The sequence below is a fragment of the Pseudomonas cannabina genome, assembly GCF_900100365.1.
GTDB lineage: Bacteria > Pseudomonadota > Gammaproteobacteria > Pseudomonadales > Pseudomonadaceae > Aquipseudomonas > Aquipseudomonas cannabina.
Window position 1 is genome coordinate 5181201 of sequence record NZ_FNKU01000001.1, and the last position, 115343, is coordinate 5296543.

95 protein-coding genes, 2 tRNA genes and 5 pseudogenes (2 of these 102 cut by a window edge) are annotated in these 115343 nt (G+C 60.0%); 57 read left to right on the forward strand and 45 right to left on the reverse strand.

Annotation, left to right across the window (positions count from 1 at the left end; genetic code table 11):
- From cpdA to BLT55_RS24360, 7 genes are all read left to right on the forward strand, one after another.
- Positions 1-354 carry the final stretch of a 3',5'-cyclic-AMP phosphodiesterase gene (gene cpdA, locus BLT55_RS24330; protein WP_074801032.1) on the forward strand. The gene continues 453 nt to the left of window position 1, outside the view, so 354 of the gene's 807 nt are visible here — the last part of the coding sequence; its start codon lies beyond the left edge, outside the window; its stop codon occupies positions 352-354.
- Positions 355-442: 88 nt separating this feature from the next.
- Positions 443-1060 carry a YqiA/YcfP family alpha/beta fold hydrolase gene (locus BLT55_RS24335; protein WP_055001562.1) on the forward strand — a complete coding sequence of 206 codons (618 nt, stop codon included), beginning with the start codon at positions 443-445 and terminating at the stop codon, positions 1058-1060.
- Positions 1061-1136: 76 nt separating this feature from the next.
- Entirely contained in the window at positions 1137-3041 is a 1905-nt protein-coding gene (gene parE / locus BLT55_RS24340; protein ID WP_055001563.1) for a DNA topoisomerase IV subunit B, read from the forward strand.
- Positions 3041-4033 (forward strand): esterase-like activity of phytase family protein, encoded by a 993-nt coding sequence (locus BLT55_RS24345; RefSeq protein ID WP_055001564.1) that lies wholly within the window; start codon positions 3041-3043, stop codon positions 4031-4033. The genes parE and BLT55_RS24345 overlap by 1 nt, the downstream gene beginning before the upstream one ends.
- Before the next feature lie 38 nt (positions 4034-4071).
- The gene (locus BLT55_RS24350) at positions 4072-4551 is read left to right on the forward strand and encodes a retropepsin-like aspartic protease family protein (protein ID WP_162234992.1); all 480 of its coding nucleotides are present in this window, start codon (positions 4072-4074) and stop codon (positions 4549-4551) included.
- 10 nt (positions 4552-4561) lie between these two features.
- Entirely contained in the window at positions 4562-6817 is a 2256-nt protein-coding gene (gene parC, locus BLT55_RS24355) for a DNA topoisomerase IV subunit A (protein ID WP_055001566.1), read from the forward strand.
- 183 nt (positions 6818-7000) lie between these two features.
- A complete protein-coding gene (locus BLT55_RS24360; RefSeq protein ID WP_042913531.1) occupies positions 7001-7696 on the forward strand; it encodes a PqiC family protein in 696 nt (231 codons plus the stop codon).
- A gap of 282 nt (positions 7697-7978) precedes the next feature.
- Here the strand turns inward: BLT55_RS24360 and BLT55_RS24370 are convergent, their stop codons facing one another.
- Positions 7979-9529 (reverse strand): HAMP domain-containing protein, encoded by a 1551-nt coding sequence (locus BLT55_RS24370; protein ID WP_055001567.1) that lies wholly within the window; start codon positions 9527-9529, stop codon positions 7979-7981.
- Between the two features lie 130 nt (positions 9530-9659).
- Here BLT55_RS24370 and serB point away from each other — a divergent pair, with 130 nt between their 5' ends.
- Complete coding sequence (gene serB / locus BLT55_RS24375) at positions 9660-10883, forward strand: phosphoserine phosphatase SerB (protein WP_055001568.1); 1224 nt, start codon at positions 9660-9662, stop codon at positions 10881-10883.
- Positions 10884-10921: 38 nt separating this feature from the next.
- On the opposite strand, the gene BLT55_RS24380 is transcribed toward serB, so the two are convergent.
- From BLT55_RS24380 to BLT55_RS24390, 4 genes and pseudogenes are all read right to left on the reverse strand, one after another.
- Positions 10922-12706 carry a hypothetical protein gene (locus BLT55_RS24380; RefSeq protein WP_055001572.1) on the reverse strand — a complete coding sequence of 595 codons (1785 nt, stop codon included), beginning with the start codon at positions 12704-12706 and terminating at the stop codon, positions 10922-10924.
- A gap of 245 nt (positions 12707-12951) precedes the next feature.
- Positions 12952-13815 carry an archaetidylserine decarboxylase gene (gene asd / locus BLT55_RS34065; RefSeq protein WP_055001573.1) on the reverse strand — a complete coding sequence of 288 codons (864 nt, stop codon included), beginning with the start codon at positions 13813-13815 and terminating at the stop codon, positions 12952-12954.
- Positions 13816-13989: 174 nt separating this feature from the next.
- A pseudogene (locus BLT55_RS34070) lies at positions 13990-14799 on the reverse strand (rhodanese-like domain-containing protein); the annotation flags it as partial.
- A gap of 45 nt (positions 14800-14844) precedes the next feature.
- The gene (locus BLT55_RS24390) at positions 14845-16380 is read right to left on the reverse strand and encodes an HDOD domain-containing protein (protein ID WP_055001569.1); all 1536 of its coding nucleotides are present in this window, start codon (positions 16378-16380) and stop codon (positions 14845-14847) included.
- 207 nt (positions 16381-16587) lie between these two features.
- Between BLT55_RS24390 and motA the strand changes: the two genes are divergently transcribed.
- Both motA and motB read left to right on the forward strand, forming a co-directional pair.
- Entirely contained in the window at positions 16588-17439 is an 852-nt protein-coding gene (motA, locus tag BLT55_RS24395) for a flagellar motor stator protein MotA (protein WP_007251017.1), read from the forward strand.
- 3 nt (positions 17440-17442) lie between these two features.
- Complete coding sequence (gene motB / locus BLT55_RS24400) at positions 17443-18468, forward strand: flagellar motor protein MotB (RefSeq protein WP_007251016.1); 1026 nt, start codon at positions 17443-17445, stop codon at positions 18466-18468.
- A 68-nt stretch (positions 18469-18536) separates the two neighbouring features.
- On the opposite strand, the gene rsgA is transcribed toward motB, so the two are convergent.
- Positions 18537-19568, reverse strand: coding sequence for a small ribosomal subunit biogenesis GTPase RsgA (rsgA, locus tag BLT55_RS24405; RefSeq protein ID WP_055001570.1), 1032 nt, complete (start codon positions 19566-19568; stop codon positions 18537-18539).
- 108 nt (positions 19569-19676) lie between these two features.
- On the opposite strand from rsgA, the gene orn reads away from it, so the two are divergent.
- Together orn and BLT55_RS24415 are read left to right on the forward strand one after the other, a co-directional pair.
- A complete protein-coding gene (gene orn / locus BLT55_RS24410; RefSeq protein WP_055001571.1) occupies positions 19677-20213 on the forward strand; it encodes an oligoribonuclease in 537 nt (178 codons plus the stop codon).
- A gap of 106 nt (positions 20214-20319) precedes the next feature.
- Positions 20320-20931: a trimeric intracellular cation channel family protein gene (locus BLT55_RS24415; protein ID WP_007251013.1), complete on the forward strand. Its 612-nt coding sequence runs from the start codon at positions 20320-20322 to the stop codon at positions 20929-20931.
- Between the two features lie 52 nt (positions 20932-20983).
- On the opposite strand, the gene queG is transcribed toward BLT55_RS24415, so the two are convergent.
- Positions 20984-22072 (reverse strand): tRNA epoxyqueuosine(34) reductase QueG, encoded by a 1089-nt coding sequence (queG, locus tag BLT55_RS24420; RefSeq protein WP_055001574.1) that lies wholly within the window; start codon positions 22070-22072, stop codon positions 20984-20986.
- A 63-nt stretch (positions 22073-22135) separates the two neighbouring features.
- Here queG and BLT55_RS24425 point away from each other — a divergent pair, with 63 nt between their 5' ends.
- From BLT55_RS24425 to BLT55_RS24480, 12 genes are all read left to right on the forward strand, one after another.
- Positions 22136-23626, forward strand: a complete 1491-nt coding sequence (locus BLT55_RS24425; RefSeq protein WP_074801050.1) for a bifunctional ADP-dependent NAD(P)H-hydrate dehydratase/NAD(P)H-hydrate epimerase — start codon at positions 22136-22138, stop codon at positions 23624-23626.
- A complete protein-coding gene (gene tsaE / locus BLT55_RS24430) occupies positions 23614-24084 on the forward strand; it encodes a tRNA (adenosine(37)-N6)-threonylcarbamoyltransferase complex ATPase subunit type 1 TsaE (protein ID WP_054999711.1) in 471 nt (156 codons plus the stop codon). Before BLT55_RS24425 ends, tsaE begins: the two co-directional genes overlap by 13 nt.
- Positions 24085-24086: 2 nt before the next feature.
- Positions 24087-25517 (forward strand): N-acetylmuramoyl-L-alanine amidase, encoded by a 1431-nt coding sequence (locus BLT55_RS24435; protein ID WP_208601284.1) that lies wholly within the window; start codon positions 24087-24089, stop codon positions 25515-25517.
- Complete coding sequence (gene mutL / locus BLT55_RS24440; protein ID WP_054999688.1) at positions 25517-27460, forward strand: DNA mismatch repair endonuclease MutL; 1944 nt, start codon at positions 25517-25519, stop codon at positions 27458-27460. Before BLT55_RS24435 ends, mutL begins: the two co-directional genes overlap by 1 nt.
- On the forward strand, positions 27461-28432 hold the full coding sequence (gene miaA, locus BLT55_RS24445) for a tRNA (adenosine(37)-N6)-dimethylallyltransferase MiaA (protein ID WP_054999689.1): 972 nt from the start codon (positions 27461-27463) through the stop codon (positions 28430-28432).
- Between the two features lie 93 nt (positions 28433-28525).
- Entirely contained in the window at positions 28526-28786 is a 261-nt protein-coding gene (hfq, locus tag BLT55_RS24450) for an RNA chaperone Hfq (RefSeq protein WP_002551819.1), read from the forward strand.
- A 12-nt stretch (positions 28787-28798) separates the two neighbouring features.
- Positions 28799-30100 (forward strand): ribosome rescue GTPase HflX, encoded by a 1302-nt coding sequence (hflX, locus tag BLT55_RS24455; protein WP_007251006.1) that lies wholly within the window; start codon positions 28799-28801, stop codon positions 30098-30100.
- A gap of 96 nt (positions 30101-30196) precedes the next feature.
- Complete coding sequence (gene hflK / locus BLT55_RS24460) at positions 30197-31387, forward strand: FtsH protease activity modulator HflK (protein ID WP_054999690.1); 1191 nt, start codon at positions 30197-30199, stop codon at positions 31385-31387.
- Positions 31387-32256, forward strand: coding sequence for a protease modulator HflC (gene hflC / locus BLT55_RS24465; RefSeq protein WP_054999691.1), 870 nt, complete (start codon positions 31387-31389; stop codon positions 32254-32256). The genes hflK and hflC overlap by 1 nt, the downstream gene beginning before the upstream one ends.
- A gap of 273 nt (positions 32257-32529) precedes the next feature.
- Positions 32530-33717: an ATP phosphoribosyltransferase regulatory subunit gene (locus BLT55_RS24470; protein ID WP_054999692.1), complete on the forward strand. Its 1188-nt coding sequence runs from the start codon at positions 32530-32532 to the stop codon at positions 33715-33717.
- Positions 33718-33771: 54 nt separating this feature from the next.
- Entirely contained in the window at positions 33772-35064 is a 1293-nt protein-coding gene (locus BLT55_RS24475; RefSeq protein ID WP_007251002.1) for an adenylosuccinate synthase, read from the forward strand.
- A gap of 171 nt (positions 35065-35235) precedes the next feature.
- Positions 35236-37170: a methyl-accepting chemotaxis protein gene (locus BLT55_RS24480; protein WP_054999693.1), complete on the forward strand. Its 1935-nt coding sequence runs from the start codon at positions 35236-35238 to the stop codon at positions 37168-37170.
- Positions 37171-37280: 110 nt separating this feature from the next.
- Here BLT55_RS24480 and BLT55_RS24485 read toward each other — a convergent pair.
- A tRNA-Leu gene (locus tag BLT55_RS24485) sits at positions 37281-37367 on the reverse strand.
- 160 nt (positions 37368-37527) lie between these two features.
- Positions 37528-37614: transfer RNA gene (locus BLT55_RS24490), tRNA-Leu, on the reverse strand.
- Positions 37615-37839: 225 nt separating this feature from the next.
- Here BLT55_RS24490 and rnr point away from each other — a divergent pair.
- The 12 genes from rnr to azu all read left to right on the forward strand — a co-directional run bounded on the left by rnr (position 37840) and on the right by azu (position 55280).
- Entirely contained in the window at positions 37840-40473 is a 2634-nt protein-coding gene (gene rnr / locus BLT55_RS24495) for a ribonuclease R (RefSeq protein ID WP_054999694.1), read from the forward strand.
- Entirely contained in the window at positions 40470-41222 is a 753-nt protein-coding gene (rlmB, locus tag BLT55_RS24500) for a 23S rRNA (guanosine(2251)-2'-O)-methyltransferase RlmB (RefSeq protein WP_007250998.1), read from the forward strand. The genes rnr and rlmB overlap by 4 nt, the downstream gene beginning before the upstream one ends.
- 259 nt (positions 41223-41481) lie before the next feature.
- Positions 41482-41907, forward strand: coding sequence for a 30S ribosomal protein S6 (gene rpsF / locus BLT55_RS24505; RefSeq protein ID WP_002551828.1), 426 nt, complete (start codon positions 41482-41484; stop codon positions 41905-41907).
- Positions 41908-41935: 28 nt separating this feature from the next.
- Positions 41936-42166, forward strand: coding sequence for a 30S ribosomal protein S18 (gene rpsR, locus BLT55_RS24510; protein ID WP_002551829.1), 231 nt, complete (start codon positions 41936-41938; stop codon positions 42164-42166).
- A 38-nt stretch (positions 42167-42204) separates the two neighbouring features.
- A complete protein-coding gene (locus BLT55_RS24515) occupies positions 42205-43101 on the forward strand; it encodes a YybS family protein (RefSeq protein WP_007250997.1) in 897 nt (298 codons plus the stop codon).
- Between the two features lie 19 nt (positions 43102-43120).
- Complete coding sequence (rplI, locus tag BLT55_RS24520) at positions 43121-43567, forward strand: 50S ribosomal protein L9 (protein WP_054999695.1); 447 nt, start codon at positions 43121-43123, stop codon at positions 43565-43567.
- A 123-nt stretch (positions 43568-43690) separates the two neighbouring features.
- Positions 43691-45085, forward strand: coding sequence for a replicative DNA helicase (gene dnaB / locus BLT55_RS24525; RefSeq protein WP_054999696.1), 1395 nt, complete (start codon positions 43691-43693; stop codon positions 45083-45085).
- 107 nt (positions 45086-45192) lie between these two features.
- Positions 45193-47493, forward strand: coding sequence for a YgiQ family radical SAM protein (locus BLT55_RS24530; protein WP_054999697.1), 2301 nt, complete (start codon positions 45193-45195; stop codon positions 47491-47493).
- A 431-nt stretch (positions 47494-47924) separates the two neighbouring features.
- A complete protein-coding gene (locus BLT55_RS24540) occupies positions 47925-51203 on the forward strand; it encodes a transglutaminase family protein (RefSeq protein WP_054999698.1) in 3279 nt (1092 codons plus the stop codon).
- A gap of 89 nt (positions 51204-51292) precedes the next feature.
- Positions 51293-53788, forward strand: coding sequence for a circularly permuted type 2 ATP-grasp protein (locus BLT55_RS24545; RefSeq protein ID WP_054999699.1), 2496 nt, complete (start codon positions 51293-51295; stop codon positions 53786-53788).
- On the forward strand, positions 53788-54681 hold the full coding sequence (locus BLT55_RS24550; RefSeq protein ID WP_054999700.1) for a transglutaminase family protein: 894 nt from the start codon (positions 53788-53790) through the stop codon (positions 54679-54681). The genes BLT55_RS24545 and BLT55_RS24550 overlap by 1 nt, the downstream gene beginning before the upstream one ends.
- Before the next feature lie 152 nt (positions 54682-54833).
- Positions 54834-55280: an azurin gene (gene azu / locus BLT55_RS24555; protein ID WP_054999701.1), complete on the forward strand. Its 447-nt coding sequence runs from the start codon at positions 54834-54836 to the stop codon at positions 55278-55280.
- A gap of 155 nt (positions 55281-55435) precedes the next feature.
- Here azu and nadE read toward each other — a convergent pair whose 3' ends face one another.
- From nadE to BLT55_RS24570, 3 genes are all read right to left on the reverse strand, one after another.
- Positions 55436-56263: an ammonia-dependent NAD(+) synthetase gene (gene nadE / locus BLT55_RS24560; RefSeq protein WP_054999702.1), complete on the reverse strand. Its 828-nt coding sequence runs from the start codon at positions 56261-56263 to the stop codon at positions 55436-55438.
- Between the two features lie 26 nt (positions 56264-56289).
- Positions 56290-57513 (reverse strand): nicotinate phosphoribosyltransferase, encoded by a 1224-nt coding sequence (gene pncB, locus BLT55_RS24565; protein ID WP_054999703.1) that lies wholly within the window; start codon positions 57511-57513, stop codon positions 56290-56292.
- A gap of 99 nt (positions 57514-57612) precedes the next feature.
- On the reverse strand, positions 57613-58518 hold the full coding sequence (locus BLT55_RS24570; RefSeq protein WP_054999704.1) for a LysR substrate-binding domain-containing protein: 906 nt from the start codon (positions 58516-58518) through the stop codon (positions 57613-57615).
- 475 nt (positions 58519-58993) lie between these two features.
- On the opposite strand from BLT55_RS24570, the gene BLT55_RS24575 reads away from it, so the two are divergent.
- The 6 genes from BLT55_RS24575 (at position 58994) to BLT55_RS24605 (ending at position 65632) form a co-directional block, all read left to right on the forward strand.
- Positions 58994-60172 carry a branched-chain amino acid ABC transporter substrate-binding protein gene (locus BLT55_RS24575; RefSeq protein ID WP_375233517.1) on the forward strand — a complete coding sequence of 393 codons (1179 nt, stop codon included), beginning with the start codon at positions 58994-58996 and terminating at the stop codon, positions 60170-60172.
- 159 nt (positions 60173-60331) lie between these two features.
- Positions 60332-61246, forward strand: coding sequence for an ABC transporter permease subunit (locus BLT55_RS24580; RefSeq protein WP_054080191.1), 915 nt, complete (start codon positions 60332-60334; stop codon positions 61244-61246).
- A gap of 2 nt (positions 61247-61248) precedes the next feature.
- Positions 61249-62562: a high-affinity branched-chain amino acid ABC transporter permease LivM gene (livM, locus tag BLT55_RS24585; protein WP_054999705.1), complete on the forward strand. Its 1314-nt coding sequence runs from the start codon at positions 61249-61251 to the stop codon at positions 62560-62562.
- On the forward strand, positions 62559-63434 hold the full coding sequence (locus tag BLT55_RS24590; protein WP_054999706.1) for an ABC transporter ATP-binding protein: 876 nt from the start codon (positions 62559-62561) through the stop codon (positions 63432-63434). The genes livM and BLT55_RS24590 overlap by 4 nt, the downstream gene beginning before the upstream one ends.
- Positions 63431-64147, forward strand: coding sequence for an ABC transporter ATP-binding protein (locus tag BLT55_RS24595; protein ID WP_054999707.1), 717 nt, complete (start codon positions 63431-63433; stop codon positions 64145-64147). The genes BLT55_RS24590 and BLT55_RS24595 overlap by 4 nt, the downstream gene beginning before the upstream one ends.
- Before the next feature lie 720 nt (positions 64148-64867).
- A complete protein-coding gene (locus BLT55_RS24605) occupies positions 64868-65632 on the forward strand; it encodes an SDR family oxidoreductase (protein WP_007250980.1) in 765 nt (254 codons plus the stop codon).
- Here the strand turns inward: BLT55_RS24605 and BLT55_RS24610 are convergent, their stop codons facing one another.
- The 6 genes from BLT55_RS24610 to BLT55_RS24635 form a co-directional block, all read right to left on the reverse strand.
- Positions 65633-66847 carry an AGE family epimerase/isomerase gene (locus tag BLT55_RS24610; RefSeq protein WP_054999708.1) on the reverse strand — a complete coding sequence of 405 codons (1215 nt, stop codon included), beginning with the start codon at positions 66845-66847 and terminating at the stop codon, positions 65633-65635.
- A gap of 137 nt (positions 66848-66984) precedes the next feature.
- Positions 66985-67557: a HupE/UreJ family protein gene (locus BLT55_RS24615; protein ID WP_054084451.1), complete on the reverse strand. Its 573-nt coding sequence runs from the start codon at positions 67555-67557 to the stop codon at positions 66985-66987.
- Positions 67558-67581: 24 nt separating this feature from the next.
- Entirely contained in the window at positions 67582-68199 is a 618-nt protein-coding gene (ureG, locus tag BLT55_RS24620) for an urease accessory protein UreG (protein ID WP_007250976.1), read from the reverse strand.
- A 21-nt stretch (positions 68200-68220) separates the two neighbouring features.
- Positions 68221-68895 carry an urease accessory protein UreF gene (locus tag BLT55_RS24625; protein WP_007250975.1) on the reverse strand — a complete coding sequence of 225 codons (675 nt, stop codon included), beginning with the start codon at positions 68893-68895 and terminating at the stop codon, positions 68221-68223.
- Positions 68892-69392, reverse strand: coding sequence for an urease accessory protein UreE (ureE, locus tag BLT55_RS24630; protein ID WP_054084449.1), 501 nt, complete (start codon positions 69390-69392; stop codon positions 68892-68894). Before ureE ends, BLT55_RS24625 begins: the two co-directional genes overlap by 4 nt.
- 249 nt (positions 69393-69641) lie before the next feature.
- Positions 69642-70274, reverse strand: coding sequence for a TetR family transcriptional regulator (locus BLT55_RS24635; RefSeq protein WP_007250973.1), 633 nt, complete (start codon positions 70272-70274; stop codon positions 69642-69644).
- Between the two features lie 222 nt (positions 70275-70496).
- Between BLT55_RS24635 and BLT55_RS24640 the strand changes: the two genes are divergently transcribed.
- Positions 70497-72563 (forward strand): AsmA family protein, encoded by a 2067-nt coding sequence (locus BLT55_RS24640; protein ID WP_054999709.1) that lies wholly within the window; start codon positions 70497-70499, stop codon positions 72561-72563.
- A gap of 1710 nt (positions 72564-74273) precedes the next feature.
- Here the strand turns inward: BLT55_RS24640 and BLT55_RS24660 are convergent.
- Positions 74274-75514, reverse strand: a protein-coding gene (locus tag BLT55_RS24660) for an IS3 family transposase (RefSeq protein ID WP_167359962.1) whose coding sequence is annotated in 2 segments (ribosomal slippage) — positions 74274-75163 and positions 75163-75514 — 1242 coding nt in all. Because the reading frame shifts where the segments join, the coding sequence is not laid out codon by codon here.
- A 108-nt stretch (positions 75515-75622) separates the two neighbouring features.
- Positions 75623-76162 (reverse strand): ferritin-like domain-containing protein, encoded by a 540-nt coding sequence (locus tag BLT55_RS24670; RefSeq protein WP_007250971.1) that lies wholly within the window; start codon positions 76160-76162, stop codon positions 75623-75625.
- Positions 76163-76372: 210 nt separating this feature from the next.
- Here BLT55_RS24670 and BLT55_RS35130 point away from each other — a divergent pair, with 210 nt between their 5' ends.
- Complete coding sequence (locus tag BLT55_RS35130; protein ID WP_441344152.1) at positions 76373-76459, forward strand: small membrane protein YohP; 87 nt, start codon at positions 76373-76375, stop codon at positions 76457-76459.
- Between the two features lie 63 nt (positions 76460-76522).
- Here the strand turns inward: BLT55_RS35130 and osmE are convergent, their stop codons facing one another.
- On the reverse strand, positions 76523-76861 hold the full coding sequence (gene osmE / locus BLT55_RS24680) for an osmotically-inducible lipoprotein OsmE (RefSeq protein ID WP_054998699.1): 339 nt from the start codon (positions 76859-76861) through the stop codon (positions 76523-76525).
- 306 nt (positions 76862-77167) lie between these two features.
- On the opposite strand from osmE, the gene BLT55_RS24690 reads away from it, so the two are divergent.
- The gene (locus BLT55_RS24690) at positions 77168-77401 is read left to right on the forward strand and encodes a hypothetical protein (RefSeq protein WP_007250969.1); all 234 of its coding nucleotides are present in this window, start codon (positions 77168-77170) and stop codon (positions 77399-77401) included.
- On the opposite strand, the gene BLT55_RS24695 is transcribed toward BLT55_RS24690, so the two are convergent.
- Positions 77398-78279: a DMT family transporter gene (locus BLT55_RS24695; RefSeq protein ID WP_054998698.1), complete on the reverse strand. Its 882-nt coding sequence runs from the start codon at positions 78277-78279 to the stop codon at positions 77398-77400. The genes BLT55_RS24690 and BLT55_RS24695 overlap by 4 nt on opposite strands.
- Before the next feature lie 141 nt (positions 78280-78420).
- Here BLT55_RS24695 and BLT55_RS24700 point away from each other — a divergent pair, with 141 nt between their 5' ends.
- Entirely contained in the window at positions 78421-78711 is a 291-nt protein-coding gene (locus tag BLT55_RS24700) for a PsiF family protein (RefSeq protein WP_054998697.1), read from the forward strand.
- A gap of 188 nt (positions 78712-78899) precedes the next feature.
- Positions 78900-79910, forward strand: a complete 1011-nt coding sequence (locus BLT55_RS24705) for an AI-2E family transporter (RefSeq protein WP_054998696.1) — start codon at positions 78900-78902, stop codon at positions 79908-79910.
- 243 nt (positions 79911-80153) lie between these two features.
- On the opposite strand, the gene BLT55_RS24710 is transcribed toward BLT55_RS24705, so the two are convergent.
- The gene (locus BLT55_RS24710; protein ID WP_054999433.1) at positions 80154-81419 is read right to left on the reverse strand and encodes an Hsp70 family protein; all 1266 of its coding nucleotides are present in this window, start codon (positions 81417-81419) and stop codon (positions 80154-80156) included.
- A gap of 312 nt (positions 81420-81731) precedes the next feature.
- Here BLT55_RS24710 and cbpA point away from each other — a divergent pair, with 312 nt between their 5' ends.
- Positions 81732-82676: a curved DNA-binding protein gene (gene cbpA / locus BLT55_RS24715; protein WP_007250963.1), complete on the forward strand. Its 945-nt coding sequence runs from the start codon at positions 81732-81734 to the stop codon at positions 82674-82676.
- A gap of 68 nt (positions 82677-82744) precedes the next feature.
- Here cbpA and BLT55_RS24720 read toward each other — a convergent pair whose 3' ends face one another.
- The 16 genes and pseudogenes from BLT55_RS24720 to BLT55_RS24795 all read right to left on the reverse strand — a co-directional run bounded on the left by BLT55_RS24720 (position 82745) and on the right by BLT55_RS24795 (position 100628).
- Positions 82745-83875, reverse strand: coding sequence for a sensor histidine kinase (locus tag BLT55_RS24720; protein ID WP_054999432.1), 1131 nt, complete (start codon positions 83873-83875; stop codon positions 82745-82747).
- Between the two features lie 180 nt (positions 83876-84055).
- Positions 84056-85756 (reverse strand): urease subunit alpha, encoded by a 1701-nt coding sequence (gene ureC, locus BLT55_RS24725; RefSeq protein ID WP_007250961.1) that lies wholly within the window; start codon positions 85754-85756, stop codon positions 84056-84058.
- A gap of 126 nt (positions 85757-85882) precedes the next feature.
- Positions 85883-86188, reverse strand: coding sequence for an urease subunit beta (locus BLT55_RS24730; protein ID WP_054999431.1), 306 nt, complete (start codon positions 86186-86188; stop codon positions 85883-85885).
- Positions 86185-86718 (reverse strand): GNAT family N-acetyltransferase, encoded by a 534-nt coding sequence (locus BLT55_RS24735; protein ID WP_054999430.1) that lies wholly within the window; start codon positions 86716-86718, stop codon positions 86185-86187. Before BLT55_RS24735 ends, BLT55_RS24730 begins: the two co-directional genes overlap by 4 nt.
- Positions 86719-86728: 10 nt before the next feature.
- Complete coding sequence (locus tag BLT55_RS24740; RefSeq protein WP_054999429.1) at positions 86729-87271, reverse strand: GNAT family N-acetyltransferase; 543 nt, start codon at positions 87269-87271, stop codon at positions 86729-86731.
- A gap of 10 nt (positions 87272-87281) precedes the next feature.
- Entirely contained in the window at positions 87282-87584 is a 303-nt protein-coding gene (gene ureA, locus BLT55_RS24745) for an urease subunit gamma (RefSeq protein WP_005888604.1), read from the reverse strand.
- Positions 87585-87651: 67 nt separating this feature from the next.
- A complete protein-coding gene (locus BLT55_RS24750) occupies positions 87652-88497 on the reverse strand; it encodes an urease accessory protein UreD (RefSeq protein WP_054999428.1) in 846 nt (281 codons plus the stop codon).
- A 48-nt stretch (positions 88498-88545) separates the two neighbouring features.
- Positions 88546-89244 (reverse strand): urea ABC transporter ATP-binding subunit UrtE, encoded by a 699-nt coding sequence (urtE, locus tag BLT55_RS24755; protein ID WP_054999427.1) that lies wholly within the window; start codon positions 89242-89244, stop codon positions 88546-88548.
- A gap of 100 nt (positions 89245-89344) precedes the next feature.
- A complete protein-coding gene (gene urtD, locus BLT55_RS24760; protein WP_054999426.1) occupies positions 89345-90205 on the reverse strand; it encodes an urea ABC transporter ATP-binding protein UrtD in 861 nt (286 codons plus the stop codon).
- Positions 90202-91281 (reverse strand): urea ABC transporter permease subunit UrtC, encoded by a 1080-nt coding sequence (gene urtC / locus BLT55_RS24765; RefSeq protein WP_007250955.1) that lies wholly within the window; start codon positions 91279-91281, stop codon positions 90202-90204. Before urtC ends, urtD begins: the two co-directional genes overlap by 4 nt.
- Positions 91281-92870: an urea ABC transporter permease subunit UrtB gene (gene urtB / locus BLT55_RS24770; RefSeq protein ID WP_054999425.1), complete on the reverse strand. Its 1590-nt coding sequence runs from the start codon at positions 92868-92870 to the stop codon at positions 91281-91283. Before urtB ends, urtC begins: the two co-directional genes overlap by 1 nt.
- 226 nt (positions 92871-93096) lie before the next feature.
- A pseudogene (urtA, locus tag BLT55_RS24775) lies at positions 93097-94362 on the reverse strand (urea ABC transporter substrate-binding protein).
- 218 nt (positions 94363-94580) lie between these two features.
- The gene (locus tag BLT55_RS24780) at positions 94581-98009 is read right to left on the reverse strand and encodes a dermonecrotic toxin domain-containing protein (RefSeq protein WP_054999424.1); all 3429 of its coding nucleotides are present in this window, start codon (positions 98007-98009) and stop codon (positions 94581-94583) included.
- A 255-nt stretch (positions 98010-98264) separates the two neighbouring features.
- Positions 98265-99638, reverse strand: coding sequence for a PepSY-associated TM helix domain-containing protein (locus BLT55_RS24785; RefSeq protein WP_054999423.1), 1374 nt, complete (start codon positions 99636-99638; stop codon positions 98265-98267).
- 86 nt (positions 99639-99724) lie between these two features.
- Entirely contained in the window at positions 99725-100120 is a 396-nt protein-coding gene (locus tag BLT55_RS24790) for a DUF2946 domain-containing protein (protein WP_375233528.1), read from the reverse strand.
- Between the two features lie 46 nt (positions 100121-100166).
- Complete coding sequence (locus BLT55_RS24795) at positions 100167-100628, reverse strand: copper chaperone PCu(A)C (protein WP_054999421.1); 462 nt, start codon at positions 100626-100628, stop codon at positions 100167-100169.
- Between the two features lie 155 nt (positions 100629-100783).
- On the opposite strand from BLT55_RS24795, the gene BLT55_RS24800 reads away from it, so the two are divergent.
- A complete protein-coding gene (locus BLT55_RS24800; RefSeq protein WP_007247761.1) occupies positions 100784-101761 on the forward strand; it encodes an IS5 family transposase in 978 nt (325 codons plus the stop codon).
- Positions 101762-102015: 254 nt separating this feature from the next.
- Here the strand turns inward: BLT55_RS24800 and BLT55_RS24805 are convergent.
- Positions 102016-103119: pseudogene (locus BLT55_RS24805) on the reverse strand (IS5-like element ISPsy19 family transposase).
- 136 nt (positions 103120-103255) lie between these two features.
- Here BLT55_RS24805 and BLT55_RS24810 point away from each other — a divergent pair.
- The gene (locus BLT55_RS24810) at positions 103256-103714 is read left to right on the forward strand and encodes an REP-associated tyrosine transposase (RefSeq protein ID WP_055002062.1); all 459 of its coding nucleotides are present in this window, start codon (positions 103256-103258) and stop codon (positions 103712-103714) included.
- 237 nt (positions 103715-103951) lie between these two features.
- On the opposite strand, the gene BLT55_RS24815 is transcribed toward BLT55_RS24810, so the two are convergent.
- From BLT55_RS24815 to BLT55_RS24825, 3 genes are read right to left on the reverse strand one after another with little or no spacing between them, the layout of a single operon-like run.
- Entirely contained in the window at positions 103952-104668 is a 717-nt protein-coding gene (locus tag BLT55_RS24815; protein ID WP_055002061.1) for a cobalt-precorrin-6A reductase, read from the reverse strand.
- Positions 104665-105777, reverse strand: coding sequence for a cobalt-precorrin-5B (C(1))-methyltransferase (locus BLT55_RS24820; protein WP_055002060.1), 1113 nt, complete (start codon positions 105775-105777; stop codon positions 104665-104667). Before BLT55_RS24820 ends, BLT55_RS24815 begins: the two co-directional genes overlap by 4 nt.
- On the reverse strand, positions 105777-106979 hold the full coding sequence (locus BLT55_RS24825; RefSeq protein WP_055002059.1) for a bifunctional cobalt-precorrin-7 (C(5))-methyltransferase/cobalt-precorrin-6B (C(15))-methyltransferase: 1203 nt from the start codon (positions 106977-106979) through the stop codon (positions 105777-105779). Before BLT55_RS24825 ends, BLT55_RS24820 begins: the two co-directional genes overlap by 1 nt.
- Before the next feature lie 135 nt (positions 106980-107114).
- Here BLT55_RS24825 and cobG point away from each other — a divergent pair, with 135 nt between their 5' ends.
- From cobG to BLT55_RS24860, 7 genes and pseudogenes are all read left to right on the forward strand, one after another.
- On the forward strand, positions 107115-108455 hold the full coding sequence (gene cobG, locus BLT55_RS24830; protein WP_074801062.1) for a precorrin-3B synthase: 1341 nt from the start codon (positions 107115-107117) through the stop codon (positions 108453-108455).
- Positions 108452-109078, forward strand: a complete 627-nt coding sequence (locus tag BLT55_RS24835; protein WP_055002057.1) for a precorrin-8X methylmutase — start codon at positions 108452-108454, stop codon at positions 109076-109078. The genes cobG and BLT55_RS24835 overlap by 4 nt, the downstream gene beginning before the upstream one ends.
- Entirely contained in the window at positions 109078-109809 is a 732-nt protein-coding gene (locus BLT55_RS24840) for a precorrin-2 C(20)-methyltransferase (RefSeq protein WP_055002064.1), read from the forward strand. Before BLT55_RS24835 ends, BLT55_RS24840 begins: the two co-directional genes overlap by 1 nt.
- Positions 109809-111512, forward strand: coding sequence for a precorrin-3B C(17)-methyltransferase (cobJ, locus tag BLT55_RS24845; protein ID WP_055002056.1), 1704 nt, complete (start codon positions 109809-109811; stop codon positions 111510-111512). The genes BLT55_RS24840 and cobJ overlap by 1 nt, the downstream gene beginning before the upstream one ends.
- Before the next feature lie 346 nt (positions 111513-111858).
- Complete coding sequence (locus tag BLT55_RS24850) at positions 111859-112683, forward strand: hypothetical protein (protein WP_055002055.1); 825 nt, start codon at positions 111859-111861, stop codon at positions 112681-112683.
- Between the two features lie 58 nt (positions 112684-112741).
- Positions 112742-113440, forward strand: a pseudogene (locus BLT55_RS24855) (hypothetical protein).
- A gap of 66 nt (positions 113441-113506) precedes the next feature.
- Positions 113507-114142: pseudogene (locus BLT55_RS24860) on the forward strand (hypothetical protein).
- A gap of 6 nt (positions 114143-114148) precedes the next feature.
- Here the strand turns inward: BLT55_RS24860 and BLT55_RS24865 are convergent.
- Positions 114149-114745, reverse strand: a complete 597-nt coding sequence (locus tag BLT55_RS24865) for a MarC family protein (RefSeq protein ID WP_055002063.1) — start codon at positions 114743-114745, stop codon at positions 114149-114151.
- Between the two features lie 72 nt (positions 114746-114817).
- Positions 114818-115343, reverse strand: partial view of a hybrid sensor histidine kinase/response regulator RetS gene (gene retS, locus BLT55_RS24870; protein ID WP_055002054.1) — the 3' portion only. It continues 2264 nt past the right edge of the window; 526 of the gene's 2790 nt are visible here — the last part of the coding sequence; the start codon falls outside the window, past its right edge; the stop codon is at positions 114818-114820.

Below are 115343 nucleotides of genomic sequence, written 5' to 3' on the forward strand. Positions count from 1 at the left end.
CATCTGGTTTGTCTGCATCATCATCCGGTGGCTATTGGCTGCGAATGGATGGCGCCCATCGGCCTGCGCAATGCCGATGCGTTGTTTGCGGTGCTGGATCGATTCCCGCAGGTCAAAGCCGTGCTCTGGGGGCATGTGCATCAGGAATTCGACCAGGTGCGCAATGGCGTGCGCCTGCTGGCGTCGCCGTCGACCTGCATTCAGTTTGCGCCGGGCAGCGTGGATTTCAAGGTAGACAACTCGGCACCGGGCTATCGCTGGTTGCGGTTGCACGATGATGGGCGGCTGAAAACCGGTGTGTCCAGGGTGGAGGGCATGCTGTTTGAAGTCGATGAGAGCGGTACTGGCTATTGAATGAGCAGTTCGACACGTTTCCGGTGAGGTGTTGTAGCGTGAGTCCCTGTAAACTACACGGCTTTGCACTGCACCCGGGAGCGACAGCGTGATCAGCGACACACCTGCATTGCTGTATATCCATGGCCTGAACAGTTCGGCCCAGTCAGTAAAGGCCCGCCAACTGATCGCGCTGATGACCTCCTTGGGGCTGGCCGATCGGTTACAAGTCCCTGAACTGCATCACCATCCGCGTCAGGCCATGTTGCAACTCGAGTCGGCCATTGCCGAACTGGGCCGGCCATTACTGGTCGGCAGCTCCCTCGGCGGCTACTATGCGACTCATCTGGCACAGCGCCACGGACTCAAAGCGGTACTGATCAATCCGGCGGTCAACCCGCATCAGCTGTTCGACGGGTTTCTCGGCATGCAGCAGAATCTGTACACCGGCGAGCGGTGGCAACTGACGAAAGATCACATTCAGGCGCTGGCCGAGCTGGAAGTCCCGGCTCCGCAAGACCCGCAGCAGTTTCAGGTGTGGTTGCAGACCGGTGACGAGACGCTCGATTATCGGCGCGCCGAGCAGTTTTACCGCGCTTGCGCCTTGCGTATTCAGGCGGGCGGCGACCACAGCTTTCAGGGGTTTGCCGAGCGCTTGCCTGCGCTGCTTGGTTTTGCCGGGTTTGCGCCCGATCTGCTGCAAAAGATCGACTTGTCAGCGTTGTAGGTGATCGATGCCCGGTCACATGAATGCAAGAACATTGAATCCCTGAAATTTCATGAAAGATTGATAACGAGAACCCATGGCCAATCCCAGCGCTAGCTCTTATAACGCAGACGCCATCGAAGTCCTCTCGGGCCTCGATCCGGTTCGCAAACGTCCGGGCATGTACACCGATACTTCGCGGCCCAATCACCTGGCGCAGGAAGTCATCGACAACAGCGTCGACGAAGCCCTGGCCGGTCATGCACGCTCGGTTCAAGTCATTCTGCACGCCGACAACTCGCTGGAAGTGTCCGACGACGGTCGTGGCATGCCGGTGGACATTCACCCGGAAGAGGGCGTGTCCGGCGTCGAGCTGATCCTCACCAAGCTGCACGCGGGCGGCAAGTTTTCCAACAAGAACTACCAGTTCTCCGGCGGCCTGCACGGCGTGGGCATCTCCGTGGTCAACGCGCTGTCCACCCAGGTCCGGGTGAGGGTCAAGCGTGATGGCAACGAATACGAGATGACCTTCGCCGATGGCTACAAGGCCACCGAGCTGGCTGTCATTGGCACAGTCGGCAAGCGCAATACCGGCACCAGCGTCTATTTCGCGCCCGATCCGAAGTATTTCGATACCCCCAGGTTTTCCGTTAGCCGCCTCAAACACGTGCTCAAGGCCAAGGCTGTGCTGTGCCCCGGCCTGCTGGTCAGCTTTGAAGACAAGGCCACTGGCGAGAAAGTCGAGTGGCATTACGAGGACGGCCTGCGCTCGTATCTGCAGGACTCGGTGACCGAGTTTCTGCGCCTGCCGGACGAGCCGTTCTGCGGCAGTTTTGCCGGTAATAAAGAAGCGGTCGATTGGGCGCTGCTCTGGCTGCCCGAAGGTGGCGACAGTGTTCAGGAAAGCTACGTCAACCTGATCCCGACCGCGCAGGGCGGCACCCACGTCAATGGCTTGCGCCAGGGCTTGCTGGACGCGATGCGCGAGTTCTGCGAGTTCCGCAATCTGCTGCCGCGTGGCGTCAAGCTCGCGCCGGAAGACGTCTGGGAGCGCATCGCTTTCGTGTTGTCGATGAAGATGCAGGAACCGCAGTTTTCCGGTCAGACCAAAGAGCGCCTGTCGTCCCGCGAAGCTGCCGCGTTCGTTTCGGGTGTGGTCAAGGATGCGTTCAGCCTGTGGCTCAACACGCACTCCGAACTGGGCCTGCAACTGGCTGACCTGGCGATCAACAACGCCGGCCGTCGCCTCAAGGCCAGTAAAAAGGTCGAACGCAAACGTATTACCCAAGGGCCGGCCTTGCCGGGCAAGCTGGCCGATTGTGCCGGGCAGGATCCGGCGCGCTCCGAGCTGTTTCTGGTCGAGGGTGATTCCGCCGGAGGCTCGGCCAAACAGGCGCGGGACAAGGAGTTTCAGGCCATCCTGCCGTTGCGCGGCAAGATTCTGAACACTTGGGAAGTGGACGGCGGCGAAGTGCTCGCCAGCCAGGAGGTGCACAACATCGCCGTGGCCATCGGTGTCGATCCGGGCGCAGCCGATATCAGTCAGTTGCGCTACGGCAAGATCTGCATCCTCGCCGACGCCGACTCGGACGGTCTGCACATCGCCACGCTGCTCTGCGCGCTGTTCGTCCAGCACTTCCGCCCGCTGGTGGATGCCGGGCACGTGTACGTTGCCATGCCGCCGCTGTACCGGATCGACCTGGGCAAGGAAATCTATTACGCGCTGGACGAAAGCGAGCGCGACGGGATTCTGGACCGTCTGGTGGCCGAGAAGAAACGCGGCAAACCACAGGTCACCCGATTCAAGGGTCTGGGTGAAATGAACCCGCCACAGCTGCGCGAAACCACCATGGACCCGAATACGCGGCGTCTGGTGCAGCTCACGCTGGATGATTACGCCGCGACTTCGGAAATGATGGACATGCTGCTGGCCAAGAAACGCGCCGGTGACCGCAAGTCCTGGCTTGAATCGAAAGGCAACCTCGCTGAGGTTCTGACTTGATGCGAGCCTGGCGCGCGGCGCTGGTCTGCGCTGCGCTGGCTTCTTCTGTCGTCGCGCCGGTTTTCGCCGCGCCGCTTGAGGCCCTGAAGTTGCAATCCGAGCATCCGGTGGATGGCATGGTGGGCGGTAACCTGTCCGGTCTGGCCATGTGCAATGGTCAGTTGTGGACGGTTTCCGACCGTGACGACAACCTGCTGTACAGCCTTGATGTGTCGGAAAACACCTGGAAGGCCGAGCCGCGTCGTATCGACGTACCGGCACCGCAGAGCTATCTGCCGCTGAACCTTCGCTCGATGGCCGGCCTGTCGGCGCTGGTGCGCGGTGGCAATCTGGATTTCGAAGGGGTCAGTTGTGACGCTGCCGGGAATCGCTACCTGATCAGCGAAGCTTATGGCACGGTGCTCAAGGTTCCGGTCACTGGCGCACCGTCGTGGCTGCCGCTCCCCCAAGCACTGATCGAGCAGGCCCGTGCGCAAGGCATGCTGCAGCACTTCAACGCGATCTTCGAAGGCATCGCGGTGAATGCCGCCGGCGATCGCATCTGGCTGGCCGCCGAACGCGAGAAGCGTGGTTTGCTGGTGGTCAAGCGCGATCAGGAGCAATGGACCTGCGGGAAAAGCTGTGTGCTGCTGTCCGAGTCCGGCCTGGACAATCTGCCGCCGGAGCAGGGCAGCAAGAAGGTTTCCACGGATTTTTCCGATCTGTCGCTGTACAACGGCAAGCTGTTCACGCTGGAGCGCGCGGTGTACCGCATTTGTCGGCGAGACGTTGCGACCGGGCAGATCGAGCGTTGCTGGTCGTTCGCCAAAGAGGCGATGGTGCCGTCGCGCCGTTACGATCAGCCTTATGGCCTGACCGAGGCGCTGGTGGTGGACGAGAGCGGTGCCTGGATCGGTATCGACAATAACTTTGGTGCCCGCGCCGACGGCGAAAAACGCCCGATTGTCTGGCGTTTCGCCGCGCCCAAGGGCGGCTGGAGTGCTGATCAGTGAGTAGCGTGCAGCCCGGCAAACGCGCTGGCAAGGTGCTGATGATTGTTGCCTGGGCGGCGGGTCTGTTTCTGGCAACCCGCTTTTTCGGCAATTGGGAAGACAAGCAGCAAAACCCCAATATGGTGGTGAGTTCGCAACACGGCGACGGTTATATAGAAGTGCAACTGGCTGGTAATCGTCAGGGGCACTTTGTCAGTACCGGCCAGATCAACGGCCGGACGGTGGAGTTCATGATCGACACCGGGGCGACCGACGTCGCCATTCCCGGTGACATGGCTGATAGCCTGGGTCTGAAGCGCGGCTTGCCGGTCACGGTCAGCACTGCCAATGGCAACAGCCAGGGTTTTCGTACCACGCTGGACCGCCTGCAACTGGGCGATATCGTTCTGAGCAACGTGCGTGCTCTGGTAGCGCCTGGCCTGGAAGGCGAGCAAGTGCTGCTGGGCATGAGCGCAATGAAACAACTCGAATTCACACAGCGCGGCGGCAACTTGCTGCTGCGCCAGTCAACGAAATGATGAGGCCCGCATGAGCGACTCCCTTGACCTCAGCCTGGATGGCGTAGAACGCCGATCACTGGCGGACTTCACCGAACAGGCCTACCTCAACTACTCCATGTACGTCATCATGGACCGTGCCCTGCCACACATCGGCGACGGCCTCAAGCCGGTACAGCGACGCATCATCTACGCGATGAGCGAGCTGGGCCTGGGCGCCGATGCCAAGCACAAGAAGTCGGCGCGTACCGTCGGCGACGTGCTCGGCAAGTTTCATCCGCACGGCGACTCGGCCTGTTATGAAGCCATGGTGCTGATGGCTCAGCCGTTCAGCTATCGCTACACGCTGGTGGACGGGCAGGGCAACTGGGGGGCGCCGGATGATCCCAAGTCGTTCGCGGCCATGCGTTACACCGAGGCGCGGCTGTCGCGCTATTCCGAAGTGCTGCTCAGCGAATTGGGCCAGGGCACTGCGGACTGGGTGCCGAACTTCGACGGCACCCTCGATGAGCCGGCGGTTTTGCCGGCGCGTTTGCCGAACATCCTGCTCAATGGCACCACCGGCATTGCGGTCGGCATGGCCACTGACGTCCCGCCTCACAACCTGCGCGAAGTCGCCAGTGCCTGCGTTCATCTGCTGGATGACCCCAAGGCCACGATTCCCGAGCTGTGCGAGCACATCCTCGGGCCGGATTATCCGACCGAAGCGGAGATCATCACCCCGCGCGCCGACCTGCTGAAAATCTACGAGACCGGTCGTGGCTCGGTACGCATGCGGGCGGTTTACCGCATCGAAGATGGCGACATTATTGTTACCTCGTTGCCGCATCAGGTCTCCGGGGCCAAGGTGCTGGAGCAGATCGCCGCGCAGATGCAGGCCAAGAAGCTGCCGATGGTCGCTGACCTGCGTGACGAGTCGGACCACGAAAACCCTTGCCGCATCGTGATCATTCCGCGTTCCAATCGGGTGGAGCTGGACGAACTGATGCAACACTTGTTCGCCACCACGGAGCTGGAATCCAGCTACCGGGTCAACATCAATATCATCGGTCTGGACGGCAAGCCGCAACTCAAGAACCTCAAGACCCTGCTCGGCGAATGGCTGACGTTCCGTATCGGTACTGTGCGGCGGCGTCTGAAATTCCGTCTCGACAAGGTCGAACACCGCCTGCATCTGTTGGACGGTTTGCTCACCGCATACCTGAACCTGGATGAAGTGATCCACATCATCCGGACCGCCGAGCACCCCAAGGCAGAGCTGATTGCCCGCTTTGGCCTGACTGAAATCCAGGCCGACTACATTCTCGACACCCGTCTGCGTCAGTTGGCGCGTCTGGAAGAAATGAAGCTGCGCAGCGAGCAGGATGCGTTGCGCAAGGAACAGGCAAAACTGCTGGCCCTGCTGGGCAGCGAGGCCAAGCTGCGCAAGCTGGTTCGCGCCGAGCTGATCGCTGATGCCGAAACCTATGGCGATGACCGCCGCTCGCCAATCGTTGCTCGCGCCGAAGCCAAGGCGCTGTCCGAGAACGAACTGATGCCGACCGAGCCGGTCACCGTGGTGCTCTCGGAAAAAGGCTGGGTGCGCTGCGCCAAGGGCCATGACATCGACGCCACCGGGCTTTCCTACAAAGCGGGGGATGGCTTCAAGACTTCGTCGATTGGCCGCTCCAACCAGTTTGCGGTGTTTATCGACTCCACCGGGCGCAGTTACTCGGTACCTGCGCATACGCTGCCGTCTGCACGCGGGCAGGGCGAGCCGTTGACCGGCAAACTGCAACCGCCACCGGGCGCGACGTTCGAGTGCGTTCTGATGCCGGAAGACGACGCGCTGTACGTGATTGCGTCCGACGCCGGTTATGGTTTCGTGGTCAAGGGCGAAGACTTGCAGGCCAAGAACAAGGCGGGCAAGGCGCTGTTGAGTCTGCCGGCCGGGGCCAAGGTCATTCTGCCGCGACCTGTGCCGGATCGTGAACAGAACTGGCTGGCCGCGGTGACCACCGAAGGTCGCCTGCTGGTGTTCAAGATCAGCGATCTGCCGCAACTGGGCAAAGGCAAAGGCAACAAGATCATCGGTATTCCGGCCGAGCGGGTGGCCAGTCGCGAGGAATATGTAACCGACCTGGCGGTGATCACGCAGGGCGCTACGCTGGTGCTTCAGGCCGGTAAACGAACCCTTTCGCTCAAACCTGAAGATCTCGAACATTACAAGGGGGAGCGTGGTCGACGGGGTAACAAGCTGCCAAGGGGCTTCCAGCGCGTCGACGCGTTATTGGTGGAAAATAGCTGAAAACATTGATCTGGCACCAGTGTTCTTCGTTTTGCCATGAAGTACGATGCATAATCGCTGGAGTCAGAAAGCATATTCACGGATGATATGAGGTCTTGGGGTGCATGCGTGGCTCAGTGCCTGCATGGGTCTTGAAAGTACTTATACCGTGGCCAGTCTCTGGGCAGCCACTTGGATGGGATGATGAATTTCTTACGCCTTCCCCTGATCTTGCTGATGACCGGCGTTCTGGGTCTGGCTGGTTGCAGTTCGCGCCAGCCGACCGCGCTGTATCAGCTCGATAGCGGTGAGCCTGGTCAGCCGAAACAGAGTAGTGGTCTGGCAGTATTGCTGGGTCCTGTTTCGGTGGCCGACTATCTGCAACGCGAAACCCTTTTGCAACGCCAGCCTGACGGCACCTTGACCGTATCGCCCGACGGGCGCTGGGCGGGCAATCTGTCTTCGGACATCGACCAGTTGCTGCTGCGGCAACTGGCCTGGAAACTGGACAGCCAGCGCGTCGTGATGGCGCCTGCGGTTGCCAATTTCACGCCGGACGTACAGGTCGTATTGTCGATCACCCGTCTGGACTCCGGCGCCAAACAGCCTGCCGTTCTGGATGCGCAATGGCGCCTTCTGGACCGCAAGGGCCATGTTCGGGACAGCCGACTGGTGCACCTCGAACAGGTTCACTCTGGCAGCTCGGCCGATCAGGTCAAGGCGCAAGGCATGCTCCTGCAGCGTCTGGTCGATCAGGTCAGCACGGCCATCAAACCGATTGCCTGGCAGCCACTGGACGAACCAAAGAAAGCCCCTGTCGCCAAGGCCAAAGAGCCCGACAAGCCAAGAATGCCACTGGCATCCCCTATCCGCACCGATCTTGAAGTGTTCCGCTTCTAGGATCGGACCCAACAAGAAGCCCGCAGTGATGCGGGCTTTTTGTTGGGTGTTCAAACGCCTGTCATTCCGCACGCGCTAGCGCTCAACGTTATACCTGAGTGCCCGGCAGTTCGCGGGCAAGCGAAGCGTCGCCCGGTCCGCTCCCACAGCGTGGGAATGCCTTGGGTGACGCTCTGCGTCACAAATCTGTGCCGCGCTGCATGCTTGAGAGCGGACGCCGAGCGTCCAGAGCGCCATGCCCACGCGGAGCATGGGCACAATGGTTTCAGCGAGAGGTGGTGATCAGACTTTGTTGGTCTCGTGCATGCGCGACAGCTGGCGTTCGAGCATTGATGGGTAGGGCTCCATCAGGCGTTCTACGCAGCAGGCGCCTTCCGGGCTGGCGATGGGGCGGATGCGGGCGCGTTGGCGGATCAGCGGGTCGTCGTTGATGCGTCGTTCGACCAGCAGCAGATTGCGACTGTGCTGCGACAGCGCCAATGCATCCTGCGCGGTCTCGGTCAGCAGCAGGTCGATCTGGCTCAGATCGCTCAGGTTTTCACCCATCGTCAGGCCCAGTTGCAGTTGCAAGGTGATGCCGCTGTCGGCGACTTCAATCTGCAAGGCATGGCTCAGTGCCCGCAACAGTTCGCCGCAGCAGATCGCGTTGGTCAGGTAGTCTTCGCCGCTTTCGTGGCTATGGAACAGCATCAGGGTGCTGCCGTCATTCAGGGTGTGCAGCTCTCCATCATATAGAGAAGCCGCTTGATCGAGGCAGTCGCGATAGCGTTGCAGCAGTTCGGTCAGGCGGGCACGCGGCAGGCGGCGCAATTGATCCTGCGCGCCAAGCTGGACAGCCAGCACCGCGCTGTCGTGCGGTTCGCTCTGAACCGCAGCGGCGGCAGCGGGACGGACGGCGGGCGTACTGCTTGACGTGTCACGCAGGTCCGCGAACGGATCTTCCTCGTCTTCTTCATCTTCTTCGGCAACGATGCGGCGCTGTACGGGCGGCGCTGGCAAGCGCGGTTTCGGCTCGCTGGCTGCGGGTGTGCGGGCTGAAACCGTTGGTGCAGGCTTTTCTTCCGGCTCCAGATACGGCTCGTCATCCTCGTCGCTGTCGTATTCGGCGTCAGGCTCGGGCAATGGTTCGGGTTCGGGCTCAGGTGGCGCGAACGACGTGCGCAACTGCCGGGCAAGGTCGCCGATCTCGTCCTGGCGGTCAGTGGCCGGGGTGTACGGGTCGATGTTGCGCAGCCAGATGCGCATCTGCATCAGGGGCGTGGAGATATGACGGCCCAGACGCAAGCTCAGGGCCAGTGCGAGGGCCAGCAGGATACCGGCCAGAATGCCCATGCTTTGCAGGCTGATGGTCATCGGCTGCTGGAACTGCGACATGTCGAGGCTGATGCGCAGATGGCCTGCCATCGTGTCCTGGAAGGTTATCTTGATTTCATACAGCCCCTGCGCCTCACCCAGAATCCCGTTTTTCGGGCGCTGGCCGGCTTCCGCAAGAATGCGGTTGTCGACGCTGTAGATCGCGGCATGCGCGACCAGCGGGTTCTTGACCAGATTGCCCAGCAGCACGTTGAGACTGAGGATGTCGTTGGACACCAACAGCTCGGTGGCCGAGGTGGCGGTCTGGGTCGTCAGGGCCTGCCCCAGCGCATCGGCCTGTTCATGCATGGCCTGCTTGAACTGCAGACCCATGACACCGGCGTAAATCACCAGCGCCAAAGCGACCAGGATCACGTTATGGCTGGCAATGCGCAAAGCAATCGGTATCCGGCGATGACGCAGGGCACGAAAGATGAGCAGGAAGAAATTATCGGTTTTAACGGGCGTTGGCCGGTTCACAGAGCACGGCTCTTTCGGTGAAGTTGTCGCGGAGTATAACGAGCGACCCAGTAGCGGCAAAGCGCTGCCTGTGCCCGATGGTCACTGAATGTGGTTAGAATGCGGTTTTTTTCCACTGCGGGGGTGCGCCTTGCGCGAAATCGTCCTGATTAACATCACTGGTGTCGACCGTCCCGGTCTCACCGCAGCCATCACCGGCGTCCTCGCCCAGGGTGGCGTGAACATTCTCGATATTGGTCAGGCGGTGATCCACGACACCCTGTCGTTCGGCATCCTGGTTGAAATTCCGGATACCGTCGAAGGCTCGTCCGTGCTCAAGGACATCCTCTTCACCGCCTACAAGCTGGACCAGCAGGTGCGCTTCACGGCGGTGTCCGAAGAGGATTATCAGCAGTGGGTCGATGGCCAGGGCAAGGCGCGGCACATTGTGACGCTGCTGACCCGCAAGGTCACCGCCGAGCAATTGCAGTGCGTCAGTGCCATTACCGCCAAATACGGGCTGAACATCGATCAGATCGATCGTCTGTCCGGGCGCATGCCGCTCGACACGCCCGCCGACAAGGGCAAGGGCTGCATCGAGTTCACGGTGCGCGGCGAGCCTGCCGATCCGAAAGCCATGCAGGCCGAGTTTCTTGCCGTGGCGCAGGAGCTGAACGTCGATATCGCCTTCCAGCAGGACTCATTGTTCCGCCGCAATCGACGCCTGGCGGCGTTCGACATGGACTCGACCCTGATCGAAGCTGAGGTGATCGACGAACTGGCCAAGGCCGCGGGCGTCGGCGAGCAGGTTGCCGAGATTACCGAGCGGGCGATGCGTGGCGAGCTGGATTTCAGCGAAAGCTTCAAGGAGCGTCTGGCGCTGCTCAAGGGGCTGGATGTAAGCGTGCTGGACGAAATCGGCGCTTCGCTGCGGCTGACCGAGGGTGCTGAAACGCTGTTTGCCGAACTCAAGCGCCTGGGCTACAAGACCGCGATTCTGTCGGGTGGCTTCACGTATTTTGCCAAACAGCTGCAAGCGAAGCTGGGCATCGATTATGTCTTCGCCAACGAGCTGGAAGTGGTCGATGGCAAGGTCACCGGCGTGGCCGTCGAGCCAATCGTCAATGCCCAGCGCAAGGCAGATCTGCTGCGTGAACTGGCGCACAAGGAAGGCCTGAGCCTTGAACAGACCATCGCGGTCGGTGACGGGGCCAATGATCTGCCGATGCTGGCGATTGCCGGGCTGGGCGTGGCGTTCAGAGCCAAGCCGCTGGTCAGGCAGTCTGCCAAACAGGCGATTTCGACGTTGGGGCTGGACGGCGTGCTGTACCTGCTGGGATTTCGTGATCGTGAGGCGCAGCGTTCGGAGCGCTGATCATGAGTCTCGTTGTAATTCGTTATGGGGTGCGACGCCTACAGCGTGCCCCATAGCGAGTCGAATTCCTGTCCCGGCTTGGGCTTCTCGCTTTCCGCGACCCTTGGCGCGTCGTACATCTGATATTCGAACTGGTTGTAACTGGCGCTGCTGATGCGCCGGTTACTCAATGAGGCGCGTCGTTCCTCGCCATGCACGTTGATCATCACCTTGCTGCCTTCCTGGAACGGCAGGCGCGGGGCGAGCACGGTCGGCGGTTTGTCCATGGCGCGTACTTCCGGCAGCATCAAGGTGCGCAGGTACTGGCTGTTCTGCTGCTCACGAATCAGTTGCATGCCACACGGCTGGGCAAAAGGCGCGATCAGCTCGATGCCCATTTGCGTGCCGCCGCTGCGCACCTGGCGCACCCAGCGCACGATGGCGACGCTCCAGCCTTGCCCGGCATCGTCCTGAATACCGACCAGTTCGCCGGCCTGCAACTGTTGTGGCACTTCTTTCTGCCACGCCAGGCAATAACCGCCGGGGCTGTGATTGACGATGTTCAGGTCAAAAGTCGGGAAGGTGTGCTGACCGTTGGAGAGCGAGTCGCTATCGCCGTCGATCTTCGGGTATTCGATCTCTTCATACGGCAACAGCACGGATGAGGTGTTGCCGCGCTGCGTGTCGAAGGCCGAAGACCACGGGTCATCGTCGGCGTCGTTGGCCATCTTGAGCGAGAAATTCGCAACGCTGGTCGCGCTGTTCAATTGCAGCAGTTCGCTGAACGATTTCTGCCCCGCGACGTAGTAGTGCAGGGCACTCATGCCAATGCACAGCTTCAGCGTGCCCTGCCCGGCGGTGCGCTGAAAAGCACGTTCGGCGACATCGCCCCAGGCCGCTGCCAGATGCTGCAACAGATCGGTATTGATGCCGGTCGGTATCAGCAGCCGTGAAGGCGAGCGTTGATCGTCCGGCAGGGCCAGGTATTGATGGATCGCGTCCGCCAGCCCGGAGGTATTGATGCCGAGCAATCTGGGAATCTGCTCGTCAGTGAACAGCGTGCCATACAGCGGCGGTTTGTCTGCGGTGGTGTCCAGCGCAAACAGGCTGCTTTCCTCGGCGGGGAATTGCAACTTGACCAGCGGGCTCCAGGCTTCCAGCGCATCGGCCAGTTTGCCGATATTCAGCTGGCGCATCTGATTGCAGCGCGAGCAGCCCATTAGCAGGGCAATCACGTAGGTCTGTTCGACGCTCAGCGCTTTGGTGTGGTGAGCCATGGGCTCGTCGATCATGGCGTGGTGCAGGCCGTAATGACGGGCAATCTGATAGATCTGATGAATCTCGAGCCAGAGACCTTCCTGCGCCGGGCAGTAGAGCTGGTTAGCGCGGATCAGCGGTCCGTTGAGGCCGTGCAGGGCGCGTTGCAACGCGGTGCTGAACAAACCGCTCTGATCTTTGCTGTAACGCGCTGCGACCTGCTGGATGATCTGTTTGTAGCCCGTCGCCAGGTGGTTTTGCAGGGCCTGGCACAGGTTGGCGACCTTGCGCGGCCGCTCGTCGAGCACAATGGCCTGGTTAAGAAAGTGGCGTTCGAGGTGCTTGCAGACGAAGTAGACCTCGGGGCGCAACAGTTCAAGCAGTTGCAGGCGGTTATCACTGGGGGTCACCAACTGGTTCAGCTCGGTCAGGCCTTGATACAGCTGGCGCGCCATTTCCCCGAGGTTTGCTTTGGGCAGCCTGGAGATCCAGCGTCTCAGGTCGCGCGGAGTAGCTTCACAGAACGTCAGGCTCGACTGCGTTGGCGTGGGAGCACGCAACAGCAGAGGGAGGCTAAAATTGCTCATGTGAAAGATGGACTCCAACGACTCACTGGAAACGGGCGGCGGCATTGAGCGGGTGACTGCAACGTCGCGCGACTGTCCAGTGTACGCCACGAATGTGCGAAGTATCCTACAGCGCCGAGTGAGTGACTCTACCAGTATCGGTGAAGTCGCGCAGCAAGTGTGGCTTTATGCCAGTTCTGCTCCGATTTGATGCTGTGGGGGCGAGTGTTCAGGCCGCGCCCCGTGTTTTCAGCACTTTTCAGCCATCAGGCTTGTTTCGGAACCGCCAGCGCCTGCCCCATCTGTACGCTGGAGCCGGCTTTCAGCTGCTCGACCCATTTAACCTGGTCTGGCCCGAACAGCACGATGGCCGTGGAACCCAGCTTGAAGCGGCCCATTTCTGCGCCTTTTTCCAGATGGATCGGCGCACGTGCCGCTTCGTCGTAACGGAAAGTCTTGAGTTCACGCTTGGGTGGCGTGACCAGTCCGGCCCAGACCGTCTCGACCGACGCCACGATCATTGCGCCGACCAGCACCACAGCCATTGGCCCGCGCTCGGTGTCGAACAGGCAAACCACTCGTTCGTTACGCGCGAACAGCTCCGGCACGTTTTCAGCGGTGGTCTGGTTGACCGAAAAGATGCGACCCGGCACGTAGACCATTTCACGCAGTGTACCGGCCAGCGGCATGTGTACGCGGTGGTAGTCTTTCGGCGACAGGTAAACGGTGGCGAACTCGCCGCCCATGAATGGCGCAGAAAGCTTCGGATCGCCGCCCAGCAGCTCGAGCACGCTGAAACTGTGACCTTTGGCCTGGAAGATGCGGCCATGATCGATCGGCCCCAGCTGGCTGATGGCACCGTCGGCAGGCGACAGGATCGCGCCGGGCGTGGTGTCCAGCGGGCGTGCATCGGGTTTCAGTGCACGGGTGAAAAACGCGTTGAAGTGCTCGTAAGACGTCAGGTCTTCGACCAGCGCCTGCGACATGTCCACCTGATAGCGGCGGGCGAACCATTCAGTAAAGGCATTCTTGAACCAGCGCACGCGGCATTCGGCGACGCAGCCAGCCAGTCGGGACAGCAAATGGTGCGGCAACAGGTACTGGCTAAGAATAAACAGACGGTCTTTCATCGAGGGCCTTGAATAGGAGTGTCCTGAAAATGAGTGTCCTGAAGGTTTCTGAGACGTGCGGCCTGGTTCGGTGGTGCGAACCGGTTCGACGGCTTCGACTTCGACGACTTCGACTGGCGGGACTGGCTGGGCGGGCTCTACAGGCTCGACGGCCAGTGCAGGCTCTGCCGGGTTTTCCACCGGCGTGTCCGGAAGGTTACCCCATTCGCCCCACGAACCGGCGTACGCCTTGACCCGTGGATAGCCCAACGCTTTCGCCACCAGATAGGTAAAGCCCGAGCGGTGGTGGGTCTGGCAATGGGTGATCACTTCCTTGTCGGGAGTGATGCCCAGGTCACGCAGAATCTGCGGCATGTCCTGACGAATACGCAGGTTGCGCGCCTTGTCCATGCCCTCGGTCCACTCGAAGTTGACGGCGCCGGGAATATGCCCGCCTTTGGCCGCCACCACTTTTTCGCCCGAGTACTCGGTCGGGCCGCGCGCGTCCCAGATTGCCAGGTCGGCTGCGCCCAGACGGCTTTGCAGGTATTCGCGGGTGGCGGTCGGTTCTTCGTGCAGCGTGAAAGCGACCGGGCCGCCTGCAACCGGCGGGACTTCGGTGCTCAGCGGCAGCGATTCTGCTTCCCAGGCCAGCAGGCCTCCGTCCAGATAGTGATAGCGGGTGTGGCCAATGACATCCAGCAGCCAGATGAAACGCCCGGCCCAGCCGCCGCCTTCATCGTCGTAAACAACGTAGACCGCATCGGGATTGTGGCCCAGTTCGCCGAACAGTTGCTCAAGGCCGGCATGCTCCGGCAGCAGGCCGGGCGCCGGTGGCTTGCCCAGTTGTGTGCGTTTCGGGTCGACAAAGCGGGCGCCGCGAATGTGCCCGGCTTCGTAGCGAGCGCTGCTGGTCAGATCCACGAGGATCAGTTCAGGAGCATCAAGGCGCTGAAGCAGATCGTTGGGTTCGATGACCAGCGACAAGCCAGTGAATTCGGACATTTGCAGCCTCCGGTGGAAAGAAAGAGGCGAATTGTACGCCAGGCCTCACGCTTTGCGATGACTAAAGATGCCAAGTGCCCGTTCAATGCATTGCGCGGTTTTTCCGAATGCCTGAACGGAAATTTCCGACAAGACACCGCCGCCCTGGTCAGCGACCACCAGCAGCATGACCTTGCCGTTGTTGCTCAGCGAGCGAATCAGCCAGTGCTGGCCGCTGAACAGTGTCTTGAGCGGCGCGGGCAGCAAGGCCGCAAACTGTGCGTTGTTGGCGGGCGTCATGCGCAGTTGGGTGGGCTGGGTCAGCAGACGTTGCAGCACAGTGCTTTCCTTGACGAACAGCTGCAACGCGGCGGTTTCCTGGGGCAGGCCTGCCAGTTGATTGACCCGCAACACCGATGAGGTCTTGTCCAGCATCAACAGCAGGACCCGTTCCATGCCGCACGCCATGAACGCATCGCGAGCAGAGGTGGTGAGGTGCATGGCGTTGATGAACGGGCTGGGCTCTTGCAACAGTTCGGCACATTGCTTGCGCCACAATTGCAGGGCGTCGGCCGATGGCGGTGGTGCGGCCTCATTATCGCGTCGCACGCGGCGCGCATCCCACGGCCAGATCAGCGATTCGGCCGGGTGCCACAAATCGCTTTCTGCGTGAGCGCGCGCGCTGCTGGCGGCGTTCTGGTGCGCCTGTTGCTGAATGTCATCGAGCGGCTGTTGCAGATAAAGGCTGATAAGACGTTCCCAGCGCAGGCAGTGCGGACTGTTCCAGGCCTGTTGGGCCGCCAGCGCAAGGCCGTTGCCCAGCAGCACGGTATTGGCAGGCTGATTCAGCCAGCGGCGCAGATTGGGGTCGGCGTCCATCAACTGTTGCTGTTCGAGCGGGCTGCGGTCTTCGCGTGCGATGCGCAGCGCCTTGGCCAGCTCGCGTCGCTCATTGATCAGCAGCCTGTAGCCACGGGTGACCCAGACCGGCAGGCGCCAGAACTCGGCAAGCGCCAGGCACAAATCCAGCAGGTTGACGCCAAACAGCTCTTTTTCCACCGCGTCGCTGGAGTGCCCCTTGTGGATAACGCGCAACTCCAGTTCTTCCAGCAATTTTGGATAAGCCAGTGCCATCGGCCAGAGTGGCGCGAGAAACAGCAGGCTGCCCAGGTGAATGTCTTGCCAGAGCCGCGCCAGACGGCTGGCAAACAGCCCGTTGGCCTGTTGCGTGGCATGCTGGCTGACCAGAATCAGCTGGCGATAGGCCGCAGGAATCTCTTCGGGGGGCTTGGCTGGCAGACGGCCCAGCAAGGTTTCGGTGCGCGCCAGCCCCAGGCGATTGATCGCGATCTCGAGGCTTTCGGCCTGTTCTGTCATCCCGTGGGTGTGATGATTGGCTTCGCGCATCACACTCAGCACCAGTGCAGGGCTTTCCTGCATCATTTCGGCGATTTCACGCAACGAACGGCGGCTGTCGTTGAGGGCTGAACGAACGTGAGCATGATTGGCGGCAGGAACCGGCAACGCGATACCGTCAAGTTGTTTGACCCAGGCATCAAGCGTGGCTGGAACAAGGTGATGTGCTGCGCGTGGTGTCGGCATGGGGTGGCCTGTGCGACTGATTTATCTGGGCTGGAGGACTGCCAGTGTGCAGGGCGGCCCGGCCATTTTCACCCTTCGATTGACGGAGCAAAACGGTTTTTCACAAGAACCGGCTATAGTCTCGCCCAGATGGGCCGATAAGGAGAAGAAGAGTTTCAAGAACTTGCGCACTGTCCCTGAACCCGACTCAGTAAAGTATTTTTTCCTATGGCTAAAATTATCGGCATCATTGTCGTCTTCGCGAGCGTACTCGGCGGATACGTGTTGTCTCACGGCAAGATCATGGCGCTGTTCCAGCCCTATGAGGTCTTGATCATCGGCGGTGCCGCACTGGGTGCGTTTCTCCAGGCCAACCCCGGCTACATGACCATGCACGTGTTCAAGAAGTCGCTGAAGATGTTCGGCAGCCGCTTCACGCATGCCTACTATCTGGAAGTGCTGGGGCTGGTGTACGAAATCCTCAACAAGAGCCGCCGTGAAGGCATGATGGCGATCGAGGGGGATATCGAAGATGCCGCCTCCAGCCCGATCTTCGCCAAATACCCAGGCGTGCTGAAAGATGAACGCATGACTGCGTACATCTGTGATTACCTGCGCATCATGTCGTCCGGCAACATGGCTCCCCACGAGCTGGAAGGCCTGTTCGACATGGAGCTGCTGAGCATGAAAGAAGAGCTCGAGCACCCGTCTCACGCGGTCACCGGTATTGCTGACGGCATGCCCGGCTTCGGTATCGTCGCGGCGGTACTGGGTATCGTGATTACCATGGCGTCCCTGGGTTCGGGCGACAAGGCAGCCATCGGCATGCACGTGGGTGCGGCATTGGTGGGGACCTTCTTCGGTATTCTCGCGGCCTACGGTTTCTTCGGCCCGCTGGCCACCTGTCTTGCACACGACGCCAAGGAAGAAATGAACGTTTACGAGAGCATCAAGGCGTCGCTGGTGGCGTCGGCCTCCGGCATGCCGCCTTCGCTGGCCGTCGAGTTCGGCCGCAAAGTGCTGTATCCGTTGCATCGGCCCAGCTTCAGCGAGCTGGAACAAGCGGTTCGCGGTCGCTAAGTCATGGAAAATAATCAGCCGATTATCATCAAGCGCGTAAAGCGCTTCGGTGGAGGCCACCACGGTGGTGCCTGGAAAATCGCGTTCGCTGACTTCGCGACGGCGATGATGGCGTTCTTCCTGGTGCTGTGGCTGATGTCATCGGCCACGCCCGAGCAGTTGCTGGCGATTGCCGGTTATTTCAAGGACCCGGTCGGTTTTTCGGACAGCGGCTCGCCGTATGTGATTGACCTGGGTGGTTCGCCGGAAATGTCGCCGAACCAGACCCTCAATCCTGAGGTCAAGACCACCCCGTCGCCGGACACCGTGCCGATCGAGGCTGAAACCTCGGAGACCAAGGCCGAAGCGGTCGAGCAGGAGCGTCTGGAGATGCTGTTGCAGGAGCTGCAGAACAAGGTCGAGGAAAACCCGCAACTGCAGAAATTCAAGGACCAGATTCTGTTCGAGATCACTCAGGACGGCTTGCGTATCCAGATTATGGATGCCGAAAACCGGCCTATGTTCGACTCGGGCAGCGCACGTCTCAAACCGTACTTCGAAGACATTCTGCTGGCGCTGGCTGACACCATCAAAAGCGTGCCGAACAAGATCAGCATCAGCGGCCACACCGATGCAACGCCATTTGTGGGCAGTGGCGGATTCGGCAACTGGGAGCTGTCGGCCAACCGCGCCAATGCCGCACGTCGCGCGCTGGTTGCCGGGACGTATCCGGATTCGCAGGTGGCCAGGGTGGTGGGTTATGCCTCGTCGGCGCTGTATGATCATGAGAACCCGACCAATCCGGTCAACCGTCGTATCGATATCGTTGTGCTGACCAAAAAGGCCCAGCAACGCATCGAGGGTGATCAGAACTCCGGCGGCGCACCTGCAACCAAGCCTGCTCCGGCAGCACCTGCGACGCCCGCGGCTCCGGGGGCTTCGTCTGCGACGCCGCCCGATCCGCAGGCCTATGCCCAGCCGCATGAGATCCGGCAGAAGCTGAACATCTTCGACGACGGCAAGTTACGCGTCGAGCCTGCTCAGAACTGAGCCGCAACAGAGACAAAAACGCCGCGATGATCGCGGCGTTTTTGTGTCTGGCTTTCAGTCTGCGGTGCTCAGTAGGTTTCCTGCGGCAGGCTGGCAATGATCGAGCGATAGCTGTTCATGCGCTGCTGTTGCACGCGACCGTCTTCCAGGCCCTTGAGCAAAGCACAGCCCGGCTCGCGGTCATGCTTGCAGTCGCGGAAACGGCAGGTGCCGATCAAGTCGTTGAACTCGATGAAGCCGGCCTCTACATCGGCACGGCTGACATGGCCCAGACCGAACTCGCGAATACCCGGTGAGTCGATCAGATCGCCGCCACGGGGGAAGTGGAACAGGCGGGCGGTGGTCGTGGTGTGCGTACCCTGGCCCGAGACTTCGGACAGCGGGCCGACACGAGTGTCGGTATCCGGCAACAGGCTGTTGACCAGCGAGGATTTACCGACACCGGACTGACCGACGAACACGCTGATGTGGCCGTCGAGCTGGCTTTGCAGCTTCTGCATGCCGTCGCCGTGATGCGCAGACACTTCCAGTACCGGATAACCCAAGGTGCGATAGACCGCCAGCAGCGCATTCAGCGCGGGGGCGTTCTGCTCGTCGATCAGGTCCGCCTTGTTGAGCAGCAACAGCGGATGAATCCCGGCGTGCTCGGCAGCGACCAGATAACGGTCGATGAGGTTGGCATGCGGCTCGGGCATCGGTGCAAAGACAATCACGATCAGGTCGACGTTGGCTGCGACAGGCTTGAGCTGGCCACGGGAGTCCGGGCGGCGCAGTTCGGTGGTGCGCGGCAATTGCGCGACGATCACACCGATGCCCTGATTGCCAGCACGCCACACAACACGGTCGCCAGTCACCAGGGCGGGCAGGTTGGCGCGCAGGTGGCAGCGAAATACCTTGCCGATGTCTTCGCCTTCCTGGGCCTCGACTTCGACCTGTACGCCGAAGTGCGCGATTACCAGGCCGGTTTGCTCGGGGCCGAGGTCGCCGCCTTCGAGTGTTTCGAGTGTTACGGACTCGCGTTTTGCCGCACGGGCAGCGCGCTCGCCCTGAATTTTTTCGATGCGCCAGTTCTGACGACGATTGAGTTGGCGTTTGGCCATGGGTGTTCCGATGTGATGTAACCGATGAATTAAGCAGTACGTTTGATCGGCAGGAGTCTAGCACGGCAGGGTGAGCTAAACTGCGCGCCTACGCTGAGGAGTCGACACATGCAGAACAAGCAGAACCTGATCTGGATCGATCTGGAAATGACCGGTCTGGACCCTGATACCGATGTCATCATCGAAATGGCTACGATCATCACCGATAGTGAGCTGAACACGCTGGCCGAAGGGCCGGTGATCGCAGTGCACCAGAGCGACGAGACGCTGGCGAAAATGGACGAGTGGAACACCCGCCAGCACGGCGGCTCGGGCCTGACCCAGCGCGTGCGTGAAAGCACCATCAGCATGGCTGAAGCCGAAGCGCAGACCCTTGAGTTCATCAAGCTGTGGGTGCCCGAGCGCAGTTCGCCGATCTGCGGCAACAGCATCTGCCAGGATCGTCGCTTTCTGTATCGCCACATGCCGACGCTGGAAAACTACTTTCACTACCGCAACCTGGACGTCTCGACCCTCAAGGAACTGGCGGCTCGCTGGTCTCCCGAGCTCAAGTTCAAGAAAGGCAGCACGCACCTGGCGCTGGATGACATCCGTGAGTCAATTGCCGAGCTGCGTTTTTATCGCGAGCATTTCATCAAGGTGTGATCGTTTGAAAGCAGGGGCCTGATGCGCGCTGAATAATCTTTGTTGCACCCTTTCAGTGCGCAGGTCTGCTGGTTAGACTGCGCGCCTTTGTCGCAGAGTCGCCGCCATGTTGCTGATGCTTTATCTGATCGCCATCACCGCTGAAGCCATGACCGGCGCGCTGTCGGCCGGGCGGCGCGGGATGGATTGGTTCGGCGTGGTACTGATCGCCTGCGTGACTGCGCTGGGTGGCGGCTCGGTGCGCGATGTGTTGATCGGCCACTACCCGCTGACGTGGGTCAAGCACCCGGAATACCTGATGCTGACCAGTGTGGCGGCGTTGGTGACGATCTTCATTGCCCCGTTGATGCGTCACCTGCGTTCGCTGTTTCTGGTGCTCGATGCGCTGGGGCTGGTTGCGTTTACCTTGATCGGCTGCATGACCGCGCTCGAAGCCGGACATGGGCTGGTGATCGCGTCGGTGTGCGGCGTCATCACGGGGGTATTCGGCGGCATCCTGCGCGATATTTTCTGCAACGACATCCCGCTGATCTTCCGCCGCGAACTCTACGCCAGCGTGTCGTTTTTGGCCGCGTGGTGTTTTCTGCTGTGTCAGTACCTGCAACTGCCGAACGAACAGGCCGTGCTGATCACCCTGTTCGGCGGCTTGCTGCTGCGCCTGTTGGCCATCCGCTTCCGCTGGGAAATGCCCAAGTTTGTCTATAAAGACGAGCCCTGAAGCTTGTGGGAGCGAGCTTGCTCGCGAAGAGGCCAGCAAACGCGCTGCCAATTTAAAGCGTCGCAACACCATGCCGCCGCAACGCCCATTCCACATGCTCCTTGACCAGTTCCGACGGATAGTCGCGCCGCGCTTGCAGGGCCTCGATCACCGGAATAGTGGAGGGCGCATTGCCCAAGCCGACGGCCAGGTTGCGCAGCCAGCGTTCGTACCCGGCGCGGCGCAGGGGGGAGCCTTCGGTGTTGCCAAGGAATGTGTCTTCATCCCATAAAAACAGCTCGGCCAGCCCGGCATTGTCCAGATTGTGACGCGGCTGGAAGTCACGCTGGTCGGTCGGGCGGGCGAAGCGGTTCCACGGGCAGACGATCTGGCAATCGTCACAGCCAAATACGCGGTTACCAATCAACGGCCGCAGCTCTTCGGGAATCGCGGTTTTAAGCTCGATGGTCAGGTAGGAAATACAGCGTCGTGCGTCCAGCACGTAAGGGCCGACAAACGCCGCAGTCGGGCAGATGTCCAGGCAGGCCGTGCAGCGCCCGCAGTGTTCCGTCGCGTGGGGCGCATCGACCGGCAGCGGAATATCGACGAACAGCTCGCCCAGAAAAAAGAAACTCCCCGCCTTGCGATTGAGCACCAGCGTGTTCTTGCCGATCCAGCCCAGCCCGGCCTGTTCGGCGATGGCCTTTTCCAGCACCGGAGCGCTGTCGACGAAGGCACGAAAACCAAACGGGCCGATGGCCTGCTGAATGCGCTCGGCCAGTTGCTGGAGACGCTTGCGGATCAGCTTGTGGTAATCGCGGCCCAGGGCATAGCGTGACACGTAGGCTTTTTCCGACTCCGTCAGACGCTGGGCCATCTCGCTGTCGCCCGGCAGGTAATCCATGCGCAGTGACACCACGCGCAGCGTTCCCGGCACCAGCTCATCCGGGTGGGAACGTTTGCTGCCATGGGCTGCCATATAGTCCATTTCACCGTGATAACCCGAGTCGAGCCAGCGTTGCAGGTGCTGCTCGTGCTCTGCCAGGTCCAGACCGCTGATCCCGACGTCCTGAAAGCCCAGCTCACGCCCCCACGCCTTGATCGACAGGGCAAGGGTGGCAAGGTCATCGGAAGTGGGACGTTCAACAGTAATAGCGGACATGCGCAGAGAGAAACCGGGGCCAAGGTGCGTATAATTCTGCCAGACATCGGAGCCCATAGACGCATGTTCGACACTAAACCTCATTTACCCGACGCGCTGTACAGCGCGGCGCAGGTCCGCGACCTCGACGCGCGGCTGATTGCCGCCGGTACGCCGGGTCTGGAACTGATGCAGCGCGCGGCCCATGCCACCTGGCGTGCAATACGTCGGCGCTGGCCGGAGGTGAACGAACTGACCGTGCTGGCCGGGCGTGGCAAGAATGCAGGTGACGGGTATCTGGTGGCGGCGCTGGCGCACAAGGCTGGCTGGCAGGTCAACGTGCTGGCAGTCGGTGCGCCGGACGCGCTGACTGGCGATGCGGCATCAGCTTATGCCATGGCTTCGGACGTGACTGTTCAGCCTTGGGCCGGACAGCAGCTGAAGGGCGTGCTGCTCGATGCGTTGCTTGGCACCGGGCTCAACGGTGAAGTGCGCGAGCCTTATCGTTCGGCCATCGACGCAATCAATGCCAGCGGTCTGCCAGTCGCAGCGGTGGACGTCCCGTCAGGCCTGAGCGCAGACACCGGACAGTCCCTTGGCGTTTCAGTGCGTGCCAATCTGACGGTGACCTTCATCGGTCTGAAAACAGGACTGCTGACTGGTGAAGCGGCAGATCAGGTCGGTGAGCTGGTTTTTGACGATTTGCAGGCCGATCCCGCCTTGGTTGCGCAGACACCTACCAGCGCGAAACGTCTTGATACACACAATTTGCCGTCTTTGGCAGCACGTCCGCGTACCGCTCATAAAGGCATGTTCGGGCGAGTGCTGGTCATTGGTGGCGACTACGGCTTCGGCGGCGCTGCCCTTCTTAGCGCCGAAAGCGCGTTGCGCAGCGGTGCAGGCATGCTCACCTTGGCGACCCGTGCCGAACACATCCAGGCGGCGTTGACGCGCATGCCGGAAGTCATGAGCGCCGCAATCCGCTCGGCAAACCAACTGATGGCGCTGATCGAGCCTGCCAGCGTGCTGGTGGTAGGGCCGGGTCTGGGTCAGGCCAGTTGGGGGCGCAGCCTGTTATCCGCCGCCGCCAACGCGGATCGGCCGCAAGTCTGGGATGCCGACGCGCTGAACATGCTGGCCGCCGGGCAGGTGAGTCTGCCCGCAAACAGCGTCATCACGCCACATCCGGGTGAAGCAGCGCGCCTGCTGGGCGTGGGTATCAAGGATATTCAGGCGGATCGCCTCGCGGCTGCGCGCACACTGGCGCGCAAATTCAAGACGGTATGTGTCCTCAAGGGCTCCGGCAGCCTGATCGCCGATGCGCACGGTCAGCTCGCGTTGTGTGATCGCGGCCATCCTGCGATGGCGACTGCCGGGCTGGGTGACGTGCTCGCCGGCCTGATCGGCGCGCTGATGGCGCAGCATTTAACGCCTTTCGACGCGGCTTGTCTGGCCGTGTGGTTGCACGCGAGTGCCGGTCAGAACGTGGGTGAAACCGGTCGAGGGCTGGCCGCCAGCGATATTATTCCCGCCATTCGTCAGTTATTGGAGGAGCTGCAACCGTGTCTGATTTAACGCTGCATGTGGTTGGCGAAGAGGCGATGATGCATTTTGGTGCGCGCCTTGCGGAGGTCACCGAGGGCAAAGGTGTCATCTTTCTCGACGGCGATCTGGGCGCCGGGAAAACCACCCTTTCGCGGGGCATGATTCGCGGGTTCGGGCACGCCGGGGCTGTCAAGAGCCCGACTTTCACGCTGGTCGAACCCTACGAAATCGACGCGGTAAGGGTCTTTCACTTCGACCTGTATCGGCTGGTCGATCCAGAAGAGCTTGAGTTCATGGGGATGCGTGATTATTTCGACGGCGAGGCACTTTGTCTGATTGAATGGCCCCAACGCGGTGCAGGCTTTTTGCCAAAGCCCGACCTGACCATTACCATTGGCCCGCACGGCGAAGGTCGGTCTGTCGTTTTGAGCCCGCTGGGCTCGCGTGGCGAACGCTGGTGTGCCACTTTGGCTTTGGAATTCAAATAGATATGGGGTTAGGTATGCGCATGCGCGCGCTGGTTACTGTAGTTGGTCTGCTGTTGATGGCCCTGGCTGTCGAGGCGGTTGCCGCTACGCAAGTACGAAGTGTCCGCTTATGGCGAGCGCCGGATAACACACGTCTGGTCTTTGACCTGTCGGGGCCGGTGCAACACAGCCTGTTTACCCTGACTTCGCCCGACCGTCTGGTGATCGATATCAATGGTGCGACGCTCGGCGGACCCCTGAACGTGCCGACCGCCAATACTCCGATCAGCAGCATGCGCTCTGCGCAGCGCATGCCGACCGATCTGCGCGTGGTCATCGACCTCAAAAAAGGCGTAACCCCGAAGAGCTTCACGCTCGCGCCGAACCAGCAATACGGCAACCGTCTGGTAGTCGACCTGTTCGATAACGCCGCCGATGCCAACCCGACGACGCCAGTGATCCCGGACACCGCCGCCAATACGGCACCGGCGGTTCCGGTCAGCCCTGCCAAACCTGAAATCAAATTGACCCCGGTGCCTAACGGCAAGCGCGATATCGTGATCGTGATCGATGCCGGGCACGGTGGTGAAGACCCGGGCGCCTCGGGCGGCGCGGGTCAGAAAGAGAAAAACGTGGTGCTGTCGATTGCCAAGGAACTTCAGCGCCAGGTCAACGCTGAAAAAGGCTATCGCGCCGAGCTGACGCGAACCGGGGATTACTTCATCCCGCTGCGCAAACGTACCGAGATTGCCCGCGCCAAGGGCGCAGACCTGTTCGTTTCCATTCACGCCGACGCGGCACCGTCTTCCGCTGCATTCGGTGCATCGGTGTTTGCCCTCTCGGATCGTGGTGCTACCTCCGAAACCGCGCGCTGGCTGGCGGACAGTGAAAACCGTTCCGACCTGATCGGTGGTGCCGGTGCGGTCAGCCTCGATGACAAGGACCGCATGCTCGCAGGTGTGCTGCTGGACTTGTCCATGACCGCCTCGCTGTCGTCGAGCCTGAACGTCGGCCAGAAAGTGTTGAGTAATATCGGCCGGGTCACTTCGCTGCACAAGGCTCGCGTCGAGCAGGCAGGGTTCATGGTACTCAAGTCGCCGGACATCCCGTCGATTCTGGTGGAAACCGGCTTTATCTCCAACGCCAACGAAGCCAACAAGCTTGGCTCTGCGTCGCACCAGCAGGCGCTGGCGCGTTCAATCACTTCCGGCGTGAAGCAGTTCTTCCAGCAGAACCCGCCGCAGGGCACTTACATTGCCTGGTTGCGTGATAACGGCAAGCTGGCCCAAGGCCCGCGTAACCACGTGGTTCGCTCTGGCGAAACCCTGGCCATGCTCGCAGCACGCTATGACATGAACATCGCCACCCTGCGCAGTGCCAATAATCTGAAAACCGATGAATTGAAAATCGGCCAGGACCTGCGTATTCCGAGTTCCGAGGTTGCTACACAGTAATGACCGATCTTCTGCTTGACGGCGCCGAAGCCGATAACGCCCGGACGGGCTTGAACGCCGCACGTATCGAATTGCTTAGTCCGCGTCTGGCCAACCAGATCGCTGCGGGTGAGGTGGTCGAGCGCCCGGCGTCGGTGATCAAGGAACTGCTGGAAAACAGCCTCGATTCTGGCGCGCGGCGCATTGACGTCGATGTCGAGCAGGCGGGCATCAAGCTGCTGAAAGTACGTGACGACGGCGGCGGTATCTCTTCGGATGATCTGCCGCTGGCTCTGGCGCGACACGCGACCAGCAAGATTCGAGACCTGGAAGACCTTGAGCGGGTGATGAGCCTGGGCTTCCGGGGCGAGGCGCTGGCGTCGATCAGCTCGGTAGCGCGCCTGACACTGACCTCGCGTACCCGCAACGCCGATCAAGCCTGGCAGGTTGAAACCGAAGGTCGCGACATGGCTCCGCGCGTGCAGCCAGCGGCGCATCCAGTGGGCACCTCGGTAGAAGTGCGCGACCTGTTCTTCAACACGCCCGCCCGGCGCAAATTTCTCAAAGCCGAGAAAACCGAATTCGATCACTTGCAGGAAGTCATCAAGCGCATGGCGCTGGCGCGTTTCGATGTCGCTTTCCATTTGCGCCACAACGGCAAAACCGTGCTCAGCCTGCACGAAGCGCATGACGACACCGCCAGAGCGCGTCGTGTCTCGGCCATCTGTGGGCCGGGCTTTCTGGAGCAGGCGCTGCCTATCGAGATCGAGCGCAACGGTCTGCATTTGTGGGGCTGGGTCGGGCTGCCGACCTTCTCGCGCAGTCAGGCCGATCTGCAATATTTCTTCGTGAATGGCCGTGCCGTGCGCGACAAGCTGGTCGCTCATGCCGTGCGGCAGGCGTATCGCGACGTGCTGTTCAATGGCCGTCATCCGACCTTCGTACTGTTTTTTGAAGTCGATCCCGCTGCCGTCGACGTCAACGTTCACCCGACCAAGCATGAAGTGCGCTTCCGTGACGGGCGCATGGTGCATGATTTTCTGTATGGCACCTTGCACCGTGCGTTGGGTGATGTGCGTCCTGAAAATCAGCTGGGTGGCAGCGTACCGGTTGCCGTCGAGCCCCGACCAACCGGGCCGGAAGCGGGCGAATTCGGGCCGCAGGGCGAAATGCGTCTGGCCAACAATGTGCTGGAGCAGCCGCAGGGCGAAGCTTTCGCGCGGCCAGCTGGCGGCGGGGCCGGTAGCGGCTATCAATACCAGTATTCGCCACGGCCCACGACGGGCGTGCCGGTTGCCGAAGCGCAGAGCGCCTATCGCGAGTTTTTCGCGCCGTTGCCCAGTGCCGCGCCTTCATCATTGCCAGCGTCAGAGAGCGACATTCCACCGTTGGGCTATGCACTGGCGCAGCTCAAAGGCATCTACATTCTGGCTGAAAACGCCCAGGGTCTGGTGCTGGTCGATATGCATGCGGCCCACGAGCGAATCATGTATGAGCGCTTGAAAATCGCCATGGCCAACGAAGGTCTGAGCGGCCAGCCGCTGTTGGTGCCTGAGTCCCTCGCGGTCAGCCAGCGCGAAGCGGATTGCGCCGAAGAACACATTGCGACGTTCCAGCGGCTGGGTTTCGAGCTTCAGCGGCTGGGCCCGGAAACCCTGGCAATCCGGCAGATTCCGGCCTTGCTCAAACAGGCCGAAGCCAATCGGCTGGTCAGCGATGTGCTGGCAGACCTGATGGAATATGGCACCAGCGACCGGGTGCAGGCGCACATGAACGAGTTGCTCGGCACCATGGCCTGCCACGGCGCGATCCGCGCCAACCGGCGGCTGGCCATTCCGGAAATGAACGCTCTGCTGCGCGACATGGAAAACACCGAGCGCAGCGGACAATGCAACCACGGTCGTCCCACCTGGACCCAGATGGGCCTGAGTGACCTGGATAAATTATTCCTGCGCGGTCAATGAATGAATGCTTTACCTCCGGCCATCTTTCTCATGGGGCCTACCGCTGCAGGCAAGACCGACCTTGCCATCGAGCTGAGCAAAGTCCTGCCCTGCGAACTGATCAGCGTCGATTCGGCACTGGTTTATCGCGGCATGGACATTGGCACCGCCAAGCCGTCCAGGGCGCAGCTGGCGGAATTTCCGCATCGGCTGATCGACATTCTCGACCCCGCGCAAAGCTATTCCGCCGCTGACTTCCGCACCGACGCGCTGGCCGCCATGGCGGAAATCACCGCACGCGGAAATATTCCTTTGCTGGTCGGCGGCACTATGTTGTATTTCAAGGCTCTATTGGACGGATTGGCTGATATGCCGGCCGCCGATGCAGAGGTTCGGGCGCAGCTTGAAGCCGATGCGCAAGCCTTTGGCTGGCAGTCGTTGCACGATCAATTGGCGCTGGTCGACCCGGTGTCGGCGGCACGTATTCATCCCAACGATCCGCAACGTCTGATCAGGGCGCTGGAGGTTTATCGCGTCAGCGGAATGAGCATGACCGCACACCGCGAGCAACAAACTGCGCAAAGTACTGAAGCAGCCGCATCAGGGCAGCAGCAATTGCCCTATACTGTCGCGAACCTTGCCATCGCTCCGGCTGATCGCAAGGTGCTACACCAGCGTATCGCGTTGCGTTTTGAGCAAATGCTGGATCAGGGGTTTCTGGACGAAGTACTGGCATTGCGCTCGAGAGGCGACCTGCATGCAGGGTTGCCATCGATAAGAGCAGTCGGTTATCGCCAGGTCTGGGATCACCTGGATGGAAAACTGACGCGGGATGAAATGCAGGAACGGGGCATCATTGCTACGCGTCAACTGGCCAAGCGGCAATTCACCTGGCTACGCAGCTGGGAAGATCTACACTGGCTCGACAGTCTGGCCAGCGACAATCTGCCACGTGCCTTGAAATACCTGGGATCGGTCTCCATATTGGGCTGAGTCCCTGCAATAGCCGTCTATCCTTGGGGGGTGGCCGGTCAAGCCAATCGAATTCGATTTATTATTTTATTGATCCTTAAAGGAGTGAGGCACATGTCAAAAGGGCATTCGCTACAAGACCCTTACCTGAATACCTTGCGTAAAGAGAAGGTCGGGGTATCGATCTATCTGGTCAACGGTATCAAGCTGCAGGGTACGATCGAGTCTTTCGACCAGTTCGTCATTTTGCTGAAGAACACGGTCAGTCAGATGGTCTACAAACACGCTATTTCCACCGTCGTACCGGTTCGTCCGATCCGCCTGCCAAGCGCTACCGACGCTGACGGTGCGGACGCCGAGCCAGGTAACGCCTGATAGGAGTCTGCCTTGTTCTTTGAGCGCCACAGTGGTGGTGAACGTGCCATTCTCGTTCATCTGGATGGTCAGGACCCTGAGGCGCGCGAAGATCCGCAGGAGTTTCAGGAGCTGGCCATTTCGGCCGGTGCCGATACCGTTGCGTTTATCAACGTGCCGCGTCATCGTCCATCGGCCAAATACCTGATTGGCTCTGGCAAGGTCGAGGAGCTTCGCGACCAGGTCAAAGCCGAACAGGCTGATCTCGTGATATTCAATCACACCCTCACGCCCAGTCAGGAACGTAACCTCGAACGCGTTTTCGAGTGTCGCGTGCTTGATCGTACCGGCCTTATTCTCGATATTTTCGCCCAGCGGGCGCGTACTCACGAAGGCAAGCTGCAGGTCGAACTGGCCCAGCTTGAGCACATGAGCACCCGTCTGGTCCGCGGCTGGACTCACCTTGAGCGTCAGAAAGGGGGTATCGGCCTGCGCGGTCCGGGGGAAACCCAGCTCGAAACCGACCGTCGTCTGCTGCGGGTGCGCCTGCGTCAGATCAAAGGCCGGCTCGAGAAGGTTCGCAGCCAGCGTGACCAGGCCCGTCGCGGGCGGCGTCGTGCCGATATTCCTTCGGTGTCGCTGGTGGGTTACACCAACGCCGGCAAATCGACGCTTTTCAACTCGATCACCGATTCGGACGTGTTTGCGGCCGATCAGCTGTTCGCCACACTCGATCCGACCCTGCGCCGTCTGCAGCTCGATGACCTCGGTCCTATCGTGCTGGCCGACACCGTGGGCTTCATTCGTCATTTGCCGCACAAGCTGGTTGAAGCTTTTCGTGCGACGCTTGAAGAGTCGAGCAACTCCGATCTGCTGCTGCACGTCATCGACTCTCACGAGCCGGACCGCATGTCGCAGATCGAGCAGGTCATGGCCGTGCTTGGCGAGATCGGTGCCGAGGGCTTGCCGATCCTCGAGGTCTATAACAAACTCGATCTGCTGGAAGGGGTAGAGCCCCAGATACAGCGCGATGCCGATGGCAAGCCGCAACGTGTCTGGCTGTCTGCCCGTGATGGACGAGGACTGGATCTGCTCAAGCAGGCCGTTGCCGAGCTGCTGGGTGATGATCTGTTTGTCGGCACTCTGCATTTGCCTCAGAATCTTGCCCGGTTGCGTGCCCAGTTTTTCGAACTGGGTGCGGTGCAGAGCGAGACGCATGATGAAGAGGGTGCCAGCTTGCTCGCGGTGCGAATACCGCGCGTTGAACTCAATCGTCTGGTGAGTCGCGAAGGATTGCAGCCGCTGGAGTTCATCGAGCAACACACTTTGCAATAAAAGCACGGGAAAGCCTTTGTACGGTCTTCCCGGGCATTCTGTAGCATTGGTCGGCGCGCCGCGGGCGCGTCTTTGCTTTATCAGATGGAGAGCGCTATGGCTTGGAATGAGCCGGGTGGCAACTCGAATAATCAAGATCCCTGGGGTGGCAAACGCCGTGGCGGCGACCGCAAGGGGCCACCTGATCTCGACGAAGCCTTCCGAAAGCTGCAGGAAAGCCTGAAGGGGCTGTTCGGCGGCGGAAACAAACGCGGCAGTGATGGCGGCGGCAGCGGCAACGGCGGCAGCTCGGGCAAGGGCGGTGGTCTTGGCCTGCTCGGCATCGGCCTGGTCGTACTCGTCGCTTTCTGGCTTTACAGCGCGATCTATGTCGTTGACGAGCAAGAGCAGGCTGTCGTGCTGCGTTTCGGTCAGTACCACGAAACCGTGGGGCCGGGCCTCAACATCTATTTCCCGCCGTTCGACAGCAAGTACATGGAAAACGTGACGCGCGAGCGTGCCTACACCAAGCAGGGCCAGATGCTCACCGAAGACGAGAACATCGTCGAAGTGCCGCTGACCGTGCAGTACAAGATCAGCAACCTGAAAGACTTCGTACTGAACGTCGATCAGCCTGAGATCAGCCTGCAACACGCGACTGAAAGCGCGCTGCGTCATGTCGTGGGTTCCACGGCAATGGATCAGGTGCTGACCGAAGGGCGTGAGCTGATGGCGAGCGAAATCAAGGAGCGCCTGCAACGCTTCCTCGACACCTACGGCACCGGCATCACCGTGACCCAGGTGAACGTGCAAAGCGCCGCGGCGCCGCGTGAAGTTCAGGAAGCCTTCGACGACGTGATCCGCGCCCGTGAAGACGAGCAACGTGCCCGCAACCAAGCTGAAAGTTACGCCAACGGCGTGATTCCGGAAGCTCGTGGTCAGGCCCAGCGTATCCTCGAAGATGCCAACGGCTATCGTGATGAAGTGGTGTCGCGTGCCAAGGGTGAGGCTGATCGCTTTACCAAACTGGTTGCCGAATATCGCAAGGCACCTGAAGTCACTCGCCAGCGTCTGTATCTGGACACCATGCAGGAAGTCTTCAGCAATACCAGCAAGGTTCTCGTGACCGGTGACAAAGGGCAGAACAACCTGCTTTACCTCCCGCTCGACAAGATGATCGAGAGCAGCCGCAGCAGTACCACCAATGGCTCCAGTGCTGGCACGTCATCTCAGGCCAATACTGATGCAGCCACGCGAGTGACCGATACTCAGCAGCGCGGTGAAGTACGTACCAGGGAGACTCGCTGATGAGTAACAAATCGCTGATCACCCTCATTGTCGGTGTGGTCCTGGCAGTCATTGCCTGGAACAGCTTCTACATTGTGTCCCAGACAGAACGTGCGGTCCTGCTGCAATTCGGTCGTGTGGTCCAGGCGGATGTTCAGCCGGGTCTGCATGTGAAGGTTCCTTACGTGAACCAGGTGCGCAAGTTCGACGGACGTTTGTTGACCCTCGATGCGCCGACCCAGCGTTTTCTGACGCTGGAAAAGAAAGCGGTCATGGTCGATGCCTACGCCAAGTGGCGCGTGAAGGATGCAGAGCGTTTCTATACTGCGACTTCCGGCCTCAAGCAGATTGCCGACGAGCGCCTGTCGCGTCGTCTGGAGTCTGGTCTGCGTGACCAGTTCGGCAAGCGCACCCTGCACGAAGTTGTGTCGGGTGAGCGTGATGCACTGATGTCGGACATCACCGGTTCGCTGAACCGCATGGCCGAGAAAGAGCTAGGCATTGAAGTGGTGGATGTCCGGGTCAAGGCCATCGACCTGCCGAAGGAAGTGAATCGCAGCGTCTTCGAGCGGATGAGCACCGAGCGTGAACGTGAAGCGCGTGAGCATCGCGCCAAGGGTAACGAACTGGCTGAAGGCATTCGTGCCGACGCCGATCGTCAGCGCCGTGTGTTGCTGGCAGAAGCCTATCGTGAGTCCGAAGAGGCTCGTGGTGATGGCGATGCACAAGCTGCCTCGATCTACTCCAAGGCATACGGTCAGGATCAGGAGTTCTATGTGTTCTACCGCAGCCTGCGCGCCTACCGTGAGAGCTTCGCGAACAAGAGCGACGTGATGGTGCTTGATCCGAATAGCGAATTCTTCCGCTATATGGAAAAAGCCAAGCCGTAATCAATCACCCGCCGGGCGGCAAAACCGTCCGGTGGGGTGATCGCACGGTGAAACGTGTGTATCATGCGGCAGCCGGGAAATTCCCGGCTTTTTTGCGTCTGCACGGTTGATTGGCTGCAGCCAGGTCGATCCCGGCAAGCGGCAGGTTTTTCGAGGGAAGTGGTCCGGGGTCTTTCGCGGGCGTTTGTCGTGCGCGTCATACGGCTCACCACTTTCTGCTTCACTCTAGGTCGGCCTCAAGGCTGGCCGCCCGGATCACAGGGGAATGGCGTAATGGCAACGGTTGACCGCTGGCTGCTACCAGATGGCATCGAAGAAGTACTGCCACCAGAAGCGGCGCGCATTGAAGTGGCGCGCCGTCAGGTGTTGGATCTGTTTCAGAGCTGGGGCTATGAATTCGTCGTCACCCCGCATATCGAATATCTGGAGTCCCTGCTGACTGGCGCTGGCTCGGACCTGGATCTGCGTACTTTCAAGGTCATCGACCCGCAATCGGGCCGGCAGATGGGCTTTCGTGCCGACATCACGCCGCAGGTTGCGCGCATCGATGCACACACGCTCAAGCGCGAAGGCCCGAGCCGTCTGTGCTACGCGGGCAGTGTCCTGCACGCCCAGCCGCGTGCGCTGTCTTCATCGCGCAGCCCGATTCAGCTTGGCGCAGAGCTGTATGGCGATGCGAGCCCGAGCAGCGATGTCGAAGTGATCAGCCTGATGCTGGCCATGTTGCAGCTGGCCGAAGTGCCGGATGTGCACATGGACCTCGGGCATGTCGGCATCTACCGTGGGCTGGCGCGTGCTGCCGGGCTGTCGGGTGAAGTCGAACAGCAGCTGTTCGATGCGCTGCAACGCAAGGCTATCGACGAAGTGATTGCCCTGACGGCCGATCTGCCGCAGGAGCTGGCGTCGATGCTGCGCGCGCTGGTCGATCTGTGCGGTGGCCGCGACGTGCTCGATGCTGCGCGTGATCGTCTGGCTGGCGCGCCTGCGCCAGTGTTGGCGGCACTGGATGACCTGTTGGCCATTGCAGACCGTCTCGCCACCCGTTTCCCGCAGTTGCCGCTGTATTTCGATCTCGGTGAGCTGCGTGGCTACCATTACCATACCGGTGTGGTGTTCGCGGTGTTCGTGCCGGGTGTGGGCCAGGCGATTGCCCAGGGCGGTCGTTACGATGACATCGGTGCCGACTTTGGTCGTGCTCGCCCGGCGACCGGCTTTTCCACGGATCTTAAAACCCTGGTGACCCTGGGGCAGGCAGAAATCGTTTTACCGTCCGGAGGCATCTGGGTGCCGGACAGCACAGATGCGGCACTCTGGCAGCGGGTATGCCAGTTGCGCAGCGAAGGTCAGCGTGTGGTTCAGGCTTTGCCTGGGCAGCAGGTGAGCGCGGCGCGTGAAGCCGACTGTGACCGGCAATTGATTCAGCATGGCGAGCACTGGCAGGTAATGCCGCTGGCTTCTTGAGTATTCCTGCCGGCCGCCGCCGGCACCAAGTTTGCGTGAATGAGGACAAGTGTTATGGGTAAGAATGTCGTAGTCCTGGGCACTCAATGGGGTGATGAGGGCAAAGGCAAGATCGTTGATCTGCTGACCGAACATGCTACCGCCGTGGTTCGCTATCAGGGTGGCCACAATGCGGGCCACACCCTGGTGATCGACGGTGAGAAAACCGTATTGCACCTGATTCCGTCCGGTGTACTGCGCGAAGGCGTGCAGTGCCTGATCGGTAACGGTGTGGTGGTTGCTCCCGACGCGCTCCTGCGCGAAATCATCAAGCTGGAAGAGAAAGGCATTCCGGTGCGCGAGCGCCTGCGCATCAGCCCGTCCTGCCCACTGATCCTGTCTTACCACGTCGCGCTGGACCAGGCCCGTGAGAAAGCCCGCGGCGAGTTCAAGATCGGCACAACCGGTCGTGGTATCGGCCCGGCTTACGAAGACAAGGTTGCACGTCGCGGTCTGCGCATCGGTGACCTGTTCCATCGCGAGCGTTTCGCCGCCAAGCTGGGCGAACTGCTCGACTACCACAACTTCGTGCTGGTCAATTACTACAAAGAGCCTGCCATCGACTTCCAGAAGACACTCGACGAGTGCATGGAATACGCTGACATGCTCAAGCCGCTGATGCTCGATGTCACCGCTGCGCTGCATGAAATGCGTCGCGACGGCAAAGACATCATGTTCGAAGGCGCTCAGGGTTCGCTGCTGGATATCGACCACGGTACGTATCCGTACGTGACCAGTTCCAACACCACGGCGGGCGGTATCGCCACCGGTTCCGGCTTCGGTCCGATGTACCTGGATTACATCCTGGGCATCACCAAGGCCTACACCACGCGCGTAGGATCGGGTCCGTTCCCGACCGAACTGTTCGACGACGTGGGTGCTTTCCTGGCCAAGCGTGGTCACGAGTTCGGCGCAACTACCGGCCGTGCCCGTCGTTGCGGCTGGTTCGATGCCGTCATCCTGCGTCGCGCCATCGAAATCAACAGCATCTCGGGCCTGTGCCTGACCAAGCTGGACGTGCTCGATGGTCTGGAAACCATCAACATCTGCATCGGCTACGAGAACGAAGAAGGCGCGGTCATCGATGCGCCGACCGATGCTGACAGCTACCTCGGCCTGCGTCCGGTCTACGAGCAGATGCCGGGCTGGAGCGAGTCCACGCTGGGTGCCAAGACCCTCGAAGAACTGCCTGCCGCTGCACGCGCTTACATCAAGCGTGTCGAAGAGCTGGTCGGTGCGCCGATCGACATCATTTCGACCGGTCCTGACCGCAACGAAACCATCGTTCTGCGTCACCCGTTCGGCTGATACGTCACCGGGCTGTGCCAGAAGGGCCGCGTTTAGCGGCCCTTTTTGCGTTCAGCGGCAGGCGCAGCCAATCCGGCAAAAGTGAGACTTGTGTCACGGCACGGCGCTTGCTACAAAGATGACAGAAAAGTGCCATCATTTTAATGGCGCTCATGGTGGAAGGATTCTCCTGTGTCAGCTGTCCTGTCTCTTTTGCAAAGTCGTCTGCTGCGCCCAGTCTTCATTGCACTGGGCATCGCCCTTTTGGTGCAGGTTGTGGTGGCGGTTGCGCTGACCCGAAGCACGGTCTCGGCCCTTGAGGCGGATCTGGCCACTCGCCTTGGGGTAGATTCGCAACATCTTTCCTCCGAGCTTGAGCTGGCGAGTAGCGAAGTGACGTCGAGCCTCGATGCTCTGTCTGCCAGCACCCGGCAACGCCTGAGCGTCGGACTGTCGACGCGCCTCAAAGATGAGCAGGGGCAACTACGAGCCACGCTGGAAAAAGACCTCAGAGAATCCGCCACTGACATGGCCGAATTGCTGGCCGCCGTCGCCCCGCGAGCCATGTGGGATAACGACACACCGACCCTTTCAGAATTTGCGCGGCGCGCCCAGCGCAATCCCAACGTGTTGTTCGTGGTTTATGACGACGCGGCGGGCGAGCACCTCACCCGCTACATGAACCGGGATAACCCGCTGGTCAAGGCGCTGCTGGCCAAGGGTGAAGGCGAGCGGGCGATGGACAAAGTTCTGAACGCTGCGAAAAACGATCCTTCGGTGTATTACGTCGAAGCTTCTATCAGCCCTAACGGTGTGGAAATCGGCAGAGTACGCATGGGCGTGTCCACGGCGACCGTCGAGGAGAACCTGGCAGCGCTGGACAAGCGTTTCGCAACGCTGATCACCAGCGGCGAGCAACTGGTTTCCGGCAGCCTTGCCAGCGCCTCAAAGGACAGCTCGACGGCGCTGCGCACCCGGCTGCAATCCGCTCAGGCCGCAGCGACTGCAATGACCGGCAATACCCGTGTCGCGGTTCAGGATGCGGCTGAAACCTTGCGCTGGCGGATCGGCATGGGCCTGGCGCTGGTGGGGCTGGGTGTTTTGCTATTGCTGGCCGTAGTGCTGGGGCGTCGTGTGGTCAGCAAACTGCATCTGCTGATCGCCGCACTGAATGATCTGGCGGCCGGTGAGGGCGACCTGACCAAGCGCGTCAAGCTGGACAGCAATGACGAAATTGGCGACATGTCGGCGGCGGTCAACCGCTTCATCGACAAGCTGCAACCGATCGTGCGCGAAGCCGGCGAGGTGGCACAGCGCACCGGTGTGGAAATTGGTGCCATGAGCGAGCGCAATGCCGGTGCCGATGCCGCGGCCGAGTTGCAGCGTGACGAAGTGGCGGCCAGTCTGAAGGCGCTGGAGCAGATGGCTGACGAGGCGCAGTCGGAAAGTCATGCGATGCAGGCGGCGTTGCGCCAGGTGATCGACATCAAGCAGGCCACCGACGAAAACACCCGTACTTCCAATCAGGTGGGCGGTCTGATCGAGGCGCTGGCCGGACAGGTCGAGACCGGCGCGCAGGTGATCGAGCGTCTGGCGCAGCAAAGTCAGCAGATTGAAGTCGTGCTGGAAGTGATCCACGGCATTGCCGAGCAAACCAATCTGCTCGCACTGAACGCGGCTATCGAAGCGGCGAGGGCGGGCGAGACGGGCAGGGGCTTTGCCGTGGTGGCCGATGAGGTGCGTGCGCTGGCCAGCAAGACGCAAAGTTCGACCGGCGACATCCAGGAGCACATCGTGGCCTTGCAGCGCGGCGCGAAAGAGGCGGTTGCCGCCATCGGCATTGCCGGTCGTCAGGCCAAGGAAGGTCTGGAAGTGCTGCGCGACAGCGTCAAGCGGCAGCAGACGGTGCAGGCCTCTGTGGAGCAAGTGCACGCGGCCATCGGGCTGGCGACCCAGGCTGCCGTTCATCAGGCCGAAGGTGCGCAGGCGGTACGTGGTCGGGTCGAGGTGATTCACGCTCAGGCCGAGCGTGCTGCCAAGGCAGTGGTGGCGACGACCGCCAGTGGCAAGGTGCTCAATGGGCTGGCAGCACAGTTGAAGGCGAGCCTGGGGCAGTTCCGCGCATGATGCTCTTGTCTGCTGCGTCACCCCTTGGGGCGGCGTGCCTGGGCAAGGCGAAAATATTTTCAAATCCCGAAAAGCACAAAACCGAGCCATTGGCTCGGTTTTGTTTGAATTGGTGCCCAGAAGAAGACTCGAACTTCCACGACCTTGCGGTCACCAGCACCTGAAGCTGGCGTGTCTACCAATTTCACCATCTGGGCAGTATCAGCAGCGTGTACGCCGTTGATGGGGCGCACTATACGGCCATCGTTTTACTCTGTAAACCCCTGTTTTGATTTAATAATCAAAGCCGGAAAATGCAAAAACCCGCTTTCGCGGGTTTTTGTGTGGCTTGAGACTGCTGTAGTCTGTTGCCTGAATTGGTGCCCAGAAGAAGACTCGAACTTCCACGACCTTGCGGTCACCAGCACCTGAAGCTGGCGTGTCTACCAATTTCACCATCTGGGCAGTATCGACAAGCATCAGCCTGTCGATGGCGCGCACTATACGGAGCGCCTTTTGGGCTGTAAACCCCGGCGGTGAAAAAAAGTCCAAAAAAATCGTGGGCAGCGTGTTTCGGGTGTTTCAGCGTGGTAGAACACGCTTTTTGTCGGGTGGTTTGAGCGTGAAATTTCCCGTTTCATGAGGTCTATGCCAAACTAACCCCTATATATACAAGGTGAAAACTATCTAATGGCCGATTGGCAGTCCCTCGATCCCGAGGCCGCTCGTGAAGCGGAAAAATACGAAAACCCTATTCCCAGCCGCGAGCTGATCTTGCAGCACCTTGCCGAGCGCGGTTCGCCGGCCAGTCGCGAGCAACTGGTCGAAGAATTCGGCCTGACCACCGAAGACCAATTCGAGGCTCTGCGCCGTCGCCTTCGTGCGATGGAACGCGACGCCCAATTGATCTACACACGTCGCGGCACCTACGCGCCGGTTGATAAGCTGGACCTGATTCTGGGTCGCATATCCGGCCATCGCGACGGCTTCGGCTTTCTGGTCCCTGATGATGGTTCCGATGACCTGTTCATGAGCCCGGCGCAAATGCGCCTGGTGTTCGACGGTGATCGTGCGCTGGCGCGGGTTTCCGGTCTTGATCGCCGGGGTCGTCGTGAAGGCGTGATCGTCGAAGTGATCTCGCGAGCGCACGAAACCATCGTGGGTCGCTATTTCGAAGAAAGCGGCATTGGCTTCGTTGTTCCGGATAATCCGAAAATCCAGCAGGAAGTGCTGGTCACGCCGGGCCGTAACAACAGCGCCAAGATCGGCCAGTTCGTAGAGGTGAAAATCACCCACTGGCCAACCCCGCGCTTCCAGCCGCAAGGTGACGTGGTCGAAGTGGTTGGCAACTACATGGCGCCGGGCATGGAAATCGACGTCGCGCTGCGCACGTACGACATCCCGCACGTATGGCCTGAAGCCGTCCTCAAGGAGGCTGCCAAGCTCAAGCCGGAAGTCGAAGATAAGGACAAGGAAAACCGCGTCGACTTGCGCCACTTGCCTTTCGTGACCATCGATGGCGAAGACGCTCGCGACTTCGACGATGCGGTTTATTGTGAAGCCAAGCCGGGCAAACTGCGGTTGTTCTCTGGCGGCTGGAAGCTCTACGTGGCAATTGCTGACGTATCGAGCTACGTGAAGATCGGCTCGGCGCTGGATGCTGAATCTCAGGTGCGTGGCAACTCGGTGTACTTCCCCGAGCGCGTCGTACCGATGCTGCCGGAGCAATTGTCCAACGGCCTTTGCTCGTTGAACCCGCATGTCGATCGTCTGGCCATGGTCTGCGAGATGACTATCTCCAAGACCGGCGAGATGACCGATTATGTCTTCTACGAAGGCATCATCCATTCCCATGCCCGCCTGACCTACAACAAGGTCAGCACGATCCTGGAACAGCCGAAAACCGCCGAAGCGAAGAGCTTGCGTGGTGAATACGGCGATGTGGTCCCGCACCTCAAGCAGCTTTATGCCATGTACAAGGTGCTGCTGGGTGCGCGTCATGTGCGTGGTGCGATCGATTTCGAAACTCAGGAAACCCGGATCATCTTCGGTTCCGAGCGCAAGATTGCCGAAATCCGTCCGACTACCCGCAACGATGCTCACAAGCTGATCGAAGAGTGCATGCTGGCCGCCAACGTGGCCACCGCGCAGTTCCTGAAGAAGCATGAAATTCCTGCGTTGTACCGCGTTCACGACGGTCCGCCGCCTGAGCGTCTGGAAAAACTCCGCGCGTTCCTCGGTGAGTTGGGTCTGACCTTGCACAAAGGCAAGGAAGGCCCTACGCCGAAGGACTATCAGGCGCTGCTCGAGACTGTTCGTGATCGCCCGGACTACCACCTGATTCAGACCGTGATGCTGCGTTCGTTGAGCCAGGCGGTGTACAGCTCCGACAATAACGGCCACTTCGGTCTGAATTACGAAGCGTATACGCACTTCACGTCGCCGATCCGTCGTTATCCGGATCTGCTGACCCACCGTGCGATTCGCAGCGTCATCCGTTCCAAGCAGGATACCCCGCACGTCCGCCGTGCCGGTGCTGCAACGATCCCGAAAGCGCGCATCTATCCGTATGACGAAGCGCTGCTCGAACAATTGGGCGAACAGTGCTCGATGAGCGAGCGCCGTGCCGACGAAGCCACGCGTGATGTGGTCAACTGGCTCAAGTGCGAGTACATGAAAGATCGCGTCGGCGAGTCGTTCCCGGGCGTGATCACGGCCGTGACCGGCTTTGGTCTGTTCGTCGAGCTGACTGACATCTATGTCGAAGGTCTGGTCCACGTCACCGCTCTGCCGGGTGACTATTACCATTTCGATCCGCTGCATCACCGCCTTGCCGGCGAGCGCACCGGGCGTAATTTCCGCCTGGGCGACACCGTTGAAGTGCGTGTCATGCGTGTCGATCTGGATGAGCGCAAGATCGACTTTGAAATTTCCGAGACCGCAGCAGCGGCAACTCCGGTCGGTCGCAAGCGTCGGGGTCATGACACTGCGCCACCTGCTGCAGCCACCGCTGAAAAAGCCAAGGCGCCTGCCGCCAAGTCAGGTCGCAGCAAGTCTTCGGCCAAGGAGACCGGTTCCGAAGCGTATCGCCCAGGCGATGCGGCGGCGAAAAACGCAGAAGTGCGTAAAAGTCGCGAACTGAAAAAAGCGCTTTTGGCTGACGCAAAGGGTGGTAGCAAGACGTCGTCGGGAAAGTCTGACAGGTCGGGTTCTGCGCCTTCATCGGACAAACCGGCCAGCAAGCACCGTAAAGGTCCGTCGAAGACGGGCTCCGCGCCGGCTGCAAAAAGCAGTGGCGCTCGTAAACCCAAGGCCAAGTCATGAGTCAGCTGGAAAAAATCTACGGCGTGCACGCCGTAGAAGCTTTGCTTCGTCACCATCCGAAACGCGTCAAGCACATCTGGCTGGCCGAGGGTCGTAACGACCCTCGTGTTCAGACGCTGGTTGCGCTGGCGAGCGAGAATCGTGTGACCATCGGGCAGGCCGAGCGCCGTGAAATGGATGCTTGGGTCGAAGGTGTTCACCAAGGTGTAGTTGCCGACGTCAGCCCGAGTCAGGTCTGGGGCGAGGCGATGCTCGAAGAGCTGCTGGACCGAAGCGAAGGCCCGCCATTGTTGCTCGTGCTCGACGGCGTGACCGATCCGCATAATCTGGGCGCTTGCCTGCGCACTGCCGATGCGGCCGGTGCGCTGGCTGTTATCGTGCCCAAGGACAAGTCGGCAACCTTGACGCCTGCTGTGCGAAAAGTTGCCTGCGGTGCGGCCGAAGTGATCCCGCTGGTGGCCGTGACCAACCTGGCGCGTACGCTGGAAAAGCTTCAGCAGCGCGGCTTGTGGGTGGTCGGTACGGCAGGCGAGGCCGAGGTCGAGCTGTATCAGCAGGATCTGACCGGCCCGACGATCATCATCATGGGCGCGGAAGGCAAGGGCATGCGTCGCCTGACCCGCGAGCACTGCGATTACCTGGTGCGCCTGCCGATGGCGGGCAGCGTCAGCAGCCTTAACGTGTCGGTCGCGACCGGTGTGTGTCTGTTCGAAGCGCTGCGTCAGCGCTCCGCGAAACGGAAGTCCTAAGTGGTTTAGCTGCACGCTGCAAGTGGAAAGCCTCAAGCCAGAAGCGGATTGTTTTTGCTTGCAGCTTTCCACTTGTGGCTTGCAACTGGCTTCCCTTTGTAGCTTTCCACTTGCAGCTTGCAGCTGCCTTCTCTACACTTGCGCCCCTTGCTGTCACGGCAGGCGCGAACGTGCCTGTCCCTGAGCAAGACCAACAGTGTCATTCACTCCTTGTCTGACCGCTATTTGAGCGGCAGGCTACAACCCGTAAGGAGCATTCATGCGTCATTACGAAATTATCTTTTTGGTCCACCCGGATCAAAGCGAGCAAGTCGGCGGCATGGTAGAGCGTTACACCAAGCTGATCGAAGAAGACGGCGGCAAAATCCACCGTCTGGAAGATTGGGGCCGTCGTCAACTGGCTTACGCAATCAACAATGTTCACAAGGCTCACTACGTGATGCTGAACGTTGAGTGCACTGGCAAGGCTCTGGCCGAGCTGGAAGACAACTTCCGTTACAACGATGCTGTGATCCGTAACCTGGTCATCCGTCGCGACGAAGCCGTAACTGGCCAGTCCGAGATGCTCAAGGCTGAAGAGAACCGCAGTGAGCGCCGTGAGCGTCGTGACCGTCCTGAGCACTCCGACAGCGCCGATGGCGATGACGGCGACAACAGCGACGTTAGCGATAACGCTGACGAGTAATCCACGGACCTTTTGAGGAGCCAATTACATGGCACGTTTCTTCCGTCGTCGTAAATTCTGCCGCTTCACCGCTGAAGACGTCAAAGAGATCGATTACAAAGATCTCAACACTCTGAAAGCCTACGTATCCGAGACCGGCAAAATCGTTCCAAGCCGTATCACAGGTACCAAAGCACGTTATCAGCGTCAGCTGGCCACCGCTATCAAGCGTGCCCGCTTCCTGGCCCTGCTGGCCTACACCGACAGCCACGGCCGCTGAGACCAGGTAGTCGACAAAACGTAACAAAGGATAAAAGCATGCGTGCCCTGGCTGAATTCATCATGCGCGGCCGTATGCAGGCCACTCTTGTAGTGGCTGGATGTGCGGCATTGCCGCTGTTGTTCTGGTTGAGTGCTGCCGCAGGGTGCCTTGTGCTCCTGCGACGCGGGTTCAGTGATGCCGTTGGTGTCCTGGCCTGGGCTCTGCTGCCGGCTTTGGTCTGGTGGTATTTCGGCGAACCTCGTACAGCCATGGTGCTGGCCGGTTCGCTGGGTTTGGCAATGGTTTTGCGTGCCAGCGAGTCCTGGGTCCGCGTGCTGCTGGTCAGCGTAGCGTTGGGTGTGGTGTATGCAGTCATTCTGGGCACGGTTTTTCGCGAACCTCTGGAAGCAATGTCGCAGGAGTTGCAGAAACATCTGCCGACAATGCTGGCCGGGCTCTACGAGCAGATGAACGTAGAAGAGCGAGCGCGCCTGGGAGCACTGATTGCCCCTGTCCTGAATGGCCTGATAGCGGCTGTGTTGCAAATCGTCAGTGTGTTGTGCCTGCTTCTTGGGCGGTACTGGCAAGCGATGTTGTACAACCCTGGCGGTTTCGGGCGTGAATTTCGCGCCGTGAAGCTTCCGCTGGTGGCTGCGTTGGTGCTTTTGGTGTGCATGCTGGTGGGGCCGAATTTCGGTCCGCAGATAGCGATGCTGACACCGCTGTGCAGCGTACCGCTGGTGTTCGCCGGGCTGGCTCTGATTCACGGTCTGGTTGCTGAAAAGCGCCTGTCCCGTTTCTGGCTGGTAGGGATGTACATAACGCTGCTGGTGTTCATGCAGCTGATTTATCCGTTGCTCGTGGTAATTGCCATTGTCGACAGCCTGATTGATTTTCGCGGTCGCCGGGGTTCGAAAGATTCCGGCAATGGTCCTGCGAACGGTGAAGGTTAAAAGTTAAGAGGATTTCCACATGCAACTGATCCTTCTGGAAAAAGTCGCCAACCTGGGCAACCTGGGCGACAAAGTAAACGTTAAGGCCGGTTACGGTCGTAACTACCTGCTGCCTTACGGCAAAGCAACCGGTGCAACCGCTGCCAACGTGGCTGCGTTTGAAGAGCGTCGTGCCGAGCTGGAAAAACTGGCTGCAGACAAGAAAGCATCTGCCGAAACTCGCGCTGCGCAACTGGCTGAGCTGGAAGTGACTATCACTGCCACCGCTGGCGACGAAGGCAAGCTGTTCGGTTCGATCGGTACTCACGACATCGCTGATGCACTGACCGCCTCTGGCGTTGAAGTTGCAAAAAGCGAAGTTCGTCTGCCGAACGGCACTATCCGCAACGTTGGCGAATTCGACGTAGCCGTGCACCTGCACAGCGACGTAGAAGCGACCGTACGCGTTGTCGTAGTGGCTGCTTAAGCAATACTGAATCGTCTGGCGGCATTGTCGTCAGAGGATTAACATCGGGCACGATCCTGTTTACAGGTCGTGCCCTTTGTCTTTGTGCCATCCCCATTCTGCAAACCCCGAATTAAAGTGGCCATGAACGATATATCCGCCCCCAAGCAATACGATCTGCAAACCGCTGCCCTCAAGGTGCCGCCACACTCCATCGAGGCCGAACAGGCGGTACTCGGTGGCTTGATGCTGGACAACAACGCCTGGGAGCGCGTGCTCGATCAAGTCTCGGATGGTGATTTCTATCGACATGACCACCGCCTGATTTTCCGCGCCATTGCCCGGCTGGCCGATCAGAACAGCCCGATCGACGTGGTCACTCTGGCCGAGCAATTGGACAAGGAAGGGCAGACCTCGCAGGTCGGTGGCCTGGGCTATCTCAGCGAGCTGGCAAAAAACACGCCGTCCGTGGCCAACATCAAGGCCTACGCGCAGATCGTCCGTGCGCGGGCCACGCTTCGCCAACTGATCGGCATCAGTACCGAAATCGCTGACAGTGCGTTCAACCCGGAAGGACGAACCGCCGAAGAGATTCTCGACGAAGCCGAACGGCAGATCTTTCAGATTGCCGAAGCGCGGCCCAAGACCGGCGGCCCGGTCAGCGTCAACGACCTGCTGACCAAAGCCATCGACCGCATCGACACCCTGTTCAACAGCGACAATGCCATCACCGGCCTGTCCACCGGCTACACCGACCTGGACGAAAAAACCAGCGGCCTGCAGCCGTCCGATCTGATCATCGTCGCCGGTCGTCCGTCGATGGGTAAAACCACCTTCGCCATGAACCTGGTCGAAAACGCGGTGTTACGCAGCGACAAGGTGGTTCTGGTCTACTCGCTGGAAATGCCAGGCGAATCGCTGATCATGCGTATGCTTTCGTCGCTCGGTCGTATCGACCAGACCAAAGTGCGCGCCGGTCGTCTGGACGATGATGACTGGCCGCGTCTGACGTCAGCGGTCAATCTGCTCAATGACCGCAAGCTGTTCATCGACGACACTGCGGGCATCAGCCCTTCGGAAATGCGCGCGCGCACCCGGCGGATCGTTCGTGAGCATGGCGAAATCGCCATGATCATGATCGACTACCTGCAATTGATGCAGATTCCGGGTTCCAGCGGCGATAACCGGACCAACGAGATTTCCGAGATTTCCCGCTCGTTGAAAGCGCTGGCCAAAGAATTCAACTGCCCGGTCATTGCGCTGTCGCAGCTAAACCGCTCGCTGGAGCAGCGCCCGAACAAACGCCCGATCAACTCCGACTTGCGGGAGTCCGGAGCGATCGAGCAGGATGCCGACGTCATCATGTTCGTCTACCGGGACGAGGTGTATCACCCGGAAACCGAGCACAAGGGCATTGCCGAGATCATCATCGGCAAGCAGCGTAACGGCCCCATCGGCACCACGCGCCTGGCGTTCATCGGCAAATACACGCGCTTCGAGAACCTGGCACCCGGCAGTTACAACTTCGACGAAGATTGATCTCGCTGTGATCCAGTCAAATCCGACCGCTCCCGTCGGATTTGATCAAAAAATGTGCTATATTCCGCGCCCGCGATTTTTCCACCGTGCAAACGCAGGTCCTGAACATGCAATCAGCCAAGCCGTTATTTGACTATCCCAAGTACTGGGCCGAATGTTTCGGACCAGCACCTTTCCTGCCGATGAGCCGGGAAGAGATGGATCTGCTTGGCTGGGATTCCTGCGACATCATCATTGTCACCGGTGATGCGTACGTCGATCACCCGTCTTTCGGCATGGCAATCATCGGCCGTCTGCTTGAGTCACAGGGCTTTCGGGTCGGGATCATCGCGCAGCCCAACTGGCAGTCCAAAGACGACTTCATGAAGCTCGGCGAGCCGAACCTGTTTTTCGGTGTCGCTGCCGGCAACATGGACTCGATGATCAACCGCTACACCGCCGACAAGAAAATCCGCTCCGACGACGCCTACACGCCCGGCGGCATGGCCGGCAAGCGTCCGGACCGCGCGAGTCTGGTCTACAGCCAGCGCTGCAAGGAAGCCTACAAGCATGTGCCAATCGTGCTCGGCGGCATCGAAGCCTCGCTGCGCCGCATCGCGCACTATGACTACTGGCAGGACAAGATTCGCAACTCGATCCTGATCGACGCCTGCGCCGACATCCTGCTCTACGGCAACGCCGAGCGGGCCATTGTCGAAGTCGCCCAGCGTCTGTCCTATGGCCACAAGATCGAAGACATCACCGATGTGCGCGGCACCGCGTTCATCCGTCGCGATACGCCGCAAGGCTGGTATGAAGTCGACTCGACGCGCATCGATCGTCCGGGCAAGGTCGACAAGATCATCAACCCGTACGTCAACACCCAGGACACCCAAGCCTGCGCCATCGAGCAGGAAAAAGGCAACGTCGAAGACCCGAACGAAGCCAAGGTAGTGCAGATTCTTGCCAGCCCGCGCATGACCCGTGACAAGACGGTCATCCGCCTGCCATCGGTAGAAAAGGTTCGTAACGATGCTGTGCTGTATGCCCACGCCAACCGCGTGTTGCACCTGGAAACCAATCCGGGCAACGCCCGTGCATTGGTGCAGAAGCATGGTGACGTCGACGTCTGGTTCAACCCGCCGCCGATTCCGATGACTACTGATGAAATGGACTACGTGTTCGGCATGCCTTACGCACGCGTTCCGCATCCGTCTTATGGCAAGGAAAAGATTCCTGCTTACGACATGATCCGTTTCTCGGTCAACATCATGCGTGGCTGTTTCGGCGGCTGCACGTTCTGCTCCATTACCGAGCACGAAGGCCGGATCATCCAGAACCGTTCCGAAGAGTCGATCATTCGCGAAATCGAAGAGATCCGCGATAAAGTGCCTGGCTTTACCGGCGTTATCTCCGACCTGGGCGGGCCGACGGCGAACATGTACCGTATCGCCTGCAAAAGCCCGGAAATCGAGTCGGCCTGCCGCAAGCCGTCGTGTGTATTTCCAGGCATCTGCCCGAACCTGAACACCGATCACTCGTCGCTGATTCAGCTGTATCGCAGTGCCCGCGCATTACCGGGCGTGAAGAAGATCCTCATCGCTTCCGGCCTGCGCTACGACCTCGCCGTCGAGTCGCCGGAATACGTCAAGGAGTTGGTGACGCACCATGTTGGCGGCTACCTGAAGATTGCCCCGGAACACACCGAGGAAGGTCCGCTCAACCAGATGATGAAGCCGGGCATTGGCAGCTATGACAAGTTCAAGCGCATGTTCGAGAAGTACACCAAGGAAGCGGGCAAGGAGCAGTACCTGATTCCTTACTTCATCGCCGCCCACCCGGGCACGACAGATGAAGACATGATGAACCTCGCGCTGTGGCTCAAGGGCAACGGTTTCCGTGCGGATCAGGTGCAGGCGTTCTATCCGTCGCCGATGGCAACGGCCACCGCCATGTATCACTCGGGCAAGAACCCGCTGCGCAAGGTCACTTACAAGAGTGACGCCGTCACAATTGTGAAAAGCGAAGAGCAACGTCGCCTGCACAAGGCCTTCTTGCGCTATCACGATCCGAAAGGCTGGCCGATGCTGCGTGAAGCGCTGGAGCGTATGGGTCGTGCCGACCTGATCGGGCCGGGCAAGGACCAACTGATTCCGTTGCATCAGCCTGCTACTGACACTTATCAGAGTGCCCGTCGCAAGAACTCGACGCCCGCCGGTAGCCACAAGGTGGGGAAGACCACGCTGATCCAGACCCAACACACCGGCCTGCCGCCGCGCGGAAGCGACGGCAGCAAGCCGTGGGACAAGCGCGAAGAGGCCAAGGCCGCGGCAATGGCGCGCAACAAACAGGCCGCCAAAGAACGCATGGACGCAGCCAAAGGCAAGGGCCCCAAACCGGCGAAGCGCAAGCCGGTGGTGCCACGCTAACCCGGGGAGTTCTGAGCAGATGCAGAGCGTCGCACGATAATTGAGATTATCGTTCCGCACGCTCCAGCGTCGGAATGCATTGCGTGGCGCTCCGCGTCACAAATCTGCGCCACGCCACGGACCCGAGATCGGACGCAGAGCGTCCAGAACAGCATGCGACGCGGAGCGTCGCACGATAGTTGAAAACCCGCCTGCAACGCGCCGGATGCGTATCCAGACGGCTTCACAATTCTTCACCCCCCCACGCAATCCCTCTGCCACACTGTCTGCCTTATTACTGTGCGACCCTTGCACTGTTCGCTCCGGCTGGCACACTTTTGGTGCCGCGTCTGATCGGGCGGGCAATGCCGATGTCGTTGGCGCATGACTTTGACCGGATGGCATAAGTCTTGCGCGGCTCAATTACCGTTCAGGCTCGCAGGAGGCACGCCGTGTCGATTCATATTGCCTTGCACCACGTCACGCATTACCGCTACGAACGCGCGGTCGAACTGGGTCCTCAGATCGTTCGTCTGCGCCCGGCCGCCCATAGCCGCACCCGCGTGCTGTCTTATTCGCTTAAAGTTTTGCCTGAAAACCACTTCATCAACTGGCAGCAGGACCCTCAGGGTAATTACCTGGCGCGCCTGGTTTTTCCGGAAAAGACCGACGAGTTTCGCGTCGAAGTTGATCTGGTCGCCGAAATGGCGGTGTTCAACCCGTTCGACTTCTTTCTGGAACCCTACGCCGAAAACATTCCCTTCACGTACGCCAGCGAAGAGCAGCGTGAGCTTGCCCCGTATCTCGAAAAGCTGCCGCTGACGCCGAGGTTTCAGGCCTATCTGGACAGCATCAGTCGCGAGCCGATCCCGGCTATCGATTTTCTGGTTGGCCTCAACCAGCGTCTGAGCCAGGACGTGGCTTACCTGATCCGCATGGAACCGGGCGTTCAGACCCCGGAGTTCACGCTGGAAAACGCCTCGGGCTCCTGCCGCGATTCGGCTTGGCTGCTGGTGCAGCTGCTGCGCCATCTCGGCATGGCCGCACGTTTCGTGTCGGGTTATCTGATCCAGCTCAAGGCTGATGTCGAAGCGCTGGACGGGCCTTCCGGCACCGACGTCGATTTCACCGACCTGCACGCCTGGTGCGAGGTGTATTTGCCGGGCGCGGGCTGGGTCGGGCTGGATGCCACTTCCGGGCTGTTCGCAGGCGAAGGGCACATTCCGCTGGCGTGCAGCCCCGAACCGTCTTCGGCCGCGCCGATCAGCGGGTTGGTCGAGCCGTGCGAAACCGAATTCAGCCACGAAATGTCGGTCGAGCGCATTTGGGAGGCGCCCCGCGTCACCAAGCCCTACACCGAAGAACAATGGCAGGACATTCAGGCCCTCGGTCGGCAGATTGACGCCGATTTGCTGCGCGACGATGTGCGCCTGACCATGGGCGGTGAGCCGACATTCGTGTCCATCGATGATCGCGATGGCGCCGAGTGGAACACCGCTGCGTTGGGCCCTCGCAAGCGCGAACTGTCCGCCGAGCTGTTCCAGCGCATGCGCGCGCATTACGCGCCGCTGGGCATCGTGCATTTCGGGCAGGGCAAATGGTACCCGGGCGAGCAATTGCCGCGCTGGTCGCTGAACTGTTTCTGGCGTAAGGATGGCAAGCCGGTCTGGCACAACAACGCGCTGATCGCTGATGAAACGCAGGACTATGGCGCGACCGGCGAACTGGCCGGGCGCTTCCTCGCCAGTGTTGCCGAACGCTTGAAGCTGCCTGGCCGCTTCGTGTTTCCGGCCTACGAAGACAACTTCTACTACCTGTGGCGCGAAGGTGCGCTGCCGGTCAACGTGACCGCCGAAGATTCGCGATTGGGTGATGAGCTGGAGCGTGCGCGTCTGCGCAAGGTCTTCGCGCAAGGTCTGGACAAGATGATTGGCCAGGTGCTGCCGCTGGCCCGCAGCGCAAAAGGTGATAGCTGGCAGAGTGGGCGCTGGTACCTGCGTGACGAACACTGCCGTCTGGTGCCCGGCGATTCGGCACTGGGTTACCGACTGCCGCTGGCCTCGCAGCCGTGGGTCAAGGCGGCGGAGTATCCGTTCATCCATCCGACCGATCACAATCAGGACTTCCCTGAGCTGGCCGACAGCGACTCGCTGACCGCGCAGCTCAAGGCCAGCGAAAGCGACGCCGAGCGTGCGCCGGAGCTTGATGAGTCCGCCGACTGGCTGACCCGCACCGCGCTGTGTGCCGAGGCGCGTGACGGGCGTCTGTACCTGTTCATGCCGCCGCTGCAAAAGCTGGAGGAATACCTTGAACTGGTGGCGGTGATCGAAGCGACCGCCGAAGAGCTGCAATGCCCGATCCTGCTGGAAGGCTACGAGCCGCCGAGCGATCCGCGCCTGTGCAACTTCCGCATTACGCCTGATCCGGGAGTGATCGAAGTCAACGTGCAGCCCTCTGCAAGCTGGGACGAACTGGTCGAACGCACCGAGTTTCTCTACGAGCAGGCGCGTCTCACGCGGCTGACCACCGAAAAATTCATGATCGACGGCCGGCACACCGGCACCGGCGGCGGCAACCACTTCGTGCTCGGCGGGGCGACACCGGCGGATTCGCCGTTCCTGCGTCGCCCGGACCTGCTGCGCAGCCTGCTCAGCTACTGGCACAACCATCCATCGCTGTCGTATCTGTTTTCCGGCTTGTTCATCGGCCCGACCTCGCAAGCACCGCGTATCGATGAGGCGCGCAACGACTCGCTCTACGAAATGGAAATCGCCTTCGCGCAAATGCCCGAGCCCGGCGAAGAAGTCGCGCCGTGGGTAGTCGACCGTCTGCTGCGCAACTTGCTGATCGATGTCACCGGCAACACCCATCGTGCCGAATTCTGCATCGACAAACTGTATTCGCCGGACGGCGCAACCGGGCGTCTGGGCCTGCTGGAGCTGCGCGCCTTCGAGATGCCGCCCCACGCGCGCATGAGTCTTGCCCAGCAATTGCTGCTGCGGGCGCTGGTCGCACGTTTCTGGCGTGAGCCCTACGCACCGGCCAAACTGGCGCGTTGGGGTACGCAGTTGCACGACCGCTTCATGCTGCCGCACTTCATCGAGCAGGATTTTGCCGACGTGGTGGCCGACCTCAACTCGGCGGGATATCCGGTCAAGGCTGACTGGTTTGCCGCGCACCTGGAGTTCCGCTTTCCTAAAGTCGGCGATTACGCGGTCAACGGCATCGAACTGGAGCTGCGTCAGGCACTGGAGCCTTGGCACGTGCTGGGTGAAGAAGGTTCGGCCGGGGGCGCGGTGCGCTACGTCGATTCATCGCTGGAGCGCTTGCAGGTGCATCTCACTGGCCTGCCACCGCAGCGCTATCTGCTGACCTGCAATGGCATCCCGGTGCCGTTGCAGCCCACTGGCCGGGTTGGCGAGTTTGTCGCGGGCGTGCGCTATCGCGCCTGGCAACCGGCCAACTGCCTGCAACCGACCATCGGTGTGCATGCGCCGCTGGTATTTGACCTGCTCGACACCTGGATGCAGCGCTCGCTGGGCGGCTGCGAGTATCATGTCGCCCATCCGGGTGGCCGCAATTACGAAACGTTACCGGTCAACGCCAACGAAGCGGAAAGCCGCCGTCTGTCACGTTTCTTCCGAATCGGCCACACACCCGGCAAACTGGACGTTCCATCGCTCAACATTAACGACGAGCTGCCGATGACGCTGGATATGCGTCTGCATTAAAAGAACAGTGGCTATGTGCGTCAGATGCACACGGATGTGACATCTGACTGCACCACTCTGAAGTCCTTACGTTGCCTGCCGAGCCTTCCATGCCTGACCTGCTTGACCGCTACCCGCTTTCCGAGGGTACCTACCACGAAATGCTCGACGCAGACGGAGCCGTTCGCCCGCACTGGCGTCGCCTGTACGAACACATGCAGCGCAGCACATCGGCGCAATTGATCCAGCGCCAGGCTCTGTTGACCCGCCAGCTTCAGGAAAACGGTGTCACCTACAACGTTTATGCCGACCCCAAAGGCGCAGATCGGCCGTGGGAGCTGGACCTGTTGCCGCACATTATTGCGGCGGATGAATGGCAACACGTCGCGGCAGGGATTGCCCAGCGTGCCCGACTGCTCAACGCCGTGCTCGCCGACCTGTATGGCCCGCAGACCCTGATCGCCAATGGCTTGTTGCCGGCTGAGCTGGTATTTGGCCATAACAACTTTCTGTGGCCGTGTCAGGGCATCAAACCGCCGGAAAATACCTTTCTGCACATGTACGCCGTGGACCTGGCGCGTACGCCCGATGGTCGCTGGTGGGTAACCGCCGACCGGACCCAGGCACCCTCGGGTGCTGGTTACGCGCTGGAGAATCGGCAAAGCGTCGCTCGCGCCTTGCCGGAAACCTTTCGCGATTTGCAGGTCAGGCATCTGTCGGGGTTTTTCGACACGCTGCAACAGACCCTGTCCCGTCAGGCGCCGACCAGCAGCGAAGCGCCGCTGGTGGTGCTGCTGACACCCGGGCGTTTCAACGAAAGTTATTTCGAGCACCTTTATCTGGCGCGGCAGTTGGGTTACCCGCTGGTTGAAGGCGGTGACCTGACAGTACGCGATGCGACCGTCTACCTGAAAACCCTCAGCGGTCTGCGTCGGGTTCACGCCATCATGCGGCGTCTGGACGATGACTTCTGCGATCCGCTGGAATTGCGTACCGACTCCGCGCTTGGCGTGCCAGGGCTGCTTGAAGCCGTGCGCCAGGGCAACGTGCTGGTTGCCAATGCACTGGGCAGCGGTGTGCTGGAATCGCCCGGCCTGTTGGGCTTTTTACCGAAAATCAGTCAATACCTGTTTGGCGAAGACCTGATTCTGCCGTCGGTGGCGACCTGGTGGTGTGGAGAACCGACCGTGCTGGCGCAAGCGCTGGAGAAACTGCCTGATCTGCTGATCAAGCCGGCGTTTCCCTCGCAGCATTTCGCCCCGGTGTTCGGTCGCGACCTTAGCGAAGAACAACGCAATGCACTCGCTCAGCGCATGCAGTCGCGGCCTTACGCCTACGTTGCGCAAGAACTGGCGCAGTTGTCCCACGCGCCGGTGCTACAGGCAGACGGCACCAGCCTGCAACCCCGCGCGATTGGCATGCGTGTCTACGCCGTGGCCAGTCGCGATGGCTATCGCGTGCTGCCGGGCGGCCTGACCCGAGTTGCTGCCGAAGCCGACGCCGACGTGGTCTCGATGCAGCGCGGTGGCGCGAGCAAGGATACGTGGGTGCTGGGCGAACGCTCGCACCTGGGCGAACCGTGGAAAGGCCAGCGCGCCTTGGGCGTGTATGACCTGATCCGCCGTGATCCTTATTTGCCCTCGCGAGTGGTGGAAAACCTGTTCTGGTTTGGCCGTTATTGTGAACGTTGCGAGGACAGCGCCCGTCTGTTGCGCATCATGTTGACGCGCTATGTCGATGACGATGATCCGCTCGCGCTGGAGGCCGCCGTCGCGCTGGCTGAAAGCTTGGGTATGTTGCCGGACGCGGAGGAGGGTGAAGAGCTGCGAGACCGTCTGCTGACGGCCCTGCTGGGCGATGAGTGGCCATTCAGCCTGCGCGCCAACCTGCAGCGCCTGCAATGGGCTGCCTCGCAAGTGCGCGGCAAGCTTTCAAGGGAAAACTGGCAGGCGCTGGTCGAATTGCAGCGTGAAGCCCTGAGTCTGGAAATCGAAGCGCCGGACTTTGGCGAACTGGTGGATTTTCTCAATCGTCTGGTGATGTCGCTGGCGGCGCTTTCCGGGTTTGCCATGGACGACATGACCCGCGACGAAGGCTGGAATTTCCTGATGATCGGGCGGCGTATCGAGCGCTTGAAGTTTCTCAGTTCCAGTCTGGCAGCGTTTCTGCGCGGCTCGGCCGTCTCCGAGAAGGCAGGGCTGGAGTGGTTGCTGGAGCTGGGCAACAGCAGCATCACCTATCGCTCACGCTACATGGCCGTACCGCACCTGATTCCGGTGCTGGACCTGTTGCTGCTCGATGAGCAGAACCCGCACGCGGTGCTGTTTCAGCTCAAGCTGGTGCAACGTTCGCTGCGCCGGCTGAACGATGAGTTCGATGCACCCCGCGACAACAGCCTTGTGGTACTGGCACAGCGTCTCGCCGGTTTCGATCTGGGCAGCCTGGAAAACCCGCTGTTCGGGCAGAGCAGCATCGACGCCGTGCTCGACGGTCTGGCCGATCTGCTGCAGAGCATTGCGGATTGCAGCGGGCAAGCGTCCGATCGTCTGGCGCTGCGCCATTTTGCTCACGTCGATGACGTCAGCCAACGCACGGTATCTGTCTGATGAGTGCTTTTTACCAGATTTTCCACGACACCCATTACAAGTACGACACCCCGGTGTCCCTGGCTCAGCAGCTGGCGCATCTGTGGCCGCGCAGCAGTCCGTGGCAGCGCTGCACTGAACAGGAACTGGAGATTTTCCCGACGCCTACTACGCGTCGCGATGAACTGGACGTGTTCGGCAACCCGCTGACCCGTCTGGCGTTCGAGCGTCCGCATGATGAGTTGCAGGTCAACGCCCGGCTGCGCGTCGAGGTGCTGGAACGGCCGTTTCTGGACTTCAATCTGTCGCCGGAATGGGAAGTGACCCGCAGTGCGTTGACCTACAGCGCCAAGCCGATGACCGAAGACATTCTGGACGCCTGCCGCTATCGCTTCGAATCGCCCTACGTGCACCTGAAGCGTTCGTTCGTCGAGTTTTCGCAAGCGTGTTTCCCCGCCGGTCGACCTTTGCTGCTCGGTGTGCAGGCCTTGATGGAGAAGATCTTCAGCGAATTCACGTTCGATGAAGAGGCGACGCAGGTCGCCACGCCGCTGGTGGAAGTGCTGGAACGCAAGCGCGGTGTCTGTCAAGACTTCGCCCACCTGATGCTGGCCTGCCTGCGCTCGCGCGGGCTGGCGGCGCGCTACGTGAGTGGCTATCTGCTGACCCAGCCCCCGCCGGGTCAACCACGGTTGATCGGTGCAGATGCGTCGCACGCCTGGGTGTCGGTGTTCTGTCCGGCCTCCGGCTGGGTCGATTTCGACCCGACCAACAATGTACAGCCTGCGCTGGAACACATCAGCCTGGCCTGGGGTCGCGACTTCTCTGATGTGTCGCCGTTGAGGGGCGTGATTCTGGGCGGCGGCACGCATGATCCCGAGGTTAGGGTAACGGTAATGCCTGTCAGCGCCTAATTACCTGACTTCGTGAATCGTTCTTCAACAGGGCGCTTGGCGCAAGCGCCCGAGGGACCATTTGACGCATGTCCCGGAACCCCGACCCTGATCGGGTACTCTCTTCTTACGTCAGTTTTTACGTTAATCTAATTCCCGCCCTGGAGATTCAAATGATTCGCAAGCTTGTAGCGATTTCGCTGTTGTCGTTGGCCAGTGGCCAGTTGTTGGCTGCCGAGTGCAGCGCCACAATCGATTCGACCGATCAGATGATGTATGACACCAAAGCCATCCAGATCGACAAGAGCTGCAAGGAATTCACCCTCAAATTGACCCACTCCGGCAGCTTGCCGAAGAACGTCATGGGGCATAACTGGGTACTGAGCAAAAAAGCCGACGCCGGCGCGATCACCACTGACGGCATGTCGGTTGGCATCGACAAAGACTATGTGAAACCGGACGACACCCGCGTCATCGCCCACACCAAAATCATCGGTGCCGGTGAAAACGACTCGGTAACGTTTGACGTATCGAAGCTCGATCCGACGGAGGAATATGAGTTCTTCTGCACCTTCCCGGGGCACATCAGCATGATGAAAGGCGCTGTGACGCTCAAGTAACGGCAGGTTTCCAGAGTAGGACGCAGAGCGTCCGGAACGGCATGCCGACGCGGAGCGTCGCACGATAGTTGAAGTGTCCGCCTGGACACCCGGACCGGGCGACGCTCCCACAGCCCCCCGCGCTCTACCTGAGGTCGAGCGCAGTCTCGTGTTACTCACGGCGCATACGGCAGTTCGCGCTTGTGCTGGGTCTTGGCGTAGGTTTCGCAAATGATCCGGAATGCTTCTTCACGCACGGGCTCGTCGTGCAGAAAGGCGTCGATTTCGGCGTAGGTCACGCCGTGCGAGGCTTCATCCGGTTTGCCGGGTGACAGGTCTTCCAGGTCCGCCGTCGGGACTTTTTCCACCAGGGATTCCGGTGCGCCGAAATGGCGAGCGATGGCGCGTACCTGGTTTTTCACCAGGCCACTGAGTGGGGCCAGGTCGCAGGCGCCGTCGCCGAATTTGGTGAAGAAACCCATGACCGCTTCGGCGGCGTGGTCAGTACCGATCACCAGCCCCTGATAAGCCCCGGCGACGGTGTACTGGGCGACCATGCGCATGCGCGCCTTGGTGTTGCCGAGCACAAAGTCCACAGCGCTGGCCGGCAGCCCGTCGAAGGCCTTTACCTCAGCAGCCAGCGCCTTGACGCTGGAGCCAATGTTGATGGTGTGGCGTTCGTCCGGCTCGATGAAATCCACTGAAGCCTGAGCCTCATGCTCGTCCGCTTGCACCACATAGGGCAGGCGCACGGCAATGAAACGGTAGCTGTCATCACCGGTGCTCGCGCGCAACTCCTTGACTGCGCGCTGTGCCAGCAGGCCTGCGGTCAGCGAGTCGACGCCGCCACTGATACCCAGCACCAGCGTCTTGAGGCGTGCGTTCTGCAGGCACTCCTTGATGAAATTGACGCGGCGGGCGACTTCGGCCTGCAACGCGTTCTGGTCCGCAAAAGGTGGCTGGACCTTGAGCTGTTCAGCAATCTGGCGCTGTACGGCGTGCATGATTCACTCCTCGTAAATAGGACAATTCAAGCGGGTTTTTCAGGCGTCGGTAAAGCCGGTACCTTGAACACATGGCGCAGGTAGGCGACAAAGTTCGGGTCCTTGCATTGCGTCTTGCCTGGCTCGTCGGAAATCTTTGCTACGGCCTGACCGGCACAGGCGGTCATTTTCAGCACCATGTTCATCGGCGCAATGCCGGGTATGTCTGCGGTCAGGTTAGTCCCGATACCGAAACTGATATTGATACGTCCGCGCAGTGCACGGAAAATCTCCAGTGACTTCTGCAGATTCAGGCCATCGGAAAATACCAGCGTCTTGCTCATCGGGTCGATGCCGAGCTTCTGGTAATGCGCGATGCATTTTTCGGCCCACTTTACCGGGTCGCCCGAATCATGGCGCAAGCCGTCGAACAGTTTGGCGAAGTACAGATCGAAGTCGTTCAGGAAGGCATCGGTGGTGATGCAGTCCGTCAGGGCGATGCCCAGCAGGCCGCGGTACTCGCGAACCCAGCAATCCAGCGCGGCGATCTGGCTGTCGATCAGGCGCGGCCCCAGTTGCTGGTGCGCCATGATCCATTCGTGGGCCATCGTGCCAAGCGGCTTCAGATCGAGCTGGCGCGCTAGGTGCACGTTGCTGGTGCCGACAAATTGCCCCGGGAAATCGTTTTTCAGTACGCCGAGAATTTCTTCCTGCACGCGATAGGAAAACCGTCTGCGCGTCCCGAAATCCGCCACTTTCAGTTCGGCCAGCTCATCCGGCGTGGCATTGCTGGTCAGCCATTCAAACTTCTCATACAAACGATCCCGCGCCTGGCTCAGCAGGGTGTCCGGGTAACGGTGCCGATTGCGCACTTCGCTGACAATGGCCAGCAACGGCACTTCGAACAGGATCACATGCAGCCACGGCCCGTGCAGGCGAATGCACAGTTCGTCGTTCTCGATCGTGGTTTTCACATAGCGGGTATTGAAGCGGAACAGGCCGAGAAACCTGAGGAAGTCCGGCTTGATGAAAGTGATACGCTCCAGAAAGACCAGATGTTCAGGGGTCAGGGACAGCTCGCACAGCAGCTCGATCTGGTGCTTGATTTCACCCCGGTAGGGGCGAAGATCCTCGCCATTGCGGCAGCGAAACTCCCACTCGACGTCCACGTTGGGGTAGTTGTGCAGGACAGCCTGCATCATCGTCAGCTTGTAGAAATCGGTATCGAGCAGGCTTTGCACGATGCGATTGGAAAAGGCGCTCTCGCTCATTGAATCGGGCTCTCCAGAGCAGCCGGATAATGTCGGGCTCGTGACTTCCTGTCTGTCAGCACGGAAAGTTCACGGCCGGATGGGGGTGCATTGTCGCCCTTAAGCTGGCGGTTGATCCAACTGTTCCAGCATCCATTGTAGAAAAACCCGGATTTTGGGCACGTCGGCGGTGTGTTCCGGATAGGACAGGTAGTAGGCGCTGTTAGTGCTGGGCAATGCGTAATCCCAGGGAATCACCAGTTTGCCCTCGGCCAGTTCTTCCTCGACAAGAAAGCGCGGCAGCAGCGCAACGCCACAGCCGACCTGAGCCGCGCGGATGCACATGTAGAACGTTTCAAAGCGCGGGCCGTGATAGCTGTGGTCGGTGTGATAACCCTGACTTTCGAACCACTCATGCCAGGCCTGCGGGCGGAAGGCGTTCTGCAACAGGACCAGCTCGCTCAATTGGGTCGGGTCGGTGAAGGGGGTATCAGGCAGGCTGTCGGGTGAACACACCGGCACCAGTTGCTCGCCGAACAGCTTCACACTTTCTGCGCCGGGAATGGCGGCCTGACCGAAATAGAACGACACATCGCAACGGCCCTTGATCAAATCATCGGGCTCCTGCTCGTTCAGCAGGTCCAGGTGAATGTGCGGGTGGCGCAGACGCCAGCCTTTAAGGCGCGGCACCAGCCAGCGGGCGCCGAAGGTCGATGGCGTCGAAACCCGCAGGACCTCGGTTTCGCCACCATAAGAGCGCAGAAAGTGGGTGGACATCTCGATCTGCGTGAGGATCTTGCGCACCTCCGCCAGGTACAGCGCGCCCGCCGGCGTCAGTTGCAGGCGACGACGTACGCGCTGAAAGAGCAGGTGCTGCACCAACTCTCCAAGCTGCGCGACTTGTTTGCTGACTGCGCTTTGCGTCAGGTTCAGTTCTTCGGCGGCACGCGTGAAGCTCAAATGCCGGGTAACCGCCTCAAAGCATTGCAGGGCGGCGATCGACGGCAGATGGCGATTGTTCAGCATGGCAGGGCTTCTCTGTTTTGCGACACGAGCGTGCTGACGTCAGCAACATGAATGGCGGTGATGATATCTCGCCTGTCAGGCGTTTGTCGGTCACATACAGGGCAGGCGACCGTGGATGCATCTCTAGGATGGGCGTGCTTCTCGAAAGCGTGCGATAGCTTCAGCAGGTTTAAGCGATTGCGCTAGCCTTAATTGGTGCGTCTCGTAGCGTTCGCGCACTGCGCGTGTGCACTTCGGTGACGTGTGTTGTTACAGATGGGTTGCCCATCGGGCTCCGTCCTGGTTGCTACTCGACCCGGCACGGGTTGCGCGTTTTCGCGGAGGGGTTGCACCTTCTGCGCCGTAAGCGATTGAGAGGCCTTGTTGCAAGGCATTCAGGCCGTTGAATGGCACGAGCACGCGACATTTTCGATTACCAAAAAGCAATGGCACGCGCCTTGCTCTAAGCAAAAAGCAAAGCTGTATCTGTTCGATCATGAAAGTGCCAACTAAAAAAATATCCTCAGGAGCACCACTTCTGTCGCATACGTTTTACAGGAAAGGTTTTCTGGCAATCGCAGTGGCAACTGCGTTGGGCGTGTCTTCGTTTGCACAGGCGGACGTGAAAATCGGTGTGGCAGGGCCAATGACGGGCGCTAACGCATCGTTCGGTCAGCAATACATGAAAGGTGCGCAAGCTGCCGCCGACGCAATCAACAAGGCGGGTGGTGTAAATGGGGAGAAAATCATTCTGGTCGCAGGTGATGATGCCTGTGAGCCAAAGCAGGCAGTCGCGGTTGCCAACCGCCTCGTCGACCAGGAAAAAGTGATTGGTGTCGTCGGGCACTTCTGCTCTTCGTCGACCATCCCGGCTTCGGAGATCTATGGCGATGCAGGCGTGATTGCCATCACCCCTGGCTCGACCAACCCGGCAGTGACCGAGCGCGGCCTGAAAGAAATGTTCCGCATGTGCGGTCGTGATGACCAGCAGGGTATCGTTGCAGGCGACTACATCGTCGACGTGCTCAAGGGCAAGAAAGTCGCGGTCATCAATGACAAGGACACTTACGGCAAGGGCCTCGCCGACGCAACGGCCAAGCAACTGACGGCGCGTGGCGTCAAGCCGATACTCGAGGAAGGTCTGACCCGTGGCGAGAAAGATTTCAGCGCTCTGGTCACGAAGATTCGTTCGGTTGGCGCTGATGTCGTGTACTTCGGTGGTCTGCACCCGGAAGCCGGTCCACTGGTTCGCCAGATGCGCGAGCAGGGCCTCAAGGATGTCAAGTTCATGTCTGACGACGGCGTCGTGACTGACGAACTGGTCACCACCGCAGGCGGTGCACAGTACGTCGATGGCGTGTACATGACCTTTGGCGCCGACCCGCGCGCACTGCCGGACAGCAAGGCCGTTGTGGATGAATTCCGCAAGGCCGGTTACGAGCCTGAAGGCTACACCCTCTATGCTTACGCCTCCATACAGGCCCTGGCTGCCGGTTTCAATGGCGCCAAGTCCAACAAGAGCGACAAGGCCGCCGAGTGGCTCAAGGCCAACCCGGTCAAGACCGTCATGGGTGAAAAAGCCTGGGATGCCAAAGGTGACCTGAAAGTCTCCGACTACGTGGTTTACCAGTGGGACGCCACCGGCAAATACAAGCAACTCGAAAAACAGAAGTGACAGACCTCGCGTCAGCCCTGCCCGTCAGGTGCTGACCCGGTGATGGGCTCGCCCATGAGCGAGCCTGCATCTCTTTTGTTGTTTTCGGACCTGCCGGTCGCGCCTCACGAGGGACTGACCGGCAGGGTGCTGAGCTGCCTTCTTGTGTGAGCGTGCGTGATGGACGGAATTTTCCTGCAACAAATGATCAACGGACTCACCCTCGGGTCGGTCTATGGCCTCATCGCCATCGGCTACACGATGGTGTACGGCATCATCGGCATGATCAACTTCGCCCACGGCGACGTGTACATGATTTCCGCCTACCTGGCCGCCATCGGTCTCGCGGTTTTGTCTTTCTTCGGCGTGGAATCCTTTCCATTCCTGATTCTCGGCACGCTGGTGTTCACCATCGTGGTGACCGGTGTCTACGGCTTCGTCATCGAGCGTGTGGCCTACAAGCCGCTGCGTAACTCGACCCGCCTGGCACCGCTGATCAGTGCCATCGGTATTTCCCTGATTCTGCAGAATTACGCGCAGATCAGTCAGGGCGCCCGCCAGCAAGGCGTGCCTACGCTGCTTGAAGGCGCGTGGCGCTTCGAAGTCGGCAGCGGCTTCGTGCAGATCACCTACACCAAGATCTTCATCCTCATCGCCGCGTTCGTCGGCATGGGCGTGCTGACCTACATCATCAAGTACACCAAGCTGGGCCGCATGTGCCGGGCCACGCAGCAAGACCGCAAGATGGCCTCGATCCTCGGCATCAACACCGACCGGGTCATTTCCTATGTGTTCATCATCGGCGCGGCCATGGCGGCGCTGGCCGGTGTGCTGATCACCATGAATTACGGCACGTTCGACTTCTATGCCGGCTTCATCATCGGCATCAAGGCGTTTACTGCGGCCGTGCTGGGTGGGATCGGTTCGTTGCCGGGTGCCATGCTGGGCGGTTTGATCCTGGGGGTTGCCGAGTCGCAGTTCTCCGGTCTGATCAACTCCGATTACAAAGACGTGTTCAGTTTCGGCCTGCTGGTGCTGATTCTGATCTTCCGTCCCCAAGGCCTGCTGGGTCGCCCACTCGTGGCGAAGGTATAAGTATGTCCGCTCCTGATGCTGTTCCAGTTTCCAAACCTGTTGAAATCAAGAAGAGTCTGATAGACGCCGTGGTCGCCGGGTTGCTGGCGCTGATCGTGTTCGGCCCCATCGTCGGGATCGTGCTCGATGGCTACAGCTTCAACCTGCAGCCGACCCGCGTGGCCTGGCTGGTGGGCGTGGTCATGATCGGTCGCTTTCTGATCAGTCTGTTTCTGCAAACACCCAGAGGCCTGCGTGTTTCCCAGAGCTTCGAAAGCTCCGACTCCGGCGTGCATGTGCTCAAACCGGATCATCGATCACGCTTGTACTGGATCATTCCGCTGCTGATCGTGATTGCCATCGTGTTCCCGATCTTCGCCAACAAGTACATTCTGACCGTGGTCATCCTCGGTCTGATCTACGTGCTGCTCGGCCTGGGTCTGAACATCGTGGTCGGTCTGGCGGGGCTGCTCGACCTTGGCTACGTGGCGTTTTACGCCATCGGTGCTTATGGTCTGGCGCTGGGCTATCAGTATCTGGGCCTGGGCTTCTGGTCGGCGTTACCGCTGGCGGCGATTGCGGCGGCGCTGGCCGGATGCATTCTCGGCTTCCCGGTGTTGCGCATGCATGGCGACTATCTGGCCATCGTGACCCTCGGGTTCGGCGAGATCATTCGCCTGGTGCTGAATAACTGGCTGTCGTTCACCGGCGGCCCGAATGGTGTGCCGGTGCCCGCGCCCACCTTCCTCGGGCTGGAGTTCGGCCGACGCGCCAAGGATGGCGGGGTGCCGATCCATGAATATTTCGGCTTCGATTACAACCCGGACCTGAAATTCATCTTCATCTACGCCGTGCTGTTCCTGGTCGTGCTGGCAGTGTTGTTCATCAAGCATCGCCTGACGCGCATGCCGATCGGGCGTGCCTGGGAAGCCTTGCGCGAGGACGAGATCGCCTGTCGTTCGATGGGCCTCAATCACGTGCTGGTCAAGCTGTCGGCGTTCACGATTGGCGCATCGACAGCAGGCCTTGCAGGGGTGTTTTTTGCCAGCTACCAGGGCTTCGTCAACCCGACCTCATTCACATTTTTCGAGTCGGCGCTGATTCTGGCGATTGTGGTGCTGGGCGGCATGGGCTCGACCGTCGGTGTGGTGATCGCCGCGTTCGTGCTGACCGTTGCGCCTGAACTGCTGCGCAGCTTCTCCGAGTACCGCGTGCTGCTGTTCGGGATTCTGATGGTGCTGATGATGATCTGGCGACCACGCGGCCTGATTCGCATCAGCCGCACCGGGGTGAAACCGCGCAAAGGCGCGCTGGTGACAGAGGGGGCTGCGCGATGAGCACTGAAGTGATTCTCTCCGTCGAGCACCTGATGATGCACTTTGGCGGCATCAAGGCCCTTAGCGACGTCAGCCTCAAGGTCCGTCGCAATTCGATCTTCGCCCTGATCGGCCCCAACGGCGCGGGCAAGACCACGGTCTTCAACTGCCTGACCGGTTTCTACAAGGCCACCGGCGGACGCATCGAACTGCACACCCGCGGCAAGACCATCAACGTGATCCGGCTGCTGGGCGAACCCTTCAAGGCCACCGACTTCGTGTCGCCGAAAAGCTTCCTCAGCCGTGTGTACTACAAGATGTTTGGCGGCACTCACCTGGTCAACCGGGCCGGGCTGGCGCGTACCTTCCAGAACATTCGCCTGTTCAAGGAAATGTCGGTGGTCGAGAACCTGCTGGTTGCCCAGCACATGTGGGTCAACCGCAGCCTGATCAGCGGGATTCTCAACACCAAGGGCTATCGCAAGGCCGAAGAGGACGCGCTCGATACCGCGTTCTACTGGCTGGAGGTGGTCGATCTGGTGGACTGCGCCAACCGTCTGGCTGGCGAGTTGTCCTACGGCCAGCAACGTCGGCTGGAGATCGCCCGCGCCATGTGCACGCGGCCGCAGGTGATCTGCCTGGATGAGCCTGCTGCCGGCCTCAACCCGCAGGAAACCGAGGCACTCAGCGGCATGATTCGTCTGCTGCGTGACGAGCACGACATGACCATCGTGCTGATCGAGCACGACATGGGCATGGTCATGGGGATTTCCGACGATATTGTGGTGCTCGACCATGGCAACGTGATTGCGATGGGCGGGCCGGAACAGATCCGTAACGATCCGAAGGTGATCGCTGCGTACCTGGGCGCTGATGAAGAGGAGTTGGTATGAGCAAGCCGATCCTCGAACTGAAAGAGATCGATGTGTTTTACGGGCCGATTCAGGCCCTCAAGAAAGTCTCGCTGCACATCAATGAAGGCGAAACAGTGAGCCTGATCGGCTCCAACGGTGCGGGCAAATCCACGCTGCTGATGTCGATCTTCGGCCAGCCACGCGCTGCCAACGGGCAGATCATCTATCAGGGCACCGACATCACCCAGAAGTCCTCGCACTACATCGCTTCCAACGGCATTGCGCAGTCGCCGGAAGGGCGGCGGGTGTTCCCCGACATGTCGGTCGAGGAAAACCTGATGATGGGCACCATCCCGATTGGCGACAAGCATTCGGCTGAGGACATGCAGCGCATGTTTGAACTGTTTCCGCGTCTCAAGGAGCGCCGCAATCAGCGCGCCATGACGATGTCCGGTGGCGAACAGCAAATGCTCGCCATCGCCCGCGCATTGATGAGCCGCCCCAAGTTGCTGCTGCTTGACGAACCGAGCCTCGGTCTGGCGCCGATCATCGTCAAACAGATCTTCTCGACCCTGCGCGAACTGGCCGCCACCGGGATGACCATCTTTCTGGTCGAGCAGAATGCCAACCATGCGCTCAGGCTGTCGGACCGCGCTTACGTGATTGTCAACGGCGAGATCCGTTTGTCCGGCACAGGCCAGGAATTGCTGGTCAATGAAGAGGTCAGGAACGCTTATCTGGGCGGCCACTGAGTCAGTCAACACTTCACCGTTTCCTGCGTGCGCCCCGGACGTTCAACTGTCCGGGGCGTCGTTGTCTGCAATTGTGGAAAACAATTTTGACGGCCCTCCAGACTGCGACATAAAACCGCTGCAAATGGTTGTTTTGTCACCGTTTCGACTTGTTCAGGTTTACTGTGGAACCGGCTGTTAATAACTTGGGAGTATTTACCCGCAGCCCTTTATGCATAAGGCCTGTAGCGCGCTGGTCAAATTTTGCACAAGCGGTTTCGGTCAACTTTTCAGTGTGTTTGTCAACAGCGTTGGAGCTGGTCGTTCATACAGCTTTATTCTCTGTACGGCCTGTGGATAAGTCTGTGAACAAGCATTGGAAAGAGTGATCCAGCCGTTACCGTATCTGGGCTACAGGCCATCACGGTTTTCTGATGGTCTCCGGTCTGTTCAGGGTATCGATCAAAGTCAAGGGAAAAACTTTACATGTTGTGCTGGAGGCCACGTATGGCGGGGCTTTCAGCGTAACCGAGTTGCCCCCAAAGATTGTGTGTCTGACTGTGGATAAGGTGGGCAAAACTGCCTGCAAGGCCCGTAGCCTATGGCGTTGCGCGGGTTGATCGTTTTTTGTACAGAATAAGTCGGGATGTTGCATCGCAGTCCCGCAGACGGGCATTCTGCTGCCCTGCCAATCACTTACTAACAGGCTGCGCGTATTTCGCGCCATGTCAGGAGAATCACATGACTTCCACTGTATTTATCACGGGCGCCACTTCCGGTTTTGGCGAAGCCTGTGCGCGCCGTTTTGCCGAGGCGGGCTGGGGGCTGGTGCTGACCGGTCGCCGCAAGGACCGTCTGGATGCCCTGAGCGCCGAGTTGTCGAAACAGACCAAGGTGCACACGCTGGTGCTGGATGTGCGCGACCGCAAGGCGATGGAGAGCGCCATCGCTGAGTTGCCTGAAGCCTTCGCCAGCCTTCGCGGCCTGATCAACAATGCCGGTCTGGCGCTGGGGATCGATCCTGCGCCGAAGTGCGATCTGGATGACTGGGACACCATGATCGACACCAACGTGAAGGGCCTTGTTTACACCACCCGTCTGTTGCTGCCGCGCCTGATTGCGCATGGTCGCGGGGCGAGCATCGTCAACCTGGGTTCAGTGGCCGGTAACTACCCGTATCCGGGCGGCAACGTGTATGGCGGCACCAAGGCATTCGTCGGTCAGTTTTCGCTGAACCTGCGCAACGATCTGATCGGCACCGGTGTGCGTGTGACCAATCTGGAGCCGGGGCTGTGCGAGAGCGAGTTTTCGCTGGTGCGCTTCGGCGGTGATCAGGCCAAGTACGACGCCACCTATGCGGGCGCCGAGCCGATCCAGCCGCAGGACATCGCTGACACGATTTTCTGGATCATGAACACGCCAGCGCACGTCAACATCAACAGTCTCGAACTGATGCCCGTCAGCCAGACCTGGGCCGGTTTTGCGATTGACCGCAATCGCGGCTGATCAGCCTTCTGCAGGCGTTGGCGGCGGGAACGCGGTGATGAAGCGATTCTCGATGTAGTCGGCCAGGCCGATGTAGCAGGTCGCCAGATGGTAAGGCGTGGTCGACGGCATATCGCTGCGACTCACGCGGCCATCGGGTTCGACGCATTCGTTCCAGCCCTTGGCGTGCAGAAAGCGCTGCTCGAACGCCAGCAGTTGTTGGGGCAGTGCGGCATCGCATTCGGGCCTCAGCGCCATGGCCCGCAAGTATTCGGCCTGGGCCCAGATGCGCTGGGTCGCGTCGCGCACCGTACCATCCAGCGTCAGCATGGCCGTTACAGCGCCGCTCTGCGCATCGACGCCCTGCGCTTGCGCATACGCAAATGCACGGGTCATGGATTCATGCAGTTCGCGACCGTGCAGGTCGGGCGCAGATTGCAGCAGGAAAAACCACTCGAACTGATGGCCGGGCTCGTACCAGTTATCCACAGCACCCAGCGGTTTCTCCAGCATCACACCCGTCGCGGTATCGACGAAGCGGCGTTGCATGTGGATAACCAGCGCATCCATCGCCGATTGAGTAGCCGGGTCGGCACGCACCGACAGCGTCGCCAGAAAGGCTTCCGCCAGGTGCATCAACGGGTTCTGCAATGCGCCGGTGCCCAGCGCTGACCAGTCTTCATCGAGTTGCGCTTCGTACAGGCCGTCGTCGTCGGCAAAGCGTTCAGCCACCACGTTGAGCGCTGCGTTGAGGACTGATTCGGCCAGCGGGTCGCGCACCTTCGCCCAGTAATGTGCGCAGGCAAAGATGATGAAGGCGTGGGTGTAGAGGTCCTTGCGGCGATCCAGTGGCTTGCCCTGTGGATCGATGCTGTAAAACCAGCCGCCATGCTCGGCATCATGGAAATGCTGCTGCAGCGAGCGGAACAATGCTCCGGCCCGGGTTTGCGCATCGGGTACTTCGGCGTGATCGATCAGGCTGGAAAACAGGAACAGTTGCCGCGCGCAGGCCATCGCCCGATAGCGTTGCGGCGGCAGCGGCTGATCGTTGGCATCCAGTGCTTCGTAAGGCAATGCCAATTGCGCATTCCAGCCCGGCCCCTGCCAGAGAGGCACGACGACGTTCAGGAAATGCTCCTGCAAGGCGGCGAACACCGGAGTCAGTTCAGGGGCGGAGTCAGAGCTGGAAACAGAAGGCATCGGCGGGCATCGCGGCAGTGTCGAAGTGCGCAGCATGTTATCAGGATTGCTGCGCCGGTGAGTATTCGGGACGCTGCGCTTGCCGCTCGTTGCGCACGCTCCAGCGTGGCAATGCAGTTCGCGACGCTCTGCGTCGCAAAGGGGACGCGGAGCGTTGGCACGAGCGTCAGCTATCAGCCCGCTAGCAGCCACACACCCGTCGCTGCCGAGGCTGCGCCGGCGAGGCGTACCAGTGGCGCAGCCGCTTGCGGCAGTACGCGCACCACGGCATAACCCGCCGCATGCAATGCCGCAGTCGCCGCTACGAAACCTGCCGCATAAGCCCATGGGCTGGACATCTCTGGCAGCTCAAGACCATGCGCTACGCCATGAAACAGTGCGAACAGCGCAGTCGCCGCGACCGCCAGTGCCAGTGGTGGACGCACCGCCAGGGCCACTGCCAGGCCCAGCGCCAGCACCGAGGCGGCAATGCCGCTTTCCAGCGCAGGCAGGTTCAGGCCTTCGAAACCCAGAACGCCACCGATCAGCATGGTGCCGACAAAGGCGCAAGGCAGCGCCCAGCGCGCCGCACCTTTTTGCTGCGCGGCCCATAAACCCACGGCCAACATCGCCAGCAAATGGTCCAGCCCGCCCAGTGGGTGGCTGATACCTGCGATCAGGCCGTTATCGCCATGACCGGGGTGAGCCAGTGCCAACGTGGGTACTAACAGCAGGGCAAGGGCGCCCAAGGCTTTTTTGTAGTTCATCAACGGGTTCCTCAGGGGGTGAATTCAGGCGGCCGCAGTCAGCAGGCCCTGGCGTTCGATAAAGGCAATGATCTGCTCCAGACCCTGGCCGGTTTTCTGGTTGCTGAAGACAAACGGCTTCTCGCCGCGCATCTTGCGCGTGTCGCTGTCCATCATCTCCAGCGACGCGCCCACCAACGGTGCAAGGTCGATCTTGTTGATCACCAGCAAGTCCGACTTGCAAATGCCAGGCCCGCCTTTGCGTGGCAGCTTGTCGCCCGCAGACACGTCGATCACATAGATCGTCAGATCGGAAAGTTCGGGGCTGAACGTCGCTGACAGGTTGTCACCGCCGGACTCGACGATGATCATGTCCAGACCCTCAAAGCGCCGGTTCAACTGATCGACTGCTTCGAGATTGATCGATGCATCTTCGCGGATCGCCGTGTGCGGGCAGCCGCCAGTCTCGACGCCGATGATGCGCTCAGGTGCCAGCGCTTCGTTGCGCACCAGAAAGTCAGCGTCTTCACGGGTGTAGATATCGTTGGTCACCACCGCCAGGTTGTAGCGGTCGCGCAGGGCGAGGCACAGCGCCAGAGTAAGGGCGGTCTTGCCGGAGCCGACCGGGCCACCGATACCGACGCGCAGGGGTTGGCTGTTCATTGAATTCTCCTAGGGGGCTGATCAGGACCGGAATAACCGGCTGTATTGACGTTCGTGCGCCATGCTCGCCAGCGCCAGGCCAAAAGGCGCGCTGCCGACAGAATGGGTGTCGTGGTTGCTGGCATTGACCTGCGCCTGTTGCAGTAACGGCAACAGCTCGCTGGTCAGACGTTGTGCGGCCTGCTGGCCCAGCGGCAAGGTTTTCATCAGCACGGCCAGCTGGTTTTCCAGCCAGCTCCAGAGCCACGCGGCCAGCGCGTCCTGCGGGCTGATCTGCCAGGTGCGCGCAGCCAGCGCCCAGCCCAGCGCCAAGTGCGGCTCTGCGGTTTGTTGCAGAAAGTGGCGAGCATCGCGGTCCAGCTCGGGCAGCCCATCGAGCAACTGCTTCAGGGAATAGCCCATCTGACGGCTTTCCAGATGCAGTTCGCGCGTCTCGCGGCTGGCGCGATGCTGTTCGCTGACTTGCAGCAGTTGGCCCCAATCGCCAACGGCGGCCGCTTCGCAATGCGCCAGCAGCAAGGGCGCTTCGAAACGGGCGAGATTGAGCAGCAACTGATCGCCGATCCAGCGCCCGGCGGTCTGCGGATCGACCACAATGGCTTGTTCTACGGCCATCTCCAGCCCTTGCGAATAGCTGTAGCCGCCAATCGGCAGCTGCGGACTGGCCAGACGCAAAAGCGCCCAGGCGCTGTTCACGTGCGCACGCCGAACTGATGCATGCGCGGCGGGTAGTTGAAGTCCTCTTCACCGGCACGCGAATGATGATGGCCGCCGCCATAGGCGCCGTGTTCCGGCTGGAAGGGCGCCTCGATGGACTCAGTGGTTGCGCCCAGTTGATCGAGCATCGCCTTGAGCACGTAATCGTCGAGCAGGCGCAGCCAGCCATCACCGACTTGCAAGGCGACGTGGCGGTTGCCTAAATGATAAGCCGCGCGGGTCAGCTCGAAGGTGCTGCTGCACGTGACGTGCATCAGCTTCTCGGGACGTGCGCAGACGCGCACGATTCGGCCGTCCTCGGCCTGCAAAAATTCGCCATCGCGCAAAGGTGACTGACCGCGTTGCAGGAACAGCCCTACGTCTTCGTTTTCTGCACTGAAGCAGCGCAGACGGCTTTTGCTGCGCGCCTCGAAATTCAAATGCAGCTCGGCGGCCCATTCGGCCTGAGGTTCGATTCGATTGTGAATCACCAGCATCAGATAGTTTCCAGGCAATTGCGATGCTTCAAATCAGAGCAAGGTGCTTGCCAACAGCGCAGAGTGTAGGAAATGGCTGGCGGAAATGGCTGGCATTGATCTCAATATATCTGCTCGCGCCATTTGTTGGTGCGTAATTTCATATAGGCACCAAAAAGATGCGAATCACATACGCCTATGCGGATACGACCAGAGTGGCGATCCGCATTGCTCGCGAGGGGGCCTGTCGTGCAGACCCCGATTCAGCGCTCAATCATGGCTGCCAAGCCCGCGCCAGTGGCGGGCGCCGATGAAGATGAAGCGCAGCTGCTGGGTGATTTTGGCCTGTGGCGTGAGGTGCGGGGCGAGCGAGGCGGGTGGGGGGTCGATCAACTCAGGCAGCATGGCGAACACACTTTTGACCACCAGGTCGGCAATGATCGACAGTGCTTCGGCATTCAAGTGTCGCCATTTGGGCATCTTCGCCAGGTCGGCAGTCAGGTCGGCACTGATGCCCTCGCGCAGGGCACCCAACGCCTGACGCACCTTCAGCGAGCCACCGTATTGTTCGCGGGCCAGAAACAGGAACTGCGAACGGTTGGCGGCAACGCGCTCAAGAAAGATCTTCACCGAGGCACGAATAAGGCCGCCCACAGCAAATTCGTTTTGTCGTACCAGCCGGATAGTCTCGCGGAAGGTCTGACCGACTTCGCTGACCAAGGCCAGGCCCAGTTGATCCATATCTTCAAAGTGGCGATAGAAACCTGTCGGTACAATGCCCGCCGTACGCGCCACCTCGCGCAGGCTCAGGCTGCCGAAACCACGCCCGCTTTCCATCAATTGGTGGGCAGCGTCCATCAGGGCTCGGCGGGTCTGTTGTTTCTGTTCGGCGCGCGGCAGCATGGCTCAAACGATTCTTGGAATAGACTGGTGAGCACTTTACCAAATGCGCTTTGCCTGCGTCGAAGAGGTTTTAGCGCAACCTATTCAAATGAGGGGCAGTGCCGCTGCTGGCCTTTTGCTTGATTTCGTATTCCGATCAAACCCTCGGCGTGTTTGTCAGTCGAAGGATCATGTCGTATTCAGCGCGTCAGGGTCGGGGCGCTGTTTTCTGGAGATTCACGCATGACGCGTAGCCGCAAGATCTTCGCATGGACAGGTATCACCCTCGTGGTGCTGTTGGCCCTATTGGTCATCGTGATCGTTACTTTCGACTGGAATCGCATCAAACCCACGCTCAACACAAAAGTCAGCGAAGCGCTGCATCGCCCGTTCGCCATCAACGGCGATCTGGACATACGCTGGACCCGCGAGCCTGAACTGGGCGGCTGGCGCGCCTGGGTGCCGTCGCCGCATTTCGTCGCGGACGACCTGACGCTGGGCAATCCCGAATGGTCAAAAACGCCGCAGATGGTCACCCTCAAGCACGTCGAATTTCGCCTCTCCCTGCTGCCTTTGCTGGTCCAGCAAGTGGTTATTCCGCGTATCGACCTGACCGGTCCTGAAGCGAAGCTGGAGCGGCTTGCCGACGGGCGTGCCAACTGGGTATTCGACCTGCCCAAGTCCGATCCGAATGCCGAACCCTCCAAATGGGTAATCGACATCGGTGCCATCAAGTTCGATAAAGGCCTGGTGAGCTTCAATGACCAGACGCTGAACGCCAATCTGGATGTAGTGATCGACATGCTCGGCAAGCCGATCCCGTTCAGTGAGATCGTCGGCAGCAAAGAAGCGAAAAAGGCGCAGGACAAAGGTGCGGTGCCGCAGGACTATGCATTCGGTTTGGCGGTCACGGGCCAGTACCACGGCCAGAAACTGAGTGGCACCGGCAAGATTGGTGGCTTGCTGGCGCTCAAAGACGCGAATCAGCCATTCCCGGTGCAGGCAGACGTCAAGGTCGGCGACACCCATGCGGTGATCGCCGGGACCCTGACCGACCCGCAGAACCTCGGCGCGCTGGACCTGCGCCTGAAGCTGTCCGGCGCCAGCCTGAGCAATCTGTACCCGCTGACCGGTGTGGCCTTGCCTGACTCGCCGGCCTATTCCACCGATGGCCGACTAGTCGCCAAGCTGCACGATGCGGCAGGCGCCAGCTTTCGCTATGAAGGCTTCAACGGCAAGATCGGCAACAGTGATATCCATGGCGACCTGGGCTATGTCGCCAGCCAGCCGCGTCCCAAGCTGAGCGGCGTGCTGGTGTCCAATCAGTTGCTGTTCAGTGACCTCGCGCCGCTGATCGGTGCGGACTCCAATGCCGCGCAGAAAAAACGCGGCGGTGAGAGCAAGCAGCCGTCGGGCAAGGTCTTGCCGGTTGAAGAGTTTCAGACAGATCGCTGGCGCGCCATGGACGCCGACGTCGAGTTCACCGGCAAGCGCATTGTGCAAAGCCCTGATCTGCCGTTTACCGACCTCTACACCCACCTGATTCTCAATGATGGTCAGTTGAGCCTTGAGCCGCTGCGCTTTGGCGTAGCAGGTGGCAAGCTGGACGCCGATATTCGCCTCGACGGGCGTAACAAACCGTTGCTGGGCCGTGCCAGGCTGTCTGCGCGCAATTTCAAGCTCAAGCAACTGTTCCCGACCTTCGAACCGATGAAAACCAGTTTCGGTGAGCTGAATGGTGATGCGGATATCAGTGGCCGGGGCAACTCGATTGCGGCCTTGCTCGGCACTGCCAACGGCGAAATGAAAATGCTGGTCAATGATGGCGCGATCAGCCGGGGCCTGATGGAGATCGCCGGGCTCAACGTCGGCAACTATGTGGTGGGCAAACTGTTCGGCGACAAGGACGTAAAGATCAACTGCGCAGCTTCCGACTTCGGCATCAAGGATGGCCTGGCGACCAGTCGCCTGATCGTCTTCGATACCGAGAACGCGATCATCTACATCAGCGGCACCGCCAACATGAAGACCGAACAGCTGGATTTGCAGGTCAACCCTGAATCCAAGGGCTTCCGCGTGTTCTCGCTGCGTTCGCCGCTGTATGTCAACGGTCCGTTCGCCAAACCGAACGCCGGCGTGCAGTCCGGCCCCCTGCTGTTGCGCGGCGCCGGCATGGTCCTGCTTGGCGCAACCGTAGGCCCGGTGGCAGGCTTGCTGGCACTGGTGGCGACCGGCGACAACGAACCCAACCAATGCGGCCCGCTGCTGGAACAGATGCGCACCGGCAAGGCGCCGAAGACGGTGAAGTGATTTCCAGAAATGCACTGTCGCGCTGGAGTGGCCAGCGTTATACACAAGTCCTGAAGAACCCCGAAACGGGGCTTTTGTAGGAGCGGACCGGGCGACGCTTCGCTTGTCCGCGATCTCTCGGTTTTTGTAGGAGAGGACTTGTCCGCGAACTGCCGGGGACCGGCAGTAAACCGGTGCATACGGTACATCAGGTACAACTGAGGTAGTTTGGATCAGGGCCGCTTCGCAGCCCATCGAGGACGAGTCCGCTCCCACGCCCTCCGGGCAGAAACGCGTTGTGTGGCAGCAGACCGGGCGACGTTTCGCTTGTCCGCGATCTCTCGGTTTTTGTAGGAGCGGACTTGTCCGCGAACTGCCGGGTACCGGCAGCAAAACCGGTGTATGCGGTACATCAGGTACAACTGAGGTGGTTTGGATCAGGGCCGCTTCGCAGCCCATCGTGGACGAGGCCGCTCCCACGCCCTCCGGGCAGAAACGCGTTGTGTGGCAGCAGACCGGGCGACGTTTCGCTTGTCCGCGATCTCTCGGTTTTTGTAGGAGCGGACTTGTCCGCGAACTGCCGGGGACCGGCAGTAAACCGGTGCATACGGTACATCAGGTACAACTGAGGTAGTTTGGATCAGGGCCGCTTCGCAGCCCATCGCGGACGAGTCCGCTCCCACGCCCTCCGGGCAGAAACGCGTTGTGTGGCAGCAGACCGGGCGACGCTTCGCTTGTCCGCGATCTCTCGGTTTTTGTAGGAGCGGACTTGTCCGCGAACTGCCGGGTACCGGCAGCAAAACCGGTGCATACGGTACATCAGGTACAACTGAGGTAGTTTGGATCAGGGCCGCTTCGCAGCCCATCGCGGACGAGTCCGCTCCCACGCCCTCCGGGCAGAAACGCGTTGTGTGGCAGCGGACCGGGCGACGCTTCGCTTGTCCGCGATCTCTCGGTTTTTGTAGGAGAGGACTTGTCCGCGAACTGCCGGGTACCGGCAGCAAAACCGGTGCATACGGTACATCAGGTACAACTGAGGTAGTTTGGATCAGGGCCGCTTCGCAGCCCATCGCGGACGAGTCCGCTCCCACGCCCTCCGGGCAGAAACGCGTTGTGTGGCAGCAGACCGGGCGACGCTTCGCTTGTCCGCGATCTCTCGGTTTTTGTAGGAGCGGACTTGTCCGCGAACTGCCGGGTACCGGCAGTAAACCGGTGCATACGGTACATCAGGTACAACTGAGGTGGTTTGGATCAGGGCCGCTTCGCAGCCCATCGCGGACGAGTCCGCTCCCACGCCCTCCGGGCAGAAACGCGTTGTGTGGCAGCAGACCGGGCGACGTTTCGCTTGTCCGCGATCTCTCGGTTTTTGTAGGAGCGGACTTGTCCGCGAACTGCCGGGTACCGGCAGCAAAACCGGTGTATGCGGTACATCAGGTACAACTGAGGTAGTTTGGACCAGGGCCGCTTCGCAGCCCATCGCGGACGAGTCCGCTCCCACGCCCTCCGGGCAGAAACGCGTTGTGTGGCAGCAGACCGGGCGACGCTTCGCTTGTCCGCGATCTCTCGGTTTTTGTAGGAGCGGACTTGTCCGCGAACTGCCGGGTACCGGCAGTAAACCGGTGCATACGGTACATCAGGTACAACTGAGGTGGTTTGGATCAGGGCCGCTTCGCAGCCCATCGCGGACAAACAAAACGTCGCCCGGTCCGCTTGTCTAGTCCTGAAATAGGTTTACACCTGTTTCACGCTCAAAAACGCCCGATGCACCGCGTCGGGCGTTTTGTATTTCAGGGATAGGTGCGGTCGCTCCCCATTATAGATCTGCACCGATTCATCCACCATTTTCACTGCATCTGCCAAGTCTTTAGGCCGATGGAGTAGAAACTCGGTCTTCAAAATTCCGTTTATTCGCTCGGCCATAGCGTTCTGGTAACAGTCATAGCCATCAGTCATCGAGCACCGGATTTCATGCCTGGTATGCAGACGTTGGTAGAGGTCGGAACAGTACTGGGCACCGCGATCTGAATGATGAATCAGCATCTGATCGGTTTTTCGCTCTCCTACCGCTTTTTCCAGTGCCTTTATCACCGACTGTGTATGCAGGCTCTCATGCACATGATGACCAACAATCTTGCGTGAGTACGCATCTGTCACAAGGCTCACATAGGCCACGCTTTCCTGTGTAGGCAGATAGGTGATGTCTGCAACCCAGACCTGTTCGGGTCCATTGGCCACGACTTGTTCAGGACCTGCTTTGAGCAGGTTGGGGTGGCGGCGAAAGCGATGATGACTATGAGTGGTCTTGTGATAAGCCCGTTTGCGCGGAACCAGCTCGCGCGCATCACGAAGGATGGTAAACAGACGGTCTCTACCCACGCACAACGACGCAGGAGCTTCGACGCTCATCAAGTAGTGCAGCTTGCGCGTTCCCAGCCTGGGCTGGCGACGCCGCTTTTCCAGGACGAAGTCCACCACCTCTTGGTCTTGGCGGACCTTCGCGTCAAAAGCGCGATTACGCTTGTAATACGCTTGACGCGAAATACCCATGAACAGGCAAGCCCTGGTAATGCTCAGGTCTTGGATTTGCCCTTGCGAGAGGACTTGCCGGGTCGCTTTTTTACGATGGAAACACCGTAGTCATTTTTCAAGACGTTCACGACAGCTTCAAAGAACTGGGCCTTCTGATTGCTCAGCACCAGCTGTTCTTCAAGCTCTTTAATCCGCTGCTCAGGTGTCGGCGGGAGTGTTGGCTCGGTCATGGACCTGTTCCTCGGCTCTCGAATTGATGCGCCTTGGCTCCAATCCTGTCGACCGTGCTTTCGTAACCAGACCAGCACCGTCGACCGGCCTTGGATGCCATAGCGTCGCTGGGCTTCTTTATAACTCAACTCGCCTTTTTCAACCTGATCTACGACCGATAATTTAAAGGCTAGCGTGTAATCGCGCTGGCTGCGCCTTTTGCCCGAATTCATTGAGTCCTCCTGAGGAAAGGTCAGAAGGTGTAAACCTTATTCAGGACGGGACAGCTCCCACAAAAAAGCCAGGACACAGGTCCTGGCTTTTTTACTGGGTGCCGCGTTTTACAGGCCTTCGAGAATGTCCGCCATGTCATCGGCATGCTCTTCTTCCTGAGCAAGGATTTCTTCAAAGATGCGGCGGGTGGTCGGGTCGCTGTCGCCGATGTACTGGATGATCTCGCGATAGCTGTCGACCGCGATGCGCTCGGCGACGAGGTCTTCGTAGACCATTTCTTTCAGCGTGTTACCGGCAACGTACTGCGCGTGAGAGTTCTTCGACAGCAGGTCCGGGTTGAACTCCGGTTCGCCGCCCAGTTGCACGATACGCTCGGCCAGTTTGTCGGCGTGCTCGGCTTCCTGGGTCGCATGCTCCAGAAACTCTTCCGCTGCGACGCTGGCCTTCAGGCCAGACGCCATATAGTAGTGGCGCTTGTAGCGCAGTACGCAGACCAGTTCGGTCGCAAGCGACTCATTGAGCAGGCGCAACACCGTCTCACGGTCAGCGCTGTAGCCTTCAGTCACCGCACCATTTTCAACGTTCTGGCGCGCACGCTGGCGCAGGGTGTTTACATCGGATAGCTGTGATTGCGGTGCAGAGTTCATCATTTTTCTCCAGGACTCATCAGGTTTTGCTGTCTCGCTCTGTGCGTTGCCCGGCAAGATCAGCAAAGGTTGTGAGTGGCGCGGGAGGGAAAAAGTTTTATCGGATTTTCGCAGGACAGGGCGGATGTGACTAAATGTAAAAATATAAGAAACGAGCGCCGAGCGGTGGGGTCCCAACCATGTGACCCAAATAAATCGTGGAGATACACAATGCTCAAGTTTCTGGGAAGCACCGTAGGCATCATCTTTCTGATCGGCCTGGTCGTGGTTATTGCCCTGTTCAAGCTGGTTTTCTAAAACGCATTCAACAAAAAGCCCGAGGCATTCTGTCTCAGGCTTTTTGTTTGCGGCGTGCTTTTATTACATCGCTTTTTCGTTCTTCTCGCGCTGTTCGCAGGTCATGAAACCTTTGTTGGTCACACGGCCGTCGCTGTTGAAGCTGACGTGGTAAACCTGTCTGTGGCCGTCTTTGGTCATGATGTAGTTGTTGCACGTGCCCGGGTTGACCTTGCGCTCGATGGTGGTCGAAGGCTCGCCGCCGATGGTCAGGACTTGCTGGCGGGTCATGCCGTTCTCGACCTGTTTGACCAGCGGTTCGTTGCGATACGTGACGTAGTCCACCGGGTTCTGCACGGTTGTGTTGCTGCAACCTGCCATTGTTGCCAGGACAAATGTTGCCGCGAGGATTTTCTTGTACATCGTTATTGCTCCACAGGTCAGAGCCGGTTTTGGCCCGGTATGCCTTGGAGCGGGCACGGTGCTGAAGAGTTCGAAAAAAAGATGGCGATAAGGCAGTATTTTACTGTCGCATTAGTGGCTTTCCTGGCCCAGAATGCCACGATCGTCGGGAAACGATGGCCCTTTGAATATTCCCCGCACGTTCCCGAAAGGCCGAGGTCAATCTGATGGCATGGTCGAGCGTTCAGCCCGGCCTTCGGCTCGGTCATCGGTGTCAGACCGTAGTTCGTTAATCAGCCGATCCTCAGTGACGGCCAGGAAGATGCGATGAGCGATAAAGAACTGTATGAGATCGAGTACACCCTGCTCGGTGAGCACCACGTAGACGTTATCGAGAATCTGGACGTGCCCATCATCGAGGTGGTGCACGAGCTGGCGCTCAAGCACCATGTAGAACTGGACGAACTTTCAGGCGGCGAAACCGGCATTCCTCACGCTGCCGGCATCACCGATGTTTCGATTCACAGCCTGGAGGTGGGCGAGAGCAGCGCGACTGCCTAATCCGCTTTTGACCGCAACGGCGTGGTCCAGCGTTCTGCAAGGATGACCCCGCACAAGGTCAGCGCTCCGCCGAACAGGTGATAGAGCGCCAGTTGCTCGCCCAGCGTCGCCGCGGCAATCAATGCCGTGGCGATGGGCATCAGGTTGAAGAACAGGGTCGTGCGGCTTGGGCCAAGGCGCATGATCGCTTTCATCCACAGCCATGGCGCAAGCATGGACGTGGGAATGGCCGCATACAGCACCATCGGAATGTTGCTCGCATTCAGGCCGGTTTTTGCCGACAGGATGAACGGCGGCAGCAGCACGATAATCGCCAGCAGAATCTGCACATACAGCAATTGCAGGGGCGGCAGACACAGTTGCCACTTCTTCAGCAGCGTGCTGTAGATGGCATAGGACGCTGCTGCCACCAGCACCATCGCATCCCCTCGATTGACACCGTGCTCGATCAGATCACCCGGATTGCCCGCCGAAACCACGACCACCACGCCTGCGAATGAAATGATGGCGCCCACCAGCGCGCCCGAGGTCAGGCGATTGCCCAGGCAGGCGATTGACAGCCCGAGCGCCATCATCGGCACCATGGACTGAATGATCCCCATATTGGTGGCGGTCGTCAGGCCAGCGGCGAAATACGCCAGGCTCTGGTAAAGCGCCGTGCCCAGCACCGCGAGGATAAAAATCTTGCCCAGCAACGGTTTGATCGCCGCCCGGTTTGCCCAGACGGGCCTGAGCATGAATGGTGTGAACAGCAGCCCGGCCATTGCCCAGCGATAGAAACCTATTTCGGCCGGGAAGATCACCCCGGACGAAGCCTTGGTGACAGCCGTATTGACCGCCCAGATAAGGATGGTGATCAGCGGAAACGCGTATTGCATGAGGGGATCATCGTGAAAACGAGGGGCGATTATCCGCCTGTTTACCGGCTAATGCACCGTGCCACGTCATATCTCGCAACAGCTGACTACACTGATTCTCAGCCTGTGCCGCCCGGCGCAGCGGATCTGGAGAGTCGATCGATGAAGAAGCTCGGTATTCCTCTATTGCTCGTTGGCCTGATGGTGTCCGCCCAGGGTTTTGCCGCCACCGCGCAGCAGAACAAGATGACCACCTGCAACGCTGACGCCAGCGCCAAATCGCTCAAGGGCGACGAGCGCAAGACGTTCATGAGCAGTTGCCTGAAAGCTGCACCGCCGCCAGCACCCACCCAGCAGGAAAAAATGAAGACCTGCAATGCGACTGCCAGCGCCGATGCGCTCAAAGGTGACGCTCGCAAGAGCTTCATGAGCGATTGTCTCAAGAAGAAATAATTTTCCGGCATTGCCCGACGCCTGGATCAGCGCGTGCACGTGCAGCAAATACGGCACTTGCGCGCGGTTTTCAAGCCGATCATCAGATGGATGATCGCGGCGCATTTTTTCCACCTTGCGCATCGCTGGTTCTCGGCTAAGAAGGCTGGCAGACTGCCCACCTTCCTAGTGTTGCCCTTTGAGGGTCTATGCCAACGTTTTCTGCGCGTCAGGTGTTAATAGCCAGCTGGATTCTTGTCTTTGGCGGTTTGCTGTTGGTACTGCCTTTCAAGTTGCTGCCCAGCCTGTTGGCAGGATTGCTGGTCTTCGAACTGGTCAACATGCTGACCCCCAAGCTGCAACGCCTGATCTCCGGCGAGCGTGCGCGCTGGCTGGCGGTGGCCTTGCTGGGGACCATCGTGGTCAGTCTGCTGACCCTGATTTTTGCCGGCGTCATCAGCTTTGTGCTGCATGAAGCCGAGAATCCGGGCGCTTCGCTGGACAAGTTCATGGTGCTGGTGGATCGTGCTCGTGGTCAGCTGCCACCGTTCATCGATGCCTATCTGCCCGCCAGTGCCGCGGAATTACGGGTTTCGCTGGGGCAGTGGCTGCAAAAGCATGTGGGTGAGCTGCAACTGATCGGCAAAGGCGCGGCGCACATGTTCGTCACCATGCTGATCGGCATGGTGCTGGGTGCGATCATTGCCTTGCAGCGCATCTCCGCTGATCACGTGCGCAAGCCGCTGGCTGCCGCGCTGTTCGATCGTCTGTATCTGCTCAGCCGGGCGTTCCGCAATATCGTCTTCGCCCAGATCAAAATCTCCTTGCTCAATACCGCCTTTACCTCGGTATTTCTGGCCATCGTGCTGCCGCTGTGCGGCATTCACCTGCCGCTGACCAAAACCCTGATCATCATGACCTTCCTGCTCGGCTTGCTGCCGGTGGTGGGTAATCTGATGTCCAACACGCTGATCTTTATCGTCGGCATGTCGATCTCGATCTGGGTCGCCTTGGCGGCGCTGGGTTATCTGATCGTGATCCACAAGGTCGAGTATTTCCTCAACGCGCGAATCGTCGGTGGGCAGATCAACGCCAAGTCGTGGGAATTGCTATTGGCGATGCTGCTGTTCGAAGCCGCCTTCGGCCTGCCGGGTGTGGTGGCAGGGCCGATCTATTATGCGTATCTGAAGAGCGAGTTGCAGAAGGAAGGGTTGGTTTAAGGCTGATGTTGATACCCGTCTGGACGGGAGCGCAGAACGCAGCTTCTGCCCGGAGGGCGTGGGAGCGGGCCGGGCGACGCTTCACTTGTCCGCGATGGGCTGCGAAGCGGCCCCAAAACAGGCTGCGTCGGTTGTGTCTGGTACACCGAGGCGGCTGTTTTGCTGCCGGTTCCCGGCAGTTCGCGGACAAGTCCGCTCCCGCAAATTGACTATCGTGCCAATGCTCCGCGTCCGCTTTTGAGCTTAGCCGTAACGCTTCTTCGCTTCGATCGCCAGGCCGCTGCCGATGCTGCCGAAGATGTTGCCTTCGACGTGGCGTGCGTTGGGCAGCATGGCCGATACGCTGTTGCGCAGCGCCGGAATGCCGCTTGAGCCGCCGGTGAAGAACACCGTATTGACCTGCTCGACGCTCACGCCCGCGTCATTCAGCAACTTCGTCACGCTGTTGCGTACCCGCTCGAGCTGGGCGTCGATGGCGGCTTCGAACATCACCCGGTTCAGGTCCACGCTCAGCCCGGCTTCCACTCGATCCATCGGTAAATGACGACTTTCGGCGTGGGTCAGCTGGATTTTGGTTTCTTCCACTTCCATGGCCAGCCAATGCCCGGCGCGTTGCTCGATCAGCTTGAACAGGCGATCGATGCCGCCGGTGTCTTCGATGTCGTAGCGCATGCTGCCCAGCGCCAGTTGGGACTTCTGCGAGTACACCGCGTTGATGGTGTGCCAGGTCGCCAGGTTCATGTGGTGGCTGGTGGGCATGTACGCGCCGCTTTTCATGCGGCTGCCATAGCCGAACAGCGGCATCACGCCCTGCAGGCTCAACTGTTTGTCGAAGTCGGTCCCGCCGATGTGCACGCCGCCGGTGGCCAGGATGTCCTGCTGGCGATCATCATGCTGGCGCCGCTCGGGCGACAGGCGCACCAGCGAGAAGTCTGACGTACCGCCGCCGATGTCGACAATCAGCACCAACTCTTCGTTTTCAATGGTGGACTCGTAATCGAAGGCGGCTGCAATAGGCTCGAACTGGAAAGACACGTCCTTGAAGCCGATCTTGCGCGCCACTTCCGCCAGCGTGTCTTCGGCTTCCTGATCGGCCAGGGCGTCGTCGTCGACAAAATGCACCGGGCGACCCAGCACAACCTGTTCGAACTCGCGGCCTGCGGTGTTCTCGGCGCGCTTCTTCAACTCGCCGATAAACAGCGCCAGCAGATCCTTGAACGGCATTGCCGTGCCCAGCACGCTGGTGTCGTGCTTGATCAGCTTGGAACCCAGCAGGCTCTTGAGCGAGCGCATCAGGCGGCCTTCGTAACCCTCCAGGTACTCGTGAAGCGCCAGGCGGCCATACACCGGGCGGCGCTCTTCCATATTGAAGAACACCACCGAGGGCAGGGTAATCTTGTCGTCCTCCAGCGCGATCAACGATTCCACGCCGGGTCGTTGCCAGCCGACGGTGGAGTTGGACGTGCCGAAATCGATACCGCAGGCACGGGCCGGGGATTGGTCATTCATGTCTTTTACGTTCCAGTCAAAAAACGGCCGCGCAGTTTATGTCAGCACGCGCAAATTGCGTAGCGCGACACGTCGCTTATATTTGCTTGGCTGTATTTGCGCCCAAGGCTTGAACTGAGGCCTGTTACCCCCAATCTTGAAGGGATTCTCGGTAGACCAGGTTGTCGAAAGCTCGACCCGCCTGAAAACGCGGCTGTCTATCTGTACATTTTTCGACGTTAGGTAATCCAGATGCCTCTTTGACAGAGGAAGCTGGGCGCGTGACGCCAGCGTATCTGGCTTTGCCGGATAAATCGGATAGGTGATCGTTACATGGATTTCAAAGACTACTACAAGATACTTGACGTTGAGCCCACTGCGGACGACAAGGCGATCAAGACCGCCTACCGCAAGCTGGCCCGCAAGTACCATCCCGACGTCAGCAAGGAGGCCGGCGCCGAAGACAAATTCAAGGAAGCGTCCGAAGCCTACGAGGTGCTCAGCAGCCCTGACAAGCGCGCCGAGTACGATGAACTGCGCAAGTACGGTCGACAGGGCCGTCCGTTCCAGACCCCGCCGGGCTGGCAAAGCCGTGCCGGGGCGGGTGCTGGCGGTTTTGAAGAGACGGCGGACTTTTCCGAGTTCTTCAGTTCCATTTTCGGTGGTCGGCCGCAGCAGGGCGGACGCACCCGCAATCCGGGACGCCAGGGTCAGGACGTTGAAATGGAGCTGGCGGTGTTCCTCGAGGAAACGCTGTCCGGGGAGTCCAAGCAGGTCAGTTTCAAGGTGCCTCAGCACAGCCCCAACGGCCAGCGCATGAGCGATATCACCAAGACCCTGAACGTGAAGATTCCAGCGGGCGTGGTCGACGGCGAGCGCATTCGGCTCAAGGGCCAGGGCGCTCCGGGTGTCGGTGGCGGTGCCAGCGGGGATCTGTACCTGATCATCCGCCTTGCACCGCATCCGATGTTCGAGGTCGAAGGCCATGATCTGGTGATCACCGTGCCGCTGGCCCCGTGGGAAGCGGCGCTAGGCACCAAAGTGGCGGTGCCGACCCTGACCAGCAGGCTCAACCTGACCATCCGGCCCGACAGTCAGAACGGTCAACGCCTGCGAATCAAGGGCAATGGCCTGATGAACAAGAATGGCGAGCGCGGCGATTTGTACGCGCAGTTGAAGATCGTCATGCCCAAACAGTCCGACGAGACGACGCGGGCGCTCTGGCAGAAGCTGGCTGACAGCGCTGCGTTCGACCCGCGTGCGCACTGGAAGGGCTGAGCCGATTCGGCGTCGAGATGACGTGAAGCGTCACGGCTGCATGTCGAAGAGCATGCAGCCGGCGTGGATCAGTGTTTTGGCAGCACCACGGTAAACGTGGTGCCATCACCAATGGTCGAGGTCACGGTGATGCTGCCGCCGTGAGCGTTGACCACTTCCTTGACGATGAACAGACCTAGGCCCAAGCTGGTCGAAGTGCCGCGTGTCTCGCTGTTTTCCTCGGTGCTGCGCACCAGCGGATCGAAAATCGTGCCGATGGCATCTTCAGCGATGGGCTTGCCTTCGTTGTGCACGACCAGCACCACCGCGTTCTCGGCGCCGGTGACACTGACGGTAATCTGGTGACTGGCGGCGCCATGTTGCAGGGCGTTACCGATCAGGTTCTGCAGCATCTGGCTGATGCGTCCAGTGTCCCAGTGGCCCTTGGTGTTGCCTTCGATGTTCAGCACCGGCGTCGAGTCCGGATGCCCGGCGCAGGCTTCTTCAATAGCTTCGCGGCAGGCGCTGGCCAGGTCCATGTACTTGCGCTCCACCGGCAGCCCGGCACCCAGGCGGCTGCGCACGAACTCCAGCAGATCGCTGACCATCGCGCCCATGTGGCGAGTGCTGTTCTGAATGCGCGAAACGTAGGACTGAGTCTTCTCGTCCAGCGTTATTTTGCGTGCCAGCAATTCAGTGGACATGCTGACGGCCTGAAGCGGCGCGCGCAGATCATGCCCCAGAATGGCCAGAAAGATATCCCGAGAACGTCCGACGCGCTCGGCGTAGGCGGCGGTTGACTCTGCCAGCGCTTCGTCGATGGCTTCGTTGAAACGGATCACTTCCTGAAAGTCGGCCAACTGCGGTGCCGTCAGGCTTTCGACCCACAAACGGATGACGCTCGCGCGCAAATGGCGGAACTCTGACGTCATCTGCACCAGATCAAAACCGACCTCATGACGTAGCTCTCCATGACTGCAGGCGGCTTCGTCCAGGCTCGGCGTCTTGTGCACGTCTTCGCCACGGGCCTTGGCGATCTCTTCGCTCTTGCTCTGTGCAGTTCTCATGTCCCGCGCGGCCGCGAGCAGAATCGACTTGGCATGATCGCGCAGCTCGACCTTGGTCATCGTTTCTGCGGCGGGTTTCAGGGTTCTGGCGAAGTCTTCCCACTCGTCGACAATGCGATCCACATGAACAACGATGAATTCGGAAAGGCGCATGGCCGATTACCTTGCTGGAGGTGCGTGGCGAAAGATGGCGCATAGTACCTCCTTTGCATGACACGAAATACAGGGCGTTGACTGTCATTTCTGTCAGTCAGCGCGCTTTTCACGAGCCTGTGTTCAATCTGCAGATTAAAAGTGCCTGAGCATGCGAATGCTGCGCATTGGCAAGCCTCTCTAGAACAGGAAATAGCGCTGCGCCATCGGCAGTACATCCGCCGGTTCGCACCACAGCAGCACGCCGTCGGCCTTCACTTGATAGGTCTGCGGATCGACTTCGATGTCCGGCAGGTAGTCGTTGTGGATCAGGTCTTTCTTCTGCACGGTGCGGCAGCCTTTGACCACGCCGATCTGCTTCTTCAAGCCCAATGTTTCTGGCACGCCTGCGTCGAACGCGGCCTGGCTGATGAAGGTCAGGCTGGTGGCGTGCAGCGAGCTGCCGAAGCTGGCGAACATCGGGCGGTAGTGCACCGGTTGCGGTGTCGGGATCGAGGCATTGGCGTCGCCCATCAGGCTGGCGGCGATGGCACCGCCCTTGAGGATCAGGGTCGGTTTGACGCCGAAGAACGCCGGACGCCAGAGCACCAGATCCGCCCACTTACCGACTTCGATGGAGCCCACTTCATGGCTGATGCCGTGGGTGATCGCCGGGTTGATGGTGTATTTGGCGATGTAGCGCTTGGCGCGAAAGTTATCGTTGCCGGTGCCGTCCTGCGGCAGCGGACCACGCTGTTTCTTCATTTTGTCGGCGGTTTGCCAGGTGCGCATGATCACTTCGCCAACCCGGCCCATGGCCTGGCTGTCGGAGCTGAGCATCGAAAACGCGCCCAGGTCGTGAAGAATGTCTTCGGCAGCAATGGTCTCGCGGCGTATGCGGCTTTCCGCGAAGGCCACGTCTTCGGCGATGCTCGGGTCCAGGTGGTGGCAGACCATGAGCATGTCGAGGTGCTCGTCGATGGTGTTGCGGGTGAACGGCCGGGTCGGGTTGGTCGAGCTGGGCAGCACGTTTGGCGAGCCGCAAGCCTTGATGATGTCCGGCGCATGACCGCCACCGGCACCTTCAGTGTGGTAGGTGTGGATCGTGCGATTCTTGAACGCCGCCAGGGTGGTCTCGACAAAACCTGACTCGTTCAACGTGTCGGTGTGAATCGCCACTTGCACGTCATAGTCGTCGGCAACGCTCAGGCAGTTGTCGATGGCGGCCGGGGTCGTGCCCCAGTCTTCATGAAGTTTCAGGCCGATGGCACCGGCCTTGACCTGTTCGATCAGCGGCCCGGGCAGGCTGACGTTGCCTTTGCCGGTGAAGCCGATGTTCATCGGAAACGAGTCCGAGGCCTGAAGCATGCGTGCCATGTGCCACGGGCCGGGCGTGACGGTGGTGGCGTTGGTGCCGGTGGCAGGGCCGGTGCCACCGCCGATCATGGTAGTCACGCCGCTCATCAGCGCTTCTTCGATTTGCTGCGGGCAGATGAAGTGGATGTGCGTGTCGACGCCGCCTGCGGTGAGGATCATGCCTTCACCGGCAATGACTTCGGTGGCTGCGCCGACGGCAATGGTCACGTCCGGCTGGATGTCCGGGTTGCCCGCCTTGCCGATGGCCGCGATACGGCCGTTCTTGATGCCCACGTCGGCTTTGACGATGCCCCAATGGTCGATGATCAAGGCATTGGTGATCAGCGTATCGACGACGTCTGCAGCGAGCAGCTGGCCCTGGCCCATGCCGTCACGGATAACCTTGCCCCCGCCGAACTTCACTTCTTCACCATAAGTGGTGAAGTCCTTCTCGACCTCGACCCACAGCTCGGTATCCGCCAGCCGAACCTTGTCACCAACGGTGGGGCCGAACATGTCGGCGTAGGCTTGTCGGCTTATCTTCATCTCTCGTACCTTGGATTCAGAGCTGCAAGCTACAAGCCGCAAGCTGTCAGTTTTTCAAAGCGACCAGCTGCAAGCAGCAAGTCGTCGTAGGCTTTCTTCTTGAAGCTTGAAGCTTGAAGCTTGAAGCTAAAGCTCCCCCATCACCCGCCCGGCAAAGCCGCAGACTTTGCGCAATCCGGCCAAATCCACCAGTTCGACTTCGCGCGACTGGCCCGGTTCGAAGCGCACGGCGGTGCCGGCCGGGATGTTCAGGCGCATGCCGCGGCTGGCGGCGCGGTCGAAGGTCAGTGCGTCGTTGGTTTCAAAGAAGTGGAAGTGCGAGCCCACCTGAATCGGCCGGTCGCCGCTGTTGGCGACGGTCAGGCTGAGGGTGCGGCGACCGGCGTTGAGTTCGATGTCGCCGGGCTGGATCTGGTATTGACCAGGGATCATGTCGGTTGCCCCAAGGTTTTGAAATAAATGGCGGTCGGCCGATAGCGACCGTCTGGTGTGGCGCAGTAATCCGGCAACTCACCGACCCGGTTGTAGGCCAGCGAGCGATAGAACGCTTCAGCCGTCGAGCCTGCCTCGGTGTCGAGGTGCAGCAGTCCGCGTTTGTGTTTGACCGCAGCCTGCTCGACCTCGTCCATCAGTTGCCTGCCCAGACCACGGCCGCGAGCCTCAGGCAGCACCATCAGTTTCTGCACTTCGGCGCGGTTCAGGCCGCTGGGCTTCTGGCACAGCGACAGTTGCGCGCTGGCCAGTACGTTCTCTTCTTCGGCGACCACCCACAGCAGCAGATTGCCGGCGGCGATATCGGCTTTCAGACCATCGCACCAGGCATACGCCTGCTCCATGTCGAGGTCGGCCATGAAGCCTACCGAGGCGCCGTCATGAACCGTATCGAACAGCAACTGCGCCAGGCCATGGCGGTAATGCGCGAAACTTTCAGCGGTGACACGTCGCAGTTGTGCGTGGTTCATGGCGTGCTCTCTAAAGGGATGCAGGTGCTTGTGAGGCGGGCGGCGCAGCGCCGGGCGTCAGGTCAAGCTGCATGAACGTCAGGTCCAGCCAGCGGCCGAACTTGGTGCCGACTTGCGGCATCTGGCCGGTGATCCTGAAGCCTAGACGATCGTGCAGGGCAATGGAGGCCGTGTTACCGCTTTCGATGGCGGCCACCATCATGTGCTTGCCGCAGGTGCGAGCGCGCTCGATCAACTCAGCCATCAAGCGTGGCCCCAGACCCTTGCCACGCTGGTCGGCACGCACGTACACCGAATGCTCCACGGTATGACGAAAGCCCTCGAACGGCCGCCAGTCGCCAAACGAGGAATAGCCGAGTACTTCGCCTGCGCTGTCGACGGCGACCAGGATCGGGTAACCCTGAGCCTGGCGAGACGCGTGCCAGGCCTGACGGTTGCCCAGATCGACCGGCTGCTCGTTCCAGATCGCCGTGGTGTTCAGCACCGCATCGTTGTAGATGGCCAGAATGCCCGGCAGATCTTCCGGCTGTGCATCACGAATCAGCTCTTGCATGCTCGTCTCCTCAGGCAATCGGCTGGTGCACGGTGACCAGCTTGGTGCCGTCCGGGAAGGTGGCCTCTACCTGGATTTCCGGAATCATTTCCGGGATGCCTTCCATGACCTGATCGCGGCTCAGCAGGGTGGTGCCGTAGTGCATCAGATCAGCGACGGTCTGCCCGTCACGCGCACCTTCCAGTAACGCCGCCGAGATGTAGGCCATGGCTTCCGGGTAGTTGAGCTTCACGCCGCGTGCCAGGCGCCGTTCGGCAACCAGCCCGGCGGTGAAAATCAGCATCTTGTCTTTTTCGCGTGGCGTCAGGTCCATGGGTCGTCCGTTTCTTCATATTCGGTGGTTGATCGTTCCCCTGGAACGCAGAGCGTCCAGTCATCAATCAGGTATTCCAGATTCTTGGTGTTACCGCCTCGCGTCCCAGCAGGGCAGGCCGCAGGCGTTTCCAGATTTGTATCAGCCAGGCCCTGGCGTGCAAGGCTTCGTCAGCCAGGCAGCGCGCGACTATCAAGCCCGGCAACTGAGTCAGGTTACCGCGGACCGGATTGGGCATCGACAGCGAGCGGCATTCTTCAAGCAGGTCGCTGGCCACTTCACCGGTCATCAGCAGGGTGGCGAACACCGTTTTGCCATCCAGCCCGACAGGCGAATACAGCAGCCGGTCAGCGCCGATAATGCGTTGCCGTTCATGCCAGAGCAATGCGCCGTCACGCCGGATGTCCAGATGTGACTGAAAGTGGCCATGCTCGAAACGCTCGCCGCTGGCCGGACGCCCCAGCGCCACGACGTCCCAATAGCATAACCGGGCATCGCCGTGCAGTTCGATGCGCGTGGTGAGTTCTGCCTGGGCGTTGCTGAACACGATGGTTTCCTGGGGCAGCCATTCAAGCGTCGCGCCGGGCTGGACATGCAGCGCCAACTGTTGAAACGCAGGGCTGGCGGCGCGATACCATTTGGCGGCGCCAGGGCTGGTCAGTTGCGCCCAGGCATCGGTGCCGACGTTGACTGAAATGTCCAGCCGGTCGCCGCCGGCGATTCCGCCCGGAGGGTGAACGATGATGTGCTGGCACACCTCAGGCCCTTCGGCGTACAGATGTTTTTGTACCCGCAACGGCCCTTTGTGGCGCCGTTGGGTCGGGCGCGTGCCGTCATCGAAACGGCCATAGCCCAGTTCCAGCTCGGCGTGCCAGCTGGGTGTGAACAGGGCAGTAGGTGCTGGCAGATTCATGGCGTCTTCATTGCTTTGTCGAGTGCTGCACGATAACGGATTGGCGCATCAAATGGTGACCAGACCGCGTACACCGTCGGCCTCCATGTTCTCGCCCCGGCCCTGCTGAACGATCTCGCCCCGCGACATCACCAGATACTGATCGGCCAGCTCTGCGGCAAAATCGTAGAACTGTTCTACCAGCAGAATCGCCATGTCACCGCGCTCGGCCAGCTTCTTGATCACCGCGCCGATTTCCTTGATCACCGACGGCTGAATACCTTCCGTGGGCTCATCGAGAATCAGCAGGCGCGGGCGGCTTGCCAGCGCCCGGCCAATCGCCAGCTGCTGCTGTTGACCGCCAGACAGATCACCGCCCCGACGATGCTTCATTTGCAGCAACACCGGGAACAGTTCGTAGATGAACGCCGGCACCTCTTTGGCTTCCGAGCCGGGAAAGCGTGACAGGCCCATCAGCAGGTTCTCCTCAACCGTCAGCCGCCCGAAGATCTCCCGCCCCTGCGGCACGTAGGCAATACCGGCGTGCACGCGCTGATGCGTCTTGAAACCCGTAATGGCTTTGCCTTCCCAATGCACCGAGCCTTCTTTTGACGGCAGCAGGCCCATCAGTACACGCAACAGCGTTGTTTTACCGACACCGTTGCGGCCCAGCAGGCAGGTGACTTCGCCGACCTTCACATCAAACGACAGACCGCGAAGAATGTGGCTGCCGCCGTAATATTGGTGGAGCTTTTCGACCTGAAGCATGGTTCGTGTCTCTTCCGTTGCAGCATGATCACCGCTTTGCGACGCGGAGCGTCTGGACATGCATTCCTACGCGGAGCGCAGGAACGATCAGTTCTTCGCGTCAGCGCCCCAAGTACACTTCAATCACACGTTCGTCGGCCTGGACGTCGTTCAGTGAGCCTTCGGCCAGCACGCTGCCTTGATGGAGCACGGTGACGTGGTCGGCAATCGAGCCGACGAAGCCCATGTCGTGTTCCACCACCATCAGTGAGTGCTTGCCGGCGAGGCCCTTGAACAGTTCGGCGGTGAATTCGGTTTCGGCGTCGGTCATGCCTGCCACCGGCTCGTCGAGCAGCAAAAGCTGCGGGTCCTGAACCAGCAACATGCCGATTTCCAGAAACTGCTTCTGACCGTGCGACAGCAAGCCCGCCGGGCGATGCATCGAGCTGGTCAGGCGGATGGTTTCCAGCACTTCATCGATCCGGTCCTGCTGTTCGCCACTCAGGCGTGCACGCAGGCTGGCCCATACCGATTTATCGGTCTTCTGCGCCAGTTCCAGGTTTTCGAACACGCTCAGGGCTTCGAACACCGTGGGTTTCTGAAATTTGCGGCCAATCCCGGACTGGGCAATCTGCACTTCGCTCATCTGCGTCAGGTCCAGCGTTTCGCCGAACCAGGCCTTGCCGTGGCTGGGGCGGGTCTTGCCGGTAATGACGTCCATCAACGTGGTCTTGCCTGCGCCGTTGGGGCCGATGATGCAGCGCAGCTCGCCCACGCCGATGTACAGATTCAGGTCATTCAGCGCCTTGAAACCGTCAAAACTGACACTGATGTCTTCCAGCGTAAGGATCGTGCCATGCCGCGTGTTCAGCCCTTTGCCTGCGCTTTTGCCTAGGCCTACCGCATCGCGGCTGGTGCCGGCGTCGGAGTTAGGGGCCAGCACCGGTTCGAGCATGAATGACGGGGTCGGAGTGGTTTTCATGGCTCGCTCCTTTTCTTCAGCAGGCCGATGACGCCCTTGGGCAGATACAGCGTGACGATGATGAACAGCGCGCCGAGAAAGAACAGCCAGTACTCCGGGAAAGCCACGGTGAACCAGCTCTTCATGCCATTCACCAGGCCCGCGCCGAGCAGCGGGCCGATCAATGTGCCGCGACCGCCCAGGGCGACCCACACAGCGGCTTCGATGGAGTTGGTCGGCGACATTTCGCTGGGGTTGATGATGCCGACTTGCGGCACATACAAAGCCCCGGCAAGACCGCACATGACCGCGCTCAGCACCCAGACGAACAGCTTGAAGCCGCGCGGATCGTAACCGCAGAACATCAGGCGGTTTTCTGCGTCACGCAGCGCTGTCAGCACCCGCCCGAACTTGCTCTGCGCCAGTTTCCAGCCGATGTACAGGCAGGCGACCAGTAACACGACCGTCGCCAGAAACAGCGTCGCCCGAGTGCCTTGCGAACTGATGCTGAAGCCCAGAATGCTGCGGAAGTTGGTGAAGCCGTTGTTGCCGCCAAAGCCGGTTTCGTTGCGGAAGAACAGCAACATGCCGGCAAAGGTCAGGGCCTGGGTCATGATCGAGAAATACACGCCCTTGATGCGCGAGCGGAAGGCGAAAAAGCCGAACACCAGCGCCAGCAGGCCTGGAGCCAGCACCACCAGGCACAGTGCCCAGAGAAAGTTGTCGGTGCCCGTCCAGTACCATGGCAGTTCGGTCCACGACAAAAAAGTCATGAACGCGGGCAAGCCATCGCCAGCCGCCTCACGCATCAGGTACATGCCCATCGCATAGCCGCCCAAGGCGAAAAACAGGCCGTGGCCCAGCGATAACAGCCCGGCGTAGCCCCAGACCAGGTCCAGCGCGAGGGCGACAATGGCGTAGCAGAGAATTTTGCCGACCAGCGTCAGGGTGTAAGCCGAGACCTGAAAGCCGTTATCGGCTGGCAGCAACGACAGCAGTGGCAACGCCAGCAGCACGGCCAGAATCAGGCTGCCTACGGCCAGCGTACCCTTGGGGCCGACTTTTTGTGCGGCGGTTACCATCAATGGCTGGCTCATCAGTCAATCACCCGTCCTTTCAGTGCAAAGAGGCCCTGCGGACGTTTCTGGATAAACAGAATGATCAGCGCGAGGATCAGGATCTTGCCCAGCACGGCGCCGATCTGCGGTTCAAGAATCTTGTTGGCGATGCCCAGCCCGAAAGCCGCCGTCACACTGCCCGCCAGTTGCCCGACACCGCCGAGCACCACCACCAGGAACGAGTCGATGATGTAGCTCTGGCCAAGGTCGGGGCCGACGTTGCCGATCTGGCTCAGCGCGACGCCTCCCAGTCCTGCGATGCCCGAGCCCAGTCCGAACGCCATCATGTCGATGCGCCCGGTCGGCACGCCGCAGCAAGCGGCCATGTTGCGGTTCTGGGTCACGGCACGCACGTTCAGGCCCAGGCGGGTTTTGTTCAGTAGCAGCCAGGTCAGCACGACCACGAACAGCGCGAAAGCGATGATCACGATGCGGTTGTACGGCAGCACCAGATTGGGCAGCACCTGAATCCCGCCGGACAACCATTCCGGGTTGGCCACTTCGACGTTTTGCGCGCCGAAAGCCAGGCGCACGGCCTGAATCAGCATCAGACTGATGCCCCAGGTGGCGAGCAGGGTTTCCAGTGGGCGGCCGTACAAGTGACGAATCACCGTGCGCTCCAGCGCCATGCCGATCATGGCGGTGACAAAGAATGCCACTGGCAGCGCGATCAGCGGGTAGTACTCGATAGCGCCCGGCGCGTAGCGCTGGAACATCAGCTGCACCACATAAGTTGAATAAGCGCCCAGCATCAGCATTTCGCCGTGGGCCATGTTGATCACGCCGAGCAGGCCGAAGGTGATTGCCAGACCCAGCGCGGCCAGCAGCAGGATCGAGCCCAGCGACATGCCGCTGAATGCCTGACCGAGCAACTCGCCAATCATCAACTTGCGGTTGACCTGAGCCAGGCTGGTTTCTGCTGCGATGCGCACTGAGCTGTCGGTTTCCACCCCGGGTGCCAGCAGCGATTCGAGACGGGTGCGGGCCAGCGGATCGCCGGTTTCACCAAGCAGGCGCACGGCTGCCAGGCGCACGCTGGGGCTGGAATCGACCATCTGCAGGTTGGCCAGCGCCAGCGTCAGGGCACTTTTGACGCTGGCATCGGTTTCGCTGGCAGCCCGTTGGCTCAGCAGATCCAGTTGCGCAGGGCGGGCACTTCGCTGCAATTGCCGGGCGGCCGCGAGGCGTACGGCCGTATCAGCCGCTAACAGTTGATGGCTGGCCAGTGCGGTTTCCACCAGCCCTCGCAATCGATTATTCAAGCGCAGTTTGCGCGGTTCATCAGGGGTTGGGGCGTCGGCGGCAGCGGGCGCTTCGGCATCCACGGGCATGAATTGGGCGTTGTTTTCGATCCACGCGCGTTTGCTGCTGTCAGCTGCAACCCTGCCATCGCGCAGCGCTTCCAGCAATTCGATGCGCTCCGGCGCTGGAGCGGCTGCCCAGGCTTCCAGCAGCTCGGCCTGTTTCGAGGCACTGGCAGCGGCGAAATCACCCGCATCGCTGGCCTGAGCTGCAACGGGCAGCAACAGGCTGATGGCGAGGATGAAACGGTAGAGGTAAGAAGGCATATCAATATGGCCTTGATTCAGTGTGGTGTCGTCTGCTCTCGATTCTGGCCGAAGGCCGTGGGAGTGAACTTGTTCACGAAAGGGCCGGTACATTTACTGAAGATGTATCGTTTGAACAGCCGTCTTCGCGGACAAGTCCGCTCCCACGCCCTGCGGGCAGAAGCCTGAAGCCTCCGACTTTCGGTGCTTCAGAACTTGTGCATAACGTCCAGCGTAAGAGCGACGGTCAGTTGCTCTTCACCGGGGTGTCCGGCTTCTTGTCGTTGCCGGGAATGTACGGGCTCCAGGGTTGGGCGCGGATCGGTTCTTTGGTCTGCCAGACAACGTTGAACTGCCCGTCGTCCTGGATTTCGCCGATCATCACCGGCTTGTGCAGGTGGTGGTTGGTCTTGTCCATGGTCAGGGTGAAGCCCGAGGGGGCGGCGAACGTCTGTCCGGCCATCGCTTCGCGTACTTTGTTCACGTCGGTAGACTTGGCTTTTTCGACCGCTTGCGCCCACATATGGATGCCGACGTAAGTGGCTTCCATCGGGTCGTTGGTGACGGCCTTGTCCGCGCCCGGCAGGTTTTTCTTCTTGGCGTAAGCTTTCCAGTCAGCGACGAACTTCTTGTTGACCGGGTTTTCCACCGACTGGAAGTAGTTCCACGCGGCCAGATGGCCGACCAACGGCTTGGTGTCGATGCCGCGCAATTCTTCTTCGCCCACCGAGAAGGCTACAACCGGAACGTCGGTGGCTTCGAGGCCCTGGTTGGCCAGTTCCTTGTAGAACGGCACGTTTGAGTCGCCATTGACGGTGGAAATGACGGCGGTCTTGCCACCGGCGGAGAATTTCTTGATGTTGGCGACGATGGTCTGATAGTCGGCGTGACCGAACGGGGTGTAGACCTCTTCGATATCCTTGTCCGCTACCCCTTTGGATTTCAGGAACGCGCGCAGAATCTTGTTGGTGGTACGTGGATAGACGTAGTCGGTGCCGAGCAGGAAGAAGCGCTTGGCCGAGCCGCCTTCTTCACTCATCACATACTCGACCGCAGGAATCGCCTGCTGGTTAGGCGCTGCACCGGTATAGAACACGTTGGGCGACATTTCTTCGCCTTCGTACTGTACCGGGTAGAACAGCAGGCCATTGAGCTCTTCGAAGACCGGCAATACGGATTTTCGCGACACCGAGGTCCAGCAACCGAATACCACCGCGACCTTGTCCTGCGTCAGCAACTGGCGGCCTTTTTCGGCGAACAGCGGCCAGTTGGACGCCGGGTCCACGACCACCGGCTCAAGCATCTTGCCGTTGACACCGCCCTTGGCGTTGATCTCGTCGATGGTCATCAACGCCATGTCTTTAAGCGAGGTCTCGGAAATTGCCATGGTCCCGGACAACGAATGCAGAATGCCGACCTTAATGGTCTCGGCAGCCTGAACGGTCTAGGTCAGCCCCATGGCGGCGATGGATGCGGACAGGGTAAAGGCTTTGATCAGGCTGCGACGCTTCATTGACTGGCTCCATTTGTTTGTTGTTCGGGATTGTCACGGCATTGCAATGCGGCTTTTATCAAGCTTTAGCAATTGCTGGGCCAACGCGCTGACGTCTCAAATGGAGCAAATGTATTGCGCCCGGCTGGCGGTTGCGCACCAAGCTGGAACGAGTATTTGCGCAGAGTGCACGCGGTGCATCGCAATGGTGCGGGGCAGGAAAGCCAGCTTGTCAGGTTTTACACCCAGATTTCCTGCTCGCCGCTGTAAGGGTCGTAGGTGTGGTCTACAAGTTGTTCCGGGACGTCGAACCACGCAAACAGTTGACCGTTGAGCCGCTGCGTGGCCGCAAGCTGCATCGGGGTCCCCGGTGGGATAGCAACGTGATCGCCGAGAAAGCCGGTAAACATGTTCTTCTTGGGAATGCCCGGTGCAAAGATAAAGAAAACAGGATGATTTTCGATGTTGGCGTTGCTGCTCACAAATCCGTCCTGGCTCCATCGGGAGGCGTTGGCTCGCGCCACGGATGCGGACTGCACGCCGTTGTCTACGAAGACAGCGCCCACTTCCCGTTCAAGGCATGCCATCCCCTTGTTGGTGACATAGGTCGCGCGAAAAGCTGTGCCATGCCATTCCTTGAGTCGACAGAACTGATCCAGAAACCTGCGCGTGGCCGTACTGCGAATGCCGTTGCGCAACATCGGATTGATGTCTGGCGATCCACCTTCTGTGTAAGCCACAATTTCGGAAAGATTTTCTGCATTGGACGCTTTGCTCAACGCCAGGTAATCAGCCTCGAACTGCATGCGCTCGACGGCACTGGCTTCTTGAAAAGATGAGGGCCAGTCGGTCAACGCATTGGCCAACCGTGACCGGGCATTGCGAATTGCCTGTGGGCTGATCCGGGGTATTTCTTTGCCCACGGCTTTCCAGGCCCCGCTGGTGGTGCGCAACGCGTATTCCTGCTCGTGCACCAGCAGGCTGGCATTGATCGGACTTGGTCGATAAAGCCGCGAATGACCAAACAGGTTGGTACGACGGCTTACGTAACAGGTTTGATTCTCTATCTCGATCGCTACGAAGCGTGTGGAGTCCATTGCGACGGTGAGTTTTGATCCACCCAGTCGAGGGGTATTGGTGTGCGACATCAGGTATCCGATCTGCACCTGCCCGTCGCGGCCAATCCGGCGTATCAAGTGCGGACGCCGTGTTGCGCTCACGGCGTACGTTGTCGGTCTGAGTGCCAGCGCCAGACGGCCAACCAGTGCAATGGCGATGTAATCAACTGCACTCAGAAACTCCTCGGCAGCGCCCTCAAGGTCGTTTTCCTCGATTTTCGAAAAAGCGCTCCAAGTCTTGTATAAACCAATGCCCAGCGCGATAGGCATCATGATCGGTTCAGGCAAAAACAGGATCGCGATGCTGGTCAACAGGTTGAAACCCTGCCCGGACAGCCCTTTATCGCTGGTCAGGCTCATGCGTCGCCTGGCCTCGACGATCAATTGATTGATCTTGGTCTCGTGACCTTCCTCGTAAAAGTCTTTGGTCTGGCTGACAAATATCACCGGGCGCAACAGTCGCTCGGGTATCGGTATAGGGGACAGGCGTGTGAAGATATCCGGTACACGCCAGTGCTTCGCCTCTTTCTCGTAGCTCATGGCGTGCAACATCTCCAGACGTCTGGATACAGGGATCTGTTGGAGGAGGTAGCGCTGAAATGGTTTTTCTTCCAGAAAACTGACCTTGAGGTGGTACATGCTGTTGAACCAGCGAAAAACCACACCGTCCGGGGCGTCCAGCGTGCAGAGCACCAGCGGACCTTTGTCGAAGCTGTCTATGGGGGCAATCAACATGACATTGGTCATCTTGAGCCCGTTGACACTGAAAAACCTGACTTCGATTCCTTCACCATTGACGGTGCGACGTTTTCTGGGCGATGGACCATCAAGAACGGCCTTGATCCAGCTGGTGCCTGTCAGTGGGAAGGCCTGCTGCTCGATTTCCAGTAACGCCATCCGCATCTGGGACTCCAACTGATCCCGCTGCAAGCGCTTGAGTTGATGAGCATAGGCCGACGACTTCAGATGGAGGTCGAGGTAATTGTCGAGATGTTGCGGGTTCTTGATAACCCTGATCAGCTCTATGATGGAATCGCTGTTCAGCGGTTTGATGCGGGTGTCCGTATCGTCAGTCACTGTGATGAGTACTGCATCTTCTGCCTTTTTTCGATACGCATCGTCATGAGCCAGTTGCGTGAGTGGGACCGTGGTGGTCAATACACTCGGGGTCACGGGAGCACCCTGTATTCCGAGGACTTCCGGACTTGTCAGGGACACGAGTGACACCCTGATTCGCTCCGGTTCAAGTGTTATTCCGGCCCGGTTCAGTGCATCGCTCAGTTGCTGGTCGATATAGCGTTTGAGGTAAACCTGGCTGTCAATCTCGGGGCGATCGAAGTATTCATTGCTTGAGCGCTGAAGTTTCATGACTGCCTCACCAAAGCGCCGTGCCTGTTCACGCCATTCTTCGCGTTGGCGTTGCCCCATGTTTTTCCACCAGTCGGGCATGTGGGCATAAACCAGCTCGGCATCCAGTTGATCAAGACGCCGGTGGTTATTGAAATGAAAGTCGGGAGCCAGCAGGCGCCAATACAACTGTTCGAAGGCAGCAGAGTCCATCTGTTGCGCGCGAGCAAGTTGAACTGCACGCGCGAATCCGGACTGTTGTTCGGTAACCTGACGGCTCATCAGCAAACTGAGGAAGTTTCCGCTCAGCGCCGTGTAATGCCAGCGCAGCGTGCTGATCGTGGTCGTACTCGTATCCGCCTGAATAAGCTGCGCTTGAAGAAACTGTCGATATTCAGAATCGGTCCCTCGCTGGATCAAGCTGTCGTTCATCTGTTTGAACGACGCAAACGCTTCCAGCCCGTCATAAGGGGTGAAGAGCAAAATGTCTTCCAGCTCTTCTTCGTCCGTCATTACAGGTTGCGTACGAAACCTGCGGGTGATGGCAAAGGCACCGGACAATGCAACCGGCTCGCCGTTGTCGACGCTTGCCGATACGCTGTAAACGCTGTGGGGCTGGAGCTCATCGACAGCACTGTCCACACATGATTTCAAGGCTGCCGAAAGCATCGTGAAATGGCGTGTGGTCATCTTTCCCAGAGAAATCTGAATTTCACATTCAGATTTCAGACACCTGATTCTTTCAGCGAGGAATTCGCTGCGTCGGGTGCCACCCTCTGGCCGCGTAAAGGCCCAATAGTCTGAAAGTTTTCGACTGTGAAGCGGTTCCAGCTGCTGCCTGACCCCTGCGTAGAGATCCAGGATGGCTGTTCGGCCCAGGGGTTCGATGACAGGTGCCTGCGCAGAGGCTGAAGGCGTTGGATAAAAGCCTTGCACCTCATGGTCCTCCCAGCTCAGCCTGCCGGTGAAATGCTCGATCAGGCTATCGATCAGCGGAGCACTGTGAATATTGTTCTCGGCATCAGGCGGTAATCTGCTGTCGCGATAAGCCAGCCAGGTGGCCTGGACGTCCAGCCCGGGTTTTACTGTCCGGAGCAATTCATGCACCAGCTCTCGTATCGTGTCGCTGAGGGCAGGCGGGTATGTGCTGCTGTCAGGCGTAGGTTGAACAGGTTGCGGGGAGGTGTCTAACGTTGCGTTCATGGCGCCACTTCGTCTCGATGAAAGATGATCCGTTTCAGGCTGTAGCCAGGCGGTTCATTGCATCTAGCCAGTGTTGGCGGCGCATGGCTGTCGGGCAGCGTTGCCCTATACGCGTGGCAATGCCCATGCGGTCGGTAGGAAGGGGCGACGAGCAGGCAGGTCAGGTGACTTGGGAAGAGGCGAGGCCTGAAACCGGGTATGAGGAGGAATTCATCACAACGCCACTCAATGGTTTCAGGCCCCGCACGGAGCAATCTAAGCTGTTGCCGCCCGTTTGGCAAAGCGCGAAAGCACTATTCGGTCAAGCACCCAGACAATCAGCATCGAAATGCCCACCAGAGGGAAGATTATCCCCAGCGCAATCATCACCACGGTCGCGGTTTTCCAGCGTGGCAGATCGTGGCGCAACGGCGGTACACCCAGTCCGCTTTGAGGGCGGCGCTTCCACCAGATCACCAGGCCGCTGACCGAACTGAGCAGCACCATCAGGCACACCAGCAGAATCAGCAACTGATTGACCCAGCCGAAAAACTTGCCTTCATGAAGCATCACGCCCAGTTCGGTGGCCTTGGACACCGCGCTGTAATCGACATAGCGGACATCGGCCAGCACCTTGCCAGTGTACTGGTCGATGTGCAGCGTAGCGTCATCGCGCGGGTCGTCGGCGAACACCGACACAGTGAATACACCGTCGGCCGTCTTCGGCTGAGTGATGCTGTAGCCCGGTACGATTTCTCTGGCGCGTGCGATGTCGACGACTTTTTGCAGCGACACGGTCGGCGCTGCCGGTGCGCTGGACATGTGCATGTGGTTCATGTGCTCAGCGTGCTCGCCAGTCGAAACCGGCATTGGCGTGTTCTCCATTGCCCACGGCACAGTCTGCGCACTGGCGCTGTTCAGCTCACCAGCCTGCTTGTCAGACTTGGGTACGTCGGTCCACATGGCTGCCGGAAAAGTGTTCCACACCGCAGCGTATTGTTTGCCCCACAGGCCGGTCCACGTCATGCCGCTCAGCAGCATGAACAGCAACAACAGCGCGCCCCAGAACCCCGTCACTGCGTGCAGGTCCCGCCACAGTACACGGCCTTTGGCGGTCAGGCGCGGCCAGAACACGCCGGCCGCCGAGCGACCTCGTGGCCACCATAGATACACACCGGAGACCACCAGCACGATGCCCCAGCCTGCCGCCAGCTCGATGAGTCGGTCACCCACGGTGCCAATCATCAATTCGCCATGCAGCGCCCGGGCAATCGCCTGCAAATTATCCTTGGCGTCCTGAGTGCCAAGAATTTCGCCGCGATACGGATCGACGAAAATGTTGAGCTCGCGGCCCTGTTCGCTGACAACGAATTGCGCGCTGCCCTCGGTGCTGGTCGGCGGAAAATACTTGCCAATCGAGCTCTGTGGATACGCACTCAGCACCCGCTGTTGCAGCTCATCGGCAGCCAGACGATGCTCGGCTGGCGCGACGTACAGCAGATCGCGGTACATCAGGTCGTCCAGTTGCGGCTTGAACAGGTAGATGATCCCGGTCAGCGACAGCAGGATCATGAATGGCGCGACGAACAGCCCGGCGTAGAAATGCCATCGCCAGGCAAGGTTATAGAAGGAGACAACAGGTTTGGACACGTTCAACGCTCCCCAACAGGGATAACACAGCACGAATCGCGCACAGCTATGGAGCGGCGCGCAATCGTGGAATTTTTTCGTTCGGGTCAGGCCGTAACGAGCGTCGGTGGAGCTCGGCTGCGGGCATTGGGGAAGATCGACTTGCGTGCATGGCCCGGTAGCGGCAGCAGCGCAAAGAAGTCGCTGGGTATGGGCGGCGTAGCGGCCACCAGTTCCAGTACATGGGGCAATGCCGGGCAACTGAACAGCAGGGTGCAATAACCGCACTTGGCCCACAGCGCGTGGTCGCTCATGCCGGTATCGGCAGGCATGGCGTGCTCGGCGCCATGATGAGCGTGGCTGTCGCCGGGCATGGACATCGACATGGATGTCGACATGCCGGCGTGCTGATCCATCGGCATCGACTGGGAAACCAGTGGGCCGATAAAGATCATCAACATGGCAAACAGGCTCAGCCATGCGCCCCGACGGTTACGGGGCAGGGCTGGGCTGTGGCGACGACGGGTGGTGCTCAATCTGCAACGCTACTCAGTGCTGGTGCTCGGGAGCCTGCTTTTGTACCACGACCTGCACCTCGACATCTCCCGCCTTTTCAAAATGCAGGGTCATCGGGAAGCGCTGGCCGACGATCAGCTTCGAACGATCCTTGATGTCCAGCAGCATCACATGCCATGCCATCGGCGCGAAACTCACCTTGGCACCTGCCGGGATATCGACTGCCTGCACGTGTTGCATCTTCATCAGCCCGTCGGCGTGTACATGCTCATGCAATTGCGCCTGCCCGGCGATGGGTGTATCGACACTGAGCAGCCGGTCGGCGCTGTCGCCCTTGTTCTCGATAATGAAATACACCGCCACCGTTGGCGCATTGGGCGGCAGCTCCATCGACCACGGATGACCGATCAGCAACGGCCCTGCCTTGTACTCATGAGCGTGGACGAAACAGGCCGGCAGCAGTAATGCGGCCAGCAGGAGTGCTTTTTTGAGCATGGGGGGATTCTCCGGGGCGTTCTGGAAAGGAGTGAGAAGATGGCTCGACCAAGCATTTGAAATACCTAGGGAGGCGCTGCAAAAATAGCCAACTGTCCCCACCCTTGGCACACTAAGTTCCTTCAACAGCCTCCCTCTCCGTGAGCGTTACGCGCGTGCAGAAGACCTTCTCCGAACTCGAATATACCGGCAAGAAAAAGCAGACTCGCCGAGATCGCTTCCTGGCTGACCTTGAACAGTTGGTGCCCTGGGCCCTGCTGGAGGCGCAAGTGGCGCCGTTTTATAGCAACACCGCAGGCAAGCGCGGACGCCCTGCGATAGGGGTGTCGCGCATGTTGCGCATGTACGTCGTGCAGCAGTGTTTCGGTTTCTCCGATGAAGGTTGCGAAGATGCCGTCTACGACAGCCAGGCCATCCGCGGTTTTATGGGTATCGACCTGGGTCGCGAGTCTGCACCGGATGCCACCACCTTGCTGCGTTTTCGCCGCTTGCTGGAAGTCCATCAGCTAACCCGGCTGCTGTTTGAAACGATTAACCAGCATCTGGCCAGCCGGGGGCTGCTGCTCAAGGAAGGCACTATCGTCGACGCTACTCTGATCGCCGCGCCGCCCTCGGTCAAGAACCGAGAAGGCAAGCGTGATCCTGAGATGCATCAGGCCAGGAAAGGCAATCAATGGCACTTTGGGATGAAGGCCCACATTGGTGTAGACGCCACGTCGGGGCTGGTGCACAGCGTAGTAGGGACGGCCGCTAACGTGGCGGATGTCACCCAGGTTGGCCAGTTGCTTCACGGTGACGAAACCTATGTTTCGGGTGACGCTGGATACACCGGTGCGGCCAAGCGACCGGAGCATGCTGAACGGGACGTTATCTGGTCGATTGCAGAACGGCCAAGCAGTTACAAGCAGCACGGCGAAGGCAGCGTGCTGTATCGGGTCAAGCGCAAAATTGAATATGCCAAGGCGCAACTGCGTGCCAAGGTCGAGCACCCCTTCCAGGTAATCAAGGTGCGCTTCAATCATCGCAAGGTTCGCTACCGTGGGCTGGAAAAGAATACAGCGCAGTTGTTCAGTTTGTTTGGGTTGGCCAATCTGATGCTGGCCAAGCGGTATTTACAACAGACGGCAGGATAAATCCATCTGAAAGGCGGGACTGGCCCGCCTTTCAGCAAAATGAGGGCAGAAATCTGCTCGAGAAACGTAAAATAAGGCCGGCAGGTTGAAAAAAACCGGCTTGGAAATGGGGACGGTGCGAACGGGTTAATTGTTCAGCGTCTCCCTAGCTAAGCATCTAAAAAGTATTCAATCGACAGTCATACTGTTTTTATACCATAAGACCCGGCAAACTTTATTCCAATAATGCACGCCCTAAGAGGGTGTAGACAAAATCATGTAGTGAGTCGGCGCGCGAGTATTCGAGCCTCGGCCAACCAAACCCATGCCTCGCTTACCGCAAAAAGGCGATCATGATGCATGATCAGTCGCCGAGCTCTCTCATTCTAGGCATGAGTTCGCTCCACTACCCATCGCTTGGGCATGACCACAAATCCAGTCTGAACAGGCTCCACGGAAAATAGATCGCCTTGTTCAGAGTGCCATTGCCCTGTTCTTCTGTTATTCGGGCCACGGATCACTTGAACATCGATAGCGTGCAGTTGATGGGTGCGCTGTGCCCATTTTCCTGCGTACGCACTATCAACAAAAAGCGTGCTCAGTGACGGATATTTTTCCTTCGAGTACGCCACCGCATCATCCGCCGCGTCACGATCCTGCACGCTTGCAGCACTGATACTGACAGCCAGCAGCAGGCCCAATGTATCGACAATCAGACTTCGTTTACGCCCCTTCACTTTTTTGCCTGCGTCGTAGCCGCTGTCACCGCCTTGAGGAGAACTGCGGGTCGACTGTGAATCCAGGATCGCTGCTGACGGGCTGTCAGCGCGTTCTTCCCGCTCACGCCATTGAGCTCGCAAGCGATCATGCATTTGCTCGAACTTGCCTTGAGCGCTCCACCGGCGGAACGTTTTGTAGACATTGTCCCAATGAGGAAAATCGCGGGGTAGCATTCGCCATGAGCACCCCGTGCGTACGACATAGCAACAGGCTTCCAGCAACGTGCGCCGAGAGTGAAGCGGTGGCACTCCTCGTCCGCCCTGGCTTTCAAACAGGTCGGCGACCAGTGCCCACTCGGTATCTGTCAAGCAACTCGGATATAGCTGCTCCGGCAGTTGGCGGCGGTGGGTTTCATTGTAGCCATAGGCTTTATTAGGTTCAGGTGACTGAAAACTTCCCTTGGCCCGCTGCTTTACACGCGTAATCCCTGCCATTTTCAACGCTTTTGCAAAGGTGTCGGGATGCGCAGTGATACCGGTTTCGGCGAAGAATACGAGCGCCAATTCGGCCTGGCTGGAATAGGGCTGTGCATGAGCGAGTTTCACCAGCACGGGATAGTGCTCGGCGGCAATCGAGCGAGGACGTCCGGTTTTAGGCATGGCTTGAGGGCTATTCAGACAAGGGAGTGAAAGTTTAATTTATTTTGTCTACACCCTCTAGGTAAACCTTTGAGCCCTATCGCTTGCGCCCGTTTCGTAGAGTTGCTCCTCAGCACACAGCCATAAGGTGATGAGAATGAACGAGAGGGCACAGTCACATCGTTTGCGCTCGGGGCGAATATCGAGTGCAGGCCGAATTTATCTGGTAACCGCAAAAACATTTCAGAGAAATCCTGTTTTTTCCGATTGGCGAATGGGGCGCCTGCTCGTCGATGAACTTCGGCAAGTCCAGGAGCAGCAACTGGCTGATTCACTGGCTTGGGTCATCATGCCCGACCATATCCACTGGCTGCTGCAGTTGAATGGTCAATCTTTATCCCGAGTTGTACAGCGCGTTAAATCGAAAAGCGCGATCGCCATAAACAGAGCAAAGTGCTGCAGTGGGCCGTTTTGGCAAAGCGGATTCCACGACACCAGCATCCGGACTGAAGACAGCCTTGTGAATTATGCCCGTTACGTTGTTGCCAACCCTGTTCGCGCCGGCCTGGTCAAAAGCGTGCGTGATTATCCCTTATGGGACGCTATCTGGCTTTGAAAATGTGAGAGCGACCGTGGCGGCGAACCGTATTGCTCGCGAAGGCTGCCGCTCAAGGCATGCATTGATCTTGTGGGAGCGAGCTTGCTCGCGAAGGCGGACTCACATTGAGCATAAATCTTCGGTGGTCATACGGGCCTCTTTGTGAGCAATGCGGATCGCCGCCCCGGTCACTCCCACATAAGCGTTGTCGATCATGTGAGCGACCAGGGCGGCGATCCCGCATTTGAGACAGTCTCAAAATGCCAGCGCCCCAAGCACCTCATCCACGCTCCACAAAATCCTGTCCACCTCAGGCAACTGCGGGCGCTTGAGGATGAGTACGGGCAGGCCGCGTTCGCGGGCGACGTCGAGTTTGGGTTCGGTGGAGCGGCTGCCGCTGTTTTTGCTGATCAGGACGTCGATATTACGTTGTTCAAACAGCTGACGTTCATCGTCCAGGAAGAACGGACCGCGGGCGCCGATGACTTCACAGCGTTCGTTGCCGGGGTAGCTGTCCAGCGCGCGCAGTGTCCAGAACTGATGTGCCGGGATTTCATGCAAGTGCTGCAACGGCTCGCGACCCAAGGTGAACAGCGGGCGTTTGAACGGGGCCAGCGCCGCGATCAGTTCTGCCCAGTCGGCCACTTCACGCCAGTCATCATCCGGACCGGCTTGCCAGCTTGTGCGGCGTAAAGCCCAGCAGGGGATGTCCGCCATCTGCGCCGCGAGCGCCGCATTGTGGCTGATCTGTGCGGCATACGGATGGGTGGCATCCAGCAGCAGGTCGATACCCTGTTCGCGCATGTACTGCGCCATGCCTTCTGCGCCGCCATAGCCACCGACTTTCAACTGGCACGTCAGGTCCGTCGGTACCCGGCCCACGCCGGCCAGGCTGTAGATGTGCTCAGGCCCGAGCCTGCGAGCAATCGCCAGCGCTTCGGTAATGCCGCCCAACAGCAGAATTCGTTTCATCTGTGTTCCTTCGATAACGCAACGCCCGCCTGACCGACTATCCCGCCCTGACGGTCGATGGCGAACACCTCGACCTGAACAGTGGCAGGCACCACGCTGCGGGCAAACGCCAGCGCATGACGACACACCTCATCACCCAGCCGCACCCCTGCCGCAGCGCACATCGCCAGCGCCTGCTGACTGGTATTGGCGTGCAGGATCTGTTGCTGCAAGGCAGCATCCGCGCCGACCTGCGCTGCCCAACGCGCCAATTGAGGCAGGTCGATGCTGGAATGACGGCTGTGCAGGTCCATATGCCCGGCCGCCAGTTTACTGATCTTGCCGAAGCCGCCGCACAGGCTCAACTTATCCACAGGGACCTTGCGCAGATGCTTGAGTACCGCGCCGACGAAGTCGCCCATTTCGATCAGGGCGATATCGGGGATGTTGTAGACCCTGCGCATGGTGTCTTCACTGGCATTGCCGGTGCAGGCGGCGATGTGCCGGTGGCCGTTGACGGTAGCGACATCGATGCCCTGATGAATCGAGGCGATGTAAGCCGCGCATGAGAACGGCCGGACGATCCCGCTGGTGCCGAGAATCGACAGCCCGCCGAGAATGCCGAGGCGCGGGTTCATGGTCTTGAGCGCCAGCGCTTCGCCGCCTTCGACACCAATCGTGATTTCGAAACCGCCGCGGTAGTCTGCTTCGTCCGCCAGCCGCAGCAAATGCTCGGTCATCATGCGTCGCGGCACCGGATTGATGGCCGGCTCGCCCACTGCCAGCACCAGACCGGGCCGGGTTACGCTACCGACGCCGGGGCCTGCCACGAAACGCACGCCGGGTGACGTTTCCAGCCTGACGCGGGCAAACACCAGCGCGCCGTGGGTGACGTCGGGGTCGTCGCCGGCATCCTTGAGCGTCCCGGCTTCGGCGAAGTTATCCACAACCCGGCAGAATTCCAGGCGCATCTGCACCTGCTTGCCCTTGGGCAAGACGATGTCCACCGCATCGCTGACCTGTCCGCAGAGCAGCAGTCGCGCGGCCGCCAGGCTGGTCGCGGTCGCGCAACTGCCGGTGGTCAGGCCACTGCGCAGCGGAGCAGGCTGTTCGGCGGTTTCGTCGCGCATCAGGGTTTGACTACGTCCAGCAGGGTGATCGGCAGGGCCTGGCGCCAGGTGTCGAACTCGCCAAGAGGCTGGGCGTGCGCGACGTGAATCCGGGTCAGTTCGCCGCCGTGCCGTTCGCGCCAGGTCATCAACGCGGCCTCGCTTTGCAGGGTCACCGCGTTGGCGACCAGGCGACCGCCGGATCGCAACTGCTCCCAGCAGGTTTCCAGCACGCCGATCCGCGTGACGCCACCGCCGATGAAAATCGCATCCGGACGCTCCAGACCGCTCAACGCCTGTGGCGCGCTGCCGCGAACCAGTTGCAGACCGGGCACGCCCAGTGCGTCGCGATTGAATTCGATCAGTTGCTGACGACCCTCGTCGGCTTCGATGGCCATGGCGCGGCAGGTCGGGTGCGCACGCATCCATTCGATGCCGATCGAGCCGCAGCCTGCGCCGACATCCCACAGCAGCTCGCCCGGCACCGGTGCAAGGCGGGCGAGGGTGATGGCCCGAACATCGCGCTTGGTCAGTTGACCATCATGCTCGAAGGCAGTGTCCGGCAAACCGGCCAGGGTGCTCAGGCGAAGGGCGCTGGCGTCGGCGCGACAATCGATGGCGACGACGTTCAGAGCGGCGATGTCAGGATTGCCCCATTCGCCGGCCAGCCCCTCGACACGCCGTTCGGCGTCACCACCCAGATGCTCCAGCACGGTCATACGGCTCGGACCGAAGCCGCGATCACGCAGCAGACCCGCGATGATCGCCGGGCTGCTGCCATCATTACTCAGCACCAGCAGGCGCACGCCGTGATGAAAGTGAGCGTTCAGCGCCGCCATGGGCCGAGCGACCACCGACAACGTGACGACTTCTTGCAGCGGCCAGCCCAGCCGGGCCGCAGCCAGTGAATAAGAAGAAGGCGCAGGCAGAATGCGCATTTCTTCGAGGGCGACCACGCGGGTCAGGCTGGCACCGACGCCGAACAGCATCGGATCGCCGCTGGCCAGTACGCAAATCTCGGCACCGCGCTGCTCCAGCACCGGGTTCAGCGAGAAGGGGCTCGGCCAGGCACGCCGTTCGGCACGGATGCAGGGTGGCAGCAACGCCAGCTGGCGCGGGCCGCCGAACACTTGATCAGCGTGCAGCAGAGCGTGCCGGGCGTTCTTGCCCAGCCCTTTGTAACCGTCTTCCCCGATTCCCACCACTGTCAGCCACGGCGACATGCACATACCTCAATTCGAACTTCCGACAGAGCGCCTTTTCATGCCTGCGGACAAAGCAGGCATAATACCGCGCCCAACGGGGTACAAGTGCTCTAATCCATTTACGTTTCCAGCCAGTTCATACCGGGTGATCCATTGAACGAGCAGCAGTCCGCTCGCACATCGTCGACAACGCTACGCCCCTCGGCCTGTCCGGGGTTGCTGCGTATCGTCCCGGCGCTGGACGGCGGGATCTGCCGGATCAAACTGGCGGGCGGCGTTATTACCAGTGTGCAGGCGTCGGCAGTGGCAGAGGCCGCGCAGACTTATGCACAGGGCGTGATCGAAGCCACCAACCGCGCCAATCTACAGATTCGCGGCATCGGCGCAGAGCACGAGCGGCTGATCGAAAGCCTGATGAACGCTGGTCTCGGCCCAGCCAATCCGGCCAGCGACGATGTGCGCAACCTGATGCTCAGCCCGACCGCCGGGCTGGATCCGCACCTGCTGTTCGATGCCTGGCCGTTGGCGGCGCAGATTATCGAGGCGCTGGAAAACCACCCGCGTTTTCATGAACTGTCGCCCAAGTTCGCGTTGTCGCTGGACGCGGGCGAAGCGCTGGTCATGCTCGAACACCCGCATGACGTGTGGCTGTCTGCACTGAAGCTGGACGGTGAAGTATGGCTGGCGTTCGGTTTGGCGGGATGTCCGGCCCATGATCGGCCGTTGGCCGCCGTGCCGCTGAGGGCTGGAGAGGCGCTGGTTGTCGCGCTGCTTGAGCTGTTTCTCGACCTGGCTCGCCCGGAGCACACCCGGATGCGCCATTTGCTGGCAGAGTTATCCACAGATGAGCTGCTGCGCCAGCTTTCCAGCCGACTGAGCTGCGCGTTGCGGGTTGATGACGCAGTGACCGACTGGCAGCGTCCGGCCATTCAGGGCAATCGCCATATCGGTGTTTACCCACAGGCGCAGCCCGGTCTGGTTGCGGTCGGCGCGGTGGTGCCGCTGGGTCGTCTGACCGCGCCCGTGCTCGCTACAGTGGCGCAACTGGCTGCCGATCAGGGCGACGGCACTCTGCGCCTGACGCCTTGGCAAAGCCTGTTGTTGCCCAATGTGCCGGTCGCGCGCGCGTCAGCGGTCATGGCGCACTTGCAGGCGGTGGGCCTGATCTGTTCGGTCGAACAGCCGCTGGCGCAGATCGTAGCGTGTACCGGTTCTGCCGGTTGTGCCAAAGGGCTGGCCGACACCAAGGCTGATGCCCTGCAACTGGCTGCCGGGCTGGCTGGCGGTCAGCCTGTGCATCTGAGCGGTTGCGCGCGTTCCTGTGCCGCCGCTCACATCGCGCCGGTGACCTTGCTGGCCGTGGCGCCCGGCCGTTATGACCTTTATTTTCGCGACGCAGCCCAACCCGGTTTCGGTGTGCTGCGCGCGCGTGACCTTACTATTGAAGCAGTCGGTGCGCAGTTGAACGCCGACTCACGGAGCAGCATGGCATGATTGATTACATCCGCGACGGTCAGGAGATATATCGCAATTCCTTCTCGATCATTCGCGCCGAAGCGCGCCTGGACACGATCCCTGCCGACCTGGAAAAACTCGCCGTGCGCGTGATCCACGCCTGCGGGATGGTCGAAGTCATCGAAGACCTGCGCTTCTCGCCAGGTGCCGGTAGCGCCGGGCGCAACGCCCTGGCCGCCGGTGCGCCGATCCTGTGCGACGCACGCATGGTTTCCGAAGGCATCACCCGTACCCGATTGCCTGCCAATAACCCGATCATCTGCACATTGCACGATGAAGGCGTGCGCGAAATGGCGCTGGAACTGGGCAACACCCGCTCGGCCGTGGCGCTGGAGCTGTGGCGTCCGCACCTGGAAGGCAGTGTTGTGGTGATCGGCAACGCACCGACCGCGCTGTTCTATCTGCTGGAAATGCTCGATGCGGGTGCGCCAAAACCTGCGCTGATTCTCGGCTTTCCGGTGGGTTTTGTCGGCGCTGCCGAATCCAAGGCCATGCTCGCTGCCGACAGCCGCGGCGTGCCGTTCGTGATCATGCAGGGCCGCCGTGGCGGTAGCGCCATGGCCGTAGCCGCAGTCAACGCACTGGCTACGGAGATCGAATGATGCAGGCACGCGGTCGATTGATTGGCCTGGGCGTCGGCCCCGGCGACCCGGAGCTGATTACCGTCAAGGCCCTGCGCTTGCTGCGCGAGTCGCCCGTGGTTGCCTATTTCGTCGCCAAGGGCAAAAAAGGCAACGCGTTCGGCATCATCGAGGCGCACTTGCAGGACGTTCAAACGTTGATGCCGCTGGTCTACCCGGTCACCACCGAAGCCTTGCCAGCGCCGCTGTCGTACGAGAAAGTCATCAGCGACTTCTACGACGCGTCCAGTCTTCAAGTGGCTGCGCATCTGGACGCCGGTCGTGATGTGGCGGTGATCTGCGAAGGCGATCCGTTCTTCTACGGCTCTTATATGTACCTGCACGACCGCCTGGCCGACCGCTATGAGGCCGAAGTGATTCCGGGTGTGTGCTCGATGCTCGGCGGCGCTTCGGTGTTGGGCGCACCGTTGGTGTACCGCAACCAGAGCCTGTCGGTACTGTCCGGTGTGCTGTCCCACGATGACCTGAAGCGCAAGCTGGCCGATGCCGATGCCGCGGTGATCATGAAGCTGGGGCGCAACTTTCACAAAGTGCGTGAAGTGCTGACCGAGCTGGGCATGGCCGGGCGTGCGCTGTATGTCGAGCGTGCGACCATGAGCAACCAGAAAATCGTGCCGCTGGATCAGGTCGATCCGATGTCGTCGCCGTACTTTTCGCTGATTATCGTCCCCGGCGACAGGTGGCAAGGCTGATGACTTTCGACACTCCGGCCATCGTCATCCTGGGCAATGGCAGCCTCGCTACGGCGCGGCGCCTTCAGCAGTTGTTTCTTGGCGCGCAGATTCACGGTCTTGCCGAGCGGGTGAGCGGCGCTGATTGCACCTACCGAGAGTTTGGCGCGACGCTGCGTCAGTTATACCGGCAGAACACGCCGATCATTGCCCTGTGTGCGGCGGGCATCGTGATCCGCACGCTGGCGCCGCTGTTGCTGGAAAAAGGCGCCGAGCCGCCGGTGCTGGCCGTGGCCGAAGACGGCAGCGCCGTGGTGCCGCTGCTGGGCGGTCTGGGCGGGGTCAATGTCATGGCGCGCAACATTGCGACCGGGCTTGGTGTTGCACCGGCGATCACCACCAGCGGCGAGCTGCGTTTCGGCACGTGTTTGCTCAACCCTCCCAGCGGCTATGCGTTGGGCGATCTGGAGCTGGGCAAGCGCTTTGTCTCCGATCTGCTCTCCGGTGAGCCGGTGCGCATCGAAGGCGAGGCGCCGTGGCTCGACCGGGCGCAACTGCCTGAAGATCCGCAAGCCGAACTGGCGATTCATGTCGGCTCTGCCGTGCGTGAGCCTTCAGCCAATGAATTGCTGATCTACCCGCGCAGCGTGCTGGTGGCCGTCAGTGAAATAACCGAGGAAACGGCGGCGCGGGTTCGCTCGGCCTTGCATGATTCGCGCATTGCCGAACAATCCCTGGCCTGCCTGCTGGCCAGCGAAGAGCAGATGGCCAACGCGCACCTGCATCAGGCGGCTGCGGAGCTGGGCGTTCCCGTGCGCTTCGTCAAGACGGGGTCGGCCAGCGACATGGCCTCAAGTGCCGTGCCGCAGCCACTGACTTCCATCTCCGTCAGTAATCAGATGGCGATTGCCGTCGCCGAGCAGCCGCTGGATGCAGAGCGGATCGGTCGTGGCCGTGGGCGTGTTGCGGTGATTGGCCTGGGCCCCGGCGCTACGGACCTGATGGTACCGGCCGTCAAGTCCGAACTGGCGCGCGCCAATGATGTGTTGGGTTACGAAACCTACGTGCGCATGGCCGGGCCGTTTCGCGCTGATCAAGTGCTGCACAGCACCGACAATCGCGAAGAAATGCTGCGCGCCCGACATGCCTTCGAGCTGGCCGCGCAAGGTCGCTCGGTGGTAGTCGTGTCGTCCGGTGATCCGGGCGTCTTCGCCATGGCCTCGGCGGTGCTCGAAGCGCTGCATGAGTCCGATAATCCGCACTGGCATGCGGTCGAGCTGGAGATTCTGCCGGGTGTCTCGGCCTCGCTGGCAACCGCCGCTCAGGCCGGCGCACCGCTGGGTCATGACTTTTGCGTGCTGTCGCTGTCCGACAACCTCAAGCCGTGGGAGATCATCGAAAAGCGTCTCGACCTTGCCTGCCAAGCCGATCTGGCACTGGCCTTCTACAACCCCATTTCTCGCTCTCGACCTTGGCAACTGGGGCGTGCGCTGGAAATCGTTCGTCAGCATCGGCTGCCCGAAACCCCAGTGACATTGGGCCGTGACGTTGGTCGTCCGGGTCAGACACTGCGTGTAATCACGCTGGGTGAACTGACACCGGAGCAGGTGGACATGCGCACCATGGTGCTGATCGGCTCATCGCTGACCTGCACCTTTCCTCGTAACAGCGGTGGCCATTGGGTGTATACGCCGCGCTGGTATGGCCAGAAGCCTACAGCCTGATCCCGACGACTTGTAATACGGCCCTCGCGTGATTGTGGGAAAGCGCCGAAACCCTTATGTAAAAGCGCGATATGCAAGCTGGACTTTCGGCCTGCATATCGCGGGAATTGATCGCTTGCGAGCTACCCACCTTGTAATTCATTTCGTTGTTTGCCCGTGGAGTGCTCTGTTATGCCCGATCTGTCAGGGGATCACAGGCCGTTCCACGTGTTGCTTTTTCGCAGCAATCAGCAATCTGGCGACTTGGCGCAGACATTTATCGATACAGGGCGCGGCCAGGCAATCCGTTTTATTTCGTTAGTCTTGTTCCTGTCTATCGGGACGCATTAATTAAAGGACTAATGAAATGAAAAAGGAAACCCCTGTGAGCACCATCGATAACCTTGATTACCTCGCTGCCTGTGAGCTGGCTGACTGCCCCCCGCAATTGGCCGCCTTTGCAGCTCGAAATGCCCCGTCGCGTCTGGTGGGCGGCGATGCGACGGGCGCCACCGCAAGTGACGAGGGCGCTACAGCCGCAGTCGTCGCAGGCGGCCTTATCGCCTTTGCCGAGGGCGTGTCGCGGCTGAACAAGGACGACGTAATGGACTCCTTTCTGTTCGCTACCCTGGTCGCCAACAAGGAGTTCAACGCCGAAACAGAGGGCGATCAGTGGTACGACAAATTTAATGAAGTGCTCTCCAAGGTTGGCTGGCTGTCCACGCACTGGAACTACTCGCGTTACAGTGCCGCGCAGCAACGCTTCACCATGGACGAGGTCGGTCTCGAGATTCTCGGTTCGGCCATCGCCGCCGCGGCTCTGCCAGGCCCTGCCTCGCTGTTGATGCTCAAGGTCGCCGCTGATGCCGTTGCCGCCCTGAGTGCCAAAAAAGAGCCGCTGCGCCTGTTCGAGAGCCAGACCAAAGCGCACCGTGGCGGCAGTTTTCGCATCGCCTCCTGCATTGAGTCGGCAGATGGCACCGTCAATCTGGCCATGGCCGCAGTCAGCTTTCAGACCGACAGCGAAGTCACCAATGTTCTGTTCTGGGAATGGCAGGACACCAACGTCAAAACCTGGAAGGGTGAGGACAATCTGGTGCTCAACACCCGTCTGTATGCACGTCAGCGCGAAATGATTCAGCAAAAACTGGGCGACAGCGCCAAGAGTGCAATCGACGCGTTCGAGATCTGAATGGATTATTTGCGGAGACGCGTGTCGTCTCCGCTGCCGGGATAAAAGGAATTTTCCCATGAAGCAGAAACTGAACGCCGGGGTGGTCAACGCGGGTTGTCTGCTGTTTTTTCCTGAGCAGGGTCAGACGGCCTCGCACAGCGATGTCATGGACTCGATGCTGTATGTGCAGTTGGCCGCATCGAAGAAATACCCGAAATTTGCCAGCTTCGATAAATGGAATGAAACCTAGCTGGCGGCGGCAATGAGTTTTGGCTGGATGCTCAAAGCCAGCGAGCATGTCAGTGAGCCGTTGGAGGCAGACGCTACCGAGACAATATGGAGCAGTGTCCGTCGAGCGCTTGCAGCGTCAGTCACACCAGCGGCGCTTGATCATGCGGAGCAGTCGTTGCGCAAGGCTTGCACGCAGCCTTCTGGAAGTCGGGCCGTTCGATTGCTGGCTGGCCAAGTGCTTGAACAGGAGGCGGATCATGCTGGAGGCGCGCAGACCGTCGTGGCTGTGCAAACAGGTTTCATCGACGAGCAGCGTAACCTGACGCTGGTACAGCTCCATTTTGTCACCCGCCAGCCGCTGAGCGACGGCTTTCTGTTCGACGTTCTTGAGCCTGCCAGTACGGTTGGCAATATCAGTCTGACCTTCTACGCCCTGCACCTGATGGATCTTGTGTATCTACAGTCTCGCGACAAAATCAGCTCGGCGCTGGCAACCAGGCGTGCGGGCCTGATCGAGACGTTGACTGAGGTTTCCGATGTCTGATCGCGCTACAGCCAACATCATCAGCCTGCAACGGTAGTCAGGCCCTCATGGAAGAGAGTGAAAAAAATGAGTACAGACACAGATAACGCCGCCTATCTGGGCAATATCCCCAGTATGGTGGCGTTTCTTCCAGGGTTATCGAGCGAGGAACGCTCCGACCTTCAGGACGTGCTGCTGGATGCGCAATTGTTCGCCGGCAAACAGTTCGATTTCAAGACGCAGTGGAGCAGCTGGATGCATTACTACCGCAACCGGCTCAAGGCGCGCGGCATACAGCAAACAGGAGTGATTCTGGGGGACTCGCTGGTCGTGAGTAACGTTGACGATTTGCTGCAGGCGACCTTCAAGCTCAGCAACCCTGCAGACCGCAAGCGTCTTGGCGGCATGGTGCAACGTGCCTTCAGTGTGATGGGGGTGAATCAGGCAGCGGAGTCTTATTTTCAAAACGGTTTCGATCAAGGCCGTCTTGGCAGTTTTCAGGTCGTACCCTGTGAAAATTACAAGCCGAACCGGACCCTTCTGTTGCTGTGCAGTCTGCACCTGAGTGTTGACGACCATGCGCCGGGTACGCGATGACTGCTGTTCCACTTCAAGGGCGGCAGTTACACCTTTGACCGCGATGTTTACGCGGCTTTTCGCAGCGACGTGGCGCGTTATCTGGATGGCAAAGCACGCAATATGGTGCGTTCGGCATCTATCTGAGCCCGATCAGGGCAGCAGATAACCCCTGACGCCGGTAAAAATGATCTGCGCAGCCAGCGCGCAGACGAACAGCCCCATCAGGCGGCTGACGATCTGCAAGCCTTGATCACCTAGAATGCGCTCGATGCGGTTTGCGAGGTAGAGCACCACGCCGACCGTCAGGCTGGCCAGCGCGATGCTCTGGATGGCAGTGAGCTTGTCATCCCAGTGGGGCTGGCTGACGCCCATGACCAGCAGCGCACCGATAGTGCCGGGGCCTACCGTCAGCGGAATGGTCAACGGAACGATGGTCACGTCCTGCTGGATGTTGTCGGTCTGCACCGCGGACTTGCCTTGCGCCATGGCCAATGCCGAGATGAACAGCACGCTGCCGGCGCCGATCCGAAACGCATCGACGGTAATCCCGAACACATCGAAAATGATCCGCCCGAACAAGTACAGCAGCACGCTGGAGATCAGCGTGGCCAGCGCCACTTTCCAGGCCAGACGACGCTGTTCCTTGCGCGAGTGACCTCGGGTCAGGCTGATAAAGCAGGAAAGAACGAAGAACGGGCTGTAAAGCACCAGCATTTTCAGATAAACGCTGAACAACACGTGAAGCATGACGTTGGCTCGCATCGGCAGATGAGTGGGCAGCGCCAGTCTATCAGGCCCGTGTGCTTTGCCGATGCGCTGTCAGTTCTGTTGATACAACTCGCCGGCCGAGGTCAGTCCGCGAGCCTTGTCGCGATGGGCCACCCAATGCTCGACCAGTTCGCGCAGTTGCGACAACTCGATGGGCTTGGCCATGTGGCCGTCCATGCCGGCCTGACGTGCGCGATCCTTGTGTTCGGTGAGGATGTGCGCGGTCAGGGCGACAACCGGCGTGCGCACGCGCTGATTGCCGACTTCCCAGGCACGTAGCTGCTCAGTGGCCGAGAAACCATCGAGGATCGGCATTTCGCAATCCATCAGCACCAGATCGTAGCGCTGCGCTTTCATGGCGCGTAGCGCTTCTTCGCCGTTGCTGGCGGTATCGGGATTGAGATTGAGCTTGCCGAGCATGCCGCGAATCACTTTGGTCGAAATGCTGTTGTCTTCGGCCACCAGGATCCGGAAGTCGCCCGGCACGCTGACCGGAGTGTTGAACACCGGGCTGGACTTGGGGGCTGTTACGCCTTTGTTCAATTGAGTCAGCTCATCGGCCAGCGTGGTCTTGAGC

Excerpts from the sequence above, each read along its gene's own strand:
- BLT55_RS35130 (WP_441344152.1), top strand. The coding sequence starts at position 76,373 with ATGCTCAAGTTTCTGGGAAGCACCGTAGGCATCATCTTTCTGATCGGC.
- BLT55_RS24865 (WP_055002063.1), bottom strand. The coding sequence starts at position 114,745 with ATGCTTCACGTGTTGTTCAGCGTTTATCTGAAAATGCTGGTGCTTTAC.
- rsgA (WP_055001570.1), bottom strand. The coding sequence starts at position 19,568 with ATGGCCAAACGCCAACTCAATCGTCGTCAGAACTGGCGCATCGAAAAA.
- rplI (WP_054999695.1), top strand. The coding sequence starts at position 43,121 with ATGCAACTGATCCTTCTGGAAAAAGTCGCCAACCTGGGCAACCTGGGC.
- BLT55_RS24580 (WP_054080191.1), top strand. The coding sequence starts at position 60,332 with ATGGACGGAATTTTCCTGCAACAAATGATCAACGGACTCACCCTCGGG.
- BLT55_RS24795 (WP_054999421.1), bottom strand. The coding sequence starts at position 100,628 with ATGCTCAAAAAAGCACTCCTGCTGGCCGCATTACTGCTGCCGGCCTGT.
- ureE (WP_054084449.1), bottom strand. The coding sequence starts at position 69,392 with ATGCTGGTGATTCACAATCGAATCGAACCTCAGGCCGAATGGGCCGCC.
- BLT55_RS24515 (WP_007250997.1), top strand. The coding sequence starts at position 42,205 with ATGCGTGCCCTGGCTGAATTCATCATGCGCGGCCGTATGCAGGCCACT.
- ureG (WP_007250976.1), bottom strand. The coding sequence starts at position 68,199 with ATGAACAGCCAACCCCTGCGCGTCGGTATCGGTGGCCCGGTCGGCTCC.
- BLT55_RS24545 (WP_054999699.1), top strand. The coding sequence starts at position 51,293 with ATGCCTGACCTGCTTGACCGCTACCCGCTTTCCGAGGGTACCTACCAC.
- BLT55_RS24710 (WP_054999433.1), bottom strand. The coding sequence starts at position 81,419 with ATGAATGACCAATCCCCGGCCCGTGCCTGCGGTATCGATTTCGGCACG.
- rpsF (WP_002551828.1), top strand. The coding sequence starts at position 41,482 with ATGCGTCATTACGAAATTATCTTTTTGGTCCACCCGGATCAAAGCGAG.
- BLT55_RS24825 (WP_055002059.1), bottom strand. The coding sequence starts at position 106,979 with ATGTCGCCGTGGCTGACAGTGGTGGGAATCGGGGAAGACGGTTACAAA.
- BLT55_RS24700 (WP_054998697.1), top strand. The coding sequence starts at position 78,421 with ATGAAGAAGCTCGGTATTCCTCTATTGCTCGTTGGCCTGATGGTGTCC.
- osmE (WP_054998699.1), bottom strand. The coding sequence starts at position 76,861 with ATGTACAAGAAAATCCTCGCGGCAACATTTGTCCTGGCAACAATGGCA.
- cobJ (WP_055002056.1), top strand. The coding sequence starts at position 109,809 with ATGACTTTCGACACTCCGGCCATCGTCATCCTGGGCAATGGCAGCCTC.
- BLT55_RS24735 (WP_054999430.1), bottom strand. The coding sequence starts at position 86,718 with ATGAACCACGCACAACTGCGACGTGTCACCGCTGAAAGTTTCGCGCAT.
- urtB (WP_054999425.1), bottom strand. The coding sequence starts at position 92,870 with ATGCCTTCTTACCTCTACCGTTTCATCCTCGCCATCAGCCTGTTGCTG.
- rpsR (WP_002551829.1), top strand. The coding sequence starts at position 41,936 with ATGGCACGTTTCTTCCGTCGTCGTAAATTCTGCCGCTTCACCGCTGAA.
- BLT55_RS24730 (WP_054999431.1), bottom strand. The coding sequence starts at position 86,188 with ATGATCCCTGGTCAATACCAGATCCAGCCCGGCGACATCGAACTCAAC.
- BLT55_RS24425 (WP_074801050.1), top strand. The coding sequence starts at position 22,136 with ATGTTCGACACTAAACCTCATTTACCCGACGCGCTGTACAGCGCGGCG.
- BLT55_RS24470 (WP_054999692.1), top strand. The coding sequence starts at position 32,530 with ATGGCAACGGTTGACCGCTGGCTGCTACCAGATGGCATCGAAGAAGTA.
- BLT55_RS24360 (WP_042913531.1), top strand. The coding sequence starts at position 7,001 with ATGAATTTCTTACGCCTTCCCCTGATCTTGCTGATGACCGGCGTTCTG.
- mutL (WP_054999688.1), top strand. The coding sequence starts at position 25,517 with ATGACCGATCTTCTGCTTGACGGCGCCGAAGCCGATAACGCCCGGACG.
- BLT55_RS24750 (WP_054999428.1), bottom strand. The coding sequence starts at position 88,497 with ATGAATCTGCCAGCACCTACTGCCCTGTTCACACCCAGCTGGCACGCC.
- rnr (WP_054999694.1), top strand. The coding sequence starts at position 37,840 with ATGGCCGATTGGCAGTCCCTCGATCCCGAGGCCGCTCGTGAAGCGGAA.
- BLT55_RS24695 (WP_054998698.1), bottom strand. The coding sequence starts at position 78,279 with ATGCAATACGCGTTTCCGCTGATCACCATCCTTATCTGGGCGGTCAAT.
- urtE (WP_054999427.1), bottom strand. The coding sequence starts at position 89,244 with ATGCTTCAGGTCGAAAAGCTCCACCAATATTACGGCGGCAGCCACATT.
- BLT55_RS24815 (WP_055002061.1), bottom strand. The coding sequence starts at position 104,668 with ATGAAACGAATTCTGCTGTTGGGCGGCATTACCGAAGCGCTGGCGATT.
- BLT55_RS24595 (WP_054999707.1), top strand. The coding sequence starts at position 63,431 with ATGAGCAAGCCGATCCTCGAACTGAAAGAGATCGATGTGTTTTACGGG.
- BLT55_RS24640 (WP_054999709.1), top strand. The coding sequence starts at position 70,497 with ATGACGCGTAGCCGCAAGATCTTCGCATGGACAGGTATCACCCTCGTG.
- BLT55_RS24705 (WP_054998696.1), top strand. The coding sequence starts at position 78,900 with ATGCCAACGTTTTCTGCGCGTCAGGTGTTAATAGCCAGCTGGATTCTT.
- hfq (WP_002551819.1), top strand. The coding sequence starts at position 28,526 with ATGTCAAAAGGGCATTCGCTACAAGACCCTTACCTGAATACCTTGCGT.
- orn (WP_055001571.1), top strand. The coding sequence starts at position 19,677 with ATGCAGAACAAGCAGAACCTGATCTGGATCGATCTGGAAATGACCGGT.
- BLT55_RS24820 (WP_055002060.1), bottom strand. The coding sequence starts at position 105,777 with ATGCGCGACGAAACCGCCGAACAGCCTGCTCCGCTGCGCAGTGGCCTG.
- BLT55_RS24570 (WP_054999704.1), bottom strand. The coding sequence starts at position 58,518 with ATGCTGAACAATCGCCATCTGCCGTCGATCGCCGCCCTGCAATGCTTT.
- BLT55_RS24780 (WP_054999424.1), bottom strand. The coding sequence starts at position 98,009 with ATGAACGCAACGTTAGACACCTCCCCGCAACCTGTTCAACCTACGCCT.
- BLT55_RS24350 (WP_162234992.1), top strand. The coding sequence starts at position 4,072 with ATGATTGTTGCCTGGGCGGCGGGTCTGTTTCTGGCAACCCGCTTTTTC.
- dnaB (WP_054999696.1), top strand. The coding sequence starts at position 43,691 with ATGAACGATATATCCGCCCCCAAGCAATACGATCTGCAAACCGCTGCC.
- ureC (WP_007250961.1), bottom strand. The coding sequence starts at position 85,756 with ATGAAGATAAGCCGACAAGCCTACGCCGACATGTTCGGCCCCACCGTT.
- BLT55_RS24575 (WP_375233517.1), top strand. The coding sequence starts at position 58,994 with ATGAAAGTGCCAACTAAAAAAATATCCTCAGGAGCACCACTTCTGTCG.
- parE (WP_055001563.1), top strand. The coding sequence starts at position 1,137 with ATGGCCAATCCCAGCGCTAGCTCTTATAACGCAGACGCCATCGAAGTC.
- BLT55_RS24635 (WP_007250973.1), bottom strand. The coding sequence starts at position 70,274 with ATGCTGCCGCGCGCCGAACAGAAACAACAGACCCGCCGAGCCCTGATG.
- BLT55_RS24670 (WP_007250971.1), bottom strand. The coding sequence starts at position 76,162 with ATGAACTCTGCACCGCAATCACAGCTATCCGATGTAAACACCCTGCGC.
- BLT55_RS24740 (WP_054999429.1), bottom strand. The coding sequence starts at position 87,271 with ATGCAAGAGCTGATTCGTGATGCACAGCCGGAAGATCTGCCGGGCATT.
- motA (WP_007251017.1), top strand. The coding sequence starts at position 16,588 with ATGGCTAAAATTATCGGCATCATTGTCGTCTTCGCGAGCGTACTCGGC.
- motB (WP_007251016.1), top strand. The coding sequence starts at position 17,443 with ATGGAAAATAATCAGCCGATTATCATCAAGCGCGTAAAGCGCTTCGGT.
- BLT55_RS24615 (WP_054084451.1), bottom strand. The coding sequence starts at position 67,557 with ATGAACTACAAAAAAGCCTTGGGCGCCCTTGCCCTGCTGTTAGTACCC.
- BLT55_RS24590 (WP_054999706.1), top strand. The coding sequence starts at position 62,559 with ATGAGCACTGAAGTGATTCTCTCCGTCGAGCACCTGATGATGCACTTT.
- pncB (WP_054999703.1), bottom strand. The coding sequence starts at position 57,513 with ATGAGCGAGAGCGCCTTTTCCAATCGCATCGTGCAAAGCCTGCTCGAT.
- hflK (WP_054999690.1), top strand. The coding sequence starts at position 30,197 with ATGGCTTGGAATGAGCCGGGTGGCAACTCGAATAATCAAGATCCCTGG.
- azu (WP_054999701.1), top strand. The coding sequence starts at position 54,834 with ATGATTCGCAAGCTTGTAGCGATTTCGCTGTTGTCGTTGGCCAGTGGC.
- BLT55_RS24610 (WP_054999708.1), bottom strand. The coding sequence starts at position 66,847 with ATGCTGCGCACTTCGACACTGCCGCGATGCCCGCCGATGCCTTCTGTT.
- rlmB (WP_007250998.1), top strand. The coding sequence starts at position 40,470 with ATGAGTCAGCTGGAAAAAATCTACGGCGTGCACGCCGTAGAAGCTTTG.
- BLT55_RS24605 (WP_007250980.1), top strand. The coding sequence starts at position 64,868 with ATGACTTCCACTGTATTTATCACGGGCGCCACTTCCGGTTTTGGCGAA.
- BLT55_RS24530 (WP_054999697.1), top strand. The coding sequence starts at position 45,193 with ATGCAATCAGCCAAGCCGTTATTTGACTATCCCAAGTACTGGGCCGAA.
- urtD (WP_054999426.1), bottom strand. The coding sequence starts at position 90,205 with ATGAAAACCACTCCGACCCCGTCATTCATGCTCGAACCGGTGCTGGCC.
- ureA (WP_005888604.1), bottom strand. The coding sequence starts at position 87,584 with ATGGACCTGACGCCACGCGAAAAAGACAAGATGCTGATTTTCACCGCC.
- BLT55_RS24550 (WP_054999700.1), top strand. The coding sequence starts at position 53,788 with ATGAGTGCTTTTTACCAGATTTTCCACGACACCCATTACAAGTACGAC.
- BLT55_RS24415 (WP_007251013.1), top strand. The coding sequence starts at position 20,320 with ATGTTGCTGATGCTTTATCTGATCGCCATCACCGCTGAAGCCATGACC.
- asd (WP_055001573.1), bottom strand. The coding sequence starts at position 13,815 with ATGAAAGACCGTCTGTTTATTCTTAGCCAGTACCTGTTGCCGCACCAT.
- BLT55_RS24345 (WP_055001564.1), top strand. The coding sequence starts at position 3,041 with ATGCGAGCCTGGCGCGCGGCGCTGGTCTGCGCTGCGCTGGCTTCTTCT.
- BLT55_RS24475 (WP_007251002.1), top strand. The coding sequence starts at position 33,772 with ATGGGTAAGAATGTCGTAGTCCTGGGCACTCAATGGGGTGATGAGGGC.
- BLT55_RS24690 (WP_007250969.1), top strand. The coding sequence starts at position 77,168 with ATGAGCGATAAAGAACTGTATGAGATCGAGTACACCCTGCTCGGTGAG.
- livM (WP_054999705.1), top strand. The coding sequence starts at position 61,249 with ATGTCCGCTCCTGATGCTGTTCCAGTTTCCAAACCTGTTGAAATCAAG.
- queG (WP_055001574.1), bottom strand. The coding sequence starts at position 22,072 with ATGTCCGCTATTACTGTTGAACGTCCCACTTCCGATGACCTTGCCACC.
- cbpA (WP_007250963.1), top strand. The coding sequence starts at position 81,732 with ATGGATTTCAAAGACTACTACAAGATACTTGACGTTGAGCCCACTGCG.
- parC (WP_055001566.1), top strand. The coding sequence starts at position 4,562 with ATGAGCGACTCCCTTGACCTCAGCCTGGATGGCGTAGAACGCCGATCA.
- BLT55_RS24390 (WP_055001569.1), bottom strand. The coding sequence starts at position 16,380 with ATGCCGACACCACGCGCAGCACATCACCTTGTTCCAGCCACGCTTGAT.
- urtC (WP_007250955.1), bottom strand. The coding sequence starts at position 91,281 with ATGAGCCAGCCATTGATGGTAACCGCCGCACAAAAAGTCGGCCCCAAG.
- miaA (WP_054999689.1), top strand. The coding sequence starts at position 27,461 with ATGAATGCTTTACCTCCGGCCATCTTTCTCATGGGGCCTACCGCTGCA.
- BLT55_RS24835 (WP_055002057.1), top strand. The coding sequence starts at position 108,452 with ATGATTGATTACATCCGCGACGGTCAGGAGATATATCGCAATTCCTTC.
- BLT55_RS24840 (WP_055002064.1), top strand. The coding sequence starts at position 109,078 with ATGCAGGCACGCGGTCGATTGATTGGCCTGGGCGTCGGCCCCGGCGAC.
- hflC (WP_054999691.1), top strand. The coding sequence starts at position 31,387 with ATGAGTAACAAATCGCTGATCACCCTCATTGTCGGTGTGGTCCTGGCA.
- BLT55_RS24850 (WP_055002055.1), top strand. The coding sequence starts at position 111,859 with ATGAAAAAGGAAACCCCTGTGAGCACCATCGATAACCTTGATTACCTC.
- BLT55_RS24810 (WP_055002062.1), top strand. The coding sequence starts at position 103,256 with ATGAACGAGAGGGCACAGTCACATCGTTTGCGCTCGGGGCGAATATCG.
- nadE (WP_054999702.1), bottom strand. The coding sequence starts at position 56,263 with ATGCACGCCGTACAGCGCCAGATTGCTGAACAGCTCAAGGTCCAGCCA.
- BLT55_RS24380 (WP_055001572.1), bottom strand. The coding sequence starts at position 12,706 with ATGAGCAATTTTAGCCTCCCTCTGCTGTTGCGTGCTCCCACGCCAACG.
- BLT55_RS24435 (WP_208601284.1), top strand. The coding sequence starts at position 24,087 with ATGGGGTTAGGTATGCGCATGCGCGCGCTGGTTACTGTAGTTGGTCTG.
- BLT55_RS24720 (WP_054999432.1), bottom strand. The coding sequence starts at position 83,875 with ATGCGCCTTTCCGAATTCATCGTTGTTCATGTGGATCGCATTGTCGAC.